Source organism: Thiomonas bhubaneswarensis, assembly GCF_001418255.1.
Classification (GTDB): domain Bacteria; phylum Pseudomonadota; class Gammaproteobacteria; order Burkholderiales; family Burkholderiaceae_C; genus Thiomonas; species Thiomonas bhubaneswarensis.
On the sequence record NZ_LIPV01000001.1, the window covers coordinates 221,817 to 333,026 of the forward strand.

The 111,210-nt window shown below is 66.4% G+C and carries 112 protein-coding genes (2 of these 112 running past the window's edge); 39 read left to right on the top strand and 73 right to left on the bottom strand.

Features of this window, described 5'->3' with window-relative positions; all coding sequences use genetic code 11:
* The 3 genes from ASC45_RS01080 to ruvA all read right to left on the bottom strand — a co-directional run.
* Positions 1–445 carry the 5' end (the start) of a cytochrome-c peroxidase gene (locus tag ASC45_RS01080; protein WP_055449468.1) on the bottom strand. 1,118 nt of this gene lie to the left of the window's left edge, so the window shows 445 of its 1,563 coding nt (coding positions 1–445); its start codon is at positions 443–445; its stop codon lies beyond the left edge, outside the window.
* Positions 446–447: 2 nt separating this feature from the next.
* Entirely contained in the window at positions 448–2,181 is a 1,734-nt protein-coding gene (locus ASC45_RS01085) for a phospholipase C (protein WP_055449178.1), read from the bottom strand.
* Positions 2,182–2,407: 226 nt separating this feature from the next.
* The gene (gene ruvA, locus ASC45_RS01090) at positions 2,408–2,977 is read right to left on the bottom strand and encodes a Holliday junction branch migration protein RuvA (RefSeq protein ID WP_055449179.1); all 570 of its coding nucleotides are present in this window, start codon (positions 2,975–2,977) and stop codon (positions 2,408–2,410) included.
* Positions 2,978–3,030: 53 nt separating this feature from the next.
* Here ruvA and fabA point away from each other — a divergent pair, with 53 nt between their 5' ends.
* Together fabA and ASC45_RS01100 are read left to right on the top strand one after the other, a co-directional pair.
* A complete protein-coding gene (fabA, locus tag ASC45_RS01095; RefSeq protein ID WP_055449180.1) occupies positions 3,031–3,546 on the top strand; it encodes a 3-hydroxyacyl-[acyl-carrier-protein] dehydratase FabA in 516 nt (171 codons plus the stop codon).
* A gap of 97 nt (positions 3,547–3,643) precedes the next feature.
* A complete protein-coding gene (locus ASC45_RS01100) occupies positions 3,644–4,684 on the top strand; it encodes an MBL fold metallo-hydrolase (protein ID WP_055449181.1) in 1,041 nt (346 codons plus the stop codon).
* Between the two features lie 13 nt (positions 4,685–4,697).
* Here the strand turns inward: ASC45_RS01100 and ASC45_RS01105 are convergent, their stop codons facing one another.
* Positions 4,698–5,846 (bottom strand): branched-chain amino acid ABC transporter substrate-binding protein, encoded by a 1,149-nt coding sequence (locus ASC45_RS01105; RefSeq protein ID WP_055449182.1) that lies wholly within the window; start codon positions 5,844–5,846, stop codon positions 4,698–4,700.
* A gap of 104 nt (positions 5,847–5,950) precedes the next feature.
* On the bottom strand, positions 5,951–6,538 hold the full coding sequence (gene ruvC, locus ASC45_RS01110; protein ID WP_055449183.1) for a crossover junction endodeoxyribonuclease RuvC: 588 nt from the start codon (positions 6,536–6,538) through the stop codon (positions 5,951–5,953).
* Positions 6,539–6,715: 177 nt separating this feature from the next.
* Between ruvC and ASC45_RS01115 the strand changes: the two genes are divergently transcribed.
* Genes ASC45_RS01115 through ASC45_RS01125 form a run of 3 tightly spaced genes read left to right on the top strand, consistent with a single transcriptional unit; the run spans position 6,716 to position 9,136 of the window.
* Positions 6,716–8,329 (top strand): hypothetical protein, encoded by a 1,614-nt coding sequence (locus tag ASC45_RS01115; protein WP_055449184.1) that lies wholly within the window; start codon positions 6,716–6,718, stop codon positions 8,327–8,329.
* A gap of 15 nt (positions 8,330–8,344) precedes the next feature.
* Positions 8,345–8,707: a hypothetical protein gene (locus ASC45_RS01120; protein ID WP_055449185.1), complete on the top strand. Its 363-nt coding sequence runs from the start codon at positions 8,345–8,347 to the stop codon at positions 8,705–8,707.
* Positions 8,708–8,731: 24 nt separating this feature from the next.
* Positions 8,732–9,136: a hypothetical protein gene (locus tag ASC45_RS01125; protein ID WP_055449186.1), complete on the top strand. Its 405-nt coding sequence runs from the start codon at positions 8,732–8,734 to the stop codon at positions 9,134–9,136.
* Positions 9,137–9,341: 205 nt separating this feature from the next.
* Here the strand turns inward: ASC45_RS01125 and ASC45_RS01130 are convergent, their stop codons facing one another.
* The 22 genes from ASC45_RS01130 to aceK all read right to left on the bottom strand — a co-directional run bounded on the left by ASC45_RS01130 (position 9,342) and on the right by aceK (position 30,759).
* Positions 9,342–9,644 carry a hypothetical protein gene (locus ASC45_RS01130; protein ID WP_141655700.1) on the bottom strand — a complete coding sequence of 101 codons (303 nt, stop codon included), beginning with the start codon at positions 9,642–9,644 and terminating at the stop codon, positions 9,342–9,344.
* Between the two features lie 77 nt (positions 9,645–9,721).
* Positions 9,722–10,801: a helix-turn-helix transcriptional regulator gene (locus tag ASC45_RS01135; protein WP_055449188.1), complete on the bottom strand. Its 1,080-nt coding sequence runs from the start codon at positions 10,799–10,801 to the stop codon at positions 9,722–9,724.
* 202 nt (positions 10,802–11,003) lie between these two features.
* The gene (gene purH / locus ASC45_RS01140) at positions 11,004–12,554 is read right to left on the bottom strand and encodes a bifunctional phosphoribosylaminoimidazolecarboxamide formyltransferase/IMP cyclohydrolase (protein ID WP_055449189.1); all 1,551 of its coding nucleotides are present in this window, start codon (positions 12,552–12,554) and stop codon (positions 11,004–11,006) included.
* Between the two features lie 31 nt (positions 12,555–12,585).
* Entirely contained in the window at positions 12,586–12,831 is a 246-nt protein-coding gene (locus ASC45_RS01145) for a helix-turn-helix domain-containing protein (RefSeq protein ID WP_055449190.1), read from the bottom strand.
* 16 nt (positions 12,832–12,847) lie between these two features.
* Complete coding sequence (gene dusB, locus ASC45_RS01150; protein ID WP_055449469.1) at positions 12,848–13,858, bottom strand: tRNA dihydrouridine synthase DusB; 1,011 nt, start codon at positions 13,856–13,858, stop codon at positions 12,848–12,850.
* A 138-nt stretch (positions 13,859–13,996) separates the two neighbouring features.
* A complete protein-coding gene (locus ASC45_RS01155) occupies positions 13,997–14,209 on the bottom strand; it encodes a DUF1289 domain-containing protein (RefSeq protein ID WP_055449191.1) in 213 nt (70 codons plus the stop codon).
* A gap of 2 nt (positions 14,210–14,211) precedes the next feature.
* Positions 14,212–14,709 carry a YbaK/EbsC family protein gene (locus tag ASC45_RS01160; RefSeq protein ID WP_055449192.1) on the bottom strand — a complete coding sequence of 166 codons (498 nt, stop codon included), beginning with the start codon at positions 14,707–14,709 and terminating at the stop codon, positions 14,212–14,214.
* Between the two features lie 8 nt (positions 14,710–14,717).
* Positions 14,718–15,671, bottom strand: a complete 954-nt coding sequence (locus ASC45_RS01165; protein WP_055449193.1) for a hydroxymethylglutaryl-CoA lyase — start codon at positions 15,669–15,671, stop codon at positions 14,718–14,720.
* A gap of 14 nt (positions 15,672–15,685) precedes the next feature.
* Positions 15,686–16,630 carry a 2-hydroxyacid dehydrogenase gene (locus ASC45_RS01170; protein WP_055449194.1) on the bottom strand — a complete coding sequence of 315 codons (945 nt, stop codon included), beginning with the start codon at positions 16,628–16,630 and terminating at the stop codon, positions 15,686–15,688.
* The gene (locus ASC45_RS01175) at positions 16,627–18,693 is read right to left on the bottom strand and encodes an acetyl/propionyl/methylcrotonyl-CoA carboxylase subunit alpha (RefSeq protein WP_055449195.1); all 2,067 of its coding nucleotides are present in this window, start codon (positions 18,691–18,693) and stop codon (positions 16,627–16,629) included. The genes ASC45_RS01170 and ASC45_RS01175 overlap by 4 nt, the downstream gene beginning before the upstream one ends.
* A 152-nt stretch (positions 18,694–18,845) precedes the next feature.
* Complete coding sequence (locus ASC45_RS01180) at positions 18,846–19,517, bottom strand: DUF4126 domain-containing protein (protein WP_055449196.1); 672 nt, start codon at positions 19,515–19,517, stop codon at positions 18,846–18,848.
* On the bottom strand, positions 19,514–20,539 hold the full coding sequence (gene bioB, locus ASC45_RS01185) for a biotin synthase BioB (protein WP_072242942.1): 1,026 nt from the start codon (positions 20,537–20,539) through the stop codon (positions 19,514–19,516). Before bioB ends, ASC45_RS01180 begins: the two co-directional genes overlap by 4 nt.
* Complete coding sequence (locus ASC45_RS01190) at positions 20,536–21,354, bottom strand: enoyl-CoA hydratase-related protein (RefSeq protein WP_055449197.1); 819 nt, start codon at positions 21,352–21,354, stop codon at positions 20,536–20,538. Before ASC45_RS01190 ends, bioB begins: the two co-directional genes overlap by 4 nt.
* On the bottom strand, positions 21,351–21,884 hold the full coding sequence (locus tag ASC45_RS01195) for a DinB family protein (RefSeq protein WP_174514690.1): 534 nt from the start codon (positions 21,882–21,884) through the stop codon (positions 21,351–21,353). Before ASC45_RS01195 ends, ASC45_RS01190 begins: the two co-directional genes overlap by 4 nt.
* On the bottom strand, positions 21,872–22,273 hold the full coding sequence (gene vapC / locus ASC45_RS01200) for a type II toxin-antitoxin system VapC family toxin (protein ID WP_055449199.1): 402 nt from the start codon (positions 22,271–22,273) through the stop codon (positions 21,872–21,874). Before vapC ends, ASC45_RS01195 begins: the two co-directional genes overlap by 13 nt.
* Positions 22,270–22,581 (bottom strand): type II toxin-antitoxin system VapB family antitoxin, encoded by a 312-nt coding sequence (locus ASC45_RS01205; protein WP_055449470.1) that lies wholly within the window; start codon positions 22,579–22,581, stop codon positions 22,270–22,272. The genes vapC and ASC45_RS01205 overlap by 4 nt, the downstream gene beginning before the upstream one ends.
* A 43-nt stretch (positions 22,582–22,624) precedes the next feature.
* A complete protein-coding gene (locus tag ASC45_RS01210; RefSeq protein WP_055449200.1) occupies positions 22,625–24,232 on the bottom strand; it encodes a carboxyl transferase domain-containing protein in 1,608 nt (535 codons plus the stop codon).
* Positions 24,233–24,240: 8 nt separating this feature from the next.
* Positions 24,241–25,944, bottom strand: a complete 1,704-nt coding sequence (locus ASC45_RS01215; RefSeq protein WP_055449201.1) for an AMP-binding protein — start codon at positions 25,942–25,944, stop codon at positions 24,241–24,243.
* 58 nt (positions 25,945–26,002) lie between these two features.
* Positions 26,003–26,608: a 2-hydroxychromene-2-carboxylate isomerase gene (locus ASC45_RS01220; protein ID WP_055449202.1), complete on the bottom strand. Its 606-nt coding sequence runs from the start codon at positions 26,606–26,608 to the stop codon at positions 26,003–26,005.
* A 33-nt stretch (positions 26,609–26,641) separates the two neighbouring features.
* Complete coding sequence (locus tag ASC45_RS01225) at positions 26,642–27,769, bottom strand: acyl-CoA dehydrogenase family protein (RefSeq protein WP_055449203.1); 1,128 nt, start codon at positions 27,767–27,769, stop codon at positions 26,642–26,644.
* 6 nt (positions 27,770–27,775) lie between these two features.
* Positions 27,776–28,954: an acetyl-CoA C-acyltransferase gene (locus tag ASC45_RS01230; protein WP_055449204.1), complete on the bottom strand. Its 1,179-nt coding sequence runs from the start codon at positions 28,952–28,954 to the stop codon at positions 27,776–27,778.
* Entirely contained in the window at positions 28,951–30,759 is a 1,809-nt protein-coding gene (aceK, locus tag ASC45_RS01235; RefSeq protein ID WP_055449205.1) for a bifunctional isocitrate dehydrogenase kinase/phosphatase, read from the bottom strand. The genes ASC45_RS01230 and aceK overlap by 4 nt, the downstream gene beginning before the upstream one ends.
* 140 nt (positions 30,760–30,899) lie before the next feature.
* On the opposite strand from aceK, the gene ASC45_RS01240 reads away from it, so the two are divergent.
* A complete protein-coding gene (locus tag ASC45_RS01240; RefSeq protein WP_055449206.1) occupies positions 30,900–32,063 on the top strand; it encodes an aminotransferase class V-fold PLP-dependent enzyme in 1,164 nt (387 codons plus the stop codon).
* 56 nt (positions 32,064–32,119) lie between these two features.
* Here the strand turns inward: ASC45_RS01240 and ASC45_RS01245 are convergent, their stop codons facing one another.
* The gene (locus ASC45_RS01245; protein WP_055449207.1) at positions 32,120–33,298 is read right to left on the bottom strand and encodes an isovaleryl-CoA dehydrogenase; all 1,179 of its coding nucleotides are present in this window, start codon (positions 33,296–33,298) and stop codon (positions 32,120–32,122) included.
* Positions 33,299–33,706: 408 nt separating this feature from the next.
* Here ASC45_RS01245 and ASC45_RS01250 point away from each other — a divergent pair, with 408 nt between their 5' ends.
* Positions 33,707–34,963, top strand: a complete 1,257-nt coding sequence (locus tag ASC45_RS01250; RefSeq protein WP_055449471.1) for an Hsp70 family protein — start codon at positions 33,707–33,709, stop codon at positions 34,961–34,963.
* A gap of 228 nt (positions 34,964–35,191) precedes the next feature.
* Here the strand turns inward: ASC45_RS01250 and ASC45_RS01255 are convergent, their stop codons facing one another.
* The gene (locus ASC45_RS01255) at positions 35,192–36,028 is read right to left on the bottom strand and encodes an urease accessory protein UreD (RefSeq protein WP_055449208.1); all 837 of its coding nucleotides are present in this window, start codon (positions 36,026–36,028) and stop codon (positions 35,192–35,194) included.
* Positions 36,029–36,140: 112 nt separating this feature from the next.
* Between ASC45_RS01255 and ASC45_RS01260 the strand changes: the two genes are divergently transcribed.
* On the top strand, positions 36,141–37,322 hold the full coding sequence (locus ASC45_RS01260; protein ID WP_055449209.1) for an acyl-CoA dehydrogenase: 1,182 nt from the start codon (positions 36,141–36,143) through the stop codon (positions 37,320–37,322).
* A gap of 85 nt (positions 37,323–37,407) precedes the next feature.
* On the opposite strand, the gene ASC45_RS01265 is transcribed toward ASC45_RS01260, so the two are convergent.
* From ASC45_RS01265 to ASC45_RS01285, 5 genes are all read right to left on the bottom strand, one after another.
* A complete protein-coding gene (locus ASC45_RS01265) occupies positions 37,408–38,274 on the bottom strand; it encodes a hypothetical protein (RefSeq protein WP_055449210.1) in 867 nt (288 codons plus the stop codon).
* 138 nt (positions 38,275–38,412) lie between these two features.
* Positions 38,413–39,312, bottom strand: coding sequence for an isopenicillin N synthase family dioxygenase (locus tag ASC45_RS01270; protein ID WP_055449211.1), 900 nt, complete (start codon positions 39,310–39,312; stop codon positions 38,413–38,415).
* 4 nt (positions 39,313–39,316) lie between these two features.
* A complete protein-coding gene (locus ASC45_RS01275; protein WP_055449212.1) occupies positions 39,317–40,117 on the bottom strand; it encodes an ABC transporter permease in 801 nt (266 codons plus the stop codon).
* Between the two features lie 43 nt (positions 40,118–40,160).
* Positions 40,161–41,165 (bottom strand): ABC transporter substrate-binding protein, encoded by a 1,005-nt coding sequence (locus ASC45_RS01280; protein WP_055449213.1) that lies wholly within the window; start codon positions 41,163–41,165, stop codon positions 40,161–40,163.
* Positions 41,166–41,206: 41 nt separating this feature from the next.
* Complete coding sequence (locus tag ASC45_RS01285; protein ID WP_055449214.1) at positions 41,207–42,214, bottom strand: ABC transporter substrate-binding protein; 1,008 nt, start codon at positions 42,212–42,214, stop codon at positions 41,207–41,209.
* 357 nt (positions 42,215–42,571) lie between these two features.
* Between ASC45_RS01285 and ASC45_RS01290 the strand changes: the two genes are divergently transcribed.
* From ASC45_RS01290 to ASC45_RS01305, 4 genes are read left to right on the top strand one after another with little or no spacing between them, the layout of a single operon-like run.
* Complete coding sequence (locus tag ASC45_RS01290) at positions 42,572–43,648, top strand: aromatic ring-hydroxylating dioxygenase subunit alpha (protein ID WP_055449215.1); 1,077 nt, start codon at positions 42,572–42,574, stop codon at positions 43,646–43,648.
* Positions 43,649–43,662: 14 nt separating this feature from the next.
* Complete coding sequence (locus ASC45_RS01295; RefSeq protein WP_082454166.1) at positions 43,663–44,502, top strand: ABC transporter ATP-binding protein; 840 nt, start codon at positions 43,663–43,665, stop codon at positions 44,500–44,502.
* 22 nt (positions 44,503–44,524) lie between these two features.
* Positions 44,525–45,958 carry an amidohydrolase family protein gene (locus ASC45_RS01300; protein WP_055449216.1) on the top strand — a complete coding sequence of 478 codons (1,434 nt, stop codon included), beginning with the start codon at positions 44,525–44,527 and terminating at the stop codon, positions 45,956–45,958.
* A gap of 6 nt (positions 45,959–45,964) precedes the next feature.
* The gene (locus tag ASC45_RS01305) at positions 45,965–46,555 is read left to right on the top strand and encodes an NAD(P)H-dependent oxidoreductase (protein WP_055449217.1); all 591 of its coding nucleotides are present in this window, start codon (positions 45,965–45,967) and stop codon (positions 46,553–46,555) included.
* 4 nt (positions 46,556–46,559) lie between these two features.
* Here ASC45_RS01305 and ASC45_RS01310 read toward each other — a convergent pair whose 3' ends face one another.
* The 20 genes from ASC45_RS01310 to ASC45_RS01405 all read right to left on the bottom strand — a co-directional run bounded on the left by ASC45_RS01310 (position 46,560) and on the right by ASC45_RS01405 (position 66,328).
* Positions 46,560–47,834 (bottom strand): amidohydrolase family protein, encoded by a 1,275-nt coding sequence (locus ASC45_RS01310; protein WP_055449218.1) that lies wholly within the window; start codon positions 47,832–47,834, stop codon positions 46,560–46,562.
* A gap of 57 nt (positions 47,835–47,891) precedes the next feature.
* Positions 47,892–48,488 (bottom strand): TetR family transcriptional regulator C-terminal domain-containing protein, encoded by a 597-nt coding sequence (locus ASC45_RS01315; RefSeq protein WP_342665679.1) that lies wholly within the window; start codon positions 48,486–48,488, stop codon positions 47,892–47,894.
* 128 nt (positions 48,489–48,616) lie between these two features.
* Complete coding sequence (locus ASC45_RS01320; RefSeq protein ID WP_055449220.1) at positions 48,617–49,651, bottom strand: ABC transporter substrate-binding protein; 1,035 nt, start codon at positions 49,649–49,651, stop codon at positions 48,617–48,619.
* Positions 49,652–49,688: 37 nt separating this feature from the next.
* Positions 49,689–50,873, bottom strand: a complete 1,185-nt coding sequence (locus ASC45_RS01325) for an ABC transporter permease (protein WP_245609904.1) — start codon at positions 50,871–50,873, stop codon at positions 49,689–49,691.
* A complete protein-coding gene (locus ASC45_RS01330; RefSeq protein ID WP_055449221.1) occupies positions 50,870–51,805 on the bottom strand; it encodes an ABC transporter permease in 936 nt (311 codons plus the stop codon). Before ASC45_RS01330 ends, ASC45_RS01325 begins: the two co-directional genes overlap by 4 nt.
* Before the next feature lie 5 nt (positions 51,806–51,810).
* Positions 51,811–52,632 carry an ABC transporter ATP-binding protein gene (locus ASC45_RS01335; RefSeq protein ID WP_055449222.1) on the bottom strand — a complete coding sequence of 274 codons (822 nt, stop codon included), beginning with the start codon at positions 52,630–52,632 and terminating at the stop codon, positions 51,811–51,813.
* Positions 52,633–52,702: 70 nt separating this feature from the next.
* Positions 52,703–53,977, bottom strand: coding sequence for a Zn-dependent hydrolase (locus ASC45_RS01340; RefSeq protein WP_055449223.1), 1,275 nt, complete (start codon positions 53,975–53,977; stop codon positions 52,703–52,705).
* Between the two features lie 45 nt (positions 53,978–54,022).
* Positions 54,023–55,468 (bottom strand): dihydropyrimidinase, encoded by a 1,446-nt coding sequence (hydA, locus tag ASC45_RS01345; RefSeq protein ID WP_055449224.1) that lies wholly within the window; start codon positions 55,466–55,468, stop codon positions 54,023–54,025.
* Positions 55,469–55,508: 40 nt separating this feature from the next.
* On the bottom strand, positions 55,509–56,825 hold the full coding sequence (preA, locus tag ASC45_RS01350) for an NAD-dependent dihydropyrimidine dehydrogenase subunit PreA (RefSeq protein ID WP_055449225.1): 1,317 nt from the start codon (positions 56,823–56,825) through the stop codon (positions 55,509–55,511).
* Entirely contained in the window at positions 56,818–58,188 is a 1,371-nt protein-coding gene (locus tag ASC45_RS01355; RefSeq protein WP_055449226.1) for an NAD(P)-dependent oxidoreductase, read from the bottom strand. Before ASC45_RS01355 ends, preA begins: the two co-directional genes overlap by 8 nt.
* 208 nt (positions 58,189–58,396) lie before the next feature.
* A complete protein-coding gene (locus tag ASC45_RS01360) occupies positions 58,397–59,188 on the bottom strand; it encodes a dioxygenase family protein (RefSeq protein ID WP_055449227.1) in 792 nt (263 codons plus the stop codon).
* Positions 59,189–59,193: 5 nt separating this feature from the next.
* The gene (locus ASC45_RS01365; RefSeq protein WP_055449228.1) at positions 59,194–59,856 is read right to left on the bottom strand and encodes a YceI family protein; all 663 of its coding nucleotides are present in this window, start codon (positions 59,854–59,856) and stop codon (positions 59,194–59,196) included.
* Positions 59,857–59,894: 38 nt separating this feature from the next.
* Entirely contained in the window at positions 59,895–60,467 is a 573-nt protein-coding gene (locus tag ASC45_RS01370) for a YceI family protein (protein ID WP_055449229.1), read from the bottom strand.
* A 10-nt stretch (positions 60,468–60,477) separates the two neighbouring features.
* Positions 60,478–61,035 (bottom strand): cytochrome b, encoded by a 558-nt coding sequence (locus ASC45_RS01375; RefSeq protein ID WP_055449230.1) that lies wholly within the window; start codon positions 61,033–61,035, stop codon positions 60,478–60,480.
* On the bottom strand, positions 61,032–61,487 hold the full coding sequence (locus tag ASC45_RS01380) for a MarR family winged helix-turn-helix transcriptional regulator (RefSeq protein ID WP_055449231.1): 456 nt from the start codon (positions 61,485–61,487) through the stop codon (positions 61,032–61,034). Before ASC45_RS01380 ends, ASC45_RS01375 begins: the two co-directional genes overlap by 4 nt.
* A 90-nt stretch (positions 61,488–61,577) precedes the next feature.
* A complete protein-coding gene (locus ASC45_RS01385; RefSeq protein ID WP_055449232.1) occupies positions 61,578–62,405 on the bottom strand; it encodes a phosphodiesterase in 828 nt (275 codons plus the stop codon).
* An 8-nt stretch (positions 62,406–62,413) separates the two neighbouring features.
* Positions 62,414–63,493 (bottom strand): ABC transporter ATP-binding protein, encoded by a 1,080-nt coding sequence (locus tag ASC45_RS01390; RefSeq protein WP_055449233.1) that lies wholly within the window; start codon positions 63,491–63,493, stop codon positions 62,414–62,416.
* Positions 63,493–64,281, bottom strand: a complete 789-nt coding sequence (locus ASC45_RS01395; protein WP_055449234.1) for an ABC transporter permease — start codon at positions 64,279–64,281, stop codon at positions 63,493–63,495. The genes ASC45_RS01390 and ASC45_RS01395 overlap by 1 nt, the downstream gene beginning before the upstream one ends.
* Positions 64,278–65,192, bottom strand: coding sequence for an ABC transporter permease (locus tag ASC45_RS01400; RefSeq protein WP_082454170.1), 915 nt, complete (start codon positions 65,190–65,192; stop codon positions 64,278–64,280). Before ASC45_RS01400 ends, ASC45_RS01395 begins: the two co-directional genes overlap by 4 nt.
* Positions 65,192–66,328 (bottom strand): ABC transporter substrate-binding protein, encoded by a 1,137-nt coding sequence (locus ASC45_RS01405; protein ID WP_055449235.1) that lies wholly within the window; start codon positions 66,326–66,328, stop codon positions 65,192–65,194. The genes ASC45_RS01400 and ASC45_RS01405 overlap by 1 nt, the downstream gene beginning before the upstream one ends.
* Positions 66,329–66,523: 195 nt before the next feature.
* On the opposite strand from ASC45_RS01405, the gene ASC45_RS01410 reads away from it, so the two are divergent.
* From ASC45_RS01410 to cydB, 5 genes are all read left to right on the top strand, one after another.
* Positions 66,524–66,730, top strand: a complete 207-nt coding sequence (locus ASC45_RS01410; protein ID WP_141655701.1) for a hypothetical protein — start codon at positions 66,524–66,526, stop codon at positions 66,728–66,730.
* Positions 66,731–66,754: 24 nt separating this feature from the next.
* On the top strand, positions 66,755–68,338 hold the full coding sequence (gene glpD / locus ASC45_RS01415; protein WP_055449237.1) for a glycerol-3-phosphate dehydrogenase: 1,584 nt from the start codon (positions 66,755–66,757) through the stop codon (positions 68,336–68,338).
* A 116-nt stretch (positions 68,339–68,454) separates the two neighbouring features.
* The gene (locus ASC45_RS01420) at positions 68,455–69,051 is read left to right on the top strand and encodes a GbsR/MarR family transcriptional regulator (protein ID WP_055449238.1); all 597 of its coding nucleotides are present in this window, start codon (positions 68,455–68,457) and stop codon (positions 69,049–69,051) included.
* A gap of 161 nt (positions 69,052–69,212) precedes the next feature.
* Positions 69,213–70,679: a cytochrome ubiquinol oxidase subunit I gene (locus ASC45_RS01425; protein ID WP_055449239.1), complete on the top strand. Its 1,467-nt coding sequence runs from the start codon at positions 69,213–69,215 to the stop codon at positions 70,677–70,679.
* Position 70,680: 1 nt separating this feature from the next.
* Positions 70,681–71,706: a cytochrome d ubiquinol oxidase subunit II gene (gene cydB / locus ASC45_RS01430; RefSeq protein ID WP_055449240.1), complete on the top strand. Its 1,026-nt coding sequence runs from the start codon at positions 70,681–70,683 to the stop codon at positions 71,704–71,706.
* A 24-nt stretch (positions 71,707–71,730) separates the two neighbouring features.
* Here the strand turns inward: cydB and ASC45_RS01435 are convergent, their stop codons facing one another.
* The 3 genes from ASC45_RS01435 to rplM form a co-directional block, all read right to left on the bottom strand.
* Positions 71,731–72,141, bottom strand: coding sequence for a VOC family protein (locus ASC45_RS01435; RefSeq protein ID WP_055449241.1), 411 nt, complete (start codon positions 72,139–72,141; stop codon positions 71,731–71,733).
* A gap of 96 nt (positions 72,142–72,237) precedes the next feature.
* Positions 72,238–72,630, bottom strand: coding sequence for a 30S ribosomal protein S9 (gene rpsI, locus ASC45_RS01440; protein ID WP_055449242.1), 393 nt, complete (start codon positions 72,628–72,630; stop codon positions 72,238–72,240).
* A gap of 9 nt (positions 72,631–72,639) precedes the next feature.
* Positions 72,640–73,068 carry a 50S ribosomal protein L13 gene (gene rplM, locus ASC45_RS01445; protein ID WP_055449243.1) on the bottom strand — a complete coding sequence of 143 codons (429 nt, stop codon included), beginning with the start codon at positions 73,066–73,068 and terminating at the stop codon, positions 72,640–72,642.
* Positions 73,069–73,382: 314 nt separating this feature from the next.
* Here rplM and ASC45_RS01450 point away from each other — a divergent pair, with 314 nt between their 5' ends.
* Positions 73,383–74,054 carry a GNAT family N-acetyltransferase gene (locus ASC45_RS01450; protein WP_055449475.1) on the top strand — a complete coding sequence of 224 codons (672 nt, stop codon included), beginning with the start codon at positions 73,383–73,385 and terminating at the stop codon, positions 74,052–74,054.
* A 12-nt stretch (positions 74,055–74,066) separates the two neighbouring features.
* Here the strand turns inward: ASC45_RS01450 and ASC45_RS01455 are convergent, their stop codons facing one another.
* Positions 74,067–75,725 carry an Ig-like domain-containing domain gene (locus ASC45_RS01455; protein ID WP_055449244.1) on the bottom strand — a complete coding sequence of 553 codons (1,659 nt, stop codon included), beginning with the start codon at positions 75,723–75,725 and terminating at the stop codon, positions 74,067–74,069.
* Positions 75,725–77,146, bottom strand: coding sequence for a coniferyl aldehyde dehydrogenase (locus tag ASC45_RS01460; protein ID WP_055449245.1), 1,422 nt, complete (start codon positions 77,144–77,146; stop codon positions 75,725–75,727). Before ASC45_RS01460 ends, ASC45_RS01455 begins: the two co-directional genes overlap by 1 nt.
* Before the next feature lie 198 nt (positions 77,147–77,344).
* On the opposite strand from ASC45_RS01460, the gene ASC45_RS01465 reads away from it, so the two are divergent.
* The 9 genes from ASC45_RS01465 (at position 77,345) to ASC45_RS01505 (ending at position 86,866) form a co-directional block, all read left to right on the top strand.
* Positions 77,345–77,914: a MarR family winged helix-turn-helix transcriptional regulator gene (locus ASC45_RS01465; protein WP_055449246.1), complete on the top strand. Its 570-nt coding sequence runs from the start codon at positions 77,345–77,347 to the stop codon at positions 77,912–77,914.
* A 12-nt stretch (positions 77,915–77,926) separates the two neighbouring features.
* Entirely contained in the window at positions 77,927–79,390 is a 1,464-nt protein-coding gene (locus ASC45_RS01470; protein ID WP_055449247.1) for an efflux transporter outer membrane subunit, read from the top strand.
* Positions 79,391–79,445: 55 nt separating this feature from the next.
* Positions 79,446–80,741, top strand: coding sequence for an HlyD/EmrA/EmrK family protein (locus ASC45_RS01475; protein WP_082454172.1), 1,296 nt, complete (start codon positions 79,446–79,448; stop codon positions 80,739–80,741).
* A 12-nt stretch (positions 80,742–80,753) separates the two neighbouring features.
* The gene (locus ASC45_RS01480) at positions 80,754–82,370 is read left to right on the top strand and encodes a DHA2 family efflux MFS transporter permease subunit (protein WP_055449248.1); all 1,617 of its coding nucleotides are present in this window, start codon (positions 80,754–80,756) and stop codon (positions 82,368–82,370) included.
* A gap of 19 nt (positions 82,371–82,389) precedes the next feature.
* Entirely contained in the window at positions 82,390–82,926 is a 537-nt protein-coding gene (locus tag ASC45_RS01485; RefSeq protein ID WP_055449249.1) for an acyloxyacyl hydrolase, read from the top strand.
* Between the two features lie 50 nt (positions 82,927–82,976).
* Entirely contained in the window at positions 82,977–83,627 is a 651-nt protein-coding gene (locus ASC45_RS01490; RefSeq protein ID WP_055449477.1) for a histidine phosphatase family protein, read from the top strand.
* A 98-nt stretch (positions 83,628–83,725) separates the two neighbouring features.
* Complete coding sequence (locus ASC45_RS01495) at positions 83,726–84,220, top strand: DUF2844 domain-containing protein (RefSeq protein WP_245609905.1); 495 nt, start codon at positions 83,726–83,728, stop codon at positions 84,218–84,220.
* On the top strand, positions 84,221–85,495 hold the full coding sequence (locus ASC45_RS01500; RefSeq protein WP_245609906.1) for a DUF3443 domain-containing protein: 1,275 nt from the start codon (positions 84,221–84,223) through the stop codon (positions 85,493–85,495).
* Between the two features lie 72 nt (positions 85,496–85,567).
* Complete coding sequence (locus ASC45_RS01505) at positions 85,568–86,866, top strand: DUF3443 domain-containing protein (protein ID WP_055449251.1); 1,299 nt, start codon at positions 85,568–85,570, stop codon at positions 86,864–86,866.
* Here ASC45_RS01505 and ruvB read toward each other — a convergent pair.
* Positions 86,863–87,921 (bottom strand): Holliday junction branch migration DNA helicase RuvB, encoded by a 1,059-nt coding sequence (gene ruvB, locus ASC45_RS01510; protein WP_055449252.1) that lies wholly within the window; start codon positions 87,919–87,921, stop codon positions 86,863–86,865. The two genes, ASC45_RS01505 and ruvB, sit on opposite strands and share 4 nt — an antisense overlap.
* Positions 87,922–87,960: 39 nt before the next feature.
* Positions 87,961–89,940, bottom strand: a complete 1,980-nt coding sequence (locus ASC45_RS01515) for a monovalent cation:proton antiporter family protein (protein ID WP_055449253.1) — start codon at positions 89,938–89,940, stop codon at positions 87,961–87,963.
* Between the two features lie 338 nt (positions 89,941–90,278).
* Between ASC45_RS01515 and ASC45_RS01520 the strand changes: the two genes are divergently transcribed.
* Positions 90,279–90,482: a cold-shock protein gene (locus ASC45_RS01520; RefSeq protein WP_055449254.1), complete on the top strand. Its 204-nt coding sequence runs from the start codon at positions 90,279–90,281 to the stop codon at positions 90,480–90,482.
* A gap of 62 nt (positions 90,483–90,544) precedes the next feature.
* On the opposite strand, the gene ASC45_RS01525 is transcribed toward ASC45_RS01520, so the two are convergent.
* The 3 genes from ASC45_RS01525 to ASC45_RS01535 form a co-directional block, all read right to left on the bottom strand.
* On the bottom strand, positions 90,545–90,892 hold the full coding sequence (locus ASC45_RS01525; protein ID WP_245609907.1) for a c-type cytochrome: 348 nt from the start codon (positions 90,890–90,892) through the stop codon (positions 90,545–90,547).
* Positions 90,889–91,395 carry a c-type cytochrome gene (locus ASC45_RS01530; RefSeq protein ID WP_055449256.1) on the bottom strand — a complete coding sequence of 169 codons (507 nt, stop codon included), beginning with the start codon at positions 91,393–91,395 and terminating at the stop codon, positions 90,889–90,891. The genes ASC45_RS01525 and ASC45_RS01530 overlap by 4 nt, the downstream gene beginning before the upstream one ends.
* Positions 91,396–91,510: 115 nt before the next feature.
* Complete coding sequence (locus ASC45_RS01535) at positions 91,511–92,134, bottom strand: DUF2238 domain-containing protein (protein ID WP_055449257.1); 624 nt, start codon at positions 92,132–92,134, stop codon at positions 91,511–91,513.
* Positions 92,135–92,209: 75 nt separating this feature from the next.
* Between ASC45_RS01535 and ASC45_RS01540 the strand changes: the two genes are divergently transcribed.
* Complete coding sequence (locus ASC45_RS01540) at positions 92,210–94,909, top strand: cation-translocating P-type ATPase (protein WP_055449258.1); 2,700 nt, start codon at positions 92,210–92,212, stop codon at positions 94,907–94,909.
* A 39-nt stretch (positions 94,910–94,948) separates the two neighbouring features.
* Complete coding sequence (locus ASC45_RS01545; protein ID WP_055449259.1) at positions 94,949–95,881, top strand: Na/Pi cotransporter family protein; 933 nt, start codon at positions 94,949–94,951, stop codon at positions 95,879–95,881.
* 13 nt (positions 95,882–95,894) lie between these two features.
* Here ASC45_RS01545 and modD read toward each other — a convergent pair whose 3' ends face one another.
* From modD to ASC45_RS01585, 8 genes are all read right to left on the bottom strand, one after another.
* The gene (gene modD, locus ASC45_RS01550; protein ID WP_055449260.1) at positions 95,895–96,737 is read right to left on the bottom strand and encodes a ModD protein; all 843 of its coding nucleotides are present in this window, start codon (positions 96,735–96,737) and stop codon (positions 95,895–95,897) included.
* The gene (locus tag ASC45_RS01555) at positions 96,715–97,410 is read right to left on the bottom strand and encodes a molybdate ABC transporter permease subunit (RefSeq protein ID WP_055449261.1); all 696 of its coding nucleotides are present in this window, start codon (positions 97,408–97,410) and stop codon (positions 96,715–96,717) included. The genes modD and ASC45_RS01555 overlap by 23 nt, the downstream gene beginning before the upstream one ends.
* Positions 97,411–97,421: 11 nt before the next feature.
* Positions 97,422–98,207 (bottom strand): molybdate ABC transporter substrate-binding protein, encoded by a 786-nt coding sequence (gene modA / locus ASC45_RS01560; protein ID WP_055449262.1) that lies wholly within the window; start codon positions 98,205–98,207, stop codon positions 97,422–97,424.
* Positions 98,208–98,221: 14 nt separating this feature from the next.
* Positions 98,222–99,055 carry a sulfite exporter TauE/SafE family protein gene (locus ASC45_RS01565; protein WP_055449263.1) on the bottom strand — a complete coding sequence of 278 codons (834 nt, stop codon included), beginning with the start codon at positions 99,053–99,055 and terminating at the stop codon, positions 98,222–98,224.
* A 1-nt stretch (position 99,056) separates the two neighbouring features.
* Complete coding sequence (gene modC / locus ASC45_RS01570; RefSeq protein WP_055449264.1) at positions 99,057–100,139, bottom strand: molybdenum ABC transporter ATP-binding protein; 1,083 nt, start codon at positions 100,137–100,139, stop codon at positions 99,057–99,059.
* Positions 100,139–100,831 (bottom strand): molybdate ABC transporter permease subunit, encoded by a 693-nt coding sequence (gene modB / locus ASC45_RS01575; RefSeq protein ID WP_055449265.1) that lies wholly within the window; start codon positions 100,829–100,831, stop codon positions 100,139–100,141. The genes modC and modB overlap by 1 nt, the downstream gene beginning before the upstream one ends.
* 15 nt (positions 100,832–100,846) lie before the next feature.
* Positions 100,847–101,611: a molybdate ABC transporter substrate-binding protein gene (gene modA, locus ASC45_RS01580; protein ID WP_055449266.1), complete on the bottom strand. Its 765-nt coding sequence runs from the start codon at positions 101,609–101,611 to the stop codon at positions 100,847–100,849.
* Between the two features lie 85 nt (positions 101,612–101,696).
* A complete protein-coding gene (locus ASC45_RS01585) occupies positions 101,697–102,119 on the bottom strand; it encodes a TOBE domain-containing protein (RefSeq protein ID WP_055449267.1) in 423 nt (140 codons plus the stop codon).
* Positions 102,120–102,377: 258 nt separating this feature from the next.
* Between ASC45_RS01585 and ASC45_RS01590 the strand changes: the two genes are divergently transcribed.
* Complete coding sequence (locus ASC45_RS01590; RefSeq protein ID WP_167344831.1) at positions 102,378–102,890, top strand: DUF302 domain-containing protein; 513 nt, start codon at positions 102,378–102,380, stop codon at positions 102,888–102,890.
* A 32-nt stretch (positions 102,891–102,922) separates the two neighbouring features.
* Here ASC45_RS01590 and ASC45_RS01595 read toward each other — a convergent pair whose 3' ends face one another.
* Positions 102,923–103,819 carry a hypothetical protein gene (locus ASC45_RS01595; RefSeq protein WP_055449269.1) on the bottom strand — a complete coding sequence of 299 codons (897 nt, stop codon included), beginning with the start codon at positions 103,817–103,819 and terminating at the stop codon, positions 102,923–102,925.
* Positions 103,820–103,893: 74 nt separating this feature from the next.
* On the opposite strand from ASC45_RS01595, the gene ASC45_RS01600 reads away from it, so the two are divergent.
* The 8 genes from ASC45_RS01600 to metW all read left to right on the top strand — a co-directional run.
* On the top strand, positions 103,894–104,991 hold the full coding sequence (locus ASC45_RS01600; protein WP_055449270.1) for a TonB-dependent receptor plug domain-containing protein: 1,098 nt from the start codon (positions 103,894–103,896) through the stop codon (positions 104,989–104,991).
* A gap of 33 nt (positions 104,992–105,024) precedes the next feature.
* The gene (locus ASC45_RS01605) at positions 105,025–105,978 is read left to right on the top strand and encodes a TonB-dependent receptor plug domain-containing protein (RefSeq protein ID WP_342665681.1); all 954 of its coding nucleotides are present in this window, start codon (positions 105,025–105,027) and stop codon (positions 105,976–105,978) included.
* Positions 105,975–107,057: an ABC transporter substrate-binding protein gene (locus tag ASC45_RS01610; protein ID WP_082454180.1), complete on the top strand. Its 1,083-nt coding sequence runs from the start codon at positions 105,975–105,977 to the stop codon at positions 107,055–107,057. Before ASC45_RS01605 ends, ASC45_RS01610 begins: the two co-directional genes overlap by 4 nt.
* Positions 107,058–107,078: 21 nt before the next feature.
* Positions 107,079–108,086, top strand: a complete 1,008-nt coding sequence (locus tag ASC45_RS01615) for an LLM class flavin-dependent oxidoreductase (RefSeq protein ID WP_082454198.1) — start codon at positions 107,079–107,081, stop codon at positions 108,084–108,086.
* The gene (locus tag ASC45_RS01620) at positions 108,083–109,069 is read left to right on the top strand and encodes a FecCD family ABC transporter permease (protein ID WP_055449272.1); all 987 of its coding nucleotides are present in this window, start codon (positions 108,083–108,085) and stop codon (positions 109,067–109,069) included. The genes ASC45_RS01615 and ASC45_RS01620 overlap by 4 nt, the downstream gene beginning before the upstream one ends.
* Before the next feature lie 10 nt (positions 109,070–109,079).
* Positions 109,080–109,850: an ABC transporter ATP-binding protein gene (locus ASC45_RS01625; protein ID WP_055449273.1), complete on the top strand. Its 771-nt coding sequence runs from the start codon at positions 109,080–109,082 to the stop codon at positions 109,848–109,850.
* A gap of 148 nt (positions 109,851–109,998) precedes the next feature.
* Positions 109,999–111,141, top strand: coding sequence for a homoserine O-succinyltransferase MetX (metX, locus tag ASC45_RS01630; protein WP_055449274.1), 1,143 nt, complete (start codon positions 109,999–110,001; stop codon positions 111,139–111,141).
* Positions 111,138–111,210, top strand: the 5' portion of a protein-coding gene (gene metW, locus ASC45_RS01635; RefSeq protein ID WP_055449275.1) for a methionine biosynthesis protein MetW. 506 nt of this gene lie beyond the right edge of the window; the window shows 73 of its 579 coding nt (coding positions 1–73); it begins with the start codon at positions 111,138–111,140; the stop codon falls past the right edge of the window. Before metX ends, metW begins: the two co-directional genes overlap by 4 nt.

Below are 111,210 nucleotides of genomic sequence, written 5' to 3' on the forward strand. Positions count from 1 at the left end.
CGCTGCCCCCCAAGGGGGCGAAACCCGCCTTGGGGCGGCCCGGCGGTGGGTTGTACCCATTCGATGGGTCATGGCACGACGCACACGACTGCTTGCCCGAAGCCGACAGCGCGGTGTCATAGAACAGCGCCTTGCCCAGTTGCGCCACGGCCGACAGTGGCTGTTGCGGCGGCAGCACCAGTTGCACCGGATGCGGGTTGCCGCCGAGCGCGTAAGTAAAGCTGCGCAGCGGATGCTGCAGCCAGTCGATCTGGGCAATGGAGGGCTGGCTGTGCATGCCCCAGGCCAGGCCCCCAACCGCGCAGGCCAGAAGCAGGGCCGCACCTGCGGCGATGCGGCGCGGCCAGCGCCCCCTCCCAACTTTCCCCACTGCTGGGGGAGGAGATTTCACTCCCTCTCCACTTGTGGGGAGGGCTGGGGTAGGGAGGGTTGAGCCTCCAGACATCATCAGCTTTGCTTGCTGAACAACGACACGTTGAACGCCGGGCTCAGGCTGCCCGCCGGGGGCTGGCTCAGCACCGTGCCCTGAACCGGGTCGATGAAGGTCTTGGTGCCTGCCGCCTGGTTGAAGTTGAACAGGTCCATGATCGAGCCCGCCGTGGCATCGAACGAGCCGCCGCCAAGGCGCTCACCGCCAAGCCAGTTGTCCTCGATGAAGCGCACGATGGACGCCTGGCTGATGGGCGTGTTGCTGATGTAGTTGCTCTTGGCCCACGGCGAGATCACCAGGAAGGGAATGCGCGTGCCCGGGCCGCAGCGGCCGTTGACCGGCTTGCCGTTCACACCGTTCAGCGGCGTGCCTTTGCCGCACACGCCAGAGCCATTCAGCTGGTCAGCCTGGCTGTCGAAGGACGGGTTGGTGGTGTTGGCAAAGGCGTGGTCGTACCAGCCGTCGGAATCATCCCAGGTGACGATGACCGCGGTGCTGCTCCACTGCGGCTGCTGCTCCAGGAAGTTGACCACCTGCGTGACGAAAGCCTGCTCGTCGAGCGGGTCGGAGTAACCGGCATGGCCGTCCTCGAAGGCGGGGGCCTTGAGGTAGGCGACAGCGGGCATGTTGCCGGCCTTCACCGCAGCGAAAAAGTCTTGCAGGCCATACTCGTGGTTGGCCGGATCGGTGGTCTTGCCATCGGTCTCCAGGGTGTGGCCGATGGCCAGGGTGGAGCTCGGGCGGGCGTGGGTGGGGTTGGCCGTGCTCTTGTAGTACTGGAACCAGTTGTGGTGCTGGATGTAGTCGGGAACGGGCTGGTTGACCACGGGCGAGAAGGTGCTGCGCTTGCAGCCCGTGGTGCCGTTGGGGTTGGTCACGGTCAGGTTGAACCCGCCCATGAAGCCGCCCCAGGAGATGTTCTTGCCGTTGAGCAGGTCGCCGATGTTCTTGCCCGACATCATCACGTTGTCGGTGGTGCTGGAGCAGACGTCACCCGACGGATCGACGTCGTTGATCATGGTGTAGCCGCCCTGCCCGTCGTTGATGTAGTACGAGTAGGCCGCCATGGTGAACGGCTGCTTGCTGCTGGCGCCGATGATCATGCCGTTGGTCTGGCCGCTCACCGCTTCGAGCGCGCCGGGGGTGGACGGGCCGTAGGTGTCGGTGTAGGCGTCGTCGCTCATGGCGAAGTTCTGGGCGTAGTTCCACAGGCCGGTCACGGTGTTGCCGTCGTAATAGCCCATGACCTGACCCTTGGTACCGAAGGCGCCCACACCGCCGGTCGTGCCCTTGCCGGTGTATTTGGGAAACAGATCTGCCAGGCCGCCGTCATACGCCTGCTGTTCGGCGGTGTAGGCGTGGTTCTGGTCGGCGGTGGCGGCCTGGGTGCGGTCGAGACGGAAAGGCTCGGCGGCATCGGTGCCATTGGCCGTGTTGGTGTAGTTGGGATTGTTGGTCAGCAGATTGGCCTTGACCAGATTGTTCGGCGTGGTCGTGCCGGTCTTGGCGGTGAACGCCGGTTCGCCCGTGGGATTGGTGGCGTTGGGGTAGGTGGCGAAGTAATGGTCGAAAGACACGTTTTCCTGATACAGCACGACGACGTGCTTGATTGGCGTGGCCGTAGCGAGGGCGCGTGCGGCGGTGTAGTTGGTGCCGGGCACGGTGGCCACGGCATCCGAGCCGCCGCCACAGGCGGCAACGCCGACCGCGGCCAGCGCCACGGACGTAGCGAGTAGGGTTTTGCGCAACATGGTGAAACTCCCTGAAGACGAAAGATGTGAACGGTGCATCGCGTCGCCGTCGGTCAACGGCCGGCGGCACGCAGCGACCGTGATTCTTGGGAGCACAAATGTCGGTTCCGTGACCAGGTTCCGCATGGCAACGTTTGGTTGCAACGCATACAAATGGATCACTTTCTGTCGCGAATCGACATGACTTCCCCGCCATGCCGACCCTTTGCCAGGGATTTGCGGGGAATCAGCGTGCCAGACTCTTGAGCGCCTGGCGGATGCCGTCGTCCACGCCGCAGCCTTCGGGCAGCGCCTTGACCGCAGCGGCGGCTTCGCGCTCGGAGTAGCCCAGCGCGATGAGCGCCTGCAGCACGTCGGAGGTGCTGCCCACCGCGGTTGCGGCGCCGCCCAGATCGGCCCCGAGCTTGCCCTTGAGTTCGAGCAGCAGACGCTCGGCGGTCTTTTTGCCGATGCCCGGCACGCGCGTCAGGCGAGCGGAGTCCTGCTGGGTGACAGCCTGGGCGATCTCGGCCACGCTCAGGCCCGAGAGCACGGCCAGGGCGATGCGCGGGCCGATGCCGCTGATCTTGAGCAGTTCGCGGAAGGTGCTGCGCTCGCCAGCGGTGGCGAAACCGTAGAGCAGATGCGCGTCTTCGCGGATGACGGTGTGGATTAGCAGGGTGACGCTCTGCCCCACGGCGGGCAGGTCATACAGCGTGCTCATGGGCACGTCGACCTCGTAGCCCACGCCGCCCACGTCGAGCAGGATCTGGGGAGGGGTCTTGTCGAGCAGAGTGCCGTGCAGTCGTCCGATCATGGGCAGACTGTAGCAGCCGCTAACATTCGCGGATTGTTCTGCGACGACTCTCCATGACCCGACCTTCCTCCTACAGCAAAGAAGACCTCATCGCGTGCGGCGAGGGCCGCCTGTTCGGCCCCGGCAACGCGCAACTGCCGCTGCGCGAAATGCTGATGATGGATCGCATCACCCTGATCTCCGAAGAAGGCGGCACCTACGGCAAGGGCCAGATGCTGGCCGAGCTCGACATCCACCCCGATCTCTGGTTTTTCGGCGTGCATTTCCAGGGCGACCCGGTGATGCCCGGCTGCCTGGGGCTGGACGCCATGTGGCAACTCGTGGGCTTTTATCTGGGCTGGGTCGGCGGGCCGGGCCGCGGCCGCGCGCTGGGCGTGGGCGAGGTGAAATTCACCGGCCAGGTGCTGCCCACGGCGAAGCTGGTGCAATACCGCATCGACCTCAAGCGCGTGATCAACAGCCGTCTGGTCATGGGCATCGGCGACGGCGTGATGCTCGTCGACGGGCGCGAGATCTACACCGCCAAGGACCTGCGCGTGGGGCTGTTCACCTCCACCGAGGGGTTCTGAGCGGCCCTCATCGCCCTGCACTCGGGAATACCCGGTGCTGTGAAGTTCAGGCTTTGGCGTGACAATGCGCATTTGTATCCAGTTGTAAAGGATTGCCATGTCGCGCCTACGTTCTTCTTCCGCCCTCGATCCGCGTCGCCGTCAATTTCTGGGCTGGGGACTGGCTGCCGCCGGGCTCACCGCAGTCGGCGCCGCCGCGCCGCAGCTCAAGGCCTTCGCCGCCGACGCAATTGACTTTATCCGCGGTCCCAAGGTGCCCGACGTGGCACCGACGCGGCTGGGCAAGCACATCTACGTCATCTACGCTGCAGACGGCTTCCCCACCGAGGCGAACAAGGGGATGATGAGCAACGTCACCTTCGTCGTCGGGCAAAAGGGCGTGGTCATCCTCGACTCGGGCGCGTCGGTGCAGATCGGCGAAATGGCCATACGCCAGATCAAGACCGTCACCGACCGGCCGGTGGTGGCGGTGTTCAACTCGCACTACCACGGTGACCACTGGCTGGGCAACGATGCCTTCGTCAGCGCCTACGGCCAGGATTTGCCGATCTACGCCATGCCCCACACCCGCGAGCAGATCAAGGGCGCCACCGGCACCGAGTGGCAGCAGGCCATGCTCAAGTGGACCAATCAGTCCAGTGCGGGCACCCGCATCGTCGCGCCCAACCGCGATGTGAAGCACGGCGACGTTTTCGACTTCGGTGACGTCACCCTGCGCGCGCACCACTACGGCACCGCGCACACCCCGTCGGACATCTGTATCGAAGTGGTGCAGGACAAGATCACCTATGTCGGCGACGTGATGATGAACCGGCGCATCGCCAATATGGACGAAGGTTCCTACCCCGGAAGCCTGGCCTACATGGCCGCGCTGGAGAAGAACATCCCTGGCAGCAACTGGCTGCCCGGCCATGGCCATGCGGGGCAGGAGGTGATGACCTGGCAGCGCGAACTCTTCGCCGCCATCTGGGAACACGCGCAGAAGGCCGCGGCCGACATGGCCGGCCCCGACGCGGCGATTGCCGCCGCCAAGGCCGACCCGCGCGTGGCGTCCAAGGCCAAAGACACGGCTGGCTGGGACAACAACATCGGCAAATACATCAGCCTCGCTTACCTGGAGGCGGAGCAGAAAGTCTGATCTGTCTGCTGCACTACCTCACCTGTTCCACCGCCAGCGGCACCTTGACGCCGCCCTTGAACTCCGACAGGGTGATGCTCGGGTCGGCGAGTTCGCCCGTGGCGGTGAAGTGGATATCGCTGTCGGTCACGCCGTCGTAGTCGATGTGGCGAATGAAGGGCAGATAGACCTTCGGGTTGCTCGACCCCGCTTTCATCATGGCGTGCGCCAGCACCATGGCGGCGTCATAGGCGTTGGGCGAATAGAGCTGGAAGGCCGCCGCGCCGAACTCGGCGTCGTAACGCGCCTTCCAGGCCTTGCCCTTGGGCAGTTCCGACAGCGGCGCGCCGCCTTGGGCGCAGATGGTGCCGTTCACCGCATCGCCCGACACCTTGGCCATGATGGGCGCGCAGATGCCGTCGCCGCCCATCAGGCGCGCCGTCATGCCAATCTGGCGCATCTGCCGCAGCATCGGGCCGGCCTGGCTGTACATGCCGCCATAGAAGATCACCTGGGGATTGCGCGCCTTGATGCGGGTGAGGATGGCGGAGAAGTCGGTGGCCTTGTCATCGGTGTATTCGCGGTCCACCACGTCCATGCCCAGCTTCTTCGCCGTGGCCGAAAACACGTCGGCCAACCCCTGGCCATAGGCGGTGCGGTCATCCACCACCGCCACGCGCTGGACATGCAGGGTGTCGTGGGCATACTCGGCCAGCCCGGCGCCCAGCGCGTTGTCGTTGGCGATCATGCGAAAGAAGGTCTTGTAGCCCTGCTCGGCGATCTTTGGCGAGGTGGACGACGGCGTGATCTGCGGAATGCCTGCAGCGGCGTAGATGCGCGCGGCCGGGAAGGTACAACCCGAGGTCTGGTGGCCGACGACGCCGTTCACGCCCTCGTCCACCAGCTTTTGCGCCACCAGCGTGGCCTGGTCGGGCAGGCCCTGATCGTCTTCGGCGTCCATGGCCCAGTGCACCGGCTTGCCACCAATGCGGGCGTGCTCGTCATTGAGCTTGTTCAGCGCCATCTGCACGCCGTTGACCGCGTCCTGCCCGCTGGCGGCCAGAGGGCCCGACAGCGGCACCGCCACGCCGATGACCACGCGCGGTTCGGCCGCCTGGGCCGACAGCCCCAGACCGGCGAACAGCGCCAAAGACATTCCCGTGAATCGCAACGATGCAGACATGAGGTTCTCCTTGAAAGATCCAGCCCGAAAACAACGAACCCGGATCATCAAGCAAGAACCGCACACGCCATGTAAGCAGATGCATCCGCATCCGCAGCCTGCCGTCAACCGATCAGCCGCCCCCCGCGCACCCGCACGCCGCGCAGTTGCGCGGCGCTGAGCTTGCCGCTGGACACGTCGATCTTGCCCTCATTCGAAGGCGATGTCGCCTGATGCAGAGCAGCCAGCCCCTGCTTGGCATGCGCGTGGCAGATCGCCAGCCCGAGTGCATCGGCCGCGTCCGCGCCGGGCTGGCCGGGCAGGGCCAGCAGCCGCGTCACCATCTCCTGCATCTGCGACTTGCTGGCGCGGCCATAGCCGACGATGGATTTCTTCAGTTGCAGCGCGGTGTATTCCACCACCGGCAGCCCCTGCGCCACCAGCGCGGCAATGGCCGCCCCGCGGGCCTGCCCCAGCAGCAGAGTGGACTGCGGGTTGACGTTGACGAACACGATCTCCACCACCGCCACGTCGGCGGCCGCCTGCCGCGCCACCTCGCTCACGCCGTCGAACAGCGTCTTCAGCCGCTCGGGCAGCGAGCCCTTCGGAATGCGGATGGTGCCGCTGGCCTGATAGTGCAGCCGCTGCCCGCGCGCCTCGACCACGCCGTAGCCGGTAGTGTTGAGTCCGGGGTCGATGCCGAGGATGCGCATGGTGAGATGAGTGACCGAAAGCCCGGAGCTTAGACCACGTCGCACCCGCGATCGCCTGCCCAGGCTGCATTAGACCTCCCCCTGCAAATGCGGGAACGGCTTGGTACGAATGCACCATGGGCAGCCGCGGCCCGCATTTCTAGGCTTGTTCTCCATAACAACCCGCGGAGGAAAGCCATGAAATCCCGCAACACCCCACGTACCCAACTGTCGCCCCTGAGCCTGGCCCTGCTGGGCGGCATGTGCAGCGGACTCGCTCTGTCGCTCGCCGCCTGCGGCGGGGGCGGTTCGTCGTCACCTTCGGCCAACAGCGTCAGCGGCGTGGTGCTTGACGGCCCCATTCAGGGCGCCACGGTCTGCCTTGATCTCAACGCCAACAAGCAATGCGACAGCGGCGAACCCGCCTCCGCGCCCACCGACGCGCAAGGCAACTACACCATTGCCGGCCTGACTGCCGACCAGCAGAACTCCGGCGCCGAGTGGATCGCCGTGGTGCCCGCAGGCGCCACCGACGGCGGCACGCCGTTCGCCACAGGCTTCGTGCTGCGCGCCCCGGCGAACAAGCCCGGCATCATCAGTCCCTTCACCCACATGGTGCAGGTGGCGATCGATCAGGGAGCGGGGAGTCAGATCGCGGCGGAGGCGGCGGTCGCCACCCAGCTCGCCGTCGGTCAGGCCAGTCTTTACACGAACTACCACGCCGGCAGTCCGAGCACCGACGCGGCCATACTCGCCGCCCATGCGCCCAATGTGGTGGCCCTGCTGCAAAGCGGCACCCAGCCCACCATCGACCTCGATCCCGGCCAGGCGCAGACCGGCTACACGGTGCGTTACTTCGGCTTTGCGGATGCGAACAACTACCGACTGAGGGTGTTTTATGGCGGCGCGTCCAATGGACACAGCGTGTTCTACGACGTGCGCAGCGGTCTGTCGTATGGCAGCCCGATGAGCGCTGCCAGCCTTTACGGCACGGCGCAGTATCTAACCTCGACCGGCTGGGTCGACCTGAACGCGACGACAGGCAATCCGACCTCCAAGGGCAACCCCTCAACCACCTTGTCGGCAGGATACGTCTACATCAATCTGCGTCAGGTGACCGACCTCAGCGGCAAGTCCGTGGCGGACGCGGTTGCTCTGGCCAATGACACCACGCAGAACAGCTTCGCTACCCTGCCGGGCGTGCCGGGTTCTCTAGCGGGCACCTTGCCCAATGGCGCCGCCGCAAGCACGGTGCGCTCGCTCGCGCTTGTCAACCCCGTTATTTACAACCCGGCTGACGGCAGCGCCGCCGCCGGATACAGCAACCCGGCCCTGACCACGCTGGACGCGGTAATTGCCGCCTTCCCGGCCTCGGCCACCCTCACCAGCGGCAACACGCTGGGCATGGGGAACCTGCAATCCACCTACACCTGCCCAGGCGGCGCCGCGAGTTGCGTGATTGCCCAGCAGCGTCTGCGTGTGCAGTTCGACAGCGGCAACACGGCGCGGTGGATGCTGTGCGACCTCAACTGGCCCTCGGGCTCCACGGCGGGCAACTGCCTGGCGATCGGCAGCGGCAGCTATGCCCGCGCCACCGGCGCCGACGGCCAGACCCCGCTGCTGACCTTCAGCGGCCTGCCCGCGCAGGCCGACGGCATGAGCTTCGTGCGGGTTTTTGCGGAAACCGGCGGGCAAGTGTGGTTCGGCTATCAGAACAAGCCCAGCACGACCACCACAACCCGCCTCAACGACGTCGCCTTCACCCCCATCGCGGCGCAGCTCGGCATCACCGTGCCGACGAACCCCAACTGAATCGGAGAACACATCATGAACACCTGCACACAGAAACTTCTTGGCGTCTCCTTCGGACTGCTTGCTTTAGGCACGACCCAGGCCGCCGATACGCTCGCGCCGCAGCAGATCGCCGACCTCTGGATGAGCAAGACCATGGTCGGCAAGACGGCCGAGGGTGAACCGCTGACCGTGCGCTTCAACACCGACGGCAGCGCCGAAATCCATGTGGGCAAGCTGCAGGACACCGGGCACTGGCGCCTGTCGGACACCGGCTACTGCCTCACCTGGACGCATCTGCGCGGCGGCAAGGAACGCTGCCTCACCGCCCAGCGCGACGGCGAGAGCTACCAGACTTTCATCGACGGCAAGCTGAGTGCCCAGTTCCGGCCCGAGTGAAAACGAACCGCAAGGAGACCGATCATGTGCATCTTCGAACGCTTTCCCACCGCCTTCGCCGGACTCGCCATAGGCCTGACGCTTGCATCCGGCGGAGCCCAGGCAGCCGACACGCTCACCCCGCAACAGTTATCCGAGCAACTCGTCGGCAAAGTCCTGGTCGGCCGCAACCATCTCGGCGAAGACAAACCGAGTTGGCCTGTCGTCCTGCAGTTCAAACCGGATGGCTCGATGGAACTCGACGTGCACACAAACAAGGGCAACTGGACCGATGCCGGGCGCTGGCATCTGTCGAACACCGGCTACTGCGTGACATGGGCCAAGTACAAAAGCGGCCAGGAGCAATGCAACACCGTGCAGCGTGACGGCGAGGTCTACCGCACCATTCACGCGGACGGCTCGCCCAGTATGGAACTGCGGGTGCAGTGAGCGGATGGGCCGTGCCTCATCGACTCCTCGCCATCAGACGGACTCCTCGGCTGATGGCGCTCCTTCGTGATCGGCATGCGAATGCGCTGTTCGGGCTGCCGTTCGCATGCAGCCGGAACAGCCCGTCCGCGTCGCCAGACATCCCTCGGTGATGTCGCCCAAGCTTGCGCACGCCCCACTGGCAGAGGGGCAGCGCGTGCGGTTGTCAGAACCGCGAGCACGCGGCGCCACGGAAATTCTCGCGGACCCCGCTGATGTTCGGGCTCTTGCGCGCCGCGTCCAGAATGCGGTTGGCGACGTCGCGCGGCGTATTGCTCGGAAAGGTCACTTCGATATAGCCGAAGTTGACGATCCGGTACACCACGAAGTCGCTCGCGTTCTGGTCGAACAGGATTTGATCCATGGCATCTTCCGCCCGCGACGAGGCGCTCTGCGCTCCTGCGGGCACCGACGCCAGACAGGCGGCGCAAAGCGCAACGCCACCGAGAACAGCAGCAATAGGCTTCATGTTGTCCTCCCCGTTTCAGCAGTTTGTGAATGCATCGTTACCCTTGCCGCAGGCTGCGTCAATCCACCACTCGTGCATCAGCTCAACAGCGCCGCCAGCCGCACCACCTCCGATTGGCGGGCGCAGTTCATCTTGCGGAACACGCTGGCAAGCTGGTTGCGCAGGGTGTTGCGCGACACGGCGAACAGGCAGGCGCAGTCGTCCGTCGAGTGCCCCGCCACCAGTTCGCGCACCAGCCGGGCTTCGGCGGCCGTCAGGCCGTACACCGAACGCAGCGCGTCCACTTCGGGCAGGCGCGCGGCGTCGAGCAGTTGCACGCGCAGCAGCAGCAAGGGCGCATGGAACAGCCGCAGGTGTTCGGGCGCGGGGGTCAGCGCCAGCCGCAGCACCCGTCCCCAACCGGCCGCGCAATGCAGGGTCTGCGGTGTCCGCTCGGCCTGCGCCCTGGCGACGGCCTGCGTCAGGCAGCATGCCAGCAAGGCGTGCCGGGGCTGGAGACGACCGTCCGCGAGATGCAGCGCGGCATCGCCGCACAGCAGCCGGGATGCGGCCTCGCCCACGTGTCGCACCCGCAGCGCGGGGTCGATCAGCAGCCAACCCTCGGTGTCGCTGGACAGCAGCAGATCGAGCCTGTGCCACTCGGCCTGGGCTGCGCGCACCCTGGCGCGAAACGCCGCTATCAGCGACTCGCGCAGCGGCTCTAACTCTTGCGCCAGACGTGCGCCGTCGGCCTGGTGGTCGAAATGCAGGCTGACCGAGGCGATGTGCTGCGCGTCGTTGGCAAGGCTGAGGGTGAAGGTGTGCTCGATGCGCAGCGGGCGCATCAGGTCGGCGTAGTAAGGCCCGGCGCGCCAGACTTTGGTGGCGATGTCGGCGCCGCTGTCCACCCACGCGCCCCGCGGACGCTGCAGGCCGATGGGCAACATGGGGTCCATCGACTGGAAGTGACTGACATACGCAGCCAACCCCGCTGGAATTAGCAGGTCGACGGCGGCGTAGCCTTGGAGTTCGCCCGCGGTCTTGTCCCAGGCGAGGAAGGTGGCGCATTCGGCACCTACGGCGCGGCGCCAAGTGCCGAGCAGCGCGTCCCAGTCCGCCGTGCCCGCGCCCACGGCTTCGGCGGCCTCGCGCACCTCTCGCTCCACGCAAATGTCCATGACGCACCCCGTCTTCCTCGCGCGCACTGCGGCGGCAAGGGCTGCGATGAAGGGGAGCGTGCGGCTCGGCGCGCAACGTCAGGGGGCTGACCCACCCCGGATGCGATGCGTCGTATCTGTGGGCGTTGATTTTAGTCAGACGCCCGCTGCCGGATGCATCCCGCATTCCGGCTAGCGAATAACCCGCAGTTCCTGCCGAAGCTCAGTGCCGGAAATGCCGCATGCCGGTGAGCACCATGGCCATGCCGCGTTCGTCGGCGGCGGCGATGACCTCGGCATCGCGCATCGAGCCGCCGGGGTGGATGACCGCGGTGATGCCCGCCTGGGCGGCGTTGTCGATGCCGTCGCGGAAGGGGAAGAAGGCGTCGGAGGCCATGACGGCCCCGGCCACCGGCAGACCCGCGTGCTCGGCCTTGATGGCGGCGATGCGCGCGGAGTTGACCCGGCTCATCTGCCCCGCGCCAACGCCGATGGTGGCGTTGTCTTTGGCGTAGACGATGGCGTTGGACTTGACGAACTTGGCCACCCGCCAGGCGAACAGCAGGTCGCGCATTTCATCTTCGGACGGCTGGCGCTGGCTCACCACCTGGATGTCGCCCGACAGCAGCAGGTCGGCGTCCTGCACCAGCAGGCCGCCGGTGACGCGTTTGAAGTCCAGCCGCTGACCCGGCTGCGCGGGCCAGGCGCCGGTGCTCAGCAGCCGCACGTTCTTTTTCGCGGCGCAGATGTCGATGGCCTCCTGCGACACGCTGGGCGCGATGATGACCTCGACGAACTGCCGCTCGACGATTGCCCTGGCCGTGGCCGCGTCCAGCTCGCCGTTGAAGGCGATGATGCCGCCGAAGGCCGACTCGGTGTCGGTGGCGTAGGCACGGTCGTAGGCTTGCAGCAGGCTGGCGCCGTAGGCCACGCCGCAGGGGTTGGCGTGCTTGACGATGACGCAGGCAGGCGCGGCGTCGAACTGCTTGACGCATTCCAGCGCGGCGTCGGCGTCGGCGATGTTGTTGTACGAAAGCTCCTTGCCCTGGAGTTGCCGGGCGGTGGCGATGCTGGCCTCGCGCGCACCGCGTTCCACATAGAACGCCGCGCTCTGGTGCGGGTTCTCGCCGTAGCGCAAGTCCTGCTGCTTGATGAAGGCGAGGTTGAGCTGGCCCGGGAAGGCGCCTCGTGTGCCACCTGGCTGCAGCGCCGAGAGGTAGTTGGAAATCGCCGCGTCGTACTGGGCGATGCGGTTGAACGCCGCCACCGACAGGCGAAAGCGCGTGGCGTCGCTCACCTTGCCCGCCGCGCGCAGTTCGGCCACCACCACGCCGTAGTCGGCCGGGTCGGTGACCACGGCGACGTGGTGATAGTTCTTCGCCCCCGAGCGCACCATGGCCGGGCCGCCGATGTCGATGTTCTCGATGGCGTCTTCCAGGGTGTGCGGCTTGGCCACCGTGGCCTCGAAGGGGTAGAGGTTGACGCAGAGGATGTCGATCGCCGGGAGGCCATGCGCCTCGGTCTGGGCCACATGCTCGGGCAAGTCGCGTCGCGCCAGCAGCCCAGCGTGCACCTTGGGGTGCAGGGTCTTCACCCGCCCGTCGAGCATTTCGGGAAAGCCGGTGTAGTCGGCCACCTCGGTCACTGGCAGACCGGCGCCCTGCAACAGCTTGGCGGTGCCGCCGGTGGACAGCAGGCGCACGCCCAAGGCGTGCAGATCGCGGGCAAAGTCGAGCACGCCGGTTTTGTCGGAAACGGAGATCAGGGCTTGCATGGAAGTCTCGAAAAATGGAAAGGGAAGCGCATCAGAGGAGCTTGTGTTCGGCCAGCTTCTTGCGCAGGGTGTTGCGATTGATGTCGAGCCAGCGCGCCGCCAGCGACTGGTTACCCTCGGCGTGTTTCATCACCGTGGCCAGCAGCGGCTTTTCCACCGCCTGCATCACCATGGTGTGGATGCCATGCGGCTCGGAGCCGCCGAGGTCGTTGAAGTAGGCCTCGAGGCTGTCGACGACGCATTGTTCGAGAGTGGTCTTGCGAGGAGCAGCGGACATGGTGGGACGCTGAGTTTCAGGCGGCCAACGGCGCAGCGGGCTGCGCGGCAGACGGCATGCCGGGGTTGAGGAAGACGCGAAGCGCCGCGAGTTGCTCGGCTGCGGTCTGCAGGGTGTTGAAGTGGCGGCGAAACAGATCGCCGCCGGGCAGCGTGGCCACATACCAGCCCACATGCTTGCGCGCGGTGCGCACGCCGATGGCCTCGCCGTACAGGCCGTAGTGATCGTCGAGGTGGGCGAACAGCCAGTCGCGCCACTGCGCGGGCGCGGGGTCGGCAGGCAGGCTGCCGCCTGCCAGATAGGCGGCGATCTGGCCGAATAGCCAGGGCCGACCCATGGCCGCGCGGCCGATCATCACCGCGTCGGCGCCGCTTTGCCGCAGCACGGCGGCGGCCTTTTGCGGCGAGTCGATGTCGCCATTGGCCACTACCGGAATGCTCACGCTGCGCTTCACTTCGGCGACGGTGACGTACTCGGCTTCGCCGCCGTAGCCCTGCTCGCGGGTGCGGCCGTGCACCACCAGCATGGCGGCGCCTGCGGCTTCGGCCCTGCGGGCGATGCGCGGCGCGTTGCGCGCGGCCTCGCACCAGCCGGCGCGCATTTTCAGCGTGACGGGCGCGTCGAACGGGCGGGCTGCCGCCACCGCGGCCTCGACCAGCCGCGCGGCGAGGTCTTCGTCCTGCATGAGCGCGGAACCGGCCCAGCGGTTGCACACTTTCTTCGCCGGGCAGCCCATGTTGATGTCGATGATGTCGGCGCCACGCTCCAGGTTGTAGCGGGTGGCTTCGGCGATCTGTTCGGGATCGGTGCCGACGATCTGCACCGCGATGGGCGCGGCCTCGCCGTCGTGATTGGCGCGCCTAGAGGTCTTGAGGGTGTCGCGCAGATCGGCGCGCGAGGTCACCATCTCGCTGACGCAATAGCCCGCGCCGAGCTGCCGCGCGAGACGCCGGTAGGGCCGGTCGGTCACGCCGGCCATGGGCGCGGCGAACACGCGGTTGGGCAGTTCATGCCGCCCGAGCCGCAGCGGCGCGCTCAGCCGCGCGAACGCCGCAAAGGGCGCAGGTTCGGCGAGGGCAGAGGATGGGGTCATGGCGGAAAAGCGTGCGCAAGGCAGCCACCACCCGGAAGTGCGACTGCCGCTTTTTTGTGCAGGGGAGTGATTCTATGCGGCAGCAGAGGGCTGCCCGCCGTCGCCGTCGGCAGCGCCGCCAGTCTGCGCCTGCCGGAGTCGGATCTGGCGCCAGACCTGCAGCTTGTCCTCCTCGCTCATGCTGCTCCAGCGCGCGATTTCGTCGAGGGTACGCAAACAGCCGCGGCACAGCCCGCGCTCCTCAATCATGGTGCAGACGTTGATGCAGGGCGAGGGCACGGTCATGCTCAGGGCGCCCTGGTGACGTTGCCGGGCGCGGTGCCGAGCCAGCGCGGCAGGTCGTCGGGCTGCAGCGCGAACACGGCATGCGGATGCCCTGCCGCGGCCCAGATGCGATCGAAGCGCCACAGGCTGTCGTCGATCAGCGCCAGCGGCGGCTGGATATGGCCCACCGGGCTGACGCCGCCGATGGCAAAGCCAGTGGCGGCGCGCACGAAGTCAGCATCGGCCCGCGCCAGCTTGCCCACCTGCGCGGCCACGGCTTTTTCGTCCACCCGGCGGTCGCCGGCGCAGACCACCAGCACCGCTCTGTTGCTTTCGGCATGGCGGAACACGATGGACTTGGCGATCTGGCCGAGCTGAACCCCCAGGGCGTCGGCCGCCTGCTGCGCGGTACGGGCAGCATCGTCGAGCATGACGGGCTGCTCGGCATGGTCCAGCGCCGCCAAGGCGTCGACCACGCGCTGTACGGAGTCAGAAAGAGATGAAAGGGCGCTGGTTGGCATGGTTTGACTTACGCGCAGACAGCATCGCCCCGGGCTTCGCCCTGCTCGGCGGCCCACTTGGACAGCAGGGCCTTGCCCGCGCGGCTGTTGTTGGGGCGGTCGATGGCGCGGGTGATGAAGTCGCCAGCCTCGACCACGGCGCGAAGATCGACACCGGTCTCAACCCCCAGGCCTTGCAGCAGGTAGAGCACGTCCTCGGTGGCGACATTGCCGGTGGCGCCCCGGGCATAGGGGCAGCCGCCCAGACCGGCGACGGAGGCATGAAAGCTGGCCACGCCCAACTGCAGCGCCGCGTAGATGTTGGCCAGCGCCTGGCCGTAGGTGTCGTGGAAATGTCCGGCCAGCCTGTGCATGGGAAAGACCGCGGCGCTGGCCTCGAACACGGCCTGCACCCGGACGGGCGTGCCCACGCCTATGGTGTCGGCGATGTCGATGGAGTCGCAGCCCAGATCGGCCATGCGGCGCACCACCTCGGCCACGGCAGACGGCGCCACCTCGCCCTGATAGGGGCAGCCCAACGCCACCGAAATGCTGCCGCGCAGCTTCACCCCGGCGGCGCGCGCGGCTTCGGCCACGGGGCGGAAGCGCTCAATGGATTCGGCGATGGAGCAGTTGATGTTCTTCTGCGCGAAGGCCTCGCTGGCGGCGCTGAACACCACCACTTCGCCCACGCCTGCGGCCAGCGCGGCTTCCATGCCTTTCATATTGGGCACCAGCGCCGAATACACCGTGCCGGGACGCCGCCGGATCTGCGCCATGACGGCGGCGGAGTCGGCCATCTGCGGCACCCATTTGGGCGAGACGAAGGCCGCAGCCTCGACGTTGGCAAACCCCGCCGCGGACAGCCGGTCGATGAGATCGACCTTGATGTCCAGCGGCACGGGCCGGGCCTCGTTCTGCAGCCCGTCACGCGGGCCGACTTCGACCACTTCGACGAAACGGGGCAAGGTGCTGTTTGTCATGATGCCTCCTCTCCTCAATAGCCCAGCCGCATGTCCACCACGCCGCTGGGTCGCTCGCCGCGCTCGATGGCTGCGATCTTGCGCATGATCTGCGCCGCCGACGGCCCCACCAGGGTTTGCGCCGCGACATGCGGGGTGACGCGCACCCGCGGGTGGCGCCACAGCGCATCGTCGGCGGGCAAGGGCTCGGTGGCGAACACATCGAGCAGGGCGCTGGCGATATGGCCGGACTGCAGCAACTCCAGCAGGTCGCCCTGGTCGATGACGGCGCCACGGCTGGCGTTGATGAGGTGCGCCCCCTGGGGCAGTAGGCTCAAAACAGCGTAAACGAGCAGGCCGCGCGTGTCTGCGGTGAGGGGAAGCAACACCACCAGCGCCCGGGTCTGCGCCAGAAAGGCATCGAGCCGCTCCAGCGGCACGATAGGGCAGCCCAGGCCCGCGTCGGATCGCCCGCTGCGGGTGCAGGCGTGGATGGGAAAATCCATCGCCGCCACGCGGCGGGCGGCCGCGGCACCCATCTGCCCCAGGCCGAGAAAGCCCACGGTGAAGCTCGAACGCGGCGGCAGCGGCAACGGCTCCCAGCGTTGCTGCGCCTGCTGCTCGGCGTAGTCGGTCATGCGGCGGTAGGCGTGCAGCACGCCCTCGGCCACATAGTCGGCCATCTGCCGCCCCATGCCCGCGTCTTCAAGCCGGATCAGCGGCACGCCAGGGTGCAGGCGGTGCAGTTGCGGCGCAATCGCGTCCACCCCGGCGCCGAGGTTGAACACCGCGCGCAGCCCCATCTGCCCGGCGAGCCAGTCAGGGTCGGGCCGCCAGACCAGGGCGAACTCGGCCTGCGCCTCGGGGTCGGCGCAGGCGTCGATGACCTCGATGGCCAGGCCGGTTTCCTTGGCGTGCTGCATCAGCGCGTCGCGCCAGCGGCGAAAAGGCTCGTCCGGGTCCCAGACGGCCAGTCTCATGCCGTTGCTCCTTGCTCTTGCGAGGCTTCGATGCGCAGCAGCTCGGCCCCCTCGCTCACCTGATCGCCCACCGCGACGAGCAGCTCGCTGACCCGACCTGCCGCGGGCGCGCCCAGGGTGTGTTCCATTTTCATGGCTTCGAGCGCCAGCAGCGGCGCCCCGGCCTGCACCATGTGGCCAGCCTGCACATGCAGGGCGATGATCTTGCCGGGCATGGGCGCGGTCAGGCGGCCGCCAGCGGTGTCGCCCACGGCATCACCCAGATCGGGGCCGAGCCGATGCAGCACGGCCTGCTCGCCATCCGAGAACACCTGATAGGTCATCGCATCGAGACAGACGACCTCCATCTGCGTGCGCTTGGCACCCAGGGTGAGCACCAGCGAGAACGCCTGCGTGGCGTCATCGACCCGCATGGCGCGAGCGGAGCAGGCGAAGGGCAGGGGCTGCACCGCGCCGGGCGTCTGCAGGCGCAAGGGTTGGCCCGACGACGGCGACCACAGCACGCAGTGCAGCGGTCCCCAGGGGCTGTCGAAGCGCAGCGCGCGCGGCGGCAGCACGCCGTTGGTGAAGCCGTCGCAGGCCGACCAGGGATCGGCGGTCTGCTGCGCGCGTTCGGCTTCGAGCAGGGCGCCGATGGCGGCAGCGCAGGCCATCGATGCAGGCAGGGAGGACGGCGCCAGCAGCGCCTGCTGATGGCGCGCGATCAGCCCGGTATCGACCTTGCCCGCGGCAAAGGCTGGGTCGTCCAGCAGACGATGGAGAAACTGCACGTTGGTCTGCGGCCCGGCGATGTGCGTGGCCTCGAGCGCCTGGCGCAGCCGCAGGCGGGCCTGCTCGCGGGTTTCGCCCCAGGCGATGAGCTTGGCGATCATCGGGTCGTAGTACGGGGTGATGGCGTCGCCTTCGCGCACCCCGCTGTCGATGCGTATACCGTTGAGAGAAACTGAACCGAACGCCGCATGCAGGGGCAGCGCCAGTCGCCGCAACCGGCCGGTGGAGGGCAGAAAACCCGCCTCGGGATGTTCGGCGTAGATGCGGGCCTCGATGGCGTGGCCTTGGTTGCGCACCTCGTCCTGGCCGATGGGCAAGGGCTGGCCTGCGGCCACGCGCAACTGCCATTCGACGAGATCGAGCCCGGTGATGAGTTCGGTCACCGGATGCTCGACCTGCAGCCGGGTGTTCATCTCCATGAAATAGAACTTCTGCGGAGCGCCCTCGTCGTTGCATTCGACGATGAATTCCACCGTGCCCGCACCGACATAGCCCACGGCACGCGCAGCCGCGACCGCGGCCTCGCCCATCTCGCGCCTGAGGGCCTCGGGCAGGCCGGGCGCTGGCGCCTCTTCGATGACCTTCTGATGGCGGCGTTGCATCGAGCAGTCGCGTTCGAACAGCCACAGGCAATGGCCGTGCGTGTCGGCGAACACCTGGATCTCGATATGGCGCGGGTTACGCACCAGCCTCTCAATGAGCACGGCATCGTTGCCGAAACTGCTCTGCGCCTCGCGGCGGCAGGAGGCCAGCGCCTCGTCGAAAGCCTGCGCGTCGTGCACCTCGCGCATGCCCTTGCCGCCGCCGCCTGCGCTGGCCTTGATCAGCACCGGAAAACCGATGCGCTCGGCCTCGGCCTTGAGCAACGCGGCGTCCTGCGATGCGCCGTGATAGCCGGGCACCAGCGGCACGCCCGCGGCCTGCATCAGGCGCTTGGATTCGGCCTTGAGGCCCATCGCCCGCATGGCTTCGGGCGGCGGGCCGATGAACACCACGCCCGCCTCGGCGCATTGCCGCGCAAAGCCCGCGTTCTCGCTCAGAAAGCCATAGCCCGGGTGAACGGCCTGCGCGCCGGTATCACGGGCTGCCTGCAGAATGCGATCACCACGCAAATAGCTTTGCGCCGCCTCGGCAGCGCCGATGCACACCGCCTCGTCGCAAGCCGCCACATGCGCGGACTGCGCATCGGCCTCGGAATACACCGCCACGGTGCGTATGCCCAGGCAGCGGCAGGTGGCGGCCACGCGGCAGGCGATCTCGCCGCGGTTGGCGATCAGGACTTTCGAGAACACTTCAGACCTCCCCTTGCCGCGCGGCGGCGAGATCGCCTGCTACGGCGCTGCGCGCCTGCAGTCGATTTGGCTGCGCCGCTGCGTCCCGGCTTTGCCGGGACTGGTCCCCGCGGTTGGCGATCAGGACTTTCGAGAACACGATAAGCTCCCCATCAGGTCTTGTCGCGATACGGCACGTCGGTGACGCCCGGCGCAGACTTGGGCTCGGGCTCAGGCCTGCCGCTGAACATGCGCACCATGCGCCCGAGCAGCCCGCGCACGAAGTGAAAGCTCTTGCGCGCCAGCCAGACCATGACCACCAGCACCAGCGCCAGGGCGATGAAAAACAGCACCGGGTGCAGCCACGCCAGCCATAGCCCGCCCAGCACCAACGCGTCTTCGCCGAACGAGGCACCCACGTTGGAGAACGGCTCGGGCGAGGTGTTGATGGCCGCGCGGGTGGACAGCTTGGTGCCGTGGCTCACCGCGGCCAGGCTGCCACCGGCGGCGGCTGCAAGCGCAGCGACGAAGGTGTGATCGAGCCCGAACACGCTCGCCGCGAGCACGGCACCCGCCGGAATGCGCAGCAGGGTGGAGATGAAGTCGAGCAGGCTGTCCACCCCCGGAATCTTGTCGCCGACGAATTCGAGAAAGGCCAGAAACCCGGTGATGCCCACGGCCACCGGGCTGGCCAGCATCTGCAGACCGGCGGGCAGTTGCACCCACCCCGCCATGCCTGCGGCGCCGACGGCGAACATCACCAGAAAGGCGCGCAGCCCGCTGGCCCAGCCCAGCGCGGCGGCCAGCGCCAGGAGTTGCAGGGTGTCGAGATGGGGTGGATTCATGGCGTGCGCTGCAAGGTCACGGTGCGGCGCGCTGCGGGTCTGCCGGACTCGGCCATGGGGACTTCGGGCAGACCTTCCGCGCGCAGCCCGAGACGGGCGAACAGGGCGCGGTCGGCATCGACCTCGGCGTTGCCGGTGACCAGCAGGGTGTCGCCGTAGAAGATGGAATTGGCCCCGGCGAGGAAGCACAGCGCCTGAATGCCGTCGCCGAGTTCGCGCCGCCCGGCCGACAACCGCACCCGGGCGCGCGGCATGACGATGCGCGCCGCCGCCACGGTGCGCACAAATTCGAAGGGATCGAGGTCGGGGGCGTGTTCCAGCGGCGTGCCCGCCACCCGCACCAGCGCGTTGATCGGCACCGATTCGGGATAGGGGTCGAGATTGGCGAGTTCGGCCAGCAGACCGGCGCGCTCGGCCCGGCCCTCGCCCATGCCGACGATGCCGCCGCAGCACACTTTCATGCCAGCTTCGCGCACATGGTGCAGGGTGTCCAGGCGCTCCTGATAGGTGCGGGTGGTGATGATCTCGCCGTAGAACTCGGGCGAGGTGTCGAGGTTGTGGTTGTAGTAGTCGAGCCCGGCCTCGGCCAGGCGCCGTGCCTGCTCGGGCCGCAGCATGCCCAGGGTCATGCAGGTTTCAAGCCCGAGCGCCTTGACGCCCTCGACCACCGCCGCCACGGCGTCGAGGTCGCGGTCTTTCGGCTCGCGCCAGGCTGCGCCCATGCAGAAGCGCGCCGCACCTGCCTGTTTGGCGGCGCGGGCGTTGGCCAGCACGAGGTCGACATCCATCAGCTTGCCCGCCTTCAGGCCGACATCGTGATGCGCCGACTGCGGGCAATAGCCGCAGTCTTCGGCGCAGCCGCCGGTCTTGATCGACAGCAGCGAGGAAAGCTGGATCTCGGTGGGGTCGAAGTGGGCGCGGTGCACCTGCTGCGCCTGCCACAGCAGGTCGGGCAGGGGCAGGTCGAGCAGGGCGAGGATGCGCTCGCGGGTCCAGGGTTCGGAAGGTTTGGAGTTGTTCATAGTGCGGTTCGGTTGGGGCCGGATTCGACCCAGTCCGGTTGGCGTTTGGCGAGAAAGGCGGCGATGCCCTCGCGCCCGTCGGCGCTGGCGCGGGCCTCGGCGATGCGCTCGGCCGTGTCGGCGAGCAAGGCTTCGCTCAAGGGGCGATGCGCCACGTCGGCCAGCAGGCGCTTGGCCGCGGCCAGCGCCTGCGGAGACGCCGCCAGCAGGGCCTGCGTCCACGCTGCGACCTGGGCATCGAGCGCTGCCGCGTCTGCGGCCACGGCATGCAGCAGGCCGATGGCCACGGCGCGCTCGGCGTCGAACACCTCGGCGGTGAGGGTGTAGCGCTGCGCCGCGCGTTCGCCGATGGCACGCAGCACATGCGGCATGATGGTGGCCGGTATCAGGCCGAGCTTGACTTCGCTCAGACAAAACCGCGCGCCGCGCACGGCCACGGCCAGATCGCAAGCGGCCACCAGCCCCAAGCCCCCGGCGAAAGCGTCGCCCTGCACCCTCGCGATCACCGGCTTGGGGCATTCGGCCACGGCGCGCAGCATGCGGGCCAGGTGCATCGCATCGTCGCGGTTCTGCGCGTCGGTGAAACCGGCGAGCTGCTGCATGTAGCGCAGATCGGCCCCGGCGCAGAACGCAGGGCCCTGCGCGGCGAGCACGATGACGCGCACCTGCGTCTCGCCGCCCAGCGCGGTGAAGGCAGCATGCAGCGCGGCGATGGTGGCGGCGTCGAAGGCGTTGCGCACCTCGGGGCGGTTGAGAGTGACGGTGGCGATGGCACCAAAGCGCTCCAGGTGCACGGAAGCGGCGGTCGGGTTCATGCCTGCTCCTCGCGCAGCATGTAGATCAGGTCGAGCACCGGGGACGGATGGCCCATGGCGGTGAGCGCCGCGGTGATCTGGCCGCGGTGATGCGTGGCATGGTTGAACACATGCGCCAGCGTGGCAGCGAAGGGCGTGGTCGTCGGCTCGCCCTTGCTGGTGGCGTAGCGCAAAGGCGCATCGAAGCGCTCGGGCGGCAAGGCGGCGATGTAGGGCTGCCAGGCCTGCGCGGTGGCGAGCAGACGCTGCGCCAGCCGGGCGCGGTCGGGCTCGGCCTCGTCGTCGAGCGCCAGCCCCGCGGGCGAGACGCCATCGACGAAACGGCGCTGCCACAACAGACCCTCGCCCACCAGCAGGTGGTTGAGGGTGCCGTGGATGCTCTTGAAGAACAGCCCGCAGTCGCGCCGATAGTCGGCTTCCGGCAGTGGCGCGATGTGCGCGTCGAGCAGCCGCCTCGTGGCCCAGACGTGGTAGCGGGCGAGGGTGGCGAAGTAGTCGCCGAGTGGATGGATGGGATTCATTGCGGCCATGTGTCAATGTCTCCCACCATTTTGAAGGCCTCGAAGTCGGCATCGCGATGCAGCAGGGTGTGACCCTGCGCCATGCAGAAACTGGCCAGCAGCACATCGACCGGGCTGCGCACGCTGCGGCCTTGCAGGCGCAGGCGGCGATACAGATGCGCGGCCTGCACCGCCTGATCCTCGCCGCCGAGGCTGACCTGCGGCAGCGCACGCATGAGCTGTTCGGCGGCGTCGGCAGCGCGCCCGGGGCGAAAGCCGCGCAGCACCTCGAACAGCACCAGATCAGCCATGCCGACCTCGACGCTCGAATCGCCCAGGCAGCGCGCCAGCGCCCCACTGGCGCCTGCGCGTTCGCCGCGGAAAAAGTCGATCCACACGCTGGAGTCCACCAGAATCATTTGGAAGATGATTTGACGCGGCGCCGACTTGCGGTCTTGGACGCGCGTTTTCCTGCCGTGGAAGCGTAGGCCGCACCCGGCATGGCAAGCTGCAAGGATGCCGCGTCTTGCTCGACGCGCGCTGCCGCCCATGCCGCGTCGGAGTCGTCCCACTGCAACTGGCCGCGCAAGGCCAGCAAGCCCTCGTACACCTTGCGACGGCGCAACAAGCGCAAGCCTTCCTCCACCGCCTCTTTCTTGGTCTTGAAACCGCCAGCTTCCATGGCCGCGGCCATCAAGGCATCGTCGATGTCGATATTGGTTCGCATGATCAGCCTCTCGAATGTGTACGAATGATAAAAATTATACACATCACATGCGGAACACGCCGAAGCGGGTTTCGGGGATGGGCGCATTCAGCGCGGCCGACAGGCCCAGCGCCAGCACGCGGCGGGTGTCGGCGGGGTCGATCACGCCGTCGTCCCACAGCCTCGCGGTGGCGTAGTACGGGTGGCCCTGCGCCTCGTACTGTTCGCGGATGGGCGCTTTGAAGGCCTCCTCTTCGTCCGCGCTCCAGTTGCCACCCTTGGCCTCGATGCCGTCGCGCCGCACGGTGGCGAGCACGCTGGCGGCCTGCTCGCCACCCATCACGCTGATGCGGGCGTTGGGCCACATCCAGAGCTGGCGTGGGCCGTAGGCGCGGCCGCACATGCCGTAGTTGCCGGCGCCGAAGGAGCCGCCGATGATCACCGTGAACTTGGGCACCTGGGCGCAGGCCACCGCCGTGACCAGCTTGGCGCCGTGACGGGCAATGCCTTCGTTCTCGGCCTTGCGCCCGACCATGAAGCCGGTGATGTTCTGAAGGAACAGCAGCGGGATGCGGCGCTGGCAGCACAGCTCGATGAAGTGGGCGCCCTTCACGGCGCTGTCGGAGAACAGAATGCCGTTGTTCGCCAGGATGCCCACCGGCATGCCGTGCAGATGGGCGAAGCCGCACAGCAGCGTGGTACCGAAGCGGGCCTTGAACTCGTCGAACTCGGAGCCGTCGACGAGGCGGGCGATGACCTCGCGCGCGTCGAAGGGCTTGCGGGCATCCAGGTGCACCACGCCGTACAACTCGCTGGCCGGATACAGCGGCTCGCGCGGCTCGCGCAGGTCGAGCGCGGCGCGTTCGGGCGGCCGCAGGCGCGAGACGATGCGCCGGGCGATGGCCAGCGCATGCGCGTCGTTGGCCGCCAGATGATCGGCCACGCCCGACAGGCGGGTGTGCACATCGCCGCCGCCCAGGTCTTCGGCGCTGACCTCCTCGCCGGTGGCCGCTTTCACCAGCGGCGGGCCACCGAGGAAGATGGTGCCCTGGTTGGCGACGATGACCGACTCGTCGCTCATGGCCGGCACATAGGCGCCGCCAGCGGTGCATGAACCCATGACCACCGCGATCTGCGCGATGCCCTCGGCGCTCAGCGTGGCCTGGTTGTAGAAGATGCGGCCGAAGTGGTCGCGGTCGGGAAACACCTCGTCCTGGTTGGGCAGATTGGCGCCGCCCGAATCGACCAGGTAGATGCAGGGCAGGCGGTTCTCGCGCGCAATGTCCTGCGCGCGCAGATGCTTTTTCACCGTCATCGGGTAATAGGTGCCGCCCTTCACCGTGGCGTCGTTGCAGACGATGACGCACTGCCGCCCGCTCACCCGCCCGATGCCAGTGATGACGCCCGCGCCCGGCGCTGCGTCGTCGTACAGGCCGTGCGCTGCCAGCGGCGAGAACTCCAGGAAGGGCGATCCGGGATCGAGCAGCGCCGCCACACGTTCGCGCGGCAGCAGCTTGCCGCGCGCCACATGCTTGGCGCGCGCCGCCTCGCCGCCGCCCTCGGCCACGCGGGCGATGCGTGCGCGCAGATCGTCCACCAGCGTCTGCATGGCGGCGGCGTTGGCCGCAAACTCGGCGCTGCGCGGGTTGAGTCGGGTGTCGAGCTTGGTCATGGGCGCTTTCAGGCGGTCTTCTCGGCGCGCAGCCCGAGCTCTTGTTGCATGGCTTCACGAATCTTGAACTTCTGCACCTTGCCGGTGATGGTCAGCGGAAAGCTCGGCACGAAGCGGATGTAGCGCGGAATCTTGTAATGCGCGATCTTCCCCTTGCAGAAATCGCGGATGTCGTCGTCCGTGGGCATGGCGCCGGTCTTGGGGATGATCCAGGCGCACAGCTCCTCACCGTACTTCGGGTCGGGTACGCCGACCACCTGCACGTCCTGCACCATGGGGTGGCGGTAGAGGAATTCCTCGACCTCGCGCGGGTAGATGTTTTCGCCGCCGCGGATCACCATGTCCTTGATGCGACCGACGATATTCACATAGCCCTCGACGTCCATCACCGCGAGGTCGCCGGTGTGCATCCAGCCTTCGGCGTCGATGGCCTCGCGCGTCTTCTCGGCATCGCCCCAGTAGCCGTGCATCACCGAATACCCCTTGGTGCAGAGCTCGCCAGTCTCGCCGGGCGCCACGGTCTCGCCGCTCTGCGGATCGACGATCTTCACCTCCAGGTGCGGCTGCACCTGACCCACCGTGCTCACCCGCTTGTCCAGCGGCGTGTCGGTGGAGCTCTGGCAACTCACGGGCGCGGTTTCGGTCATGCCGTAGGCGATGGTGATTTCGCTCAGGTGCATGTCGCGCACCACCCGCTTCATCACCTCGATCGGGCAGGGGCTGCCGGCCATGATGCCGGTGCGCAGGGTGGAGAGGTCGAACTCCGCGAACCGTGGGTGGTCGAGCATGGCGATGAACATGGTCGGCACGCCGTGCAGCCCGGTGCACGCTTCCTCCTGCACGGTCTGCAGCGTGAGCAGCGGGTCGAAGGCATCGTTGGGATAGACGATGGTGGCGCCGTGCGTGATGCAGGCCAGGTTGCCCAGCACCATGCCGAAGCAGTGATACAGCGGCACCGGAATGCACAGTCGGTCGACGGCGGTGAGCTTCATCGCCTCGCCGATAAAGTAGCCGTTGTTCAGGATGTTGCTGTGGGTCAGCGTGGCGCCCTTGGGAAAGCCGGTGGTGCCGCTGGTGAACTGGATGTTGATGGGTTCATGGGCATGGAGCATCGCCGCCGCCTCGCCCACCGCCGGGTCGTCGGCGCTGCCACGGGCGATCCAGTCGGCGAAGCGAAGCATGCCCGGCTCTTCGATCTGTCCCAGGTGCACCACCAGCTTGAGATCAGGCAGCCGCGCGGCGCGCAGCTCACCCGGCGCGCAGCTCGCCAGCTCAGGGGCCAGCTCGCGCAGCATGGCGAGGTAGTCGCTGGTCTTGAACGAGGGCATGGTCACCAGCGCACGGCAGCCCACCTTGTTGAGCGCGTATTCCACTTCGGCGGTGCGGTAGGCCGGGTTGATATTCACCAGAATGATGCCGACCTTGGCCGTGGCCAGTTGCATCAGCACCCATTCCACGCTGTTGTGCGCCCAGATACCCACGCGGTCGCCCTTGCGCAGGCCGCTGCGCAGCATGCTGCTGGCCAGCCGGTCCACTTCGCGCTTGAGCTCGGCATAGCTCAGGCGCACGCCCTGATGCCGCACGACCAGCGCTTCGTGCTGGCCCTGATGCGCGGCCATGGCGTCGAAAAAATCGCCGAGGGTCTGGGTGATGAGCGGCTGCTCTAGGGCGCCGCAGGCGTAGGCCTGAACCAGTGGGGTGGGGTCGGTCATGAGAGTCTCCTGGGTTCGTTGCATGCCGCCCGCGACTGCGCGCGGGTCGGCTGTCGGGTCAGAATCCGCCTGTGCTCAGCCAGTGCTCCAGTTGCGGCAGCCGATCCACACCCCAGAAGGGCTGTTCGTCCACCACCATGAACGGCGCGCCGCACATACCCTGCTCCAGCGCCCGATCGACGTTGGCCTTGAGCTGGGCCTTGATCGCCGGATCGGCAGTAAAGCGCGCCACTGCATCGCTCGCCAGCCCCTGCTCGGCGGCAAGGGCTTCGAGCACGGGCAACTCGGCGAGGTTGCGATTCTGGGTGAAATAGGCGCTGTAGCAGCGATGCAGCCAGGGCACGGCCTGCTGCGACTGTTCGCGCTGCAGGCCGATGAACACGCGCGCGGCCTGATGGGTCGCAATGGGGAAAGGCGAGGGCAGCACAAAAGGCACGCCCAAATACCGCGCGCTGCGCGGAATGTCGATGCGGGCATAGTCGCCCTTGAGCGGCTGGTCGATCAGCGGCCTGGCCCCGGTCGTCTGAAACACCGGGCCGAGCAGCACCGGCACCCACTCGATGTCGCGCAGATGGCGCGCAGCGATGGCTTCGATCTGCGTGCTCGCCAGATAGGCATAGGGCGAGGAGAAGTCGAAAAAGAAGGTGATCGGGCTGACGGGCATGCAAGTCTCCTGGTGTGGTTCTGGTGTGGCGCTTCACAGCGCGCGGGCGATCAGCATTTTCTGCACGTCGGAGGTGCCTTCGTAAATCTGGCAAACCCGCACATCGCGCCAGATGCGCTCGACGGGAAAATCCGCCACGTAGCCGTAGCCGCCGTGGATCTGCATCGCCGCGCTGCACACCCGCTCGGCCATTTCGCTGGCCATCAGCTTGGCCATGGCGGCTTCCTTCAGACAGGGCTGGCCCGCGTCCTTAAGACTGGCCGCATGCCACAGCAGCTGCCGCGCGGATTCGATCTGCATGGCCATCTCAGCCAGACGGAACTGCACCGCCTGATGCTCGAAGATGGATTTGCCGAAGGCGCTGCGATCGTGCGCGTAGCGCTGCGCCGCTTCGAAGGCCGCGCGCGCCATGCCGACGGCTTGCGCCGCAATGCCGATGCGCCCGCCTTCCAGGCCGGAGAGGGCGATTTTGTAGCCCTGCCCTTCCTCGCCGATGCGCTGACTCACCGGCACGCGGCAAGCCTCGAAGCGGATCTGCGCGGTGTCGCTCGCCGACTGACCGGCCTTGTCTTCCAGTCGCTCGACGATGTAGCCGGGCGCGTCGGTGGGTACGATGAAGGCGCTGATGCCCTTCTTGCCCGCCGCGCGGTCGGTGGCGGCGAGCACGATGGCGACCTGCCCGTTCTTGCCGCTGGTGATGAACTGCTTGACGCCGTCGATGACGTAGTGATCGGCCTCCAACCTTGCTGTGGTGCGGATGTTCGACGCATCCGACCCCGCCTGCGGCTCGGTCAGCGCAAACGCCCCGATCATCTCGCCGCGCGCCAGCGGCCGCAGCCACTGTTTCTTCTGCGCCCGGCTGCCCCAGGCCATGAGGATGGAGCATACCGGGCAGTTGTTGACGCTGACGATGGTGCTGGTCGCGCCGTCGGCCGCGGCGATCTCCTCGATGGCCAGCGCCAGCGACAGATAGTCCAGCCCGGCGCCGTCCCACTCCGTGGGCACGGCAATGCCCAGGCAGCCCAGCGCCGCCAGTCCCCGCAGCGCCTCGCGCGGAAAGCGGCCCTCGCGCGCCCAGGCCGCGGCGTGCGGGGCGATTTCGGCTTGAGCGAAATCACGCACCGCATCGCGGATCATGCGGTGGTCGTCATCGAGCAGCATGGTGGATCAGAGCAGTTCGACCGCCATCGCCGTGGCCTCGCCACCGCCGATGCACAGCGCGGCCATGCCCTTTTTCAGCCCGCGCTGCCGCAGTGCGCCCAGCAGGGTGACGACGATGCGCGCGCCCGAGGCGCCGATGGGGTGGCCCAGCGCCACTGCGCCGCCGTGCACGTTCACGATCTCGTGCGGCAGCTTGTATTCGCGCATGGCCGCCATGGTGACCGCGGCGAAGGCTTCGTTCACCTCCCACAGATCCACCTCGCCCACCTGCCAGCCCGCCTTCTCCAGCGCTTTGGCAATGGCGCCGACCGGCGCGGTGGTGAACCATTCGGGCGCCTGCGCGTACACGGCGTGCGAGACGATGCGAGCGATCGGCGCGCAGCCCAGCTTGTCGGCGCTGGACTGACGCATCAGCACCAGCGCCGCGCCACCATCGGAAATGCTCGACGAGGTCGCCGCGGTGATGCTGCCGTCCTTCTTGAACGCGGGCTTGAGGCCTGGAATCTTCTCGAGCTTGGCCTTGAACGGCTGCTCGTCGCGGCTGATGCTCACCTCGCCACCGCGACCGGCCACGGTGACCGGCGCCATTTCCCAGTCGAAGCAGCCGTCTTCGTTGGCTTTTTTGCTGCGCTCGGTGGAGGCGATGGCGAAGGCGTCCATCTCCTCGCGGCTGAAGCCGTATTTCGCCACGCAGCTTTCGGCGAACACACCCATGGCCTTGCCGCGGTCGTAAGCGTCTTCGAGGCCGTCGAGCGCCATGTGGTCGTAGAACTGGGTGAGGCCGTACTTCACCCCCTTGCGCACGAAGGCCAGATGCGGCGCGTTGGTCATGCTTTCCATGCCACCGGCAACGATCACGTTGGCGCTGCCCGCAGCCAGCATGTCGTGGGCGAACATCATCGCCCGCATGCCCGAGCCGCACATTTTCGACATCGTGACCGCGCCGGCGGACTGCGGCAGCCCCGCCTTGAGTGCGGCCTGGCGCGCCGGGGCCTGGCCCTGCCCGGCCATCAGGCAGTTGCCCATGAGCACTTCGTCCACTTGGTCGCCGCCCACACCGGCGCGCTGCATCGCAGCAGCTATGGCGGTGGCGCCCAGCTCCCAGGCAGGCACGGCGGCCAAGTCGCCGAGCAGGCCGCCGATGGGCGTGCGCGCGGCGGAAACGATGACGATCGGATCAGTCATGATGGGGTCTCCATGGTGATTGGATGGGAATGTGCGGGGGCATCCAACGGCCGCGGAAAGCGGCGCGATGCTTCATAAGTGAAGACGTCGTACAGATGACCCTCGCGGATGCGGCTCTGGTGTTCCTGCCAGAACACCGGGTCGAGCAGGTCAGCGTGATGTTTCATGAACACCGCGCGCACCTTGGGGTTGCCCAGCAAGAACTGGCCGAAGGTCTCGGGAAACACGTCATGCGGGCCGACCGCATACCAGGGCTCGGCGGCCATTTCGTCTTCTTCGCAGCGCGCAGGCGGCACGCGGCGGAAGTTGCAGTCGGTGATGTACTCGATCTCGTCGTAGTCGTAGAACACCACCTTACCGTGGCGGGTGATGCCGAAGTTCTTCCACAGCATGTCGCCCGGAAAGATATTGGCCGCCACCATGTCCTTGATGGCGTTGCCGTATTCGATCACCGCGGCTTCGAGCTGGGCGTCGTCGGCTTCCTGCAGATAGATGTTGAGCGGAATCATCCGGCGTTCGATATAGCAGTGGCGGATGATGATGGTGTCGCCGTCATACTCAAGCTGAGATGGGCAATAGGTTTCGATCTCCTGGATCAGCTCGGGCGAAAACCGCGCGCGCGGAAACGCGACGTTGGAATACTCCAGCGTCTCGGCCATGCGGCCCACCCGGTCGTGCTGCTTGACCAGCAGATACTTGCCCTTGATCTTGTCGCGGGTGGTGTCTTTCTGCGGGGGATAGAAGTCCTTGATGACCTTGAACACGAAGGGAAACGACGGCAGGGTGAACACCACCATCACCATGCCCTTGATGCCCGGCGCGACGATGAACTGGTCGCTCGAATGCCGCAGGTGATAGAGAAAGTCGCGGTAGAACAGCGTCTTGCCCTGCTTGGCCAGGCCCAGCGCGTTGTACAGCTCGGCGCGCGGCTTGCGCGGCATGAGGCTGCGCAGAAACTGCACATAGGCCGACGGAATTTCCATGTCCACCATGAAATAGGCGCGGGCGAAGGAAAACAGCAACAGCATGTCGTCTTCACAGAGCAGCACGGTGTCGATGTAGAGCTGGCCGCGCTCGTTGTGCAGGATGGGCAGCGCCAGCGGAAACTCGGCAAAACCGTTGATCACCTTGCCCACCGCATACGCGCCCTTGTTGCGGAAGAACAGCGAGTCGAGCATCTGGATCTGGAAGTTGGCGCGCAGACGCACATCGCTGCCGAAGCGCTTGCGCACCGCCTCCAGCACCTGGCCGACATCGCGGTCGAGATCTTCAAAAGGCAGCGCGAGCTGAAAGTTCTCGATGGCCCGGCGCAGACAGCCGTGCAGCGCCGCGTGGGTGTGCGGGTAATACACCCGGAACGTCGGCTTGGCCGCAGGCTCCTCGTTCTCGATGTATTCGGTGGACACTGCCGGGCGCACGAACAGGAATTCGTTGTTGAAGTGTTCGCGCCGCAGAATCTTGGTCGTCACCGAGTTGAAAAAGGTTTCTGCCAGCTCGGGCTGGTGGTGATTGATCAGCAGGCCGATGAAATGCAGCTTGGCCTGCTGCCACACCTCCATAGGCTGGCTGCCGGCGTCGAGTTCCTTCTGCAGTCGCTCGGCGCCTTCATCCACGCGCTGGTCGTAAAAGGCGATGCGCTCGCGCTGCGCCGCCTGTTGCCCAGCCCAGTCGGCACGCTCGAAACGCTCTTTCGCGGCGGCGCTGACCTGGCGGAACAGCCGGTAATGACGGTTGAAGCCTTCGAGCATGGTGCGCGCCATGGCGAAAGCCACCGGGGAATCGAGGCGGGGCGGAAACTGATGCATCATTCAAGCGCGGTGCGATAACGGGCGTTCACTGTAAGCCCGTACCGACGACGCGGTAAAGACAGGGCCCGTGCTAGGCTTTTCGCCTTGCGGTCGCGCGGCTGGCGCCTGGCCGCGACGGATAAAACAGGAGAATCGCCATGCCCGGACTGCTTCCCAACGTCGATCCCGACGGCCTGCTCGACTACTCGGTGGTCTATACCGACCGCGCCCTCAACCACATGTCGCAGCGTTTCCAGCAGGTCATGCGCGACCTCTCGGCCATGCTGCGCCAGGCCTACGACGCGCAGCACGCGGTCATCGTGCCCGGCAGCGGCAGCTTCGGCATGGAGGCGGTGGCGCGCCAGTATGTGCAGGGCGGACGGGTGGTGATCGTGCGCAACGGCTGGTTCAGCTATCGCTGGACGCAGATCATCGAGCAGGGCCGCCTGACTGATGCCGCCAACGTGACCGTCTGCAAGGCCCGCCGCACAGGCAGCGGCGCGCAGGCACCGTTCGCGCCCGCGCCGATCGACGAGGTGGTCGCCACCATCCGCCGCGAGCGCCCGGCCGTGGTGTTCGCTCCGCATGTGGAAACATCTGCCGGGATGATGCTCCCCGACGGCTATCTGCAGGCCGTGGGCGCTGCCGCCCGCGAAGTCGGCGGGCTGTTCGTGCTCGACTGCATCGCCTCCGGCGCGATGTGGGTGGACATGGCCGCCTGCAATGTGGACGTGCTGGTCTCCGCGCCGCAAAAGGGCTGGAGCGGCCCGCCCTGCTGCGGCATGGTCATGCTGAACGACCGCGCCGCGCAGCAGCTCGACGCCACACAGAGCGACAGCTTCAGTTGCGACCTGAAGAAGTGGCACCAGATCATGCAGGCCTACCTGAACGGCGGTCATGCCTACCACGCCACCATGCCCACCGACGCCCTCGCCCAGGTGCGCGATGTGATGCGCGAGGCCTTCGACGTAGGCCTGCCCAAGCTGCGCGAGCAGCAGATCGCGCTGGGCCGCGCGGTGCGCGACAGCCTGGAGCGCCGCGGTCTGGTGAGTGTGGCCGCCGCAGGCTTTCAGGCGCCCGGCGTGGTGGTGAGCTTCACCACCGACCCGGATGTGCAGACCGGCAAGAAGTTCGCCGCCGCCGGCGTGCAGATCGCCGCCGGTGTGCCCCTGGCGCTGGACGAAGGCCCGGACTACAAGAGCTTCCGCATCGGCCTGTTCGGTCTGGACAAATGGGCCGACGTGCCCGCCGCGGTGCGTCGGCTCGACGCCGCGCTCGACGCCGCTGGTCTGCGCACACAGGTGCAGCCGCAACCCGCCTGAGCATGGCACCCACGGCGCGGCCTGTCCGCGCCGCCCCGACCTGACGCGCAAGCCGATCACGCCGTTTGCGCGAACAGTTCCCGGCCGATCAGCATGCGGCGGATTTCGCTGGTGCCAGCGCCGATTTCGTAGAGCTTGGCATCGCGCCACAGCCGCCCCAGCGGATAGTCGTTGATATAGCCGTTGCCGCCGAAAATCTGGATGCCCTCGCCGGCCATCCAGGTGGCCTTCTCGGCGCACCACAGAATGACCGCTGCGCAGTCCTTGCGCACGCTGCGCGCATGTCCGTCGCCCAGGGCGTCGAGGTTTTTGCCCACGGTGTAGAGCAGGCTGCGCGCGGCCTGCAGCACGGTGTACATGTCGGCCAGCTTGCCCTGAATGAGCTGGAATTCACCGATGCTCTGGCCGAACTGCTTGCGTTCGTGCACGTAGGGCACGACGTTGTCCATCACCGCCTGCATGATGCCCACCGGCCCTGCTGCCAGCACCGCGCGCTCGTAGTCCAGCCCGCTCATCAGCACGCTCACGCCGCCGCTCACCTCGCCCAGCACGTTCCCGGCGGGCACCTCGCAGTCCTGAAACACCAGCTCGCCGGTGTGGCTGCCGCGCATGCCCAGCTTGTCGAGCTTCTGCGCCACCGAAAAGCCCTTGAAACCCTTTTCCACCAGAAAGGCGGTAATGCCCTTCGGCCCGGCGGCCGGGTCGGTCTTGGCATAGACCACCAGCACGTCGGCATCCGGCCCGTTGGTGATCCACATCTTGCTGCCGTTGAGCACATAGGCATCGCCGCGCCTGTCGGCGCGCAGCTTCATGCTCACCACGTCGCTGCCGGCACCCGGCTCGCTCATCGCCAGCGCGCCCACATGCTCGCCGCTCAGCAGCTTGGGCAGGTATCTGGCCTTCTGTGCAGCGCTGCCGTTGCGGCGGATCTGGTTGACGCAGAGATTGGAATGCGCGCCATAGCTCAAGCCCACCGAGGCGCTGGCGCGGGAGATTTCTTCCATCGCCACCATGTGCGCCAGATAGCCCATGCCCGCGCCGCCTTCAGCCTCGGACACGGTCACGCCCAGCAGCCCCAGGTCGCCAAACTTGCGCCACAGATCCATGGGGAACTGATCGGTGCGGTCGATCTCGGCCGCGCGGGGCGCGATCTCCGTGTCGGCGAAGTCGCGCACGGCCTCGCGCAGGGCGTTGATGTCCTCGCCGAGTTGAAAGTCCAGTCCGGGCAGTTGCATGGGTTCTCCTCGCTAGGAGCCTGTCGGGCTTGGGGCGCGAAAGGCGAAAAATGGGCCTGCGGATGTCATATGGCGGCGGATTTGCAGCCCCATAGCCGTTGCTACGGGGCAAAAAGCCGCTGCCGCAGGGCGCCGCAGGGTCATTTTGCAGCCCGCGATCCGCAAGTCCGATAGGCTCCTTGTCTCGTGCTTCTGCTCTGCTGGCAGGCACCGGGCCATCTTACCTTCCGTTTACGTCAACGTAAATAGTGGCTGCTCCACGTCCTTGTGGCTGCAGCTTGCCCGGTTCGAGTGGGTACACTGCGCAGCCTGCCGCGCCATGCGCAGCGTTTCTTCCAGCGGCCGACCGGCCGCGGTCATCACGACCGCCTCGCCAGGGCCGTGCGTTCGGCGGGCTGTCACCCTCCCATGAAGTCTTCCCCACTCGGCACCCTTGGCATTGATTTCGGCACGTCCAATTCGGCGGTCTCCTGGGCGGCTCCGCAAGGGCTGTCGCGCCTGATTCCGCTCGAAGGCGATGCGCTGTCCATACCCACGGCCGTGTTCTTCAACGCCGAGGACCAGCGCACACACTTCGGCCGCGACGCCGTGCAGCAATATCTCGGCGGCACCGAAGGACGTCTGATGCGTTCGCTCAAGAGCCTTCTGGGCAGCCCGCTGTTGCTGGAAAAGACGGAGGTCAACCACCGCCAAATCAGCTTTCAGGACATCGTGGCGACCTTCCTGGCCGAGCTGCGCCAGCGGGCGACGCGGGCGCTGGGCGGCGCCCCCACGCGGGTGGTCATGGGCCGCCCAGTGCATTTCGTCGACGACAACCCGCAGCGCGACGCCCAGGCGCAGCGCTCGCTGCACGAGGCCGCCCTGGCAGTGGGGTTCGAGCGGGTGACCTTCCAGCTGGAGCCGATTGCGGCCGCGCTCGATTACGAGCGCCGCCTGTCGCGCGAGAGCCTGGTGCTGGTGGTCGATCTGGGCGGCGGCACGTCCGACTTTACCGTGGTGCGGCTGGGCCCGCAGCGCAGCGCGCAGCGCGACCGCGGCGCCGACGTGCTCGCCACGTCGGGGGTGCACATCGGCGGCACCGATTTCGACCACAAGCTCAGCCTGGAGCGGGCCATGCCGCTGCTGGGCTACCGTCACATCGGACCCCTGCGGCGCGAAGTGCCAAGCCGGGTGTTCTTCGATCTCTCGACCTGGCACCTGATCCAATGGCTCTATCTGCCGCGCGCGATCGGCCAGGCACAGGCCCTGCGCGAGGACTATGCAGACTCCCGCCTGCACCAGCGGTTGATGACGGTGCTTCGCCACCGGGAGGGGCACCGGCTGGCGCATGAGGTGGAGCAGGCCAAGATCCGCTGCTCGCAGGACGACGCGGATACCGCGATCTCGATGGCGTTCATCGAGCCGGGGCTGCAGGCCATGCTCACCCCTTCCGATCTGCGAGAACATCTGGCGGATTTGCTCTCGCGCACCGTGGCCTGCGCCCGGGAATGCGTGCAACGCGCGGGCCTGCGCAGCACGGCGATCGATGCAATCTACCTGACGGGCGGGTCGAGCGCGCTGCGTCCGTTTCAGCGCGCCCTGCAGGCCGAGTTCGGCGGTGTGGCGCTGGTGGTGGGCGACCTGTTCGGTGGCGTGGCCTCGGGCCTGGCTTACAGCGGCGACTGAAAGCCGCTATCGCGCGAAGATCGGGGGGCTTTCAGCCTGGCAGCAACGCCCATCGCGGGCCGCCGCTCAGAGCTTGTGAATTTTTCGGCCGCGGCCGAAAGGCGCGTCAAAACGCCCCCGGTCGAGGCGCAAAGCACAGCCATAGCCCGAGCTATGGCGAGCATTTGCAACGAAGACCGGGGGCGTTTTGGCGTGCAAGGCTGACATGGCTGAAAGGTTCACAAGCTCTTAGGTCGCCCAGACGCGCGGCGCGCAGGCCTCGATCGACCAGGCCGCCTGCCGCCACGCGGCCCAGACGGCACGGCAGAGCGCAGCCACCGGTTCGATGCGCTGGCCCAGCGCCCGCAGAACGATGATCTGCGCATGCGGCGCCGTAGCCCCCCACAACACCTCATCCACCGCCGCCGCATCAGCCGCCTGCCTGGCGGTATCGAGCAGAGCGTCCCGGCGCTGCGCGGCCAACGGGCTGCCCGCAGCGAACAGCAGGGTCGCCAGCGCGGTATGGCCGCGCAGACCGCCAGACGCATGCAGCAGCACCTCGTCGTCGCCCGCGATGCTGCCGCGCTCCAGCCAGATGCCGGGCAGTTCGACGTGCTGGGTGAAGCGTCCGGCGCGGAAGGCGGCGTCAGCTGCAGGTAGGCCCAGCGCCAGCAGATCCCAGGCGATCAGTTCGGCACCGGGTTCGAGGTGAAAGCGGCTGCGGTTCTCGCCCAGGCACTGGTCGTAGGCCAGCGTCTCCAGCGGCAGCCATTCCAGCCGTGCTCCGGGGGCCAGCCGCGCCTCCAGCGTCTGCCGCGCAGGCGCGCCGGTGCTGCGGTAGAAGCGCCCCGCCCCCGGCGTGGTCACCAGGGCGTGCGCGCCCGCCTGCACCGTCAGATCGATGTCCAGAATGTCGCCCCCCACCAGGCCGCCTGGCGGATGCACCAGCACCTGATGGCAGATGCCGGGGGCTTCGGGGTAGTGGCTGGCCAGCGCGCGCAGGCCGCCCTCGTGCCGGTGCCGCAGCACGGTTCGATCGGCTTCGGAGGAAAACTGCAATTGCAACCGTGAGTGCCAGGGCGCCATGGTGAACGAAAGGAGAACGGCGAAGGGACGGGCAACGCTGCCGCACCCGCCGCAAGGTTTGTACCAGAGGGAATACGATGGCTGCTCCCATCTGCCCCACGGAGTGTTTGCCATGGTGACCCCCAAGCCCCGGTTTCTCTGGGACGATCCGCTGCAGCTCGACGCCCAGTTGAGCGCCGACGAACGTGCGGTGCGCGACGCCGCGCACGCGTTCTGCCAGGACAAGCTCGTGCCGCGTGTGTTGAGCGCGTTCCGGCACGAGACCACCGATCCGTCGATCTTCGGCGAAATGGGTGCGCTCGGCCTGCTCGGCGCGACGATTCCCGAGGCCTACGGCGGCGCGGGGCTGAACCAGGTCAGCTACGGCCTCATCGCCCGCGAGGTCGAGCGGGTCGATTCGGGCTATCGGTCGATGATGAGCGTGCAGAGTTCGCTGGTCATGCTGCCGATCTTCACCTTCGGCCCCGAGGCAATGAAGCAGAAGTATCTGCCGCGGCTGGCGCGGGGCGAATGGATCGGCTGTTTTGGTTTGACCGAGCCCGATCATGGCTCCGACCCCGGCGGCATGAGCACCCGCGCCCGCGCCGTGCCCGGCGGCTACGCGCTCACCGGGCGCAAGATGTGGATCAGCAACAGCCCGATCGCCGATGTGTTCGTGGTCTGGGCCAAGGACGACGCGGGCGAGATTCGCGGCTTCGTGCTCGACAAGGGCAGCAAGGGCCTGAGCGCACCGGCCATCCACGGCAAGGTCGGCCTGCGCACCTCGATCACCGGCGAGATCGTGATGGACGGTGTGTTCTGCCCCGAGGAAAACGCCTTCCCCGAGGTGCGCGGGCTCAAAGGCCCCTTCACCTGCCTGAACAGCGCGCGTTACGGTATCGCCTGGGGGGCGATGGGTGCAGCCGAAGACTGCTACACCCGGGCCCGGCAGTACGTGCTCGACCGGCAGCAGTTCGGCAGGCCCTTGGCGTCCAATCAGCTCATCCAGAAAAAACTGGCCGACATGGCCACCGAGATCAGCCTGGGGCTGCAAGGTGCGTTGCGGCTGGGGCGCATGAAGGACGAAGGCTCGGCGGCGCCCGAAGTCACCTCGCTGCTCAAGCGCAACAACTGCGGCAAGGCGCTGGACATCGCCCGCAACGCGCGCGACATGCTCGGCGGCAACGGCATCGCCGACGAGTTCGGCGTGGCCCGCCATCTGGTGAATCTCGAAGTGGTCAACACCTACGAGGGCACGCACGACATCCATGCCCTCATCCTCGGCCGGGCGATCACCGGCTTCGCGGCGTTCTGATCACGCCAAACCTGTCGCGGTGCACCTTCCCAGTTTGCCCGGAGCCTCTCAGGCGCGGGCCGCTCGCGGCCTGCGCAGGGGACGATCAGAAGTGGTATTCGACCCGTACCATCGGCGTGCTGGCCTTAGCGCCGGGCACGGTGGATGCTGGGTTACCGAACTTGTTGCGCCAGTATTGGTACTGCACCCCGGCCCACAGCTTGTTCGGTGTACTGTAGAGCGCCTTGCCCACGTCGTACATGATCTCTGTGGAGAGCAGGGTCTCTGGCACGGTGCCGTAGCCCTTGGCACCGATGTGGTCGAAGAAGCCGCTCCACTTGAAGCTGCCGCCGGCGAAGGGAATGCCCCAGTCCGCGGCCAGCACGTAGGTGGTGTTGAAGCTCACGTCTCCCCCCTTCGGATAGGGGTTGAAGCCGTTGTGATTGCTCTCCTTGTAAAGCTCCAAGCCAATCTTGGCATAGCCCGGCACGTTTAGGCCGAGCATGGGGCCGATGCGGAACTTGCGTACGCGCGGCGCGAAGGTTGTGTTCTTGGCAGAATAGTCGAAGCCCATGCCGAGCATCACATCGTTGATCGGCCCCCAATGGATCTTGTTGCCGCTGATCTGCGCGTATGAGAAGGTGCGGCGATAGACCGCGTAGATTTCCTGTGCTCCAGCCGCCGCGCAGTTGGTGCCTGACGCGCAGGCCTCGGGGTCGGAAGAGTCGGACATCAGTACATCCATGTTGAAAAAGTTGGTGCCGAGCGAATCGCCGCTGGCGTAAGAGAAGCCGAGGATGCGCTTAGCGATGTCCTTCGGATTTCCGGGTTCTGCAAATTGGGTACCGTACTGGGCGTGGATCCAGGCGTCACTCCAGATAGCTGCCTGGGCCGGGGCGCTTGCGAAACCCAAACTGACCGCGAGGATGGATACGGTGGCGAAGGCTTTGCCGGTATGGTGACCTGCTTTCATGTTGTGTTCTCCCTATGGATGAAAGTGATGAGGCATGAGTGAACTGGAACGATGTCCAGACAAGTTCCCGGGTTGAAAAGCGGGTGTGGGCACCGCGCCGCAGCGGCGCGGTAAAGGGCGAAGAAGCGGACGCAGGACTCAGCCATAGCTTGCGGCGAGCTTGCGCAGGATGTGCTCTCTTGCGGTGACGGGCGCATACAGCGGCGTCTGGTGGGCTGGCACGCAGCCCGCCAGCGGTGCCACCAGCACGGTGTCGTCCGGATCGGAGAAGAAGGCAATGGCGTAGCGGCTGCGCTGCGGATGCCGCGGTCGCACGCGGTGCAATGTGGAGCGAAACAGCCCGTTGCTCCAGCGCTCCAGCAGATCGCCGATGTTCACGACCACGGTGTCGGGATCAGCCGTAACCGGCATCCAGGTGCTATCGGCGGCGCTCACCTCCAGACCGGGATTGCCGTCCTGCCAGAGCAGGGTGATGCTGCCGTAGTCGGTGTGCGCCCCTGCGCCTGCGACAGCATCTCCGCTGTGCTGAGGCGGGTAGTGCAGGAAGCGCAGGGTCTGGTTCTCGCCCTGGTGGTGCTGGGCGAAGTGGCCAGGCTTCAGCCCGAGGCAGCGGCCCATGGCGTCCAGCAAGTCTGCGGCCAGGGCGCGCGCCGCAGTGAATAAATCCAGCGCATCGTCGCGGAAGACGGGGTCGGGCCAGGCAGCGTCGTTGCTGGACCTACGCAGGGCGTCGCGCATGGTGAAGCTTTCCTTGCGGTCGGCCGCAGCCAGCGGATCCAGGGCCTCCTGCCCGACGGCGACATAGCCGTGGTTGCGCTGAATATCGCGGTAGCGCAGCCTGTCCTTGGCGGCCTCTGGCAAGGCAAAGAAGCGCTGGCTGGAGGCGAATGCACGCTGCAGCAGGGTGGCGTCCAGGCCGGTGTTGCGCAGACGCATGAAGCCATGACCTTGCGCCGCTGCGCACAGACTGTGGCCCAGAGTGTCCGGGTCGAGGCGCATGCTGCAGCAATCGATCAGGGGAATGGACTGTTCGGACATGGGCTCAACGATCCATCGCGCTTTCATGCCAGTTCTTCAAGGCCCACTTCGACAACACCACCATGAGCACGAACAGCGCCACCCCTGCAAGCGTCAGCAGAATGAGTGCGGCGAACATCTCCGGGATCTGCAGGTTGTAGCCCGACTGCAGGATCTGATACGCCAGCCCCGATCCCTGCCCGCCTGTGCCCGCCACAAACTCAGCCACCACGGCACCAATCAGCGCCAGGCCGCTGCTGATGCGCAGGCCACCAAAGAAATAGGGCAGCGCACCGGGGATGCGAAGGCGCACCAGCCGTTGCCAGCGTGAGGCGCGGTATAGGGTGAACAGGTTATTGAGATTGCCGCTGACGCTGTTCAGACCCAGGGTGGTGTTGGAGATAATGGGGAAAATGGCGATGATGGTGGCGCACACCACCAGCGCCAGTTCGGTATTCTTGATCCAGATGATGATGAGCGGGGCAATGGCGACGATGGGCGTGACCTGCAGCATGACCGCATAGGGGAACAGGCTCATTTCCAGCCAGCGGCTCTGGGCGAACAGCAGCGCAGCCAACGTGCCCAGCAGAGTGGCGGCAACAAAGGCGAAAAAGGTGACTTTGAGGGTCATCAGCAGCGCCAAGAACAGCGTGGGCGCATGCGCCACCAGCGCCTGTGCGATCACAAGCGGGCCGGGCAGCAGATAGGACGGGATGTGTCCGACTTCAACGACCAGTTGCCAGATGAGCAGGAACAGCGCGCCTACGCCCAGAGGCGCGGCAACCCGGAGGATGCGCGGTTGTTGGAGCCAGGTGGTCGGGGTCATGGCTTTGAGGCTTCAGGCAATTGGTTCTATGCGAGAGCAGTGTTCAGGAGCCATCGGCCTTGCCGGGCAGGATGCGCAGGACATTGATGAACTGCATGTCGTAGGCCTTGCGGTAGTCGAAGTCGGCAGGCAGCATCTTGTTGTGCACCATGTAATCGAACATGGCCTTCCACCTCGCGTCCGTCATGGCGCCGATGCCCAGCGTCGGTGCTTCGTCCCCGGTGACGATCTGGTACTTCTTCATCATGCGGATGGAGAAGTCGATCTGCTCGGCGCTCTGCTTGGGGTTGGCCGCGATGATGAGTTTGTTACCCGCTGCGGGGTCGGCGAGGTAAGACTTCCAGCCTTCGAGTGAGGCCTTGACGAAGGCTGCCACCCACTGCGGATGCTCCTTGATCAGCGCGGTGCGGGTGTCGATGGTCTTGCCGTAGGCCATCCAGCCATCGTTCGCCAACAGGAAGACCACGGGCTTCTCTCCACCCTTCTCGATGGCCAGCGGCTCGTTGCCCACATAGCCCTGCATGGACATGTCCTTGTCATGCAGGAAGGGTGCGACGCTGGCGTTATAGGGCCGCTGCTGCGCCTTGGTGTAGCCGAACTTGCCCTCCAGCCAGGGCCACCAGGTGGCGTTGGCGTACTGCGCCACCATGATGGGCTTGCCCTTGAGTTCAACAAGCGACTTGATGCCCTGATGCGCGATCAGCGCCTGCGGGTCTCTCTGGAAGAACGCCGCCACCGTGGCTACCGGCGCACCGCGTTCGACGGCCTGCATGGTCTGCATCGGGTAGCCGGTGTAGAAGTCGCACGAGCCACTGGCGAGCAACTGCTGGCCGTTGATCTGCGGCCCGCCGGGCTGAATGCTCACATCCAACCCGGCCATTTTGTACAGCCCGAGCGCGAGCGCTTGATAGAACCCACCCTGCTCGGCCTGGGGAAACCAGCTCGTGCAGAGCTTGAGTTTGGGCAGATCTTGGGCACCAGCAGGGGTGAGGGCAGCGAGAGCGCCAAGGGCAATCAGTACGACCGAGACGAGTTGACGAACAGACATGATGTTGGAGTCAAAGGAAGGGGATAGGATGATTTGCGGGATTACTTGAGATCGGCGGCATCGGGCAGCACCTTGATCGACTTGATGAATTGCAAGTCGTAGACCTTGCGATAGTCGAAACTGGCGGGCACCATCTTGTTTTGAACCATGAAATCGAACATCTCTTTCCAGCGCGCATCAGTCATGGCGCCGATGCCGAGCTTGCCTGCCTCTCCGCCGGTGACGAGCTGGTACTTCTTCATCATGCTCAGGCCGAAGGCAAGTTGTTCCGGGGTCTGCTTGGGATCGGCTTCGGCGATCAACTTGTTGCCCGGCGCGGGGTCAGCCAGGTAGGACTTCCAACCCTCGGCTGAAGCCTTGACAAACGCCGCCACAACCTGCGGGCTCTTTTCGATCAGGCCACGCGTGGTGTCGATGGTTTCGGCGTAGGCAGGCCAGCCGTAGTCCGACAAGAGGAACACCACAGGCTTTTCTCCGCCCTGCTCGATCATCAGTGGCTCGGAGCCGACATAACCCTGCTGCGATAGGTTTTTGTCCTGCAGAAACTGGGCGACATTGAAGGTGTAGGGACGCTGCTGTGACTGGGTGAAGCCATACTTGTTTTCCAGCCAGGGCCACCAGGTGGTATTGACGTAGGAAGCCACGAGGATGGGCTTGCCTTTCAGATCGGCCAGGGTCTTCACGCCTTGGTGGGCAATCAGCACGCTGGGATCTTTCTGAAAGATCGCCGCAACCGTCACCACTGGCACACCGCGTGATGCGGCCACGATGTCCTGTACCGGATAGCCCATATAGAAATCGCATGTGCCGCCCGCAAGCAACTGCAGGCCATTGACCTGCGGCCCGCCCATCTTGATGGTGACGTCCAGGTCGGCCTTCTTATAGAGCCCGGTAGCCAGAGCCTGGTAGAAGCCGCCATGTTCGGCCTGTGCGAACCAGTTGGTGCAGAACGTGATCTTCTGCGGCGCCTGTGCTTGCGCAGCTGCAACACTGAACATGGCCAGGCCACTGCCCAGCACCCAACGCAGCCATCCACGACTTCTTGCCATTGCACAGACCCTTTCGGAGAAATTGATCGGTTGAAACTGTATTCAATGTGTCTGCAAAACGTATGCCAGGATGATTTCACTGGCCTGCTCGACTTGTACACACATGTAACCGATACCGCGCGGGCCGCATGCACCAAGCGCGGGCCTCCTTTCGTATGGATTCGGTGCGCGGCGCACCGTCATTGCCCGTCAAACCGAGGACTCGCAGTTGGAACTCTGGCATCTGATTTGCTAGATGCCTTTTGAGAGTAGAAGCGGTCAGCGGCTTTGCTGCGGGACATTGCTCCATTGCTGACTCCGGTCTGCAGCCATTTGCAGCCGGGGCCGCATCCCCCGCAATCGTCGAAAGGAACCGCCATGCTCGTTACACAACAACCCGTCCTGCGTCGATTTTGGTATGCACTCATGCCATTGCACGCTCTCGATTCAGGACCAAAACCCTTCACCCTGCTCGGCGAAAAGCTGGTGGTGTGGAAAACGCCGGACGGCCAGACTGCGGCACTGCGTGATCGTTGCTGCCATCGCACCGCGCAGCTCTCCAAGGGCTTTGTCGATGACGCGGGACGCATCGTCTGCGGCTACCACGGTTGGACCTATGACTGCAGTGGCCGCTGTGTGCACATTCCCCAGAATCCGGACATGGCCATCCCCGCCGGGGCTCGGGTCGAGTCGTTTCGCTGCGCCGTGCGTTACGGCTATGTCTGGGTTGCGCTGGAGGAGCCGCTGGCACCCATCCCCGAGTTTGTTGAGGAGGGTGCTGCGGGCTTCCGGCGCATTTTCCAGTTTCACGAGCGCTGGTCCACCAGCCCGCTGCGCTTCATGGAGAACGCTTTCGACAATTCGCACTTCAGCTTTGTGCACAAGGCGAACTTCGGCATCTTTGAGCAGCCCAAGCCGTCGAGTTACCGCATCGACGTCACGGAGGACGGATTCGAGGCCGAGACGCTGGTGCCCATCCGCAACCCGGTGCATGGACACCGCATCACCGGCAGCACCGGCGAGTTCACCCAGCGCCACCTGCGCAACCGCTGGTGGCTGCCGTTCGTGCGGCGCTTCGGCTGCGAATACCCGGAAAGCGGCATTCATCACATCATCTACAACTGCGCCACGCCCATCGATGACGACCACATCATGCTGGCGCAGTGGCTTTACCGCAATGATCAGGAGTCAGACTGCAGCACGCAGGAACTGATTGCCTGGGATCGGCCCATCGTCGATGAAGATCGCGACATCCTTGAAGCGACCGACCCCGACGCCTGTGTCGATACCCGTCGCCGCGTGGAGTTCCACATGGAATCAGACAAGCCGGGCCTGATGATGCGCAAGCGTCTGCTGGAACTCCTGCATGCGCATGGCGAGGAGGAAGTGTTCCGGCCCTCCGCAGCAAAGCGCATCCCTCTCAACCCTTCCCCCTCTCAACCCATCCCCTCCTGACACGGAGCACCCACATGGACATGACTCTCGCTGATTCAGGCACCGACCAGCAGGCCAGCGCACCGCTGGACCAGCCCGATGCGCAGACCGCGCTCTTCGCCAACCGCGTGGAGAAGACCTACCCCAACGGCACCCATGCACTCGATGAGGTGCGCCTGCGCATCCAGCAGGGCGAGTTCGTCTCACTGCTCGGACCTTCGGGCTGCGGCAAGAGCACGCTGCTGCGCATGTTCGCCGGGCTGGATACGCCGTCAGCCGGGCGCATTCTGTGGTGGGGCTCGGAGAAGATGGACGGCGCCGAGGGCAAGCAGTCACTGTCCATGGTGTTTCAGGAGCCCACGCTGATGCCCTGGGCTCGGGTGCGCGCCAACACCCGCCTGCCGCTCGACCTGCGCGGAACGCCGCGCGCCGAGGCCGACGCCCGCGTGACCGAAGCGTTGCAGATGGTGGGGCTGGACAAGTTTGCCAGTTCCTGGCCCCGCGAGCTGTCCGGCGGCATGCAGATGCGCGTGTCGCTGGCGCGGGCACTGGTCACGCGCCCCAGCCTGCTGCTGCTCGACGAGCCCTTCGGCGCGCTCGACGAATTCACCCGCAACAAACTCGACAGCGACGTGCGCAGCCTGTGGGCGCAGCAGGCCATGACCGTGGCCTTCGTGACGCACAGCATTTACGAGGCGGTGTTTCTTTCCACACGCGTGGTAGTCATGGCCGCTCGGCCCGGCCGGATGATTGCCGATGTGTCCATTGACGGCCCGCAAGTGCGCGACGACGAATGGCGCGTCAGCGCTCCCTTCCTCGCCTACTGCCGCCAGCTCTCCGAACTGCTCACCGCCGCCGCGATGGGCCGGGTCTGAATCATTCGCCTACGCTCCTCACATGCTCAACGACACTCATTCCAGCCTGCTCATCCGCGGAGCACTGGCCCTGCTCAGCGGCCTGCCCGGTGATGCGGCGCGCACGACAGGCGCTGACATCCGCATCCGCAACGGCGCCATCAGCGCCATCGGCATGCTGGCACCCGAGCCAGGCGAGCGCGTGCTCGATGCCAGCGGCTGCGTGATCTACCCCGCCTGGGTCAACACCCACCATCATTTATTCCAGTCCTTGCTCAAGGGCGATCCGAAGGGCATCGACTGCACCCTCACCCCCTGGCTGGCCGCAGTGCCCTACCGCTACCGCGCCGCGTTCGACGCCCCGCGCTTCCGTCTGGCGGTGCGCATCGGCCTGGTGGAACTGGCGCTCTCGGGCTGCGGCACCGTGGCGGATCACAACTATCTGTATTGGCCCGACATGCCCTTCGACGGCTCGGCCATTGTGTTCGAAGAGGCCGAGCGGCTCGGATTGCGCATGGTGCTGTGCCGTGGCGGCCAGACTCGCACCCGGCAACTCGAAACCAGCCTGCCCAAGGTTCTGCAACCCGAACCCCTCCAGGCCTATCTGGACGACTTGTCCCGGCTGCAGCAGCGCTATCACGACCCGTCGTCGCAAGCCATGCGGCGCGTGGTGGCTGCACCCACCACGCCGCTGTTCTCCATGCAGCCGCAGGAGTTGCGCGACACCGCGGCGCACGCGCGCAGCCTGGGGCTGCGGCTGCATTCTCATCTGTCCGAAACGGTGATCTATCAGCAGACTGCGCAGATGCAGTACCAGCGCAGCCCCATCGACTTCGCGGCCAGTGTGGACTGGCTGGGCGCGGACGTGTGGTTCGCTCACCTCGTCAAACTCGACCCGGAAGACATCGCCTTGCTCGGCCGTACCGGCACCGGCATCGCACACTGCCCGCAAAGCAATGGGCGTCTGGGCAGCGGCATCGCCCCGGTTCGCGCGCTGGAAGACGCAGGCACCCCGATCTCGCTGGCGGTGGACGGCGCCGCGTCGAACGAGGCCGCCGACATGCTCAATGAGGCGCATGTCGCCTGGCTGATGGCCCGCGCCCGTGGCGGCCACTTCGCCCAGCCCGAGTATGCCGGTGGCAACGGCGAAACCGGCGCGGCGGATGCCACGGTGGAGGACGTGGTGCGCTGGGGCACAGCCGGAGGCGCGCGTGTTCTGGGGCTGGACGGGGTGGGCACGCTGCAGCCCGGCATGGCCGCAGACATCGCCATCTACGCTCTCGATCAGCCTCGCCACTTCGGTCTGCACGACCCGGCCATCGCCCCGGTAGCCAGCGGAGGCGCCACCCTGCGCGCGTTGCTGGTGGGCGGTAGGGAGGTGGTATGCGATGGCGCGATTCCCGGCCTGGACCTGGCCGAACTCGCCGCGCAGGCGCGCACTGCCGTGCGCACCCTGCAAAGCCTGGCAACCTCCTGACCCGGCATGCGCGTCCTCGTGCTGTATGCGCACCCCGTAGAAACCAGCTTCCATGCTGCGCTGCACGCGCGCGTCGTGCAAATCCTGCGCGCAGCCGGACACGAGGTCGATGACTGTGACCTCTACGCCGAAGACTTCAACCCCGTGCTGTCACGTGAAGAACGGTTGAATTACCGCGACACCACCTGCAACACAGCAGGCGTGGCCGACTATGTGCAACGCCTGCAGCGGGCTGAAGCCCTGGTGCTGTGCTTCCCCACCTGGTGCTTCGGCCTGCCCGCCATACTCAAGGGATTCTTCGACCGTGTGTTCGTGCCGGGCGTGGCTTTCGACATCAGCGACCCGGCGCATGTGCAACCGGGGCTCGCGCATCTACGCCACATCGCCGCCGTCGTCACCTATGGCCGTCCAAGGTGGATGGCCTGGGCCATGGGTGATCCGCCGCGCAAGGTCATCACCCGGTATCTGCGCGCACTGTGCGGACGTGGCGTGCGCATCCGCTATCACGCGCGTTATCACATGAACGTAGCTACCCGCGACCAGCTCGAAGGATTTACGCAGCGCGTGGAGGCCGCGCTGCGTAAGCTGCCAACGTAGCCTCTCACCCCTTGCGCCAGTCCACCGCCGTCGGTCGCCCCGGCAGATGCAGTGAGGCGGTCTGCAGTGGGGTCGTGGCCACGACGGCGCCGCCGCGGATGACCAGCAGTCGCGCTGCGCGCAGGCGGATGGCTTCCACCGGATCGCCCGCCTGCAGCAGCACCAGATCGGCGCGGCAACCCACCTCCAGACCGTAGCCCTCCAGCCCGAGAATGCGCGCCGGCGTGGTGGTCACGGCGTCGAAGCATTGCCGCATCGCCGTCTGCCCGGTCATCTGCGCCACATGCAAACCCATGTGCGCGACTTCCAGCATGTCGCCGCTGCCGCCGGCGTACCACGGGTCCATCACGCAGTCCTGGCCGAAGGCCACCGGCACGCCTGCGGCCAGCAACTCAGGCACGCGGGTCATGCCGCGGCGCTTGGGGTAGCTGTCGTGGCGGCCTTGCAGGGTGATGTTGATGAGGGGGTTGGCAATGGCCGCCAAGCCGCTCTCGGCCATCAGCGGCAGAAGCTTGCTGACGTAGTAGTTGTCCATGCTGTGCATGGAGGTGAGGTGCGAGCCGGCCACCCGGCCTTGCAGGCCCAGACGGTGGGTGTGCAGAGCCAGGGTTTCGATGTGGCGGCTCAAGGGGTCGTCGGACTCGTCGCAATGCATGTCCACCCGCAGCCCGCGCTCGGCAGCGAGCTCGCACAGGATGCGCACGCTTTCGGCACCCTCGCTCATGGTGCGCTCGAAATGTGGAATGCCGCCCACTACGTCCACCCCCAGGTCGAGCGCGCGTTGCAGATTGCGCAGGGCGTTGGCAGAGCGCAGCAGCCCGTCCTGCGGAAAGGCCACGATTTGCAGGTCGAGATAAGGCTTGACCCGCTCGCGCACGTGCAACAGCGCCTCCACGGCCAGCAGACGGTCGTCGCACACGTCCACATGCGTGCGAATGGCCAGCAGCCCCTTGGCTACCGCCCAATCGCAATAGGCCAGGGCGCGTTCGACCAGGGCGTCTTGCGTGAGGGTCGGCTTGAGCTCGCCCCACAGAGCGATGCCTTCGAGCAGGGTGCCACTCTGGTTGACCCGCGGCAGTCCATACGACAGGGTCGAATCCATGTGGAAATGGGCGTCGACAAAGGCCGGGCTGACGAGCCGCCCAGCGCAGTCGATCTCGTTCGCGGCCTGCGCGGCAAGCTGAGGCTGCAGCGCAACGATGCGCCCGGACTGGATGCCGATGTCGATGTCGACCCGGCCATCGGGCAGGGTGCAGCGGCGCAGCAGAAGGTCGAGCATCGGCGTTGCTCCTGAGGAGAGTGTGGCATGCCGCAGCAGAGTAGCCGGGCACCGGGCTCACGGCAAGCCGCAGCCCCGCAGCACCATGTCGAGCACATGGCGGGTGGCGCGGTGCTGTTGGGCGGCATCCAGCACGCCCACGCCGAGCACGGCCTGGACCTGTACCGCAAAGTCGGCGTAGGTCTGGGTAGCGGCCCAGATGGTGAAAAACAGGTAGGTGCTATCCACCGCGCGCATGCGGCCCTGGGCGATCCAGCCGTCGATCACTGCGGCTTTTTCGCGCACCAGCGGGTTGAGGGTGGTGGCAAGCATGTCGCTGATCTCGGGTGCGCCGTGCAGCACCTCGTTGGCGAACACCCGCGACGCCTGCGGGCGGGCGAAGGCTATGCGCATCTTGTCGCGGATATAGGTCTCCAGCGCGGTGCGCGGGTCGGCCTCGGGGGTGATGCCCTGCACCGGCACCAGCCAATCGTCGAGCAAACGCGCCAGCACCGCGCGATACAGGGTGCGCTTGTTGCCGAAGTAGTAGTGCAGATTGGCCTTGGGCAGGGCGGCCGCCTCCGCGATGGCGGCCATGGTGGCGCCGCCGAATCCGGCACCCGCGAACACCTGTTCGGCGGCGTCGAGGATCAGGGTTTCGTTGGCTTCGCGCATCTGCCCCCGCATCCCCTTTTTGCCGCTAGCGACAGGCCGCTGCGGCAGATGCGGCTCCCCGTCCTCTGCAGTGTCCGCGATCACTGCGCGGTGCGGGAGCGCGTGCATGGCCTGAGTTCCCTGAGGGCTTACTTCTTCGGTGGCCAGGGCAGCTTGGCGGCCATGTCCCAGATGACGTGGCTATAGCCTTCCTTGCCAGGATTGGTCTTGATCACCGGATCGCTGCCGCCGGACAGCAGCACCTTGACCGTACGCTCATAGTCTGCGGGGTAGAGGTAGCCGATCTTGGGCGTATTGGCATCGGTGATGAGCTGGGCGATGCTTTTCATCTGGCGCTCCTGCACGGCCACCGTGGCGCTGCCGCTGGCATCTTGCGCGACCACGATCTTGGCCGCTTCCTTGGGATGCTTCACCGCATAGTCCCAGCCAGCGAACGATGCCTTGAGAAACTTCGCCATCTTGTCATCGAAGGCCTTGTCCTTGAGCTTGGGCCCCATGACATACAGGCCGTCTTCCAACGTGGCCACGCCCTCCTTCTGGTAGGAGAACACCACCAGATCGCTGGGCTTCACCCCTGCGTCGATGATCTGCCAGTATTCGTTGTAGTTCATCGCCGAGATGCAGGCGGCCTGGTTCTGCAGCAGGGGATCGACGTTGAAGCCCTGCTTGAGCACGGTGATGTCCTTGCCCGGCTTGTAGCCCAGCTTGCTCATCCAGTTGAAGAAGGGGTATTCATTGCCGCCGAACCAAACGCCCAGGGTCTTGCCCTTGAAGTCTTTCGGGCTGGTCACGCCGCTGGACTTCTTGCACACCAGCAACAGGCCGGAGTGGTTGAACACCTGCGCGATGTTGACCAGCGGCACGCCCTTTTCGCGCGAGGCCAGCGCGTCCGGCATCCAGTCCACCACCACATCGGCACCTCCACCCGCGATGACCTGCACCGGCGACACATCGGGGCCGCCCGGCTTGATGGTCACATCCAGCCCCTCGTCCTTGTAGTAGCCCTTGGCGGCGGCCACGTAATACCCGGCGAACTGCGCCTGCGGCACCCATTTGAGCTGCAGCGTGACCTTGTTGTCCGCGGCCAGCGCGGCGTGGCTTGCGCCCAGGCCGATCAGGGCGGCTGCGGCCCAGTGGCGAAGATGTCGAGACAGCAGATTCATGTTGCGCTCCTTGCGAGGTGGGGTGGGGTTGATGAAATCAGACGGCGCTGCGCACCGAGGGATGCCAGAAGGCGGCGCGGCGTTCCAGTAAGACCAGAGCCGCATAGGCCGCGGAGCCAGCGGCCGAGGCCACGGCAATGGCGGCCCAGACCAGGCCCATGTTCATGCGCGCCGCCTCGGTGGAAATGCGAAAGCCCAGCCCGACCGTGGGCGAGCCGAAGAACTCGGCGACGATGGCGCCGATCAGCGCCAGCGTGGCGTTGATCTTCAGCGCCGTGATCATCTGCGGCACGGCGCTGGGCAGCTTGAGCAGCCACAGCGTCTGGCGATGGCTGGCACCGTAAGTCTGCATCAACTCGGCTTCGAGTCGGCCCGCAGCGCGCAACCCGGCCAGGGTGGACACCAGCATGGGGAAGAAGGTCATCAGCGCCACGACTGCGGCCTTGGACTCCCAGCCGAAGCCGAACCACATCACGGCAATCGGGGCGACGCCGACCAACGGAACCGCGCTGGTCATCGAGGCGATGGGCAGCAGACCGCGCTGCAGAAAGCCATGACGGTCGATGGCCAGCGCCACGCCGAAGCCCAGACCGCAACCGATCAGCCAGCCTGCCAGCGCCTCACGCACCAGTGTCTGCATCGCGTCCTGCGCCAAAGTGCCAGCCCGGTCCACCAGCGAGGACAGCACCCACTGCGGCGCAGGCAGAATGACCCGCGGCACATCGAACGTCGTCACGCCGAGTTGCCAGAACAGCAGCGCCCACAGCCCGAGCACCGCGGCCGCGGACTGCGCATCCAGGCGCGAACCGTCGAGATGCGCGCAACGATGCACGGTAAGCAAAGCCATCAGCCCCAGCGCGACACACCCGAGCCAGAAGCCGCTGCCCGCCTGCGCCGCGCCGGTTGCGGGCGGCACGCCCAGCCACAGCAACCCGGCCGCCAGCGCCAGCAGCGTGAGGCCATACGTCATCCAGCGCCTGCTGGGCCACAGCAGACGCACGGCGGCAAGTAGCAGCAGACCGAGCGCGGCAAGGGCGCGCGGCTGGCTCGCGGCGTCGAGCGCCAGAGCCCCTGGCACGTCGGCCAGCAAGAGCATGGCGGCGCTCAGCGCAATAGCCAGCAGTGCGCACAGCGCCAGCACGCCACCGGGCGCGCGGCGACGCGGCGCAATGGCCGCATCCCTTTGTGAGGCCACCGCGGCCGTCAGTGTGATCGCGCTCATTGCGGCCTCCCGCCGCGTTTGCGCAGCACCAGACGTTCCAGCAAGGCCACCGCCGCCGTCAGCCCCAGACCCAGCAGCGCCGCCATGACCAGCGCCGCCCACATCTGCAAGATGTTGCCGTAGTAGGACGCGGTGAGCAGACGCGCACCCAAGCCACCCTGCGCGCCGGTGGACACCTCCGCCACCATCGCCCCGACCAGCCCTGCGGCAACGGCCACCTTCAGCGCCGGGAATACATAAGGCAGCGCCGAAGGCATGCGCAGCAGCCAGAACGTCTGCCACCGCGACGCGGCATAGGTGTGCAGCAGCTCGGATTCGATGCGCTGCGGCGCGCGCAGCCCTTGCACCATGGCGACGGTCACCGGAAAGAAGCACAGATACATGGCGATGACCGCCTTGGGCAGCAGGCCGCTCAGCCCCAGGCTGCCGAGGATGATGAGCACGATGGGCGCCAGCGCCAGCACCGGCACGGTCTGCGAGGCCACGACCCAGGGCATCAGCGCGCGCTCCGGGGTGCGGGCATGCACCATCAGCGCGGCCAGCACCCAGCCAAACAGGCCGCCGAGCACGAAGCCCAGCAAGGTGGCCTGCGCGGTGATCCAGGTCTGCAGCAGCAGGCTGCGCGGGGAGTCGAAGGGCCAGTCGAACAGGCCCTGCCACAGGGTGATGGCAATCTGGTGCGGCGCGGGCAGCACCGGGCGGGGCGCCGACCAGGTGGCCAGCAGCCAGTCGCTCCAGTTCCACGGCTTGTTCAGCGGTGCGAGCACCTGCTGCTCGGCGCTGTGGCCGTTGAGCAGCACGGCCAGCGCGTACCAAAGCAGCACCAGCACGGCGCCGACGACCAGCACCGGCAGCGTCCTGCCCTGACGCGCAGAGGCGATGTGCGCCGCAGGTACATGAGGCACCAATTGGGTCACGGGAATGGAGGCCATGACGATCAGTGATGTCCGTCGGCGAGCGCCTTGCGCACCGCGTGGACCAGCGCCGCATATTCGGGTGTGTCGCGCAGCTCCAGGGTGCGCTCGTCGGGCAGTCTGGAGTCGATCACCTCGACGATGCGTCCCGGGCGGGGCGACATGACGACGATGCGGGTGGACAAGTACACCGCCTCGGCGATGGAGTGGGTGACGAACACCACGGTGCGGCGCTCGCGCTGCCACAGCGCCTGCAACTGGGCGTTGAGGTCGTCGCGGGTGATTTCGTCGAGCGCACCGAAGGGCTCGTCCATCATCAGGATGCGCGGCTCGAAGGCCAGGGCGCGGGCGATGGACACGCGCTGCTGCATGCCGCCGGATAACTGCCAGGGATACTTGTTGTCGAAAGCAGCCAGGCCCACGCGGGCCAGATGCTCGCGCGCGACTGCGGCGGCCTGCTCCTTGCGCATGCCCTGGATGCGCAGCGGCAGCATCACATTGGCCAGCACCGTGCGCCAGGCGAACAGCGCCGGGGCCTGGAACACATAGCCGTAGGCGCGCGCCTGCCGCGCCTCGCGCGGGCTGAGGCCGTTGACCCACACCTCCCCCGCGCTGATGGACTCCAGATCGGCGATCACCCGCAGCAGCGTGGTCTTGCCGCACCCCGAGGGGCCGATGAGCGAGACGAACTCGCCCTGGCCGATGCGCAGATCGATGTCCTTGAGCGCCTGCACGGGCGCGTCGGCTGCGGGGTAGACCACGCTGACGCCGCGCACCTCGACCGCAGGCTTGGTGGCAGGAACAGACAAACGCGAGGCAGCGAACGGATCGATCAGGGCGGACATGCGGAGGACGTAAAAGTGAAAAGCTAACCAATTGGTCAGGGCTGCTGCAAGGAACATGCCCGGACGGGCTTCAACGCGCCACTCCTGCGCGTTCGAGCATGGCGTGTAACAGCACGTTGGCCCCAGCGGTGATGTGCTCGGGCTTGGCATCCTCGATTTCGTTATGGCTGATGCCGTCCTTGCAGGGAATGAAAATCATCCCGGTGGGCGCCAGACGCGCGGCGTACACCGCGTCATGTCCAGCACCGGACACCACGGGCATGTGCGAGTAGCCCAACTGCGCAGCCGCGCGCTGCACGGCGTCGATGCAGTCGGAATGAAAGGCCTGCGCCGGGTAGCTCGACACCTGTTCGATCTGGATGGACAGGCCGCTGTCTTGCGCCAGTTTTTGCGCGTAGGCCTTGACCTCATCGGCCATCTGGTCGACCGCGGCGTCGCTGCCGTTGCGCAGGTCGATGCTGAACTTAACCCGCCCTGGAATCACATTGCGGCTGTTGGGATGCACCTGCACCATGCCCACGGTGCCGCGCCCGTGTGGTGCGTGGCGCAGGGCGCAGGCCACGACCTCCTGCATCAGCTGCGTGGCCACTTGCAGCGCGTCGCGGCGCAAGGCCATGGGCGTGGGACCGGCGTGCGCCTCCATGCCGGTGACGGTGCAGTCGAACCAGCGGATGCCGAGCACGCCCTGCACCACACCGATGGTCACGTCGGCGTCTTCAAGCACCGGACCCTGTTCGATGTGTGTTTCGAAATACGCGCCCATGGGATGGTCGCCTGGCTCCTGCTCGCCGATATAGCCGATGCGTTCCAGTTCGCCCTTCACCGACTTGCCCTCGGTATCGGTGGCGGCGTAGGCATGCTCCAGGGTGAAGGCCTTGGCGAACACGCCCGAGCCCATCATCACCGGCACGAAACGCGAACCTTCCTCGTTGGTCCAGAACGCCACCTCGATCGGCGCTTCGGTCTGGATGCCGTGGTCGTTGAGGGTGCGCACCACCTCCAGCCCGGCGAGCACGCCGTAATTGCCATCGAATTTGCCGCCGGTCGGCTGGGTGTCGATGTGGCTGCCGGTCATGATGGGCGGCAGCGCGTTGTTGCGCCCGGCGCGGCGCATGAAGCCATTGCCGATCTTATCGATGGTGATGGTCATGCCGGCCTCGCGCGCCCAGGCCAGCACCAGATCACGGCCCTGTTTGTCCAGATCGGTCAGAGTCAGGCGGCACACACCGCCTTTGGGCGTGGCGCCGATCTGCGCCAGTTCCATCAGCGATTGCCACAGGCGGTCGCCATTGACGCGCAGCGCGGATACCGCGCTTTGCGGGGGAAGGTCGGTGCGAGTGTTCATGGGATCATTCTCCAGTGGGCGAGCAAGACTGCAATGGACTCAGAATCAGCGGGTCACGGCCACCGGCGCATGCAGCTTGCTCCAGCGCGCCATGGCGTCGAAGTGCGTGCTGAACGCAGGTCGCTGCACATAGCGCCCGGCGCCGCGTTCGGCGCGTAAGTCGCCGTGGAGATAGACCACCTTGCCCTGACTGATGGTGGCGGTCGGCACCCCGGTGACGGTACGGCCTTCGAACACATTGAAATCGCCCAGCGACTTCTGCGTCTTGACCGAGAGCGTGCGCGTGGCGGTCGGATCCCACAGCACCAGATCGGCATCAGCCCCGGCCGTGATGCAGCCCTTGCGGGGATAGATGTTGAAAAGCTTGGCGGCATTGGCCGAGGCGATGGCGACGAACTCGCTGGGGGTCAGCCGTCCGCTGTTCACGCCCGCGTCCCAGATCACCATCATGCGTTCCTCCACCCCGCCGCAACCATTGGGGATGCGGGTGAAGTCGTCCTTGCCAGCGGCTTTTTGCGCGGCGCAGAAGGTGCAGTGATCGGTGGCGGTGGTATGCAAATGTCCGGCCTGCAAGCCACGCCACAGCGCCTCCTGGTGTGATTTTTCGCGGAAGGGCGGGCTCATCACATGACCTGCGGCGGTGGCGAAGTCGGGGTTGCGGTAGGCGCTGTCGTCGACCGTGAGGTGCCCAGCCAGCACTTCGCCGAACACCCGCTGGCCACGGGCGCGGGCACGGGCGATGGCATCCGCGGCTTCAGCGCAAGACACATGCACGATGTAGATCGGCACGCCCAGCACATCGGCAATGGCGATGGCGCGCTGTGCCGCCTCGGCCTCCACCGCGGGCGGGCGGCTCAGCGGATGGCCCTCGGGCCCGGTGACGCCCAGCGCCTTCATCTCCTGCTGCAGCAGGAACACCAGTTCCCCGTTCTCGGCGTGCACCGTGGGCATGGCGCCGAGTTCCAGCGCGCGGCGGAAACTGCGCACCAGGGTTTCATCGTCGCACATGATGGCATTCTTGTAAGCCATGAAATGCTTGAAGCTGTTGACTCCTTCCTCGCGTACCAGAGTGGCCATATCGCGGTGCACGCTGTCGTCCCACCAGGTCACGGCGACGTGAAAGCTGTAGTCGGACGCGGACTTCTCGGCCCAGCCGCGCCACTTGCGGTAGGCGTCCATCAGCGGCTCCTGCGGGTCGGGAATGACGAAGTCGATGATGGTGGTCGTGCCCCCGGCCAGCCCGGCTGCGGTACCGCTGTAGAAATCGTCCATCGTCACCGTGCCCATGAACGGCAGCTGCATATGGGTATGCGGGTCGATGCCGCCGGGCATGACATAAAGACCCTCGGCATCGAGCACTTCGGCCCCGGCCTGCACACCCAGGTCCAGGCCCACGGCGACGATGCGGCCTTCGCGGCAGAGCACATCGGCGCGCTCGGCGCGGTCGGCATTGACTACGGTGCCGCCACGAATCAGCAGGGTTGAGGGCATGGGATTCTCCGGGATGGCGAGGGGGATCGGACGGCCGCGCTCAATTTGCACTCAGGCAGGCGCAGGCGGCGTTGTTGGGATGCTCGGTCCAGCGCAGCGGCTGCGCGCTGACCGGCTGGCCGGTGCGCGCGTCCACTTCGCCTGCCGCGAGGTCGCGCAGGGTGATGCAGTCGGGCACCGGGCAGACGTTGACGCAGAGGTTGCAGCCCACACAGTCCTCCTCTTTCACGACGAAGCGGCGCTGGCCGTCCACACTGGCGGTGATGGCCTGGTGCGAGGTGTCTTCGCATGCGATGTGACAGCGACCGCACTGGATGCACAAATCCTGGTCGATCACGGCCTTGGACACATGGTTGAGGTTGAGGTACTTCCAGTCTGTCACCGAGGGCAGCGCGCGGCCGCTGAGTTGGGCGATGCTGGCAAAGCCCATCTCGTCCATGTAATTGGACAAACCGTCACACATCTCCTGCACGATCTTGAAGCCGTACACCATGGCAGCGGTGCAGACCTGCACGCTGCCCGCGCCCAGAGCGATGTAGTCCAGCGCGTCACGCCAGTTGCCGATGCCGCCGATGCCTGAGATCGGCATGTCTGCTGTGGCGGGATCGCGTGCAATCTCGGCCACCATGTTCAGTGCAATCGGCTTGACCGCCGGGCCGCAGTAGCCGCCGTGCGAGCCCAGGCCGCCCGTGGAGGGCTGCATGGTGAGCGTGGCCGGATCGACGCCGATGATGGAGTTGATGGTGTTGATCAGCGACACCGCGTCGGCCTCGCCGGCCCGCGCCGCGCGCGCTGGGTAGCGCACGTCGGTGATGTTGGGGGTGAGCTTGACGATGACCGGCAGGCGGCTGTAGTGCTTGCACCAGGCGGTGACCATTTCGATGTATTCGGGCACCTGCCCCACGGCCGAGCCCATGCCGCGCTCGCTCATGCCGTGCGGACAGCCGAAGTTGAGTTCGATGCCGTCGCAGCCCGTGTCTTCGACCTGGGGCAGGATGGCTTTCCACGCCTGCTCCTCGCACGGCACCATCAGCGACACCACCAGGGCGCGGTCGGGCCAGTCGCGCTTGACCTGGGCGATTTCGCGCAGGTTCACGTCCAGCGGGCGGTCGGTGATGAGTTCGATGTTGTTGAAGCCCAGCAGCCTGCGGTCGGGGGTGAGCAGGGCGCCGTAGCGCGGGCCGTTGACGTTGACCACTGGCGGCCCGGCCTCGCCCAGGGTCTTCCACACCACGCCGCCCCACCCTGCCTCGAAGGCACGCACCACGTTGTAGGCCTTGTCGGTCGGCGGCGCCGAGGCCAGCCAGAAGGGATTGGGACTGCGGATACCCGCAAAGTCGATGCGCAGATCAGCCATAAGCGATTTCCCGATGTTGAGTGGCAGTATCTCTGGCTGCGCTCAGTTGCGCGTGAATGGAGTGCGCGGCACGTTTGCCGTGCTCCACGGCTTCGACGGTGAGTTCCAGACCGCCGATACAGTCACCGCCCGCCCAGACGCCAGGCAACGATGTGCGCCCTTGCGCATCGACCACGATGCGGCCCCGCGCCAGTTCCAGCCCGGCATCACGCAGCCAGGGGTTGCCCAGTGTCTGGCCGATGGCCTTGAGCACCATGTCGGCCACCAGCGTTTCGGTCTCGCCCGTGGGAAGCAGTCGGCCGTCTTGCAGCGTCTGACGTGCAAAGCGCACAGCTTGTACCTTGCCGTGCTTACCTATCACCTCCTCGGGCGCCAGCCAGTGGCGGATGGTCACGCCATGCGTCTGTGCCCAGTGTTGCTCATCCTTCGACGCGGACATGCTGGATTCGCCACGGCGGTAGACCATGGTCACCTGTTCCGCGCCAAGCAGCCTGGCCTGCACGGCGGCGTCCACGGCCGTCATGCCGCCACCGATGACCACGACACGACGGCCGAGCGGAATCTGCTCCAGATCCCTGGCCTGCCGCAACGCGGCAATGAAGTCCACCGCGTCATGCACGCCTTCCAGCATCTCGCCAGGAATGCCGAGAGAGTGTGTGTCGTCCAGACCGATGCCGAGGAACACGGCATCGAATTCGTCCCGCAGCGCCTGCAATTGCAGTGCGGATTCCAGCCTCCAGCCGTTGTGCAGGGTGATGCCACCGATGTCCAGTAGCCAGGCCACTTCCCGCTGCGCGTAATCACCGGCGGTCTTGTAAGCCGCCAGTCCGTATTCGTTGAGACCGCCCGGCTTGGCGCGGGCGTCGAAGACCTCCACGTCATAGCCTTGGCGCGCCAAGGTATGCGCGCAGGCCAGGCCGGCGGGTCCGGCGCCGACGACGGCCACGCGCTCCCCCAGACACGCCGCACGCTGAAAGACCTGCGGTCTCGGGCTTTGCATGAGCGTGTCGATCGCATGGCGCTGCAGGCGGCCGATGGCCACGGGCAGGTCCTGCTGGGTGTTGCGCACGCAGACCTTCTCGCACAGGTCTTCTGTGGGGCAGACGCGGGCACACATGCCGCCCAGCGGGTTGGCGTCGAGAATGGTTTGCGCTGCACCGCGCAGATTGCCGTCGGCAATGCGGCGGATGAAGGAGGGCACGTCGATCCGCGTTGGGCAGGCTCGGGTGCAGGGCGCGTCGAAACAGTACAGACAGCGCTCGGCTTCGAGTAGCGCCTGTGAGGCGGTCAGGGGAGGCACTGCATCGGCGAAGCGAGCCATCAGATCGGTGGCTGGCATCTCGGACCGCAGATGAGAAGACATGCTGGCAACTCCGGTTGGCTGTGGGCTGATTCAAACCTGATCAAACGGTCAGGTTGAGCTCACTGACGCAATCAGCGTGCCAGGCAGCAAAGCGTGCCCCGGCGTAGGAATGGGAGTCTTAGGGGTCAGTCTGACTTGAGGCGACCGCGCAGCCCGCCCGTTTGGCGTGCACGCCTGTCACGGACTGGTGCGGCTCGCACCAACTCGGTTAGAAAAAAACCCAGGCATCCATGCTCAGATTGCCGTAGTGCACGCCGCCGGCATGGTGCTGCGGACGGGCACCCGCACCGGCGGCACCCAGCGCCCAGAACAGCGGCAGCAGATGCTCGTCGGTGGGATGGGCGCGCGCGGCATGCGGTGCTCTGCGGCGATAGTCGAGCAGCGCCTCGTTGTCGCCACGGTCGATCATGCCGCGAACCCAGTCGACGAAGGCCTGCACATAGGGCGCTGGCGCTTCGTCGGTACGGGCGCCGGGGTGGAAGTCGTGCAGGTTGTGCGTGAGGCTGCCCGTGCCCAGCAGCAAGGCGCCCTGTTCGGTCAGTGGCGCCAGTGCCGCGCCCAGTCGGTAGGCGCCAGCGGCGTCGAGCGGCCAGGGCATGGCCAGCGGCACGACGGGCACATCGGCCTCGGGATACATCAGCCGCAAGGGCGACCAGACACCGTGATCGAGCCCGCGATGCGGGTCTTCATGCACCCGCCAGCCTGCGTCTTGCAGCAGACGCTCCACCCGCGGCGCCCACTGCGGCGCGCCGGGTGCGGGGTATTGCAGGGCATAGAGCGCGCGGTCGAAGCCGCCGAAATCGTGCACGGTCTCGGGCCGGGCGCTGGTGCCCACCATCGGCTCACGCGCCATCCAGTGCGGCGAGAAGGCGAGGATGATCTCGGGCCGCGGCAGAGCCCGACCGAGCGCCTGCAGCATGGGCCCGGCGGTGCCCGGCTCCAGCGGCAGCATGGGCGAGCCATGCGAGATGAACAGCGTGGGCATCGGCGAGGGCGCCATGGCGTTCAAGATGTCGAGCGCACGCCTTCGACTTCCACGCGCACGGCCACATCGTGACCCAGGCCAGCGGCGAAGGCGGTCATGCCGAAGTCCATGCGGTTGATCGTGGCGGTGGCGACGAAACCGCTGAGATAGCCGCCCCAGGGCTTGGGCAGATAAGGCACGTCGCCCGCGCCGATGAGCTTCACGTCGAAGGTCACGGGATGGGTCACGCCGCGCAGGGTGAGGTTGCCGTAGAGCTTGCCGTGGGTCTTGTCCTGCGGCACATAGCGGGTGCTGACGAAGCGGATGTCGGGATGCGCCGCCGCATCGAAGAAGGGCGTGGCCAGAAGGTCGGTATCGCGTTGCGGCAGGAAGGTGTCCAGGCTCTTGACGGGAATGACGATGTCGGCCTGGTCCTTCGCGGGATCGGCCGGGTCGAAGGTGTAGGTGCCTGTCACACTCTTGAACACGCCGGTGAAGCGGCCGACCCCGGCATGGCCGAGGGTGAACTGCACGCCGGAATGGTCGGGGTCGACCCGGTAGCTGCCCGCCGGGTCGGACATCTTGTGCGCATAGGGCTGGGGCGCGGACGGTTCGGAAGCCCAGGTCGGTGCGGCGGCCAGCACCAGGGCCAGACTGGCGACAACGGCGGCGGTGGCCGACCTGCGGGGGGAAGTGTGCATCATGGTGAAGTCCTTTCGTTAACGTCTGGGGAGGCTGTGGGTCATTGAGGAGAGACGACGAGATGAACCTTCACCGGAATGGCTGCGGCCACCACGCTGGTGTCCGACCACGAACCGGTGCCGAGGCCGAATGCGGTGCGATCGAGATCGAAGTGCGCGTCCATCACCAGGTTCTTGCCGTCGGGATGGGTGCTCACCCGCACGCGCAGCGGCTGGCTGTGGCCCTTGGCACTGAGCGTGCCGCTGAGCCAGTAGCGCCCGGGGCCGTCAGACGCGAAGCTGTTGGAAGCGAAGCGCGCCTGCGGATCGGTCTTGGCCGCCAGCCAGTCGGCCCCGGTGAGCAAGGCGTTGGTCTGAGCGCTGCCGGCATCGATGCTGGCGGCCTGCACCGTCACTGCCACATGCGACCCTGCAAGGTCACCTGGCATGAAGTCGACCTGCGCGCTCACGGCCTTGAAGTGCCCTTTCATCGGCACCCCCATCTGCGTGGCGGTGAAGGTCACGCTGGAAGCAGGCAGGGCGTGGGTGTAGGCCACGGGCTGCGCCCAGGCCGGAGCGATGCCCGCGGCAGCAAGTGCCAGTGCGAGCGTTGGAATTCCAATTCGAAGCTTCATGATGATCTCCTCACGATCGGAGTTTGGGCAACATGCGTGAGAGCACGCCGTCGCGGTCGATGAACTGGTGCTTGAGCGCAGCGGCCACATGCAGCGCCACCAGCGCGGCCAGGGTGTAATTGAGCGTGGCATGCACCAGCAGCAACAGATGCGCCGCGTCCTTGTTGGCGGGCAGCAGACTGGGCAGCGGCAGCACACCCCACCACACCACGGGCACACCGGCCGCCGAGCTGAGTGCCCATCCCGACAAGGGAATGAACAGCATGAGCACATACAGCAACTCGTGCATCAACGCAGCGGCGGCCTGCTGCCAGCGCGGCACCAGCTCAGGCAGCGGTGGCGGGCGATGCGTCAGCCGCCAGCCGATGCGCAGCACCACCAGCAACAGCACCGTGATGCCGAACCATTTGTGCCATGAGTACAGCTCGATCTTGAGCACCGAAAGCGGCAGGCCGTGCATATACAGGCCAAGCGGAAACAGGCCGAAGATCAGCAAGGCGATGAGCCAATGCAGCGCCTGGGCGGGCAAGGTGTAGCGGGCCACCTTGGGTGGCGACGAGGGTTTCATGCCTCGGCCTCCGCTCCACCGGCCTGCTCCAGCGCTTGCCGCAGCAGGTGCAGCGCCTGCTGCGTCGGGCCGAGCCTGGCGCTGTCAAAACCGGCAAGCGCCCGGCCGATATGGGCCACGTGCGCGGGGAATACGGTTTCGAACAGCGCTTGCCCCTGCGCGGTCAGCCGCACGATCTGGCCGCGGCCATCGCGAGGATCCGGCAGACGCTGCACCAGCCCCTTCTCCGCCAGCCGATCGACCACCCCCGTCAGCGTGCCTTTGGTGATGAGGGTTTTCTCACCGAGCTGCTTGGGGTTCATGCCCTGCGTATTCCCCAGCGTCGCCACCACGTCGAACTGCGCCGGGGTCAAGCCCATGCTGCGCACATGCCCGGCGGAAACCCGCTCGAAGGCCTGATAAGTGCGCACAAGCTCGCGCACCAGGGGGAGAAAGGGAGGAGTCGTTTTCACGGACAGAGCGGGCGAGAAGTCGTGTCGGCATATTAGTTCTGATTAGAACTATCTTTGCCAGAAGGGTCATGACGCGCCCCGCCGAGAAGCTCAACCCTGAAGACGTTCGCTGGCCGGATCGATCTGCGGCCCGCGATAAGTGAAGTCGCTGATGTGCACCGTGACCTGCTCGGGCGTGATCAGCACCACGCCATAGCCCGGCGCCTCATGGGTAAACAGGTCAGTGCCGGAAAGAAAGTCCAGCCCCGACTGATGTGCCGTGGCCGGTAGCGTCGAGAAAGGAATGCCGTGCCAACTGCCGGATATGGGCCGGTGGATGTGCCCGAAAAACAGGTGGCGAATGTGGTCATACTGGCGCAGCAGGGCGCCGAAGACCCGTGCATCGTCGGCGACGAGGTTGATGTCGTCGAAGGCCGGGATTCCGACCCCGAACGGCGGGTGGTGCATGAACAGAAAGACAGGTACACCGTCAGCCTGGGCCTCATCGAGCCTGGCGCGCAGCCATTCGACCCGGCCCGCGTCGAAGTAGCCCGCCGATCGTCTGCCCTGCGCGGCGTCGCCGATCACCGTGTCGAGCAGGATGAAGCGGCCGACCGAAGTCTCATGCGTCCACTGCACGAAGCCACTCGGGTCGACTGGCACCTCGGGGAACGCCACACGGAAAGCGCCACGCGCATCGTGATTGCCAATGAGCAGCAGCACGGGCATGGGCAGCGCGTGCAGGGCCTCGCGCAGGCTTCCGTAGGCGGCCGCTTCGCCCCAATGGGTGAGGTCACCCGTGATGACGCAGAGTTCGGCATCGGCATGCTGTGCGCAGATGTGCGCGACGGCCGCCTGCAACCGCGCCAAGGGATCGATGCCGTAAAGCGTACGACCCGGGGTGGTCAGGTGGGTGTCGGTGATATGAATGAACTTCATTCCAGCTTTCAGATGGGGAGTTCTGCGGGTAGCAGCCGCATCGCATCGGGCTGCCAGCTCACATGCACCCGGATGCCTATGGGCAGTTGCAGTGCCTCATGCGTCGAAAGGTCGGCGAGCACGCCTTGGCCGCCATCGAGTTCCACCCGCAAACGGGTCACGGCCCCGAAAAACGTGCTTTCACGCACCGTGCCCTGCAGCACGGCGCTCTGCGGATCCTTGCCGTTCACCGCCTGCAGTTGCACGCCTTCGGGGCGCAGATAGAGATGAAGGGCGACATCAGGCTGCAAGCCGCGCGCTCGTGGCGTGTGCAGCGCGCGGTCGAGCACCGTGATCACGCCCTGATCGGCATCGACCACGCGCGCCGGCAGGCGGCTGGAGATGCCGATGAACTGGGCGACGAACGGGTGCGTCGGCTCTTGGTAGATCGCCGCGGGCGCACCGACCTGCACCATGCGCCCCTCGTACATCACCGCCACCCGGTCGGAGATGGACAGCGCCTCCTCCTGGTCATGGGTGACGAACACGGTGGTGATGCCGGTTTCGCGCTGGATGCGGCGGATTTCCTCGCGCAACTGCACCCGCACCTTGGCATCGAGCGCCGACAAGGGCTCGTCGAGCAGCAGCAGCGAAGGCCGGATCGCCAGCGCCCGCGCCAGCGCCACGCGCTGCTGCTGCCCACCGGAGAGCTGATGCGGGTATTTGGCGGCATGGTTGGCAAGACCGACGAGTTCGAGCAACTCCAGCACCCGCCTCGATTGCTCGGCGGCATCGACCTTGCGCACCCGCAGCCCGAACCGCACGTTCTCCTCGGCGGTCATGTTCGGAAACAGGCTGTAGGCCTGGAACACCATGCCCATCTGCCGCCGGTTGGCTGGCAGCGCCGTGATGTCCTGTCCATCGACCCGCACCTGACCACCGTCAGGGTGCTCGAAACCCGCGATGATGCGCAGCAGCGTGGTCTTGCCACAACCCGACGGGCCGAGCAGGGACAGAAACTCGCCGCTTGCCAAAGTCAGATTGATGTCGTGCAGCACGGTGCGGTCGCCGTAGCGTTTAGCCACCTCTTTGATCTCAAGCGTCGCCATCAGTGCGCACCTCCCATTTGCGCCTGCCCTTTGCCCCGCCCTGACAGCAGCACACCGAGCATCGCCAGCCAGGTGATGAGAAAGCTCAGCAGGGTGAGTGCCGCCGCTTCCGTGGCCGAGGTCTGGCCGATGTAATTGATATAGACCGCGAAAGTGTTGAACAACAGCACGTTCGCAAAGGTGAACTCGCCCATGACGATGGCGATGGTGAGCAGCGCCGCGCCCGCCAGCGCACTGGTCAGGTTGGGCACCAGCACGCGCAGCAAAAAAGTGCCCCAGCCCGCACCCAGGCTGTGCGAGGCCTCGGTAAGGGTGCGCAGGTCAAGCGCGCGCATGCCCACGTCCAGAGCCCGATAGGTGTAGGGAAGCGCCAGGATGACATAGGGCACGACCAGGTAATTGGGCGTACCGACGAACCAGTCCGGCCCGTGAAACAAGGCGGTCAGGCCGGCGACGAGCACGATGGGCGGAACGACGAACGGCAGCACGGAGATGAAGTCGAACAGCGGCTTCATGCGCGGTGCGCGCAAATGCATCCAGAACACGGCGGGAACGAGCACCACCATGCTCAGGGCGATGGTTTCGAGGGCGAGCCGCAGGCTCAGCCAAAGGCTCTCCCACAACGCATCTTGATGCACAAGGCTGACGTAGGCCGACATGCCATAACGGTCACCGCCCTCCCAAAGGCTGAATACACCCGTGGCGAGCAGCGGCAGGGAGAAATAAAGACCCACCACCAGGAGCAGCACGGTGCCCGACCAGGGCAAGCGACGACGGGCCGCGCTCATCGCCTGCTCCAACGTCCGGACCGGCGCGAGACCAGGGCGTAGAGCAGCATCACCACCAGCATCACCGCGATCATGCCCAGCGCCAGTGCCGCGCCTGCCTGCGGCTCGAGCATCACATTGCCCGAAAGCACATTGCTGATCTCGATAGGCACCAGACCGATGTTGCCCGAGGTCAGCGCATAGGGCGTGGCGTAGGCTGAAAAGGCATTGCCAAACAGCAGCAGATAAGCCGACAGCAAGGACGGCATCAGAATAGGCAGGCCCACCGCGCGCCAATACATCCACCCTCCTGCGCCCAGACTCTGCGCCGCTTCGCGCCATTCGCGCCGCAAACCCTCGATCGCCGGAATGATCACGATGATCATCAACGGTATCTGAAAGTAGGCATAAACCAGCACCAGACCGGTCATGGAATACAGGTTGAAGCCGCTGGCGTAAAGGTCGACACCGAGATGCTTCAGCCAGACGGTCACCATGCCGAGACTGCCCAGCGTGGCGATGAAGGCGAAGGCCAACGGCACCCCGGCAAAATTGGCCGCCACCGCACTGAACGACGTGACCAGCGAGCGCAGACCGGCCGGTGCCGCAGGACGCAGCATCAGATACGCCACCAGGCCGCCGAACACCAATCCGACCAGCGCCGAGACCGCCGACAGCACGATGGAATTCGTGAACGCCTGCGCCGTTTGCGGCTGGCCGAGTTCGGCCAGATAGCGCAAGGTCAGGCCGTGCTTGTCACTGACCGACTGTGCAAACAGCCGCAGCGCGGGCAGCAGCAGAAACACCAGCACATAAAGCAGAAAAGGGCCGATGAACAGCACCGAGCCCCAATGCCTGCGCAGCACCTGCAGCCAGCGCGCCGACCGGGCCGCGCTGGCTGCGCGCCCCGGCGGGAGATGCGCTGTTCGCATCACACCTTGACCATCTTGGCCCAGTCGGATTTGAGGACGCCCTGGGCCTTTTCAGTCTGAGCCTTGTCGGCGAACACCACCTCTTTATAAGCCTCGGCCGGCGGGAGTTCCGCCATGAGCTTTCGCGGGATCACGCCGCGAGCCACCATGTCGTTGAAACGGGCCGGATGCGCAAAGCCCTCCAGGTATATGAGTTGACCGGCATCGGACATCAGGAACTCTTCCCAGAGTTGCGCCGCCTTGACGTTGGGCGCGAATTTGCTGATGGCCTGGCAGTAGTAACCGCCATAGGGCTTGGCGTCGGCAGGGATCACCGTGTCGATCTTGACCTTGCCCGCTTCCTTCTTCGCCTGGGCGATGTTCAGGTAGTCCCAGTTGACGACGATGGGCGTCTGACCCGACACCAGGCTGGCCGAGGTGGCATCGGAAGGATTGAAGTTACCGGCCTTCGCCAACTTGGCGAAGAACTCCACGCCGGGGAGCATGTTGTCGAGCGAACCGCCGTTGGCCAGCGACGCAGCAAACACCCCGGCAAACGCCGCCCCCGCGCCCAGCGGGCTGCCGTTGAGGGCCACCATGCCCTTGTATTCCGGCTTGAGCAGATCGGCCCACGATTTTGGCGGGTTCTTCACCACATTGCGGTTAACGCCGAAGGACACCACACCGAAATAGTCGCCCCACCAAAGGCCGGAAGCGTCCTTCATGTTGTCGGGGATGCTCGCCCAGGTGGACACCTTGTAAGGTTGGAACAAACCCTCCTCAACCCCAGCCAGCGCAAAGGCCGGGCCCACATCCACCACGTCCGGCCCGCGGCTCTGGCCCTTCAGCGACTTGATCGCCTGCAGTTCCTGGGCCGAGCTGGCATCGGGCGAGGCGCTGTTGACCTTGATGCCGTAGAGCTTGGAAAACTCGGCGATCATCTTGCCATAGTTGGCCCAATCCGGCGGCAGGGCGATCACGTTGAGCTTGCCTTCCGCCTTGGCCGCCGCGATCAGCGCCTTGTCGGTCGGCATGGCGGGCGCGGCCAGGGCGTTGCCGACAAGGCCGGGAAGCAGCGCGCTGCCCAGGCTGGCGCCTGCGGCACCGGCGGAGAGCTTGAGGAAGTTGCGACGTGAATCGGTTGAGCGAACGGTCATGGAAGGACTCCAAGGAGATATTGTGCGTACAGAAGGGCGCGAGCCTATGCGGCGCATGTGACAAATCGATGACTCCATGATTCGCTCTTCGACTCGCGTAGTCAATGGCCATCAAACGCCGGGCCGGACGTCTCACGGACATACTCTTCACTTCCATAGGCACTGCATGATCTCGGCCATACTATGCGCCTATGGGTGGCGATCCTGGACACTGAAGAGGGCATCCTCACCTTGGCGCTCGTGGCGGAAACCATCCTCCACGGCGCCATCGGAGGGCAACGCTGCGTGGTCAGGTTGGCAGGCGATGCCCCCTGGCGAGAGGGTCAGCGCATGGGGCTGCGCATCGGCGCAGAGGCGCTGCATGTGTTCGACCGAAGCTCGGGAATGCGTCTGAGCCATTGAGGTCATTACCCCTACCATGCCGCAATGACCACGGTGGCCGAACATCCCTCTACCCATCGCTCCTGCGACGTTCTGGTCGTGGGCGGTGGCATCAATGGGGCTGGCATCGCCCGCGATCTGGCGGGGCGGGGCTTGCGGGTTGTGCTGTGCGAGCGCGACGATCTGGCGTCGCATACCTCGTCGGCCTCCACCAAGCTGATCCACGGCGGGCTGCGCTATCTCGAATACCGCGAGTTCGGGCTGGTGCGCAAGGCGTTGCAGGAGCGCGAGGTGTTGCTGCGTAGCGCACCGCACATCATGTGGCCCTTGCGCTTCGTCATGCCGCACGCCCCCGCCATGCGTCCTGCCTGGATGATCCGTGCCGGGCTGTTTCTGTACGACCATCTGGCCCGGCGCGAATGGTTGCCGGGTTCGGGCAGCCTCGATCTGCGCGGCCACCCCGCGGGCGAGCCGCTCAAGCGGGGCTATGCCCTCGGCTTCATCTACTCCGATGGCTGGGTGGACGACGCCCGGCTGGTCGCTCTCTGCGCGGTCGATGCCGCCGAGCGCGGGGCGACCGTTCTCACCCGCACCGCCTGCACCCGGGCCACCCGCCACGACGCCGGATGGCAGGCCACGTTGCGTCCGGCTACGGGCACGGGCACCGAGGTGAGCGTGACGGCCCGCGCCTTGGTCAATGCGGCCGGGCCGTGGGCGGAGCAATGGCTCAAACACGCAGCGCGCAACGCCGATGGTCAACCGCCCCGCGAGCGCCGCTCGTTGCGTCTGGTACGTGGCAGCCATATCGTGGTACCCCGGCTGTTCACGCATGAGCTTGCCTACATCTTTCAGGCGATCGACGGGCGCATTGTGTTCGCCATTCCCTACGAGCGCCAATTCACGCTGATCGGCACGACCGATATCGAAGTCGCGCAGCCCGACGGCGCCGAAGTCTGCAGCGACGTCGAGGCCAACTATCTCTGCACCGAAGTGAACCGCTACTTCCGCACCGAGGTCAGGCCCGAACAGATCGTCTGGCGCTATGCCGGCGTGCGTCCGCTGCTGGAAGATCACGCGGGCGACCCCAAGGCCGCCACCCGCGACTACAAGCTCGAACTCGACGTTGAAGGCGCCCCGCTGCTCACCGTCTGGGGTGGCAAGATCACCACTTTCCGCAAGCTCGCCGAGCAGGCCGCCGATCAGGTGTGCGCCGCGCTGGGCGAGCCGCGCCCGGGGTGGACGCACGATGCCTTCCTTCCCGGCGGCGATCTGTCAGCCTTCATCGGCCCGGCCACTCGACCCGACTCCGACTTCGCGCGCTTCGTGCAGACCGTGGAGCAGCGCCACCCCTGGCTGCCGCCGACTCTGACGCTGCGTCTGGCCCGCGCCTATGGCAGCCGCATCGACCGGGTGCTGACTGATGCGCGCGGCGAGGCGGCCAACCACCTGCAGAGCTTGGGCGAGCAAGTCCTGCCCGGCCTGTACGAGTCGGAACTGCGCTATCTGCGGCAGAGGGAATGGGTGCAGTCCGCAGACGATGTGCTTTGGCGTCGCAGCAAGCTCGGCCTGCACACCACGGCAGAGCAACAGCAAGCGCTGCACGACTGGTTCGCCACACCCCCGGCCTGATCGGCGCGAATACCCCAATGAGTATGGGGTCACCACATTTCGTTACCTGGGCGGCATGATCCGGGTCAGAGAATTTTTCTGAAATTTCAGACTTTGCTGAATCTTCAGAAACTTCGATGAACCTCCCTGAACTCGTGCGGCGCTTCGTGCTGCACTTTGGCGAGATGGGCAGCCGCTGGGGCATCAACCGCACGGTCGGGCAGATCTACGCCCTGCTGTTCGTCAGCGACCGCCCCCTCAATGCCGACGAGATCGCCTCCGCGCTGGATTTTTCGCGTTCCAACGTCAGCATGGGGCTGAAGGAACTGGGCGCCTGGAATCTGGTGCGCATGCAGCACCTTCCCGGCGACCGGCGCGACTATTTCTCCGCCCCGGACGATGTCTGGGCCATTTTCCGCACCCTGGCCGAAGAGCGCCGCAAGCGCGAAATCGACCCCACGCTGTCGATGCTGCGCGAAGCCCTGATGGAGCAGCCCGAGGGGCAGGCCGAGCGCCACGCGCAGGAGCGCATGCGGCAGATGCACGACCTCATCGAACTGGCCACGCGGTGGTTCGACGACATCCAGCGCATGCCCAGCGAGGACGTGCGACAGCTCATGCAGCTCGGCGGCGCGGTGCAGAAATTGCTGGCGTTCAAGGGCCGCGTGAAACAGGTCGCCACGCGCAAGCGCGCCGCTCCTGCCAAGCCCGTCCTCAAGGCGGTGGAGAACTGACCATGTGCGCCGCCACCCCCTGGACCCTGCGCAACGACCTGCCGCCTCCGCAGGGACTTGCATCGCGCTGAACTCTGCGCCGCACCGAGCCGGGCACGGCGCCCGCCTTGGCTTGCTTGCGCCTCATAGACCGTCAACCCGATCCGCTTCAGGAGTGCATCATGGACTGGCTTCAAAACCCGGAGTTTCTCGCCCGGGTGCAGTTTGGCTTCATTGCGATGTTCCACATCATGTGGCCGCCGCTCACCATCGGCCTGGCGCTGGTGCTGTTCGGCATGGAAGCCGCGTGGGTCAAGACCCGTAACATCTTTTACTTCCACCAGACCAAGTTCTGGACCAAGCTCTTTCTCATCAACTTCGGCGTCGGCGTGATCAGCGGCATACCGATGGAGTTCTCCTTCGGCACCAACTGGGGGCCGTTCTCCACTGCCTCGGGCGACTTCATGGGCAACATCCTCGGCTTCGAGACGGCCATGGCCTTCATGCTCGAAGCGGGTTTTCTGGGCATCATGCTGTTCGGCTGGAACCGCGTCGGGCCGAAGATGCACCTGTTCGCCACTGCCATGGTGGCCTTCGGCAGCACCCTGTCGGCGTTCTGGATCATGGTGGCCAACTCGTGGATGCAGACCCCCGCGGGCGTGAAGCTGGTGGATGGCAAATTCGCCATCACCAACTGGTTTGCCGCGGTGTTCAACCCCGATCTGCCCTACGGCTTCGGCCATATGTTCACGGCCTGCGTCGAGCTGAGCCTGGTGGTCATGGCGGGGGTGAGCGCTTACTACCTGCTGAAAAGACGGCATGTCGACTTCTTCCGTCCGGCGTTCAAGTGGGCGGTGGTGGCGCTGTTCATCGTCGCGCCGCTGCAGATTTTCATCGGCGACTCGGCGGGCAGCGCGCTGGCCGAAACCCAGCCTGCCAAGCTCGCCGCCATCGAGGCGCACTGGCACACCAACAAGCCCGGCGAAGGCGCGCCTTGGGCGCTGCTGGCCATACCCAACCAGAAAGAGCAGAAGAACGACTGGGCGCTGGAAATTCCCGACGGTCTGAGCATGATCGTCACCAAAACGCTCACCGGCAAAGTAGTCGGCCTCGACCATTTCAAGCCCGATGACCAGCCGCCGGTGTGGATACCGTTCTACGCCTTCCGCGTGATGGTCGCCGCCGGAGTCTTCGTCGCCTTCATGGCCTTCTGGACCCTGTGGCTGCTGTGGCGCCGCCCCGAGCGCATGAGCGCCGCGCGCATCGGCGACAACAAGTGGCTGCTGCGCGGCTGGCTGCTGGCGATTCCGGCCATCTACACCGCGGTGGAGGCTGGCTGGATGACGCGCGAAGTGGGCCGCCAGCCGTGGATCGTCTACGGCATGCTGCGCACCAGCGAAGGCGTGAGCCATCTGCCCGCAAACACCGTGCTGTGGTCGCTGGTGATGTATGCGCTGTTCTATGGCGTCATCGGCATCGCCGCACTGGTGTTCGCCAGCCGCACCATCCGCAAGGGCCCGAGCTTCGACGCCCCGCCGCACGCCCCCGGCCGGGGCGGCCACGGCGCTGCGCACACCGCGCCCAAGCACGTTCCGCTTGCGCCCCCGGCCGCTGCGCACGACCAGCTCACCATCAAGGGAGGTGCCTGACATGGACCTCGGCAACGCTCAAGAGCTGCACCACGTCTTGGCCACGGCGTGGTTCCTCATCATCGGCCTGTTCATGGTGTTTTACGTCGTGCTCGACGGCTTCGATCTCGGCGTGGGGGTGCTCTCGCTGTTCGTCGGCGAACGCCGCCGCAAGGTCATGATGGCCAGCCTGGGCAGCATCTGGGACGCCAACGAAACCTGGCTCGTGGTCATCGGCGGCACCCTGTTCGGCGCCTTTCCGCTGGCCTACGGCACCGTGCTGCAAGGGCTTTACATCCCCATCATCCTGATGCTGCTGGGCTTCATGCTGCGCGGCGTGTCCTTCGAGTTTCACGAACTCTCCGAACGCAAGGCCTTCTGGGGGGCGATGTTCGGCCTGGGCAGTCTGCTGGCCACCATCGCGCAGGGCTTCGCGCTCGGCGGCCTGCTCAATGGTGTGAAGGTGGTGAACGGCGTGTTCGCGGGCAGCATCTGGGACTGGTTCTCGCCCTTCAGCCTCATCGTGGTGCTGGGCGTGGTCGCCGGTTATGCCATGCTCGGCTCGACCTATCTCATCATCAAGACCCAGGACGACATCCAGACCGGCTGCTACCGCCGCGGACAGTTGCTCGCCTGGATCATGCTTGCCGTCGGAGCCGTGGTCACGGTGTGGACGCCGTTGCAGTTTCCGCAGATCTTCGCCCGCTGGCTCACCACGCCCAACATCTACTTCTTCGCCGTGCTGCCCGCGCTGGCGCTGCTGAGCTTTTTCATGCTGCTGCGCGCCCTCAAGCGCCAGGCTGAAGTCGCCCCCTTCGTGTGGACGATGCTGATCTTTCTGTTCTCCTTCGCCGGGCTGGCCGCCACCTGGTATCCGTACATCGTGCCCGGCTCGGTGACCATCGACCAGGCCGCATCGAACAGCAGCACCCTGGTGTTCATGCTCATCGGCATCGGCATGCTCATCCCGGTGATGATCACCTACAACGTCTATCAGTACATCGTGTTCCGCGGCAAGATCGACCCGGATGCGCAGCACGCGTATTGATCTGCGACGCCCCGGCCGGAGCCTTCATGCAGAGGGCTTCGGCGCGGGAGCTTCGTGGCAGGCGACGCAGAGCTTGTTGCCCTCGGTGTCACGGAAGTAGGCCCCGTAGTAATGCTCGTGGTACTCGGGCCTCAAACCCGGCGGGCCTTCGCAAGACCCGCCGTTCGCCAACGCCACGGCATAAGCCCGATCGAGCAAGGGTCGGTTCTGCGCGAGAAAGGCGATCATCTGCCCATTGCCCACCGCATGCGCCGCACCGTCATAGGGCTTACCGATGAGGAACAACGGCCGAGGGCCGGGCTGTGACTGCCATCCCGCCCAGGGCCGGTCTGGCTCGCAAAAGCGCTCCTTAATGCCGAGCACCGGCATCAAGGCCCGGTAAAACGCCAAGGCCCGATCAAAATCGCCGACGCCGATGAAGACATCGGAAAACATGGGATGTCCTGCCGTTAGTGAACCACACCCGCCCCGAACGCCCAAAAAAGAACCCGCACAAGGCGGGTTCTTTTTTTGAAGGTCGCGCAGAATAAATCAGCGCTTGGAGAACTGCTTGGCGCGGCGGGCGCCACGCAGACCGACCTTCTTGCGCTCGACTTCGCGGGCGTCGCGGGTGACGAAGCCGGCCTTGGACAGCGCGGGCTTGAGGGTCGCCTCGTAGTCGATCAGCGCGCGGGTGATGCCGTGGCGCACGGCGCCGGCCTGGCCGGTTTCACCACCGCCGTGGACGTTGATCTTGATGTCGAAGCTGCTTTCGTTCTCGGTGAGAACGAGGGGTTGCTTGACGATCATGATCGAGGTCTGACGGCCGAAATACTGCTCGACGTCTTTGCCGTTGACGGTGATCTTGCCGGTGCCCTTCTTGATGAAGACGCGGGCCACGGAGCTCTTGCGACGGCCTGTGCCGTAATTCCAGTTTCCGATCATCGCCTGTCCTTAGATGTCGAGAGTCTTGGGCTGCTGGGCGCTGTGCGGATGCTCGGCACCCGCATAGACCTTGAGCTTCTTGATCATGGCGTAGCCGAGCGGGCCCTTGGGCAGCATGCCCTTGACGGCCAGTTCCAGCGCGCGGCCGGGGTGACGCGCCTGCATGTCCTTGAACTTGGTGGCGTAGATGCCGCCGGGATAGCCGGTGTGACGGTAGTAGGTCTTGTCGTTGGCCTTGTTGCCGGTCACGCGGATCTTGGACGAGTTGACGACGATGATGAAGTCACCGGTATCGACGTGCGGGGTGTAGATGGCTTTGTGCTTGCCGCGCAGACGGTGGGCCACTTCGCTGGCGACCCGACCGAGAACCTTGTCTGCGGCGTCAATCACGAACCACTCATGCACGACTTCGGCCGGTTTGGCGCTGAAGGTTTTCATGGTTGTTCCTAGGATGTCGAGCGAGCTGTTTGTTACCCACCAGTGATGTGCGGCTGTTTTGTTGGCACCTTGGTTGCGCCACTCGGTTGCCACAATCCGCGCCCACCGGCATGGGCTTTTCTGGCCCTCGCTCAAAGCCAAAACGCGCCATTATAGGCCAATGCGCGAGTACAGCAAAGGCAAGTGCTTGATTTTCTGAAATGTTGTGGCTTTGCAGACCCTGCACGAGGCGCAGCGCGGCAGCTTTGCCTTGTCTTCCGGCCCGCAGCGCCTAAAATATGCTGCATTGCAGCAAATCCATTCTGACCCGCGCCATGACCCTGTCTTCCGAAACGTCCCGGGCCGATAGCCCCGGCAGCGCGGCGGTCGTCCTGCCGAAACTCAACCGGGCGCGCGCGCCCATCATCCCGATCCGGCCCATCGGACCCGAGCACCGCGAGCAGTTGCTCAGGCACTTTCTCGCGCTCGGCACCGAGGATCGCTACCTTCGCTTCGGCTATGCCGCCAGCGACGAGCGCATTCGCGCCTATGTCGATTCCATCCGCTTCGGTGTGGACGAGATTTTCGGCGTGTTCAACCGCAAGCTCGACCTGCTCGCCGTGGCGCACATCGCCATCGAGCCTGGGCGCACCGACCGGGCGGAATTCGGTGTTTCGGTCTTGCCCCGGGGACGCGGGCTGGGCATCGGCACGCGGCTGTTCGAGCGCGCCGCGGTGGATGCACGCAATCGCGGCTTGCGGGTGCTCTACATGCAGTGCCTGAGCAGCAACGGCGCCATGCTCAAGATCGCCCGCCGCGCCGGCATGAAGGTGCGCAACGAAGGGGGCGAAACGGAGGCCTACCTCGAATTGCCCGACGACACCTACCAGAGCCATTTCGACGCCTTGCTGGAAAACCAGACCGGCCAGATCGACTACTGGATGAAGGCCTTCATGCGTCAGTGGCGCTGCTTCTGGCTGTTCGGCCGCTGCCCCGATCCGACCTGAGCTGACCCGATCTCAAGGCAGCCATCGGGCGACGGCGATGGTGCGCCAGCCGTTGAACTGCTGCCACGCGACCATGACGCTGCCCGCGGCATTCACCGCCAGCGCGGGCAGAGTGGCCTGCACCGTGGCCGTCGGATCGGACAAGGTTTGCGGCGCTTCCCAACGATGCTGCGATATGTCGTATCGCGCCGTCTGCACCTGCATGCCGCTGGCGCCGTCCTGATACCAGGCGCAGCGCACATTGCCTGCCGGATCGGCCGCCAGCACCGGATTGCCCGCGCTGCGCATCGCAGGGTCGTCGATCTGCTGCGGCTCCGACCAGTGCGAGGAGCCATGCGCCAGCCGCGCGGCCAGCACGGCATCGCGCACTGCGCCCCGGGCCGACCTGGCCTGTTCCCACACCAGAGTGAGGTTGCCCGCGTTGTCGGCCGCGAGTACGGGCGAGAGCGCGGGGCCGCTGAACGCCGGGGCTTGCATGAGCTGGAGGGCTGCGCCGCTTGACGCCGCACCGCGCGCCGTGGTCTGCAGCGCGGCGACGGCAATGCGGCGATGCGCGTCGCGCCCCTGCACCCAGGCGGCGACGATGCGCTCTTGCGAAGTGGCCACCAGCGTGGGCATGACGGCCGTGTCCCCGGCCGGGCTGAGCCGGACCGGCTTGCGCCACGCCTGCGCGTTCGGCTGCAAGGTCGCGGCATACACCGCTTCGCCGCCCGACGGCCCCTGCTGCCAGGCCGCTGCCACCCGCCCCAGCGGCGTGACGGCAATCACCGGGTTGTAGGCGTTCGCGCTGCCATGGTCGATCGGATGCGCGGCCAGCCAGCGCTGCTGCGCCTGCGCCCAATGTGCGGCGTAGATGGCGGTGTGGCGACCGTCGGGCTGCTGCCAGACCACGGTGACGTTGCCCTCGGCATCGGCAGCGAGCTGCGGGTTGGTGGCGTTGCCGGGCAGCGCCGGAAGGTCGAGCCGCTGCGGCGCTTGCCAGCGGCCCTGCACCTGCCGGTTGGCAAAAATGCCGCTGCGTCCGGCTATGGCCTGAAACCAGACTGCTGTGATCCGCCCCTGGGGATCGGCGGTGATGGCGGGAATGCTCGACGAACCGGCCTGCGACCCTTGCTGGTCGATGGCGCGGGGCCTGCTCCAGCTCTGGGTGTCCGGGTTGAAGCGAGCCGAGAGAATCGCACGACGGCCGTCATCGTCCTGAAACCACACGGCGACGAAGCCCCCGTCCGTCGTCGCCACCACCTGGGTGCCACTGACGGGCAGGTCGACTCGGTGCGCGGTGAGGTGGTCGTCGATCTGCACCGGCGGCTGCCAGGCGCTGCAGGTCGTGGTGAAGTGGCTTCGAACGTCCTGAGGTGAGGTCAGCGCGAGGGTGTAGGTGGTGCAGCCGACCAAGGGGGCCAGAGGCTCGACCACCGCCAGACCGCCCGCGGCACGCACCAGTCCGGGCACCACGCTGCCGTCGGGGTTGCGCAGTTGCAGATCGTCTGCGGAGATCGATCCGCTCTGCCCAGGCTGCGTCCAGCGGAAGCCCGGCTTCACGATGCGAGAAACGTCGCTCGCGCCATCGGCGGGCAGCGGCTGCGGCAGGCTCTGCGCCTGCGCGGCACCGATGAGCGTACTCGCCGCCCACGGCCCGAGCCAACGCCAGTTCCGTCGCCTGCAAGGCATCACAGCCGCCCCATGAGCTTCATCAGCCAGCGGGTGCGCTGCCCATAAGGCGGCGCCACCAGACCGACGCCCGACACGCGGGACTGGTACAGCACCGGCTTGAGCTTGCTGAAGGTGTCGAAGCCCCAGCGGCCGTGATAGCTGCCCATCCCCGACGCGCCGACGCCGCCGAAGGGAAGCCCGTCCTGCGCGAAGTGCAGCAGGGTGTCGTTCACCGTCACCCCACCGGCATGCGTCTGCAGCAGGGCCGCGGCGGTGCGGCGACGGTCGTGGTCGAACCAGTACATCGCCAGCGGCCTGGGCTGGCTGCGCAAGTGCGCCAGCGCCTGCTCCAGGTCGTCATACGCCACCACCGGGAGCAGCGGGCCGAAGATTTCCTCGTTCATCAGCCGCACACTGGCCGGAGCGTCGCAGATCGCGGCGGGCGCCAGGCGGTGGCGCAGATCGTCGGCCTGCACACCGTCGAACAGCGCGTGCACATGCGCCCCTGCGGCGCGGGCCTCACCCATCAGGCCGAGCAGGCGGCTGTACTGGCGATGGTCGATGATGCTGGCGTAGTCGGGGCTGCGCAGGCCTTCGGGGTAGAGGCGTTGCGCTTCCCCACGACAGGCATCGATGAAGGCCGATTGCTGATCGCGCGGCACCAGCACGTAATCGGGCGCGATGCAGGTCTGACCGGCATTGACCAGCTTGCCGAACAGGATGCGCCGGGCGGCGTGCGCCACGTCGTAGCCCGGGGCGATGATGGCCGGCGACTTGCCACCCAGCTCCAGCGTCACCGGGGTGAGATGGGCCGCCGCCGCCGCCATGACCCGCTTGCCCACGCCGGTGGAGCCGGTGAACAGCAGATGATCGAAGGGCAGGGCGCTGAACGCCGCGCCGATTTCCGCGTCACCCTGCACCACCGCCACTTCGTCGGCGGCGAAGACCTGCGCGGCCCGCTGGGCGAACACCGCGCTGAACGTAGGCGTGTACTCGGAGAGCTTGACCATCGCCCTGTTGCCCGCCGCCAGCGCCGCCGTCAGTGGCGCCGCCGCCAGCACGAGAGGGTAGTTCCACGGCGCGATGATGCCCACGACCCCCAGTGGCTGCGGCAGCACCTGGGCGCGGGCCGGCAGAAACCAGCGCGAGACGGACGCCCCACGCGGCCGCATCCAGCGCGGGCCCTGGCGCAGCGCATCGGCGATGCCGGTCAGGGTGGGGACGAGTTCCAGCAGCCCGGTTTCGGGCGGCGGGCGACCGCCGAAATCGGCGTCGATGGCCTCGGCCCATTCGGCGGCATGCGTGCGCAGCAGGGTCTGCAGGCGCCGCAGCCGGTCGCGGCGCACGGCCCAGGGCGGAAAGGGCTCGGCGTCGAACGCCGCCCGCATTGCGCTGTAGGTTTGCTGGAGCGACGCGGCGAAATCGGGGGCACGGTCCATGGCGGCAGGAACACGGGGCACGGGTAGTCGATGGTAAGACTCCCCGGGGCGTCACGCACGGGGAAATCCGGTTGCGCCCAAGTTCGCGCGCCGGGTCGGCGCGACGCCCTGTCGCAGTTCCCGCATAAACCCACAAATTCAACCTGGGTATCCATTTGTGACCCAAGCAGTATTTGCCTAAGCAATAAACTGCACGGCATGAATTCTCCCACCCCTTCACGCACCGACGCTGCCGCGCCACGCTTTTACGACGGCACGGAGTATTGCAAGGAGCAATCGGTCGGCTTTCTGATGAAACGCTGCATCGCGGTGCTCGTGCGCAATCTGGAGCATCAAATGCAGGCGCTCGATCTGACCGGCACGCAGTGGCACCCGCTGCTGCATGTGCACCTGGGCTGCGACACCGTGGCCGCCTGCGCCCGCGAGATGCAGACCGACGCCGGCGCCATGACCCGCATGCTCGACCGTCTCGAAGCCAAGGGCCTGCTGGTGCGCGAGCGCAGCAGCACTGACCGGCGCGTGGTCAACCTGACGCTCACGCCTCGCGGCACCGAAGTCGCGGCGCAGATTCCGCATGTGCTGTCCGAAGTGCTCAACGAGCATCTGCGGGGCTTCAGCCCCAAGGAGTTCAGCCAACTCCTCAATCTGCTCCAGCGCTTCATCGACAACGGCGAGGCCTTGGCCGAAGCGCAGCAGGCCGCGCCCGGACCCCAACTGGTCATGCAAGAGCCCGCCGAAGAATCCGATCACGACAAATCCGACTCCTGACCCGTTCCCATCATGTTTCACACCTCATCGATCTCGACGCGCGGCATGCGGCGTGCCGCGCTGGCGGCCCCCGTGCTGGCCGCGCTGCTGCTGGCGGGCTGCGCCAGCACCGAGGGCATCGCGCCCACGGCCCATCTCACCCCGCCGCAGCAACTCGGCCTGCAGCCGGTGCAGACCGCCTTTCCCAAGACCGACTGGTGGACGGCGTTTCACGACCCTGAACTCGACCGCCTGATCGCCACAGCCCTGGCCGACAACCCCAGCCTGCAGGTCGCGCAGGCCCGGCTCGCACAGGCCCGCGCGCAGGTGCAGGGGGCGGGTAGCGCGCTCGAGCCCAAGCTGGGCGCGGCGGTGAATTCCACCCGCGAGCGGTTCAGCGCCAACGACATCTACCCGCCCCCGCTGGGCGGCGCCTGGTACACCGAAAACCAGGCCTTGCTGCAAGGCAGCTGGGAACTGGACTTTTTCGGCAAGAACCGCCAGACCCTGCAGGCCGCCATCGGCGAAGCCCACGCCGCCGCCGCGCAGGATCAGGCCGCGCGCGTGCTGCTGGCCGCCAACGTCGCCAGCGCCTATGTCAACCTCGCGCGCCTGATCGCGGTGCAGAACGTGCTGGAGCAAACCCTGCAGCAGCGCGAGCACATGCTGAGGCTGGTGCGCGACCGCGTCAACGCCGGCCTGGAGACCACGGTGCAGGAAAAGCAGGCGCTGGCCGAAGTGCCGCAGATCCGCCTGAGAATCGACCAGACCGGGGTGCAGATCGCGCAGGCGCGCAATCTGCTGGCTGCCCTCACCGGCCAGGGCCCGCAGGCCACCGCAACGCTTTCGCCCAAGCTCGATGCCCTGCCCACCCTGGCCCTGCCCGCAACCTTACCCGCCGAACTCATCGGCCGCCGCGCCGATATCGTCGCGGCCCGCTGGCAGGTCGAAGCGGCGCTGCACGGCGTGAAGGCCGCGCGCGCGGCTTTCTACCCCAACGTCAATCTCACCGCGTTCGCCGGCTTCACCGCGCTGGGCTTCACCCACTGGCTGCAGTCCAGCAGCCAGACCCTGGGAGTCGGTCCCGCGCTGACCCTGCCCATCTTCGAGGGCGGCGCGCTGCGCGCCCAACTGCGCGGCAAGTCGGCGCAGGCCGATGCGGCGATCGCGCAGTACAACGGCACGCTGGTGGACGCCGTGCATGAAGTGGCCGATGCCATCGCCGCGCGGCAGTCCATAGGCCAGCAGATCGCGCAGCAGCAACAGGCGCTGGCCGCCGCGCAGGACGCGCTGCGCCTGGTCGACGAGCGTTACAAGGCCGGGCTGTCGAACTACCTCACGGTGCTCAGCGTGCAGGCCAGCGTGCTCACGCTGCAGCAGGCCGGTGTCGATCTGAAGGCGCAGGCGCTGGCCGACGACGTGGCGCTCATCCGCGCCCTGGGCGGCGGCTACGAGGCCCGCGAGCTTCCCGCCGATGCCACCGCGAAAGCCTCCTGACGCGAACACCAGCCTCTCCCTCAAAAAACGAATCGAATTCCAACGGAGTGCATCCATGAGTACCACGGACAACCACAAGACTGAAGGCGCGCCCCAGCCCGCCAGCAACGGCAACGGCAACGGCAACGGCAAGGCCGCCAAGCGGCGTCGGCTGATGCTGATGGCCATCGGCTTTTTCATCATCGCAGGCGCCCTCTATGGCGGCTACCACTACTGGGAGTCGCTGCGCTACGCCTACACCGACGACGCCTATGTGCAGGGCAATCTGGTGCAGGTGACGCCTCAGGTGGGCGGTACCGTGGTGGCCATCGATGCCGACGACACCCAGCTCGTTAAGGCCGGACAGCCGCTGGTCCAACTCGATGGCGCCGACACCCACGTGGCGCTGCAGCAGGCCGAAGCCCAGCTCGCGCAGGCGGTGCGCCAGGTACGGGTGAATTTTGCCAACAACGGCACGCTGCAGGCCCAGGTCGAGGTGAGACAGACCGACGTGACCACGGCGCAGAGCAATCTGCAAACGGCGCAGGCCAATGTCGCCAAGGCCGAAGATGCGCTGCGCCGCCGCCAGGAGCTGGCCGGCACCGGCGCCGTCGGCGCCGAAGAACTGCGCCAGTCGCAAATCGCCCTGCAGGCCGCGCAGGCTCAGCTTGCCACCGCGAAGGCCCAGGTGCAGACGGCACAGGCCGGGGTGAAGGCAGCGCAGGAGCAGCTCGCCGCCAGCCAGGCGCTCACCGCGGGCACGGTGATCGCCAACAATCCGGCGGTCAAGCTGGCGGCGGCCAGGGTGCGCGAGGCTTATCTCGCGTATGAGCGCACCACCATTCCCGCGCCGGTCAGCGGCGTGGTGGCGCGCCGCACGGTGCAACTCGGCCAGCGTGTCGGCCCCGGCACGCCGCTGATGTGGGTGGTGCCGCTGAACGATGTGTGGATCGACGCCAATCTGAAAGAAACACAACTGCGCGACGTGCGCATCGGCCAGAAGGCCACCGTGGTCGCCGACACCTATGGCAGCGGCTTCACCTACACCGGCCGCGTGGTCGGGCTGTCGGCCGGCACGGGCGCGGCGTTTTCGCTGCTGCCTGCGCAGAACGCCACCGGCAACTGGATCAAGGTGGTGCAACGCCTGCCGGTGCGCGTGGAGCTCGACCCCAAGCAGCTCGCCAGCCACCCGCTGCGCGTGGGCATGTCCACCGAAGTGACCATCGATATCGCCGACCACAAGGGCCCGCTGGTCACCGATGAGCCGCCCACCAAGCCCGCCGCGCGCACCGATGTTTATGCCGCCGACTGGCAGAAGGCCGACACCCTGGTGAACGCCATCATCGCCGCCAACGCGGGCGACAAGCGCTAATTGGGGCGAGCCATGGCCACCACACAAGAAATCGAAGAAAGCGCTGCCGGCGCCACGCCCGATGCGCCCGCCGCGCCACAGTCCGGCCCGGCGCATCTGACGCCGCTGTCGGGCAGCGCCCTGGTGCTCGGCACCATCGCGCTGTCGCTGGCGACCTTCATGAACGTGCTCGACACCTCGATCGCCAACGTCTCGATTCCGGCGATCGCGGGCGACCTGGGGGTGAGCTCGTCGCAGGGCACCTGGGTCATCACCTCGTTCGGCGTGGCCAATGCCATCGCGGTGCCGCTGACAGGCTTCGTCACCCAGCGCTTCGGCGCGGTGAAGGTGTTTCTCACCAGCATCCTGCTGTTCACCCTGTTTTCGTTTTTGTGCGGGCAGGCGCCCAGCATCGAGATTCTGATTCTGTTTCGCGTTCTGCAGGGCGCTTCGGCCGGGCCGATGATTCCGCTGTCGCAGACGCTGTTGCTGTCGAGCTATCCGCCGCAGCGATCGGGCATGGCGATCGCAATGTGGTCGATGACCACGCTGATCGCGCCCATCATGGGGCCTTTGCTGGGCGGCTGGATCACCGACAACATCTCCTGGCCCTGGATCTTCTATATCAACGTGCCCGTGGGCCTGGTGGCCGCAGCGGTGACGGCGTCGATCTATCTGCGACGCGAAACGCCGATCCGCAAGCTGCCCATCGACTGGACGGGGCTGGGGCTGCTCGTCATCTGGGTGGGCTCGCTGCAGATCATGCTCGACAAGGGGCAGGAACTCGACTGGTTCTCCAGCCCGATCATCATCGCGCTGGCCGCCGCCGCAGTCGTGGGCTTCGTGCTGTTCCTGATCTGGGAGATCTACGACGATCACCCGGTGGTCGATCTCACCCTGTTCAAGATTCCCAGCTTCACCCTGGGCACCATCATGCTGGCGCTGGCCTACGGCATGTTCTTCGGCAGCCTGGTGCTGCTGCCGCTGTGGCTGCAGGAATTCATCGGCTATACCGCCACCGACGCCGGCGAGGTGCTGGCCTGGGTGGGGCTGTTCGCGCTGATCCTCTCGCCCATCATCGGCCGTTTTCTGCCGGTGCTCGATTCCCGATGGGTCACCACGTTTTCCTTCGTCGTGTTCGCTCTGGTGTTCTACATGCGCTCGCAGTTCACCACCGGCGACAGCTACTGGGAATACTCCATCCCCACGGTGATCCAGGGCATCGCCACTGCAACCTTCTTCATTCCGCTGCTGGGCATCATCCTGGGCGGTCTGCCCGCGCACCGCATCGCCGCGGCATCGGGTCTGTCGAACTTCGCCCGCATCACCGCCGGCTCCTTTGGCACCTCGATCTACACCACCTGGTGGACCAATCGCGCCGAGCTGCATCACGAGCAGCTCATCAGCCACATCTACCAGGGCAGTCCGGTGGCCGAGCCTGTGCTACAAGGCATGCAGGCGCAGGGCTTCAGCCACGAACAGGCCTTGGCCGTGATCAACCGCCTGGTCAACCAGCAGGCCTATACCATCGCTGTGGACGACATGTTCCGCCTGAGCGCCTGGCTGTTCATCGCCCTGATCGCGCTGGTCTGGCTGATCAAGCCGTCCAAGAGCAACGCAGGCAGCGACGCCGCCGCCGGTGCGCATTGATAAGCCAAAAACAAACGCCATGTCTCCTTCACTCCATCGACGCCTCATTCCCTCATTCGCCGCGATCCTGCTCACGACCGCCTGCCTGGCGCCCGCCCAGGCCGCCGAAGTCTCCCTGCTCGGGGGAGTCGACAAAGGCGACAACTACCGAAACGTCACGCTGGCCCTGCAATCGGCACCGGTCTGGCGGCATGATTTCGCGCACAGCCAACTCGACCTTGTCCTCGAAGCTTCGCTCGGTCAGGTGTCGAGTTCCTTGGGCCCGGGCGCGCGCCACCTCACCCATGTGGGGCTCACCCCGTTTGTGCGCTGGTGGTTCGCGCCGCAGACCGCGATGGAATTCGGCATCGGCGCCAACCTGTTTTCGGGAACCACCCTGGGCGCCAAGGAAATCTCCACCGCCTATCAGTTCGGCGACTCCATCGGCCTGCTCCACCGATTTGCCGACACGCCCTGGACCGTCGGCGCGCGGCTGACCCACTATTCCAACGCCGACATCAAGCGCCCCAACCCCGGGCAGGACTATCTGCAGTTGCGGGTCGGTTACAGCTTCTAAGCAGCCCGCGGCCCCGTGCTCGCATGATGCTCCGGCACAATGCGGGCACCATGACCCTGACCCCTCCCGAACCCACCCGCATCATCGCCATCCGCCATGGCGAGACCGACTGGAACGCCGCGTCGCGCATTCAGGGCCATACCGACATTCCCCTGAATGCGCGCGGTCTGGAGCAGGCCCGGCTTGCCGCGCAGGCGCTGGTCGACGAGCCCATCGCCGCGGTCTATGCCAGCGATCTGCAACGGGCCTGGCAGACGGCCGAGGCCATCGCCGCGCCGCATGGCCTGAGCGTCGTGCGCGACCCCGCGCTGCGCGAGCGCTGCTTCGGCGCATTCGAGGGCCACAGCTTCGCCGCGCTGGAGCCGCAGCATCCCGAGCTTTGCGCGCGTTGGCGTCACCGCGACCCTGAGTTTGCCGCGCCCGGCGGCGAAACCCTGCGCGACTTCGCCGCCCGCGCCCAGAGCGCCTTGCTCACCCTCGCCGCACGCCACCCGGCGCAGCTCATCGTCGTGGCCGTGCACGGCGGCGTGCTCGACGCCTTCTACCGCGCCGCCACCGGGCAGGACTTGCAGGCCCCTCGCAGTTTCGAGCTGCGCAACGCTGCCCTCAACCGCCTGCTCTACGCCCAGGGCCAGCTCACCCTGGTGGGCTGGGGCGACACCGCTCACCTCGACCGCAGCCTGAACGAGGGTGTGGAGTAATCCGCAACATTGACGCATTTCTTCAAGATTGTGGCCCGGATGTACACCGGGGCTTCGGTAAACTTTGCCGATTGACCTCTTTCCACCGGCCCGCCATGATGTCCGCCCGCGCCCTGTTGCTTGCCCTTCCTCTCGGTTTCGCCCTCGCCCTGGCGTCTGTCTCGGCTCAGGCGGGGCTGGGTCGGCCGCTGCTTGATGCCGCACAGGACGGCAAGCCCGTTGCCCAGGTGCAGCGTTTCAGCGCGCAAGCGGTGTCCGGCGCCACCAGCGCCGCCGCTGCGTCCGCCGTCACGCAGCAGACCGTGCTCACGCCCCAGGGCGTGACCGTGACCGAATACGCCAACGCGCAGGGAACGGTCTTCGCCCTCACCTGGAAGGGGCCGTTCAAGCCCGATCTGCAACAGCTTCTGGGCAGCTACTTCGCCCCCTACCTCAAGGCGGCCAACGCGCAGACGCAACAGCTCAATCTGTCGATGGTCAAGACCGGCGACATCGTGGTGAACGTGGCCGGACGCATGCGCGGCTTCGTCGGCGTGGCCTGGGTGCCGACCCTCGTTCCGGCCGGGTTCGATCCCTCCAAGCTGCAACCCTGAGTGCGTGTCAACGCCGCCGTCATGCGCCTGCTGTCGTCCATGAGGTTCCCGTCGTCGCTGCTCACCGCCCTGGCCCTTTGCGCCAGCCTGCTGCTGACAGCCTGCGGCGGCGGTGGCAGCGCCCCCCCTGCGCCGCTGGGCGTCTCGCTGCCCAATGCCGCCATCGGCGACAACGTGGCCGTGGTCAGCATCCGCCAGCTCGAATCCAATACTGCCACGCTGACCGCCAACACGCCCTATGTCAGCGTGACCGTGTGCGACACGGCGGGCAACTGCCAGACCATCCCCGACGTCATGGTCGATACCGGCTCGGCCGGTCTGCGCCTGTTCGCCAACAAAGTGACGCTCGGCCTTCCGGCCGTGACCTCCGGCAGCGGCAACCTGGCCGCATGCGCCCAGTTCGCTTCGGGCTATGCCTGGGGCAGCATGCACATGGCGACCGTCAGAATCGCGGGCGAGAGCACGACGCAGGCCATCCCCGTGCAGTTCATGAACGACCCGGCCCTGCCCGCAGCCCCCACCACCTGCACCTCGCAGGGTATCGATTTCGCCGCGCGCTTCGCCCCGGTGGCCAACGGCATCCTGGGCATCAGCAACTTCATCCATGACTGCGGCGTGGGCTGCACCTCCTCCACCCCCGCCAATCAGCGCCCGGCGATGTACTACAGCTGCAGCGGCGGCGCCGCCGGCACCTGCACCGCCGTCGCGGCCGAACTGAATCAGCAGGGCACCAACCCCATCTCCGCCTTCGCAGTGGATAACAATGGCAGCATCCTCACCCTGCCCGCAGTGCCCGTGCCCGAGGGCGCCATCAGCGCCACCGGCACGCTGGCCTTCGGCATCGGCACGCAGAGCAACAACGCCCTGCCCGCCGGAGCGCAGATCTTCCCCATTGGTCAGGATGCCTATGTCAACGGCATGATCGACGGCGTGTCCGGCCGCGGTTTCATCGACAGCGGCTCCAACGGCTACTTCCTCGACCTCGATCCCAGCGTGCCTCTGTGCACCCCGGATCAGCCTTCGAGCTGGTACTGCCCGAGCAGCCCCTTGTCCCTCTCGGTTCAGCTTCAGGGCTCGACCAGCACGCAGGCCATCACCATCGGCAACGCCAACGCCATGTTCAAGACCCAGTACACCGCCCTTCCCGCGCTGGGCGGCACGGCGGCCATCGCCAACTTCGCCGATCTCGGCCTGCCGTTCTTCTACGGCCGCCCCATCGCCACCGGGCTGGAAGGCAGCAGCGCCAACACGCCCTACGGCTACTGGGCTTTCTGACCACGCGGGTGTCATCGAAGTGCGGTGAAAATGCATTTACAACGGCTTCACGGCCCTGATGGACTCGACACGATGATTCATTCGACCGCAATCCAGAACCTGCTGCTTCGTCGTATCCGCCTTCATGGCGTGTTGTTGGCCGCCGCACTGGCGATCAGTGCTTGCGGTGGCGGCGGAAGCGCTTCCAGCGATACGGCGACTGCACCCAGCAATGCCACCAACTCGTCCGATACAGCGGCATCGCCAGCACCCAGCGCCGCCAATGTGGTTGCGGTGAGCATCCGACAGCTCGAAAGCAACACCAACACGCTGACGGCCAACACCCCCTACGTCAGCGTCACCGTCTGCGCCCCGGGCACCACGACCTGCCAGACCATTCCCGACGTGCTGGTCGATACCGGCTCGGCGGGGCTGCGGTTGTTCTCCAAGGCGCTGAATGCCACCATGGCGACCGCATTGCCTGGGATCGCGTCGGGCAGTGGCCAGCTCGCTGCCTGTGCACAGTTCGCTTCGGGGTACGCCTGGGGCAGCATGCGCCAGGCGACGGTACAGATCGGTGGGGAGACCACATCTGCCGCGATTCCGATTCAATTGATGGACGATGCTGCCTTGCCCCAAGCGCCTTCGAGTTGTACATCGCAAGGTGGGGTGGATTTCGCCACCAGCTTTTACGGCATAGCCAACGGCATCCTCGGAGTGAGCAATTTCAAGTACGACTGTGGCCGCGCCTGTGCCACCAGCGCCAACACCGGGGTGTATTACAGCTGTACGAGCACTTCCTGCACTGCCAGCACCGCGGCTTTGGTGCAGCAGGGCTTGAATCCCGTCGCGGCCTTTGCCGTGGACAACAACGGCAGCATCCTCGCGCTGCCCAGCGTGCCGCTGCCCAATGGCGCACCCACGGCCTACGGCACCCTGACGTTCGGCATCAATACGCAAAGCAACAACGCCACGGGCAGCGCCTCGCTCTATCCGCTGGATCAGCAGGGCAACCTGAGCATGAAGCTGACCCTGAATGGCTCCAGCACCACAACCCTCAGCGGCTTCGTCGACAGTGGCTCCAACGGCTATTACCTCAGTCTTACCGGCGTGCCGACCTGCGCCACCAGCTTTTACTGCCCGTCGTCACCCCTCAACCTCACCGCCAGCCTGCAACTGGCGAACCAGACCTACGGCCTGGCGCAATCCTTCATGATTGGCAATGCGCAGAACATGTTCGCCACGCAAAATGCTGCCTTGCCGGCGCTGGGCGGAACGGCGGCCATCGGTGGTCTGGTCGATCTGGGCCTGCCCTTCTTCTACGGCCGCTCCATCGCCACCGGGCTGGAGGGCACCAACGCCAGCGCTCCCAACGGCTACCTGATGTATTAGCCGCCGAACAGATCGCCGCCCGGACGCTGCGGCGCCGCAAGGCCGAGGTGGGCGTAGGTGGCGGCGGTGGCGATGCGCCCGCGCGGGGTGCGCTGCAGATAGCCCTGCTGGATCAGATAGGGCTCGATCACGTCTTCGATGGTGTCGCGCTCTTCGCCGATGGCGGCGGCCAGGTTGTCCAGCCCCACCGGGCCGCCGTCGAAGCGATGCACCACGGCTTCGAGAAGCTTGCGGTCCATCAGGTCGAAACCCAGCGGATCGACGTCGAGCATGCGCAGCGCGGCGTCGGCCACGGCGGCGCTGATCTGCCCCCCAGACTTCATCTCGGCGTAGTCGCGCACTCGGCGCAGCAGGCGGTTGGCGATGCGCGGCGTGCCGCGTGCGCGCCGTGCGATCTCGTTCGCGCCGTCGTCGTCGATGGCCGCGCCCAGCAGCCCGGCCGAGCGCCGCACGATGCGCGCAAGCTCCTCGGCGGTGTAGAACTCCAGCCGGGCGACGATGCCGAAGCGGTCGCGCAGCGGATTGGTCAGCATGCCCGCTCGCGTGGTGGCGCCCACCAGGGTGAAGGGCTGCAGGTCGATTTTCACGCTGCGCGCGCCCGGCCCTTCGCCGATGAGAATGTCGATCTGATAGTCCTCCAGCGCCGGGTAGAGGATTTCCTCGACTACCGGCGAGAGGCGGTGAATCTCATCGATGAACAGCACGTCGTTGCGTTCCAGATTGGTCAGCAGCGCCGCCAGATCGCCCGCGCGCTCGAGCACCGGGCCGGAGGTCGAGCGCAGGTTCACCCCCATTTCGCGCGCCACGATATGCGCCAGCGTGGTCTTTCCCAGCCCCGGCGGGCCGAACAGCAGCACATGATCGAGCGCCTCTGCGCGTCCGCGCGCAGCACCAATGAAAATGTCGAGCTGCTCGCGCACCCGCGCCTGCCCCACATAGTCGTCGAGCAGTTGCGGGCGCAAGGCGCGCTCGGCCACGCTCTCCTGCGGCGAGGCGGCCGCGGCGTCGATCATCCGCGCGGGACTGGCGGTAAAGGCATCGGGTTGAATGGGCACGGCTGGTCCAACGGCAACTGGGAATCCGCACAGCATAAATCAGCCACGCAGCAAGGCCTCCTCGGCCAGCGCCAGCGCGTCGGGCAAGCCCGACAGCACCACCGTATCGCCCTCCTGCAGCAGAAGCGTGGGCGTCGGCTTGAGCACCTGCCCGTTGCTGCGGCGCACCTGGGTGACGCGGACGCCTTCGCGGCTCACGGCACGCAACATCTGCCCCACGGCAGCAGCCTCGGCGGTGAGCGTCACGGACTGCAGACGCGGCTGCTCGGCTTCTTCCAGCGAGGCATCGTCGCTGCCGTGAAACCAGTCGCGCAGCAGGTTGTAGCGCTGCGCCCGCGCGTGGCGCACGCGCTTGAGCACGCGCGGCAGCGGCACGCCCACCAGCGCCAGGGTGTGCGAGGCCAGCATCAGCGAGCCTTCGAGAATCTCGGGCACCACCTCGGCAGCACCGGCCTGGCGCAAGGCTTCGAGCGGGCCGTCGTCCATGGTGCGCACCACCACCGGCACATGCGGCGCGTGCTCGCGCATAAGATGCAGGATGCGCAGCGCCGACTGCGTTTCGGCATAGGTGATGACCAGCGCGCTGGCCCGCTGCAGCCCCGCCGCCTGCAAGGTGGGCAGACGGGTCGAATCGCCGTAGACCACGTTCTGCCCGGCCGCCTTGGTCTGCGCCACGCGATCGGGGTCGAGATCGAGGGCGATGTGGGGAATGTGCTCGGTATCGAGCAGGCGCGCCAGATTCTGCCCGCAACGGCCAAAGCCGCAGATGATGACGTGGTTCTGTGCCTTGATCGAGCTGCGCGCAATGTCGGTGAGTTGCAGCGAAGCCAGCATCCAGTCCGCCGACGACACCTTGAGCACGATGCGGTCGACGTACTGCCCCAGCAGCGGCGTATAGAGCATGGAAATCACCATCGCCGCGAGCACCGGGTTGAGCACCTCGGGCGGAACGAGCTTGTTCCCCGATGCGATGTTGAGCAGCACAATGCCAAATTCTCCGGCAGGCGCCAGCCACAGCGCCACCCGCAGACTCAGGCCCGGCGGCGTCTTGCGCAGGCGCTCAATGCCGAACACCAGCGCGGCCTTGATTACCGGCGGCAGCACCGCCAGCAGCAGCACCAGCCACCACTGCGCCAGCACCAGCCGCCAGTCGAGCAGCATGCCGATGGTGATGAAGAACAAACCCAGCAGCACGTCGCGGAAGGGGCGGATGTCGGCCTCCACCTGCGCCTTGTACGGCGTCTCGGCGATCAACATACCGGCCAGGAAGGCGCCCAGCGCCATCGACAGCCCAGCCAGTTCGGTGATCCAGGCCAGGCCGAGCGTGAGCAACAGCAGGTTGAGCATGAACAACTCGTCCGACCTGCGCCGCACCACGATGCGCAGCCAGGGCTGCAGCACGCGGCCACCCGCGAGAAGAATGACGGCCAGCACCACCACCGCCTTCAGGAAAGCCGCCGCCAGCAGCCAGGACAGATCGTCACTGTGCGAGGCCAGTGCGGGAATGAGGATCAGCAAAGGCACCACCGCCAGATCCTGGAACAGCAGCACGCCGATGATGTGCCGACCGTGCGATGAATCGAGCTCGATTCTCTCGGCCAGCAGCTTGACCACGATGGCCGTGGAGGACATGGCAAACGCCCCGCCAATGGCGATGCCCGCGGCCACGGGCTGCGTCCAGAACGCGGGCATGGCATAGGCGAAGGCCAGGCTGCCCAGCAGCGCGACGGCCATGACGGTCAGCACCTGCGTGGCGCCGAGCCCGAACACCAGCGAGCGCATGGCCTTGAGCTGGCCCAGGCTGAACTCCAGCCCGATGGAAAACATCAGGAACACCACGCCAAACTCGGCCAGATGCTGCATGCCCGTCGTGTCTCCGGCCAGGGCCAGCGCATTGGGGCCGATGACCACGCCCACGGCCAGATAGCCGAGCATCGGCGGCATGGAAAGCGCGCGAAACACGGCCACGCCGAGCACGGCGGCAACCAGGTAGAGCAGGGTGAGTTCGAGGCCGGTCATCGAGGCGTCAAGATGTCGGGAGAGCGATCTGTAGCGACCGGTTACAGCATAAGTCATGCCTGATCGGGCGGGTCAGGAGACGTGGCAAAAGCAGTCTCTCGGTTCTGATGTGGATAGGCAAGATGACCGGCCATCAGCGCTGGCCGAATGAAGTCGGCTACACTGGCCTCGTAGTCAACGCAAAGCAGGTCGTTTTGTTGAACAAGGTCTTAACCCGGTCGGCTGATTTCAGCTGGTTGCGGCCCGATTGAATTCCCGAAGTGATGTCTGGCGTGTTGCTGCACTGCGCGGGCATGTTGCTGCGCAGATCACTTTTTTAGGAACTTCAATTCATGGCTATGCAAACTGGCTCCGTCAAATGGTTCAACGAAAGCAAGGGCTTCGGCTTCATTGCGCAAGACGGTGGCGATGCCGACCTGTTCGTGCATTTCAGCGAAATTCAAGGCAAGGGCTTCAAGACCCTGGCTGAGAACCAGCGTGTGCAATTCGAAGTCAAGCAAGGCCCCAAGGGCCTGCAGGCTTCGAATGTGACGCCGCTCTGATTCAGCGCCTCGCATAAAAAACCGCAGCCTCGGCTGCGGTTTTTTTTTGGGCCTGCTCGTGCTCAGGGTGTCGGCTTCAGACTGAGAATCCACTTGGCCAGATCGAGCGCCTGATGCGGGTTCAGATAACCGTCGGGCGCATACGCGGGCATCGGGATGACGCCCCAGGTGCCCTGGTGGCCGTTGAGAATCGCATCCTGCAAAATGGCCGCGGCATGCGGGTTGTTCGCATAGCGCTGGGCGATGGCGCTGTACGCCGGGCCGACCTTTTTGTGATCGATGGCGTGGCAGGAGAAGCACCCCTCCGATTGCGCGAGCTGCTGCATGTCCGAAGCCGAAGCCGCCGCGGCGACGCGCACCATGCCCAACGCCAACAGCGCCACCAGCCCCCAGCCGACCCTACGATTCACTTGAACTGCTGCCCCATGGTGGCGCCCTTGGAGAGCTGGGTGAGATAGGCGACGAGGTCGATCATTTCCGGGCTGTTGTAGCCGGGCGGCTTGCCCATGATGCCGGCGCGCACGCAATGCACGATCTGCCGCTCCAGGGTGTAGACCGCATGTTTCTTGGCCTTGAACTTGGGGTACTTGGCCGCTGCACCGATGAGACTGGGCAGATGCGCCCCGGCAGGCGTGGTGCCTTCGGTCTTGCCGCCGTCGGTGTGGCAGGCAGCGCAGGTCATCAGATGACTGTTGAAGGCGTTGGGCGGCACCCAGGTCTGTTTGGTGCCGAAGGTGTCGTTGGCGAAGATCTGCGCGCCCTGATCGGCAGCCTCGTCGACCGAAGAGACCTTGGCGGTCGCGGTGAATTTTCCCGCGGGCGCCGTGGCAGCCGAGGCAGCGCCAGCGCCGAACACCAGAGCAGCGGCCAACAGCGCGAAAGCCATGGCGGGTTTGGCAAACGGATGTTCCATGATCAGTCTCCTCGTTGGGCCCGGACGACCGCCCGGTGAAACCGATTGTGCGACCAAAGACGGGCGCCGTGCGGTAAGCAGATGCGACCCGATGTTGCAGGGTGTGGCCGGGCCGTCAGCGCCGGTGCAGCGCGGCGACCTGGGCGTCCTGCCAACGGGCGAGCACCATCACGCCCAGCGTGGCGCCGATCAGGGCCATGAACATGTCGGACTGGGTGTCCCACGGGTCGCCCTGGGTGCCGAGAAAGTCGGTGGCGCCGCCGCCCAGCGCCAGCGCCGTCCACCATTCGATCAGCTCGTAGACGGCGCTGATCGCCAGCGCCACGCAGACGCTGAGAAAAGCAGCCATGCGCCGCCCCGCCACCTGCCGCGTGCGCAGCAGGATTTCCCGCGCCACCAGCGCGGGCACCAGGCCTTGCATGAAATGGCCGAGCTTGTCGTAGGGGTTGCGGCTGAGGTGCAGGGCCTGTTGCACCCAGTCGCCCAAAGGGACGCGGGCGTAGGTGTAGGTGCCGCCGACGATGAGCACCAGGGCGTGCGCGGCGATGAGCCCGTACAGCAATGGCGTGAGCGGAAAGGGCCGCCAGGTCAAGGCCATGACGGGTAGCGCGATGATCACAGGCAGGACTTCGAGCAGCCAGGTGCCACGGTCGTATGGTGAAATCCCCGAGACGCCCAGGGCCAGCAAGACCAGGGCGCCGAGGGTGAGGGGCAGCAGCTTGGGCTCGAAACGGAACATGGGATGTCAATGGCAAGGTCTTCATCGCAGGATAGCGCCGATGGCTCGGGGCAGGTTCCACGGCGAGGTGCGCCGATGATCGAGGCCCCGCATGCACGCGAGGCGCAGCAGGTGGCGCAAGCGCTGGGCGTCGCGCCGGAGGTGGGCCTGTCGCCCCCCGAGGCCGCTGCGCGGCTGCGGCAATACGGTGCCAACCGCCTGCCCGAGCCACCGCGTCGCGGCCCTTGGCTGCGGTTTGCGCTGCAGTTCCACAACCCGCTGATCTATGTCCTGCTGGCCTCGGGGGCGGTGACTCTGGCCCTGGGCGACAGGGTCGATACGGCGGTCATCCTCGGCGTGGTGCTGATCAACGCGGTCATCGGTGCGGTGCAGGAGGGCAAGGCCGAACGCGCGCTCGACGCGGTGCGGGCGCTGCTGTCGAACCGCGCCAGCGTGCTGCGCGATGGCCGCCGCGCCGAGCTCGACGCGGCCGAACTGGTGCCGGGCGATGTGGTGCTGCTGGAATCGGGCGCGCGGGTGCCCGCCGATCTGCGGCTGCTGCAGGCCAAGAATCTGCGCATCGACGAATCGGCGCTCACCGGCGAATCGGTCGCCGTGGAGAAAGAAGGCACCGCCGAGCCGGAGACCGCACCGGTGGCCGAACGCCGCGGCATGGCGTTCGCCGGCACGGTGGTGCGGCTGGGTCAGGCGCGCGGCGTGGTCGTGGCCACCGGCCGCGCCACCGAGGTCGGGCGCATCGGCGCGCTGGTGAGCGAAACGCCCACGCTGCAAACCCCGCTGACGCGGCGGCTGGATCGCTTCGCCCGGCAGATCACCTGGGCCATTCTCGCCGTGGGCTTGCTGGCGTTCGGCTTTGGCGTGCTGGTGCGGCAGATGCCGATGTTCGAAGTCTTTCTCGCCGTGGTGGGTCTGGCCGTGGCGGCGATTCCCGAGGGGCTGCCGGCCATCGTCACCATCGTGCTGGCGATCGGCACGCGGCGCCTGGCGCGGCAGCGCGCGCTTGTGCGCAAGCTGCCTGCGGTGGAAACGCTGGGCTCGGTCACGGTGATCTGCACCGACAAGACTGGCACCCTCACGCGCAATGAGATGACCGCGGTGCGGGTGATGCTGGCCGACTGCGATCTGGCCGTCGAGGGAAGCGGCTACGCACCCGAAGGCGGTTTCCGCTGCGATGCACAAGCGGTCGATCCGCGGCGCAACGATGCGCTGCAGGCGCTGGCGCTCTGCGCGCTGCTGTGCAACGACGCGCAACTGCAAAAATCAGCCGACGGCCAGTGGCAGCTCGCGGGCGACCCGACCGAGGGCGCGCTGCTGACGCTGGCGTGCAAGTCGGGGCTGGACGCTGCGCAGTTGCGCGCGCGCTATCCGCGGCTCGACGCCATTCCCTTCGAGTCGGAATGGCGCTACATGGCCACGCTGCACCGAGACGAGCAGGCGCCGGGCAACCCGTTCATCCTGCTCAAGGGCGCGCCCGAAGAAGTCCTGGCGCTGTGTACGCAGGAAGTGGACGGGACGCCACTGCAGCGCCAGCGCTGGCACGAGGCCATCGCCCGCGCGGCGCAGGCCGGGCAGCGCGTGCTGGCGCTGGCGCGCTGCGAGGCGCCACCGGGCTCGCTCAAGGCTGGTGGGCAGCTCCACCCGGCCGACATCACCGCCCGCTTCACCCTGCTGGGGATGACTGGCATGATCGACCCGCCGCGTCCCGAGGCCTTGGAAGCCGTGGCGCAATGCCAGCGCGCCGGTATGCGGGTGAAGATGATCACCGGCGACCACGCCGCCACCGCTGCGGCCATCGGCGCGCAGATCGGGCTGCAGGCCGCAGCGCCGCTGGCGGGCGCGCGCATCGACCAGCTCGACGACGCTGCGCTGCGCCGCGCGCTGCAGGGCACCGACGTCATCGCCCGCGCCAGCCCGGAGCACAAGCTGCGGCTGATCGCGGCGCTGCAGGGCGAGGGCGAGATCGTCGCCATGACCGGAGACGGGGTCAACGATGCCCCTGCGCTGCGCGCCGCCGACATTGGCGTGGCCATGGGCAGCAAGGGCACCGACGCGGCGCGCGAAGCTGCCGACCTGGTGCTCACCGACGACAACTTCGCCACCATCGCCCGCGCGGTGCGCGAGGGCCGGGTGGTGTTCGACAACATCAAGAAGTCGATGCTGTTCATCCTGCCCACCAATATCGGTGAGGCCGGTGTGATTCTGTTCGCGCTGTTCGCCGGTCTGGCGCTTCCGGTCTCGGCCAGCCAGATCCTGTGGGTCAATATGGTCACCGCGGTGACGCTGTCGCTGGCGCTGGCGTTCGAGCCGGCGGAGACCGGCATCATGCAGCGCCCGCCGCGGCCGCCCGCCGAACCGCTGGTCACGCGCGCCATGCTCGCGCGCATCGTGTTCGTCAGCGTGCTCATGGGGCTGACGACCTTCGGCGTGTTTGAGTGGGAGCTCGCCCGCGGCCAGACGCTGGAGGCGGCGCGCACTGCAGCGGTGAACATGCTGGCTTTCGGCGAAGCGGCCTACCTGTTCCATGTGCGCAGCTACACCGCTTCGGCGCTGCACCGCACCCTGCTTCACGGCAACCCGGTGGCGTTGGGGGTGGCGGTGCTGCTGGTGCTGCTGCAACTGGCTTTCACCTATGCGCCGCCGATGCAATCGCTGCTAGGCAGCGTCGCGCTGGACGCGGCGTCGTGGGGCATGATCCTCGGGCTGTCGCTGGCGATTTTCATCGTCATCGAGGTGGAAAAAGCGGTGTGGCGGCGGCTGGGTCGGCACCGCATGTGAGCGCCTCCAGTCAGACAGACTCCCGGATACGCTACGCGCATGAACGATCTGCTGCTTTGGGGTTTTTCCGTCCTCGCCGCCATTTTTTTGTTCCTGCACGGTCTGGAAGCGTTTTCCGTGGAAGTCACCCGGCTGGGTGGTGAGCGTCTGCGTCTGGCGCTGCAACGCATCACCCGCAGCGACTGGCGCGCGGCGCTGGTCGGCGCTGCGGTGACCGCGGTTGTGCAGTCGTCGTCAGCCGTGACCTCGATGGTGGTGGGGCTGGCGCAAAAGCGCACGCTCGGCCCCAGAGCCGCTGTGGGGCTGATGATCGGCGCCAATGTGGGCACCACGCTCACAGCCTGGCTGGTGGCCTTCAAGATCGAAGGGCTGGGGCCGGTCTTCGTCACCCTGGGCGGGGTGTGGTCGCTGCTCGGGCCCCAGCGCTGGCGCCCCTACGGCAAGGCGCTGTTCTACTTTGGGCTGATTTTTCTAGCGCTCGATCTGGTAGCGCAAGCGCTGGCGCCGCTGGCGCATGGACAGCGGCTCGCGGCATGGCAGGCGTTGCTACAGTCGCCGGTGCTGGCACTGCTGTTCGGCACCTTGCTCACGGCGTTCGTGCAGTCGTCTTCGGTGGTCAGCGGTTTCGCCGTGGTGGCTGCATCGCAGAGCATTCTGCAGCCCGGGGTTGCGGTGTGGATCGTGGCCGGCGCCAACCTGGGCACCACGTCCACCGCGCTGCTCGCCGGTGCCGGCATGGGAACGCTGGCACGGCGGCTGAGCCTGACGAACACGGCCTTCAACCTGCTCGGGGTGCTGCTGTTTGCCACCGTGCTGCAGCCGGTGATCGCCCAGGTGATGGCGCTGCCGCTGTCGCCCGCGCGGCAGGTGGCGATGGTGCACACCCTGTTCAACCTCTCGGCAGCCGTGGTCGGCCTTGGAGTCATGCCTTGGCTGTGGCCGCGCCTGCAGGCCCTGCTGCTGCGGCCTTGAAGTGCGCCGCCGATCAATCCATGCGCATCACCGCGCCGAAGTCGGCTGCCTTGGCGTTGTAAAGGCTGGAAGTCACCAGGATGTCCACGCCGCTAGCGGCAAACTCGGCTGCATTGTCGGGGCGAATGCCGCCCGCGGCGTTGATCGTCAGCCGCGGCTGCAAGGCGCGCAACTGCGGCACCAGCGTGGCAAGTTGCTTGGGTGTCATTTTGTCGAGCTGCACTCCGTCGGCCCCGGCGCGGGCAGCGGTGAGCGCGTCTTCGGCGCTTTCGGCCTCGATGAGCACAAATTTTTCGGGGCTATGCGCCTTGGCGCGGGCCACCAGCGCCGCCGCGTCCAGACCGGGCAGAAAGGCGCGGTGCTGTGCAAACACCAGAATGGTTTCCGACAGCCCGGCGCGGTGCACCATGCCACCGCCGCAGAGCACGGCATAGTGCTGCAGACGCCGTGCACCGGGGTGCGCCTTGCGCGTGCCCGCAACCTGGATGCGCGGGTTGCCCACGCGCGCAGCCTCCACCATCTGCCGTGTGGCGCTGGCAATGCCGCCGAGGTATTCGAGCAGGTTCATGCCCTGCTTCCATGCCATGTGCAGCGCATGCGCGCCGCCGTGCAGCTGCAGCACGGCCTGCCCCGGCGCGGTGGCATCGCCATCGGCGGCCAGCGGTTCGGCGCGCAGGCCCAGCGCCTGCGCCATGCGCAGCAGCGGCGCCATGCCCGCGATCACACCGTGCTGACGCGCCGTGTAGGTCAGGCTGCCCGGGGCATCGGGCAGGCCGAGCGCCCGGGTGGTTTCGTCATGCAGCGGCACGTCCTCGAAAATGAGCTGATCGATCTCAGCCTGGCTGAAGTGCATCATGCTTGGCAAGCTCCTTGGTTTGCAGTGCGCGCACGGCAACGAACAACAGCAGGCTGAACGCCCCCAGCAGCGCGCTGAGAGCCGCGGCCTGGGTGTAGTCGCCCGTGGTCACGGTGTTGAAAATGGCTAGCGACAGGGTTTCGGTGCGGCCGAGGATGTTGCCGCCGAGCATGAGCGAAATGCCCACCTCTCCCATGCCCCGCGCCAGCGCCAGCAGCAAGCCGCCGAGCAGAGCGGGCAGCGCGATGGGCAGGTGCATGGTGAGATAGGCATTGCGCGGCCCGCGCCCCAGCGTCAGCGCCACCTCGTGCCAGACTCTGGGGTGCGTCTCCAACGCGGTCTGCAAGGTCTTGACCGCCAGTGGCAGCCCTGCAACGAAGGCGGCCAGCCACAGCCCCGGAAGGGTGAAGACGAAGTCGATGCCGATGTGGCCGAGGGCGCGTCCCAGCGGGCTCTCGCGCCCCAGCAGCCACAGCAGGCCAAAGCCGATGACCACAGGGGGAAACACCAGCGGGATGGTCACCAGCGCGTCCAGCCAGGCCGGGCGGCGTAGGCCGAATTGCAGCGCGTAGCACAGCAGCACCGCGCCCAGCGCATAAGCCGGCACGGCGAGCAGGGCAATCTTGACGCTGAGCCACACTGCGGCCCAGGCCTCAGGGGTGAGCGACAGCATGCGGCCCGGCCTTACAACCCTGCGCGCTCCAGCACCGCATGAGCTTGCGGCGAGCGCAGAAAGCTGGCGAACGCGGCACGCGCCTGCGCCGTGGCGGGCTGTGCGCCGTCGGGCGGAAAGGCGGCGACGATGTCGATGGGCGCGTAGCTGTCTGCACCCGGCTGAAGTTCCAGATAGCCGCCGAGCTGGCCCTTGACAGCAAGCACCTCGGTGAGGTTGAGGAACCCCGCGTCGATCTGGCCGGAGGTGAGGTAGGCGCTGACCTGAGGCACCGTCTGCACGATCTTGAGCTTGTCTTGCAGACGGTCCCACAGCCCCTTGGCCTTGAGCCACTGCTGCGCCGCGCGGCCGTAGATGGCCTGCTGCGGATTGGGCAGGGTGATGGACTGCATGTCGGGCAGATCGCGCACCGGGTCGGTGATCGGCTCGGGGCTGCGCCGCCCCAGCAGCTTGCGCCGCCAGGCCAGCACCAGCTTGCCCTGCCCAAGGGTCTGGCGCTGCGGCAGGTCGAGGTCGCCGGCGTGGTCGATGAAGTCGGCGTCGCCGATCAGCACGTCCACCCGCCCGCTGGCGCGGGCCTGGGCGAAGATCTGCTGCAGATTGCCGTAGCTGCGCTCGACCGGGATGCCGGTTCGCTGGGTGAAATCGGCACACAGCGCCTCGACGGGCCGCTTGTAGCCCGCGCCCGCCATGAGCAGCAGCGACGCAGGTTCGGCGGCCCACGTGCGGGCCGCAGGCAGCGCTGCTGCCACAGCGGCGAGAACCAGGGTACGTCGGGAAAGAGGCCGAGCGTTCATCTCGAATTTCCTTGTCAGTGCGCCTGGCGGTGGCGAAACACCTTCCAGGCTGAAATGGCCAGAATCGCCGCGAGCACCAGACCGAGACCGTCGGTGGGCACCACGCCGAGCAGCAGACCGCCCAGCACAGCGCCGAGCAGCGAACCCACGGCCATGTTCCACAGCAGCGCGCGATGGGTGCGCAGCACGGCGAAAGCCTCGCTCTCGCGGTAACGGGCAAAGCCAACGATCATGGTCGGCAGCGACACCAGCAGCGACAGGCTGCCCGCGAGTTTGATGTCCAGGCCCCACAGCAGCACGATGGTGGGAATGAGCAGTTCGCCCCCGGCCACGCCCATCACCGCGGCAAACATACCGATGACCAGCCCGGCGGCTATGCCCAGCAACGCATGACTCGCTGGCGACAGCACCTGCCCGAGATCAGGCAGGGCGTGCAGGCCGAATACCTGCTCGGCCGCCATGGTGCAGGCCAGAAAGATGAGCAGTATCAGCAGCACGGTATCGAGCGTCTTGCGCGGCAGGCGCATCGCCCAGCCCGCCGCCCACCACGCCCCCAGCAGACTGCCCGCCAGCAGGTTGAGCACCACCGGCCAGTTCGGCAGCAACTCCGCAAGCGGCACGGCATGCAGCCGGGCGACGATGGCGATGCTCACCACCAGCAGCGACAGCGCCTTGTTGGCGATGACGGCCTGCAAGGTGACCAGCCCGAACAGCCCCACCAGCACCGGCAAGCGAAACTCCGCTCCGCCCAGGCCGACGAGGCCGCCGAGCAGGCCGATGGCCAGCGCGGCGAAGAAGCCCTTGATCGCACAGGCGGTAGAGCAGGATGTCGATAGGGATGGGTTCATGTCAACGCTCCACCGAAGCAGCCTTGATCAGCGCCACCACCGTCTCGTCTTCCCGAAGCTGCAGCGCGGCGCGGGCCTGATCGGTGATTTCGCTCCACAGCCCCTGGCCGTCGTTTAGACACAGCCGCACCAGCACATAGCCTGCACGGCTCGGGGTGAAGCCGCAGATGCGCGCGGGCAGATGGTTGAGCATGCTGATGTCTGCAGGCACGGTGCGCGCCAGTGCCACGTCGCGGGCATAGACCCGCAGGCGCACGCGGTGCTGCGTCGCCTTGCCGGGAAACGTGAGCTGGCTGCCGTCGATGCGCAGTTGCGCCAGACCTTCGGCCAGTGGCGTGGCCTCGCCTTCGAGCACGGCCACCGGGCCGAGGCGGTCGAACAGGGGCGAGTCGGCGCGCATCAGCGCTTGGGCCAGCGGCTCCACGCGCAGGACGCGCCCGGCCTCCATGAACACCACGCGCTGCGCCAGACGCTCGATTTCCTCGGGCGCGTGGCTGACCAGCAGCATGGGCAGGCGCTGCGTGTGCGCCAGTTCGCCGATGAGGTCGAGCAACTCGTCCTTGGCACGCCAGTCGAGTGCGGCAAGCGGCTCGTCGAGCAGCAGCAGGCGAGGCCGCGACAGCAGCGCACGGGCGATGGCCACGCGCTGCTTTTCACCGCCCGATAGCGCGGCGATGCGGCGATCGAGCAGGTGCGCCACGCCCACGGCCTTGGCCTGTGCCTCGATCTGGGCCGCGTCCATCCCGCCTGGGGCGCGGCGGGCGGCGAAGGTCAGATTGCCACGCACCGTGAGGTGCGGAAACAGCGCTGCATCCTGAAACACATAGCCCACGTCGCGCTGCGGCGCCGGGGTCTGGCGGGTGCCGTCGAGCCACACCGTGTCGCCCACGCGCAGGGTGCCGTGGGCGCGTGGAATCAATCCGGCAACGGCGCGCAGCAGGGTGCTCTTGCCGCAGCCCGAGCGGCCGAACAGCGCGGTAATGCCCGAAAGCGGCCAGGAAAAATCGCTGGTCTGCAGCGTGAACGCGCCCAGCCTCGCCTGCACATTGCCGCTGACCACGGCAGTGGATTCGTCCGCCCCCATCAGCCGTGCTCCTTGCTGCCGTGGCGGTACAGGCCGTAGACGATGGTGAGCACCACCACGGCGAATACCAGCATCAGCCCCGACAGGATGTGCGCCTGCGCGTACTCCATCGCCTCGACATGGTTGTAGATGTCGATCGACACCACGCGGGTCTTGCCCGGAATGTTGCCGCCCACCATCAGCACCACGCCGAACTCGCCCACGGTGTGGGCGAAGGTCAGCGTGAGCGCCACGATCAGCCCGCCGCGCGACAGCGGCAGGACGACGTTGAAGAACCGGTCCCACCAGCCCGCGCGCAGCGTGGCCGCGGCGTCGAGCAGGTTCTGCGGCAGACTCTCGAAGGCGCGCAGCAGCGGCTGCACCATGAAGGGCAGCGAATACACCACCGAACCGATGATCAGGCCGATCTTGTTGAAGGTGAGTTGGCCCTCACAACCCAAAGCGTGAAGCGCCTGCGTGATGACGCCCTGCGGGTTGAGAAACACTAGCAGGTAAAAGCCCAGCACCACCGGCGGCAGCACCAGCGGCAGCGCCACCACCGCCTCGACCACCGCACGCAGCGGCGAGCGCCAGTGCGCCAGCCACCACGCCAGGGCGATGCCCGGAACGAGCAGGATGGCTGTGGATATGCCGGCCACCTGCAGCGTGAGCCACAGCGGGCCGAGATCGAGTGGGTGACCGAACAGGGTCATCGTCAGTCCAGGCCCTTACTGCGGAATGGTGTAGCCGTACTTCTCGATCACCTTGCGAGCCTCGGGACCGCGCAGAAAATCCAGGTAGGACTTGACATCGGCCTTGTCCTTGCCGGGCTTGAGCACGATGGCGCTCTGGTCGATGGGGGCGTAATCCGCCTGCGGCACGATCCACCATTGCCCCTTGCCCGCGCCGATGCCCTGCGACAAGGCGACGAAGCCCACCTGTGCGTTGCCGGTGGCCACGAAGTCGAAGGTCTGACCGATGTTCGCGCCCTCGACGATCTTGGGCTTGAGCGCGTCGTACAGGCCCATCTTCTTCATCGCCTCGATGGCAGCGGCACCGTAAGGCGCGGTCTTGGGGTTGGCGATGGAGAGGTGGGCGAAGTCGCCCTTTTTCAGAATCTGCTCACCCTGCTCTTTCACCGGCAGCGTGGTGCTGTAGAGCACCAGGGTGCCGCGGGCATAGACGAAGTTGCTCGAAGCCACGGCGAAGCCGTCCTTGGCCAAGGACGGTGCGGTGGTGTCGTCGGCCGCAAGCAGAACGTCGAAAGGTGCGCCGTTGCGGATCTGCGCGGCGAACTGCCCGGTGGCGCCGAAGGCGTATTTCACCTCGATGCCAGTCTTGGCCTTGAACGCCGCGCCGATTTCCTCGGCCGGTTTTTTGAAGTTCGCCGCCACGGCCACGGTGAGCGTTTCAGCCCTCGCCTGCACGGCCAGGGTCAAGGGAAGTGCGAGCATCAGCGCGGCGCCGCGCAGGAATCGGGTCAGGCGTGTCATACGGTTCTCCGTCAGGTTTGGTTACAAGGCCATAAAAAAATCGGCCCCGGGATGACTCCCAGGGCCGTCAAGCGAGATGGGACGGTTAGTCCACCCCGAGGATGACATGGGTGGCCTTGATGAGCGCGCACGCGGCGTCGCCCACTTTCAGGCCGAGATGTTTTTCGCTGCCGCTGGTGATCATCACCACCAGGTCGCTGCCGCCCTTGAGGCCGAGCACCACTTCGGTGTTCACCGCGCCGGTCGTGACCGCCTTGACCGTGCCGCACAGGGTGTTGCGCGCCGAGGTGGCCGGAGCCGGACCTTTGACCAGGATGGGCCAGGACGCCTTCACCAGAGCCCAGGCGCTTTTGCCTGCGGTGAGGCCGAGGCGGTGCGCGCTGTCTTTGGTGACGATGGCCACGAGGTGCTGACCGTCGCCGAGGTCGAGCACGACTTCGGTGTTGACGGCGCCGTCATGCACAGCATGAATGTGGCCTTTGAGATGGTTGCGGGCGCTGGTTTGCATGATGCGATCTCCGGGTGATGAGAAAGAGGATTGCGAAATATCTAATATGACACAACGAAAGCCGCTGAGGCGTCGTTCGCATCCGAGATCTTACAAAAACCTCCACTCAGATCTTTGATTTTCAATAGATTTGTCTTTCCTGTTCAGTTGCGCAATGCCTTGCCTGCGCTTCAATCGATTCTTCGATATATTTATTGAAATATACTGAAACCCAACGTGAGCCGTCAAGCGCGGCGTATGACTTTGAGGAGCCGAATCATGCAGAGAAGAACAGCCATGCGCCTTGCGGCGGGTTGGGCGGGCGCAGGACTGACCGCGGGCAGCGCCCTGGCTGCGCCGGGCGCCATGCCCCTATCGTCCAACGCCCCGGTGATTCGCCTGCCGTTGGCCAAGGGCTTGAGCGCCTCCGACTGCGTGCAGTCGATGCAATTGCGCGCCAATCTGCTCAACATGAAGCAGGTGGGCGACCTGCCCTTGTCCGAGCAGGTGCACGCCATGACGGGCAAGCCGCAGCGCCTCATCCGCGTGTTCCTGTTCTGCGATCCACTGACTGCCGTGCAGATGGTGGACGGCAGCATCGACTTCGCCGCGTACCTGCCCTGCCGCATCACCCTGGTGGAAGACGAGGCTGGCAAGCTCTGGCTGGTGATGATGAACCTGCAGCCCTTGATCGACAGCGTGCCGCCGGGATCGCCACTGCGCCGCAAGGCGGAAAAAGTGGGCAAGACTCTGAGCAGCATCATGCGGGCCGGCGCACTGGGATTGCTGTAGGCGGCCAAGACTTGCGACGCCACCCTGGTCGCTCAGGCAGCATGCTGCCGGGCAGTGCTGGCGCCTGATTTCGCGGCGCCCTGAAGATGATTCACCGCTTGCATCACCCCTTGGGCGATGCGCATCGGCCGCTCGCCCAGGCCGCGGCACAGCGCCGGATCGCCGCGAGGATCGACCTCGATCAGTTTGGCGCGCGGCGGCACCTGCACGCCGGGCCTGGTGAGCCCGCGCAGCACGCCGTCAATGGGAGCACGCAGCTCGAGCCACTCGCCTTGTGAGACCTGCAGCACCCCCACGCGCTCGCCCGCGCGCACCGCGTCACCAATCCGAAGATGCGACAGAAACTGCCCGGCTTGCGGCGCATAGACCAGGCGCTCGCGGCCCACGCCGAGTATGGGCCTCGACTCGCCGGCAAGAGCACTTGCCGGGCCGCTGTAGATCACCTGTCCCAGCGCTTCACCCCAGGCCGACTCGACGACAACATCGGCGTTATATCCGGCAACATAGCCCGGGCCGATGCCCACGGATAGCGACGCGAGAGCCCGCAGATCAGGCTGCGACTCGGCATGCTTGCGCAGGCGTGCATCGACCACCAGGGTGATGTCGAGCTGCGTGAGCCATTGCGGCAACTCGGGCTCAACAGCCAGAGCGATCCAGCGTCTGTGCACGAACGCCCCCATAGCCTCGTGCGGTTGGAAAACCCTCACGGCCCGCACTCCAAGCAGTTTTGCGCTGCCATCGAATACGGCGTCGACCCAGCACATGCCCCGACGCGGCGCCGTGGGCTGCGCCGACTCCACCAATAGCACGGGTATGCCGTGACCAAACAGCGCATGCGCCACAGCCGAGCCCACGTCCCCCGCGCCGAGCACGGCCACGGCCAAACCCGCGGGCTTGACATGACGCAATTCTGTGACGGAGATCGGCATGGTTTGAATCGACTTCGTTATATTTCATCGGCTATTCCGATAAGCCTAATGCATTCCACCGAGGAGAACAATCCATGCCCCACCGCCCTTCGCGCCTGCGCCGCACCGGCGCACATCCGGTCGTCTTCCGTCTGCTGCCGCTGCTTGTCTCGCTGCAGGCGGCAAACGCCTGGGGGCAAAACACAGCAACGTCGCAGACCGCGACGCCTGTGTTCCAGCTCGGCGAGGTGGATGTGCAGACCATGGCCGTCTCGGCTCCGCCGCCCGGGGGCACGAGCAGCAGCGTGGTCACGCAGCAGCAGATGCTCGATCGCGGCGCGCTCAACGTGGGCGAGGCGCTGGACGCTCTGCCGGGCGTAACCCCGGTGACGCTGGGTCAGCGCGGCGAGACGCAGGTGAACATCCGCGGCTTCGATTCGCGCCAGACCACGCTCAACATCGACGGCATCCCGATCTATGTGCCGTATGACGGCAACGTCGATCTGAGCCGACTGCTGGTTCCCGGTATCTCCGAGATCGTGGTGACCAAAGGTCTGGGTTCGCTGATGTACGGGCCGAACAACATGGGCGGTTCGATCAACATCATCACCCAGGCGCCGACCAAAAAGCTCGAGGGCAGCATGACTGGTGGCCTCACCGCCAACCAGCACAAGCTCTACGGCAACGATTTCTCGGTGCAACTGGGCAGCCGCATCGACAGCCGCTGGTATGTACAGGGAGGGGTAGCCACGGCCAACCGCGACGGGTTTCCCCTTTCTGGCAGCTTCACACCCGTGACCGCACAACCCGGAGGCGACCGGCCCAATGCCTCCAGCCACGACATCAACGCCAATCTGAAGGTGGGCTTCACCCCCAACGCCACCGACGACTACGCGCTGGGCATCTATACCGTCAACAGCGACAAAGATTCACCGCCCTACACCGGCAACACCATGGTGACAGGCCAGCCGGTGCGCTACTGGCAGTGGCCGCAGTGGAACAAGCAGAGCTACTACTACATCGGCAACACCGCCGTGGGCAATGGCTACCTCAAGACCCGGCTTTATCACGACACCTTCGACAACGAGCTGATCTCCTACGACGGCGCAACGTACTCGACGACCAAGAAGCCCTACGCCTTCGACAGCAAGTACCGGGACTTTTCCAACGGTGCCACGGTCGAGCTGGGCTAGCCGCTGGGGTCGCAGAACTTCATCAAGCTCGGTCTGTTCTACAAGCAGGACGTGCACCGAGAGTCCAATCTCGCCACGCAGTACCAGCCGTATCAGACGCCTTGGCTGCGATTTGAAGCGCACACCTACGCCCTGGGCTTCGAAAACGCCTACCGCCCTACCGACGCCGACACCATCACCTTCGGCTACCGTCGTGACGAACACCGCTTCGATCAGGCGCAGCAATACACCGACAAAGCGCAGACTCAGATCGGACCGATGCAGACCAGCCCGCGCGTTGGCGCAAACAATGCCCAGATCGTCTGGCGGCACAAGCTGTCCGCGCATACCGAGCTGCGCGCGGGCATCGGCCAGAAAACGCGCTTCCCCAGCATCAAGGAAACTTACTCCTACCGGCTGGGTCAGGCCATCCCCAACCCCGCTCTGGGTCCGGAGCAGGCGCTCAATCGTGAGGTCGGCATCTCCGGCGTGGCGATGGGCGGTTTGAAGTACGACGCCTCGGTGTACTGGGATTCGATCAAGGATGCGATCGAAAGCGTGGCCACGGCCACACCCGGCATAAGCCAGGCGCAGAACGTGGGCACGGCCACCAACAAGGGGCTCGATCTCAGTGTGCAGGCGCCCATCGGCAACGTCTGGCTCGCCTCGCTCGCCTACAGCTATCTCGACGCCACGCTGGGCAAGGCCGGACTGGTGGCGACCAATGCGCCGCGCCACTGGGCCGATGTCGGCATTTCCTGGCTGCCCAGCGAGGCCACTACCTTGTCGGCTCATGTGCAGGTGGCGAGCCGTCGCCAGACCACCACCAACGGCCTGCAGCCGGTGGGGGGCTTCACCGTGGTCAACCTGCGCTGGGCACAGCAGCTTGCGCCGCGCCTGGCCCTCTACGCCAACCTGAACAACGCCTTGGATCGGAACTACCAATTCAGCGAGGGCTTTCCCATGCCCGGGCGCGAACTGCGGATGCAACTGCAATACAAGCTATGAGCGCTGCCTTGCCAAGCCCGCACCGTGGCTTGCGCCACTGGCTGCGGGCGCTGCTCACCACCGCGCTGCTGGCCACCACAACGCTGCCCGCCTGGGCCGCCACCGAGCCCGCGCCCTGCCCTGCAGCGCCCACCGGGCCGGTGTATGGCAGCAGCCCGGTGAACAACTACCTGTTGCTAGCGCTGGCGCCCGGGCGCATGGCGGGGCTGAACTTTCCGTGGAGCAGGCAGGCTGGGCAAATCCTGCCGAAAAGCGTGCTCGATCTGCCCGTGCTGGGCGGCTGGTTCGGCCAGGGACGCACTGCCAATCTGGAGCAGGTACTGCGCGTACACCCCAGTCTCGCGCTGGTGTCGGGTGCCACGGTGGGCGCCCAGGCCAGCACCGAGGCCATGCGCAAGCTCGGTCTGCCGCTATGCCCGGTGCAGCTGGACACCATGGCGGACTACCCTGCAGCCTTTCGCCAGGTGGGGCAAGCGCTGGGCATCGCCGCGCGCGGCGATGCGCTGGCCGAGGCTGCACAGAGCACCCTCACCGCACTGGCCGCGCTGCGCCACAAGGTGGCCGAAGCGCCGCCGGTGCGCATCTACTACGCCGAGGGCGAAGACGGCCTGGCCAGCGAGTGCAGCGGCTCCATCCACGCCGAAGTCATCGACGCCATCGGCGCGCACAACGCTCTGCGCTGCACCGACGGCAGCCGCTTCGGCATGGTGCGGGTGAGCTTCGAGCAGATCATGGCTGCCGACCCGGACTGGATCCTCACCCAGGACGGCCCGGCCATGCGCGCCATTCAGACCGAGCCGCGCTGGAAACTGCTGCGCGCGGTGCGCGAGGGGCACGTACTGTTCGCCCCGCAGGTGCCGTTTCGCTGGATCGATCGGCCGCCTTCGTTCATGCGCTTTCTGGCCGCGCCCTGGCTGGCCAGCAAGGTGTTTCCGCAGCAGTACGGGGCGGTGTTCCGGCAGCCCATCGTGCAACGCACGCAAGACTTTTTCGCGCTGTTTTTCGGCCACAAACTCAGCACCGCGCAGGCCGAGTCCATCCTGCATCCGAAAGCGGTGGACTATCCGACCAAATACTGAGAATCTGTGGACAAATCCGCCATGCAGCTGCCCAACCTGCCACAGATCGGCATGATGCTGCACATGCAGCCCGAACCGGGCGAATCGATCGCCGCGTTTTTCGCCAGTCGCAGCGCGTTGGTGGCCGAACTGGAGAAATCTGGAGTGCAGGCGGTGTGGGTCACGGAACATCACTTCGATCCGCAGAGCCTGAGCGCCTCACCGCTTTTGCCGCTCGCGCACTGGGCGGCACGCACGCAGCGCATCCAGCTCGGTGTAGCGGCAGTGCTGGCGGCCGGGCGCAACCCCACACTTCTGGCCGAAAACATCGCGCTGTTGTCGAATCTGGCGCCAGGACGCATCGCCATCGGCTTTGCCAAGGGCGGACCGTTCGAGGCGCAGAAGCGCGCCTTCGGCTGGGGCAGCGAGCAGGCCCGCGCCGACATGCAGGCGGTGGTGGACGCCACCCTCGATCTTCTGCGGCCGCCGCCCGGCGCGCAGTGTGCGCAAGGCGCGCCTGATGCGGCGTTGCAGCCGCCGCCATGTGGCGTCCTGCCCATGTTCATCGCGAGCCGCGAGCCTGACACCCTGGCCTGGGCCGCGCGCCGGGGTCTGGGCTGGATGAGCGCGCAGTTCTGGCCGCTCGACATGTATGACGCGCAGGCCATCAACTGGGGCATCGCCGCCAGCGGACCGGCCGACGCTTTGCTGGTGCGCGGCCTGTGGATCGGCGACGATGGCGCCGCCGCACGCAGTCATGCGCTGCGCTGGTTGGCCGAGTTCCGCGGCAACAAGCAGGCGCAGTGGAAGGTCGGTTTTCGCGGCCCATTGGCAGACATGGACGAAAGCGAGAGCCTCGCGCGCATGATCGTCGGCACGCCCGACGACTGCGCCAAACAGTTGGGCGCGCTGCTGGCGCTGCGCACCGTGCCACGGCTCGCATTCAACCCCATGCACGCCCAGCCCGAGGTGCAGCTCAACCAGATGAGTCGCCTGCTCGAGCACGTGCTGCCGCATATTGTGTCGTCACGCACGACGACTCCGGCATGAAAGCCATCGCGGCGCTGGCCGCGCTGCTGCTAGGGGCTGCAGCATTGTCTCTATTGTTGGGGCGGTATCAGCCCTCGCCGCTGGAGGCCGCCCTGCGGTTGTGGCAAGGCTTGGAAGGCAGGCCGTCCGAGCTGTGGACCGTCATCCGCGAATTGCGGCTGCCCCGGATCGTCGCGGCGGTGAGCATCGGCGCCGGGCTGGCGGCGTCGGGCGCGGCGTATCAGGCGCTGTTTCGCAATCCGCTCGCCTCCCCGGAAGTGTTGGGCGGTCTGGCCGGGGCAGCGTTCGGTGCCGCGCTGGGTATTCTGCTGGGCAGCGCCTTGTGGCAGGTGCAAGTCGCCAGCTTCGGCTTCGGTCTGCTGGCCGTGGGACTGACGCTGCTGCTGGCGCGGATGGTCGGGCAGAGCGGCATCGTGGTGCTGCTGTTGGACGGGCTGATCACCGGCGCGTTTTTCACGGCGCTGCTGTCGACGGCCAAATATGTGGCCGACCCGTATAACAAGCTGCCGGCGATCACCTATTGGCTCATGGGGACGCTCTCCAGCATCAACGCGCATAGCGTGTGGCTGACGGCGCCGGTGATGTGGGTGGCAACCGCCGGGCTGATTGCCCTGGGCCATGCGCTCAATGTGCTGAGCATGGGCGACGAAGAGGCGAGCACCCTGGGCATGCCGGTGCGCCGGGTGCGCGCGCTGGTCATCGTGATGGCCACGCTGCTGGGCACGCTGTCGGTCACGCTGGCCGGGATGATCGCCTGGGTCGGGCTGCTCATTCCGCAGATCGCCCGGCTCATCTGGGGGGCGGACAACCGCCGCGTGTTGCCGGCATCGGCCCTGCTCGGCGCGCTGTATGTGCTCGTGCTCGACGACGTCGCCCGCACCGCCTTCAGCGTGGAACTGCCTTTGGGTGTGCTCACGGCTCTGGTAGGGCTGCCGGTATTCGCGCTGGCGTTGCGACGTGTGGCGGTAGGCTGGACGGACTGAACAAAACGCCATGATCGAAGCCCACAACCTTCACGCCGGATACGGCGAGCGCAGTATCGTCAAGGGTGTGAGCCTGCGCCTTGCTCCGGGCGAGACCGTCGCCCTGCTCGGCCCCAACGGCTGCGGCAAGACCACCTTGCTCAAGACCCTGTGCGCCATCCATCCGGCACAAGACGGCACCCTCAAAGTCGACGACCACGACCTGGCCACCCTGTCCGCGCCTGAACGCGCCCGACGCATTGCGTATGTGCCGCAACAGCACCGACTGGTGTTCGCTTACAGCGTGATCGACGTGGTGATGATGGGACGCCTGGCGGGGCGCGGCCTGATCGCTCGCCCCGGACCTGCCGACTTCGCGGCCGCGCAAGCCGTGCTCGCCCGCATTGGCCTGCAGAAGCTGGCTGCGTGCAGCTACGCCGAGTTGTCGGGTGGCCAGCGTCAGCAGGTACTCATCGCCCGCGCACTGGCGCAGGATGCCCCGTACCTGCTTCTCGATGAGCCCGCCAGCAGCCTGGACTATGGCAACCAGTTGCGCCTGCTCGAACTGCTCGCGCAGCTGCGGGACGACGGCCGCGGTGTGCTGTTCACCACCCACCACCCCGATCATGCCTTCGTCGTCGCCTCGCGCGTGGTAATGATGCAGGAAGGGGCCTTCATCGCTGAGGGCATCCCAGCGCAATGCATGCATCGTGATCTACTCGCCAGGCTCTACTCATTGCCTGCGGACAAGCTCGAGCAAGCCGCCCAAGCGCAGCGCTGGACGACGGCGCGTGTCTCCTGACGCGGCCGTCACGATGCTCCTATACTTGGCGACGCGCCGATTTGCCCTGGGCTTGCGGGCGCGTAACAAATACCGCTAAAACAGCGCAGACCACCGGCGGTTTTCGCTGCATTGCCAGCGCCGCCGGTTTTGTTTTTCAGGAACACCCATGAGTGCTTCGCCCTCAGCCCTCGGTGACGTCACGCCGCAGCGCATGGCGTTCGATGAGCCGCTGCCGCTGCAAAGCGGTGCGCAGTTGCCCGCTTACGAGTTGACCTACGAGACTTACGGCACGCTCAATGCCGAGCGCAGCAACGCCGTGCTGGTCTGCCATGCGCTCAACGCCAGCCATCATGCTGCGGGCACATACGAGGGCGATCCCAAAAGCCTGGGCTGGTGGGACAACCTGATCGGCCCCGGCAAGCCGCTCGACACACGCCGATTCTTCGTGCTGTGCGTCAACAACCCCGGTTCGTGCTTCGGCTCGACGGGGCCGATGAGCCTCGACCCCGCGACGGGCCAGCCCTGGGGCAGCCGCTTTCCGGTCGTCACGGTCGAAGACTGGGTGGATGCGCAGGCGCGTCTGCTCGACCGCCTGGGCATCACTCGCCTGGCCGCGGTGATCGGCGGCAGCCTGGGCGGCATGCAAGCGCTGAGCTGGACGCTGCGCCACCCCGACCGCGTGGCCCACTGCGCGGCGATCGCCACCGCGCCCAGCCTGTCGGCGCAAAACATCGCCTTCAACGAGGTGGCGCGCCGCGCGATCATCACCGACCCCGACTTTCACGGCGGCGATTTCTACGCCCACGGCGTGGTTCCTCGGCAGGGGCTTGCGGTTGCGCGGATGATCGGCCACATCACCTATCTGAGCGACGATGCGATGGCGACCAAGTTCGGCCGGGCGCTGCGCAGCGGCGCCTTGGGCTATGGCTTTGGGGTGGACTTCGAAATCGAGAGCTATCTGCGCTATCAGGGCGACAAGTTCAGCGGCTATTTCGACGCCAACTCCTATCTGCTCATCACCCGCGCGCTCGATTATTTCGATCCGGCGCGGGCCACCGGCGGCGATCTCGCCGCCGCGCTGGCACCAGCCACCGCACGGTTTCTGCTGGTGAGCTTCACCACCGACTGGCGTTTTTCGCCGCAGCGTTCACGCGAGATCGTTCAGGCACTCATTTCCAACCGCCGCGCGGTGACCTACGCCGAGGTCGACGCGCCGCAAGGCCATGACGCCTTTTTGATGGATCACCCGCACTACCACGGCGTGGTGCGTGCCTGGTTCAACCGCATCGCGCAGGAGCTTGCATCATGAGTACGCCACTGAGCGTGATCGCCGATCTGGTGCCGCACGGCAGCCGCGTGCTCGATCTGGGCTGCGGCG

What these genes read in the sequence shown, in the direction of transcription:
- ASC45_RS01085 (WP_055449178.1), bottom strand. Translation starts at nt 2,181, where the DNA reads ATGTTGCGCAAAACCCTACTCGCTACGTCCGTGGCGCTGGCCGCGGTC.
- ruvA (WP_055449179.1), bottom strand. Translation starts at nt 2,977, where the DNA reads ATGATCGGACGACTGCACGGCACTCTGCTCGACAAGACCCCTCCCCAG.
- fabA (WP_055449180.1), top strand. Translation starts at nt 3,031, where the DNA reads ATGACCCGACCTTCCTCCTACAGCAAAGAAGACCTCATCGCGTGCGGC.
- ASC45_RS01100 (WP_055449181.1), top strand. Translation starts at nt 3,644, where the DNA reads ATGTCGCGCCTACGTTCTTCTTCCGCCCTCGATCCGCGTCGCCGTCAA.
- ASC45_RS01105 (WP_055449182.1), bottom strand. Translation starts at nt 5,846, where the DNA reads ATGTCTGCATCGTTGCGATTCACGGGAATGTCTTTGGCGCTGTTCGCC.
- ruvC (WP_055449183.1), bottom strand. Translation starts at nt 6,538, where the DNA reads ATGCGCATCCTCGGCATCGACCCCGGACTCAACACTACCGGCTACGGC.
- ASC45_RS01115 (WP_055449184.1), top strand. Translation starts at nt 6,716, where the DNA reads ATGAAATCCCGCAACACCCCACGTACCCAACTGTCGCCCCTGAGCCTG.
- ASC45_RS01120 (WP_055449185.1), top strand. Translation starts at nt 8,345, where the DNA reads ATGAACACCTGCACACAGAAACTTCTTGGCGTCTCCTTCGGACTGCTT.
- ASC45_RS01125 (WP_055449186.1), top strand. Translation starts at nt 8,732, where the DNA reads ATGTGCATCTTCGAACGCTTTCCCACCGCCTTCGCCGGACTCGCCATA.
- ASC45_RS01130 (WP_141655700.1), bottom strand. Translation starts at nt 9,644, where the DNA reads ATGAAGCCTATTGCTGCTGTTCTCGGTGGCGTTGCGCTTTGCGCCGCC.
- ASC45_RS01135 (WP_055449188.1), bottom strand. Translation starts at nt 10,801, where the DNA reads ATGGACATTTGCGTGGAGCGAGAGGTGCGCGAGGCCGCCGAAGCCGTG.
- purH (WP_055449189.1), bottom strand. Translation starts at nt 12,554, where the DNA reads ATGCAAGCCCTGATCTCCGTTTCCGACAAAACCGGCGTGCTCGACTTT.
- ASC45_RS01145 (WP_055449190.1), bottom strand. Translation starts at nt 12,831, where the DNA reads ATGTCCGCTGCTCCTCGCAAGACCACTCTCGAACAATGCGTCGTCGAC.
- ASC45_RS01155 (WP_055449191.1), bottom strand. Translation starts at nt 14,209, where the DNA reads ATGACCGTGCCCTCGCCCTGCATCAACGTCTGCACCATGATTGAGGAG.
- ASC45_RS01160 (WP_055449192.1), bottom strand. Translation starts at nt 14,709, where the DNA reads ATGCCAACCAGCGCCCTTTCATCTCTTTCTGACTCCGTACAGCGCGTG.
- ASC45_RS01165 (WP_055449193.1), bottom strand. Translation starts at nt 15,671, where the DNA reads ATGACAAACAGCACCTTGCCCCGTTTCGTCGAAGTGGTCGAAGTCGGC.
- ASC45_RS01170 (WP_055449194.1), bottom strand. Translation starts at nt 16,630, where the DNA reads ATGAGACTGGCCGTCTGGGACCCGGACGAGCCTTTTCGCCGCTGGCGC.
- ASC45_RS01180 (WP_055449196.1), bottom strand. Translation starts at nt 19,517, where the DNA reads ATGAATCCACCCCATCTCGACACCCTGCAACTCCTGGCGCTGGCCGCC.
- bioB (WP_072242942.1), bottom strand. Translation starts at nt 20,539, where the DNA reads ATGAACAACTCCAAACCTTCCGAACCCTGGACCCGCGAGCGCATCCTC.
- ASC45_RS01190 (WP_055449197.1), bottom strand. Translation starts at nt 21,354, where the DNA reads ATGAACCCGACCGCCGCTTCCGTGCACCTGGAGCGCTTTGGTGCCATC.
- ASC45_RS01195 (WP_174514690.1), bottom strand. Translation starts at nt 21,884, where the DNA reads ATGGCCGCAATGAATCCCATCCATCCACTCGGCGACTACTTCGCCACC.
- vapC (WP_055449199.1), bottom strand. Translation starts at nt 22,273, where the DNA reads ATGATTCTGGTGGACTCCAGCGTGTGGATCGACTTTTTCCGCGGCGAA.
- ASC45_RS01205 (WP_055449470.1), bottom strand. Translation starts at nt 22,581, where the DNA reads ATGCGAACCAATATCGACATCGACGATGCCTTGATGGCCGCGGCCATG.
- ASC45_RS01210 (WP_055449200.1), bottom strand. Translation starts at nt 24,232, where the DNA reads ATGACCAAGCTCGACACCCGACTCAACCCGCGCAGCGCCGAGTTTGCG.
- ASC45_RS01215 (WP_055449201.1), bottom strand. Translation starts at nt 25,944, where the DNA reads ATGACCGACCCCACCCCACTGGTTCAGGCCTACGCCTGCGGCGCCCTA.
- ASC45_RS01220 (WP_055449202.1), bottom strand. Translation starts at nt 26,608, where the DNA reads ATGCCCGTCAGCCCGATCACCTTCTTTTTCGACTTCTCCTCGCCCTAT.
- ASC45_RS01225 (WP_055449203.1), bottom strand. Translation starts at nt 27,769, where the DNA reads ATGCTGCTCGATGACGACCACCGCATGATCCGCGATGCGGTGCGTGAT.
- ASC45_RS01230 (WP_055449204.1), bottom strand. Translation starts at nt 28,954, where the DNA reads ATGACTGATCCGATCGTCATCGTTTCCGCCGCGCGCACGCCCATCGGC.
- aceK (WP_055449205.1), bottom strand. Translation starts at nt 30,759, where the DNA reads ATGCATCAGTTTCCGCCCCGCCTCGATTCCCCGGTGGCTTTCGCCATG.
- ASC45_RS01240 (WP_055449206.1), top strand. Translation starts at nt 30,900, where the DNA reads ATGCCCGGACTGCTTCCCAACGTCGATCCCGACGGCCTGCTCGACTAC.
- ASC45_RS01245 (WP_055449207.1), bottom strand. Translation starts at nt 33,298, where the DNA reads ATGCAACTGCCCGGACTGGACTTTCAACTCGGCGAGGACATCAACGCC.
- ASC45_RS01250 (WP_055449471.1), top strand. Translation starts at nt 33,707, where the DNA reads ATGAAGTCTTCCCCACTCGGCACCCTTGGCATTGATTTCGGCACGTCC.
- ASC45_RS01255 (WP_055449208.1), bottom strand. Translation starts at nt 36,028, where the DNA reads ATGGCGCCCTGGCACTCACGGTTGCAATTGCAGTTTTCCTCCGAAGCC.
- ASC45_RS01260 (WP_055449209.1), top strand. Translation starts at nt 36,141, where the DNA reads ATGGTGACCCCCAAGCCCCGGTTTCTCTGGGACGATCCGCTGCAGCTC.
- ASC45_RS01265 (WP_055449210.1), bottom strand. Translation starts at nt 38,274, where the DNA reads ATGAAAGCAGGTCACCATACCGGCAAAGCCTTCGCCACCGTATCCATC.
- ASC45_RS01270 (WP_055449211.1), bottom strand. Translation starts at nt 39,312, where the DNA reads ATGTCCGAACAGTCCATTCCCCTGATCGATTGCTGCAGCATGCGCCTC.
- ASC45_RS01275 (WP_055449212.1), bottom strand. Translation starts at nt 40,117, where the DNA reads ATGACCCCGACCACCTGGCTCCAACAACCGCGCATCCTCCGGGTTGCC.
- ASC45_RS01280 (WP_055449213.1), bottom strand. Translation starts at nt 41,165, where the DNA reads ATGTCTGTTCGTCAACTCGTCTCGGTCGTACTGATTGCCCTTGGCGCT.
- ASC45_RS01285 (WP_055449214.1), bottom strand. Translation starts at nt 42,214, where the DNA reads ATGGCAAGAAGTCGTGGATGGCTGCGTTGGGTGCTGGGCAGTGGCCTG.
- ASC45_RS01290 (WP_055449215.1), top strand. Translation starts at nt 42,572, where the DNA reads ATGCTCGTTACACAACAACCCGTCCTGCGTCGATTTTGGTATGCACTC.
- ASC45_RS01295 (WP_082454166.1), top strand. Translation starts at nt 43,663, where the DNA reads ATGGACATGACTCTCGCTGATTCAGGCACCGACCAGCAGGCCAGCGCA.
- ASC45_RS01300 (WP_055449216.1), top strand. Translation starts at nt 44,525, where the DNA reads ATGCTCAACGACACTCATTCCAGCCTGCTCATCCGCGGAGCACTGGCC.
- ASC45_RS01305 (WP_055449217.1), top strand. Translation starts at nt 45,965, where the DNA reads ATGCGCGTCCTCGTGCTGTATGCGCACCCCGTAGAAACCAGCTTCCAT.
- ASC45_RS01310 (WP_055449218.1), bottom strand. Translation starts at nt 47,834, where the DNA reads ATGCTCGACCTTCTGCTGCGCCGCTGCACCCTGCCCGATGGCCGGGTC.
- ASC45_RS01315 (WP_342665679.1), bottom strand. Translation starts at nt 48,488, where the DNA reads ATGCGCGAAGCCAACGAAACCCTGATCCTCGACGCCGCCGAACAGGTG.
- ASC45_RS01320 (WP_055449220.1), bottom strand. Translation starts at nt 49,651, where the DNA reads ATGAATCTGCTGTCTCGACATCTTCGCCACTGGGCCGCAGCCGCCCTG.
- ASC45_RS01325 (WP_245609904.1), bottom strand. Translation starts at nt 50,873, where the DNA reads ATGAGCGCGATCACACTGACGGCCGCGGTGGCCTCACAAAGGGATGCG.
- ASC45_RS01330 (WP_055449221.1), bottom strand. Translation starts at nt 51,805, where the DNA reads ATGGCCTCCATTCCCGTGACCCAATTGGTGCCTCATGTACCTGCGGCG.
- ASC45_RS01335 (WP_055449222.1), bottom strand. Translation starts at nt 52,632, where the DNA reads ATGTCCGCCCTGATCGATCCGTTCGCTGCCTCGCGTTTGTCTGTTCCT.
- ASC45_RS01340 (WP_055449223.1), bottom strand. Translation starts at nt 53,977, where the DNA reads ATGAACACTCGCACCGACCTTCCCCCGCAAAGCGCGGTATCCGCGCTG.
- hydA (WP_055449224.1), bottom strand. Translation starts at nt 55,468, where the DNA reads ATGCCCTCAACCCTGCTGATTCGTGGCGGCACCGTAGTCAATGCCGAC.
- preA (WP_055449225.1), bottom strand. Translation starts at nt 56,825, where the DNA reads ATGGCTGATCTGCGCATCGACTTTGCGGGTATCCGCAGTCCCAATCCC.
- ASC45_RS01355 (WP_055449226.1), bottom strand. Translation starts at nt 58,188, where the DNA reads ATGTCTTCTCATCTGCGGTCCGAGATGCCAGCCACCGATCTGATGGCT.
- ASC45_RS01360 (WP_055449227.1), bottom strand. Translation starts at nt 59,188, where the DNA reads ATGGCGCCCTCGCCGATGCCCACGCTGTTCATCTCGCATGGCTCGCCC.
- ASC45_RS01365 (WP_055449228.1), bottom strand. Translation starts at nt 59,856, where the DNA reads ATGATGCACACTTCCCCCCGCAGGTCGGCCACCGCCGCCGTTGTCGCC.
- ASC45_RS01370 (WP_055449229.1), bottom strand. Translation starts at nt 60,467, where the DNA reads ATGAAGCTTCGAATTGGAATTCCAACGCTCGCACTGGCACTTGCTGCC.
- ASC45_RS01375 (WP_055449230.1), bottom strand. Translation starts at nt 61,035, where the DNA reads ATGAAACCCTCGTCGCCACCCAAGGTGGCCCGCTACACCTTGCCCGCC.
- ASC45_RS01385 (WP_055449232.1), bottom strand. Translation starts at nt 62,405, where the DNA reads ATGAAGTTCATTCATATCACCGACACCCACCTGACCACCCCGGGTCGT.
- ASC45_RS01390 (WP_055449233.1), bottom strand. Translation starts at nt 63,493, where the DNA reads ATGGCGACGCTTGAGATCAAAGAGGTGGCTAAACGCTACGGCGACCGC.
- ASC45_RS01395 (WP_055449234.1), bottom strand. Translation starts at nt 64,281, where the DNA reads ATGAGCGCGGCCCGTCGTCGCTTGCCCTGGTCGGGCACCGTGCTGCTC.
- ASC45_RS01400 (WP_082454170.1), bottom strand. Translation starts at nt 65,192, where the DNA reads ATGCGAACAGCGCATCTCCCGCCGGGGCGCGCAGCCAGCGCGGCCCGG.
- ASC45_RS01405 (WP_055449235.1), bottom strand. Translation starts at nt 66,328, where the DNA reads ATGACCGTTCGCTCAACCGATTCACGTCGCAACTTCCTCAAGCTCTCC.
- glpD (WP_055449237.1), top strand. Translation starts at nt 66,755, where the DNA reads ATGACCACGGTGGCCGAACATCCCTCTACCCATCGCTCCTGCGACGTT.
- ASC45_RS01420 (WP_055449238.1), top strand. Translation starts at nt 68,455, where the DNA reads ATGAACCTCCCTGAACTCGTGCGGCGCTTCGTGCTGCACTTTGGCGAG.
- ASC45_RS01425 (WP_055449239.1), top strand. Translation starts at nt 69,213, where the DNA reads ATGGACTGGCTTCAAAACCCGGAGTTTCTCGCCCGGGTGCAGTTTGGC.
- cydB (WP_055449240.1), top strand. Translation starts at nt 70,681, where the DNA reads ATGGACCTCGGCAACGCTCAAGAGCTGCACCACGTCTTGGCCACGGCG.
- ASC45_RS01435 (WP_055449241.1), bottom strand. Translation starts at nt 72,141, where the DNA reads ATGTTTTCCGATGTCTTCATCGGCGTCGGCGATTTTGATCGGGCCTTG.
- rpsI (WP_055449242.1), bottom strand. Translation starts at nt 72,630, where the DNA reads ATGATCGGAAACTGGAATTACGGCACAGGCCGTCGCAAGAGCTCCGTG.
- rplM (WP_055449243.1), bottom strand. Translation starts at nt 73,068, where the DNA reads ATGAAAACCTTCAGCGCCAAACCGGCCGAAGTCGTGCATGAGTGGTTC.
- ASC45_RS01450 (WP_055449475.1), top strand. Translation starts at nt 73,383, where the DNA reads ATGACCCTGTCTTCCGAAACGTCCCGGGCCGATAGCCCCGGCAGCGCG.
- ASC45_RS01455 (WP_055449244.1), bottom strand. Translation starts at nt 75,725, where the DNA reads ATGCCTTGCAGGCGACGGAACTGGCGTTGGCTCGGGCCGTGGGCGGCG.
- ASC45_RS01460 (WP_055449245.1), bottom strand. Translation starts at nt 77,146, where the DNA reads ATGGACCGTGCCCCCGATTTCGCCGCGTCGCTCCAGCAAACCTACAGC.
- ASC45_RS01465 (WP_055449246.1), top strand. Translation starts at nt 77,345, where the DNA reads ATGAATTCTCCCACCCCTTCACGCACCGACGCTGCCGCGCCACGCTTT.
- ASC45_RS01470 (WP_055449247.1), top strand. Translation starts at nt 77,927, where the DNA reads ATGTTTCACACCTCATCGATCTCGACGCGCGGCATGCGGCGTGCCGCG.
- ASC45_RS01475 (WP_082454172.1), top strand. Translation starts at nt 79,446, where the DNA reads ATGAGTACCACGGACAACCACAAGACTGAAGGCGCGCCCCAGCCCGCC.
- ASC45_RS01480 (WP_055449248.1), top strand. Translation starts at nt 80,754, where the DNA reads ATGGCCACCACACAAGAAATCGAAGAAAGCGCTGCCGGCGCCACGCCC.
- ASC45_RS01485 (WP_055449249.1), top strand. Translation starts at nt 82,390, where the DNA reads ATGTCTCCTTCACTCCATCGACGCCTCATTCCCTCATTCGCCGCGATC.
- ASC45_RS01490 (WP_055449477.1), top strand. Translation starts at nt 82,977, where the DNA reads ATGACCCTGACCCCTCCCGAACCCACCCGCATCATCGCCATCCGCCAT.
- ASC45_RS01495 (WP_245609905.1), top strand. Translation starts at nt 83,726, where the DNA reads ATGTCCGCCCGCGCCCTGTTGCTTGCCCTTCCTCTCGGTTTCGCCCTC.
- ASC45_RS01505 (WP_055449251.1), top strand. Translation starts at nt 85,568, where the DNA reads ATGATTCATTCGACCGCAATCCAGAACCTGCTGCTTCGTCGTATCCGC.
- ASC45_RS01515 (WP_055449253.1), bottom strand. Translation starts at nt 89,940, where the DNA reads ATGACCGGCCTCGAACTCACCCTGCTCTACCTGGTTGCCGCCGTGCTC.
- ASC45_RS01520 (WP_055449254.1), top strand. Translation starts at nt 90,279, where the DNA reads ATGCAAACTGGCTCCGTCAAATGGTTCAACGAAAGCAAGGGCTTCGGC.
- ASC45_RS01530 (WP_055449256.1), bottom strand. Translation starts at nt 91,395, where the DNA reads ATGGAACATCCGTTTGCCAAACCCGCCATGGCTTTCGCGCTGTTGGCC.
- ASC45_RS01535 (WP_055449257.1), bottom strand. Translation starts at nt 92,134, where the DNA reads ATGTTCCGTTTCGAGCCCAAGCTGCTGCCCCTCACCCTCGGCGCCCTG.
- ASC45_RS01540 (WP_055449258.1), top strand. Translation starts at nt 92,210, where the DNA reads ATGATCGAGGCCCCGCATGCACGCGAGGCGCAGCAGGTGGCGCAAGCG.
- ASC45_RS01545 (WP_055449259.1), top strand. Translation starts at nt 94,949, where the DNA reads ATGAACGATCTGCTGCTTTGGGGTTTTTCCGTCCTCGCCGCCATTTTT.
- modD (WP_055449260.1), bottom strand. Translation starts at nt 96,737, where the DNA reads ATGATGCACTTCAGCCAGGCTGAGATCGATCAGCTCATTTTCGAGGAC.
- ASC45_RS01555 (WP_055449261.1), bottom strand. Translation starts at nt 97,410, where the DNA reads ATGCTGTCGCTCACCCCTGAGGCCTGGGCCGCAGTGTGGCTCAGCGTC.
- modA (WP_055449262.1), bottom strand. Translation starts at nt 98,207, where the DNA reads ATGAACGCTCGGCCTCTTTCCCGACGTACCCTGGTTCTCGCCGCTGTG.
- ASC45_RS01565 (WP_055449263.1), bottom strand. Translation starts at nt 99,055, where the DNA reads ATGAACCCATCCCTATCGACATCCTGCTCTACCGCCTGTGCGATCAAG.
- modC (WP_055449264.1), bottom strand. Translation starts at nt 100,139, where the DNA reads ATGGGGGCGGACGAATCCACTGCCGTGGTCAGCGGCAATGTGCAGGCG.
- modB (WP_055449265.1), bottom strand. Translation starts at nt 100,831, where the DNA reads ATGACCCTGTTCGGTCACCCACTCGATCTCGGCCCGCTGTGGCTCACG.
- modA (WP_055449266.1), bottom strand. Translation starts at nt 101,611, where the DNA reads ATGACACGCCTGACCCGATTCCTGCGCGGCGCCGCGCTGATGCTCGCA.
- ASC45_RS01585 (WP_055449267.1), bottom strand. Translation starts at nt 102,119, where the DNA reads ATGCAAACCAGCGCCCGCAACCATCTCAAAGGCCACATTCATGCTGTG.
- ASC45_RS01590 (WP_167344831.1), top strand. Translation starts at nt 102,378, where the DNA reads ATGCAGAGAAGAACAGCCATGCGCCTTGCGGCGGGTTGGGCGGGCGCA.
- ASC45_RS01595 (WP_055449269.1), bottom strand. Translation starts at nt 103,819, where the DNA reads ATGCCGATCTCCGTCACAGAATTGCGTCATGTCAAGCCCGCGGGTTTG.
- ASC45_RS01600 (WP_055449270.1), top strand. Translation starts at nt 103,894, where the DNA reads ATGCCCCACCGCCCTTCGCGCCTGCGCCGCACCGGCGCACATCCGGTC.
- ASC45_RS01610 (WP_082454180.1), top strand. Translation starts at nt 105,975, where the DNA reads ATGAGCGCTGCCTTGCCAAGCCCGCACCGTGGCTTGCGCCACTGGCTG.
- ASC45_RS01615 (WP_082454198.1), top strand. Translation starts at nt 107,079, where the DNA reads ATGCAGCTGCCCAACCTGCCACAGATCGGCATGATGCTGCACATGCAG.
- ASC45_RS01620 (WP_055449272.1), top strand. Translation starts at nt 108,083, where the DNA reads ATGAAAGCCATCGCGGCGCTGGCCGCGCTGCTGCTAGGGGCTGCAGCA.
- ASC45_RS01625 (WP_055449273.1), top strand. Translation starts at nt 109,080, where the DNA reads ATGATCGAAGCCCACAACCTTCACGCCGGATACGGCGAGCGCAGTATC.
- metX (WP_055449274.1), top strand. Translation starts at nt 109,999, where the DNA reads ATGAGTGCTTCGCCCTCAGCCCTCGGTGACGTCACGCCGCAGCGCATG.